The 110,854-nt window shown below is 63.2% G+C and carries 116 protein-coding genes and 1 tRNA gene (1 of these 117 only partly in view); 67 read left to right on the forward strand and 50 right to left on the reverse strand.

Translation table 11 applies throughout. The annotated features are described in order from the left end of the window. Positions 1-75: 75 nt before the first annotated feature. Both AB6B38_RS10060 and AB6B38_RS10065 read left to right on the forward strand, forming a co-directional pair. Positions 76-1,494 carry a M20/M25/M40 family metallo-hydrolase gene (locus tag AB6B38_RS10060; protein WP_371392719.1) on the forward strand — a complete coding sequence of 473 codons (1,419 nt, stop codon included), beginning with the start codon at positions 76-78 and terminating at the stop codon, positions 1,492-1,494. A gap of 39 nt (positions 1,495-1,533) precedes the next feature. Continuing rightward, complete coding sequence (locus AB6B38_RS10065) at positions 1,534-1,938, forward strand: DUF3775 domain-containing protein (protein WP_371392720.1); 405 nt, start codon at positions 1,534-1,536, stop codon at positions 1,936-1,938. Between the two features lie 65 nt (positions 1,939-2,003). On the opposite strand, the gene AB6B38_RS10070 is transcribed toward AB6B38_RS10065, so the two are convergent. Beyond that, positions 2,004-2,249, reverse strand: a complete 246-nt coding sequence (locus AB6B38_RS10070; RefSeq protein WP_371392721.1) for a hypothetical protein — start codon at positions 2,247-2,249, stop codon at positions 2,004-2,006. A 282-nt stretch (positions 2,250-2,531) separates the two neighbouring features. On the opposite strand from AB6B38_RS10070, the gene ffh reads away from it, so the two are divergent. The 10 genes from ffh (at position 2,532) to AB6B38_RS10120 (ending at position 10,886) form a co-directional block, all read left to right on the forward strand. Beyond that, positions 2,532-4,058: a signal recognition particle protein gene (gene ffh / locus AB6B38_RS10075; protein WP_371392722.1), complete on the forward strand. Its 1,527-nt coding sequence runs from the start codon at positions 2,532-2,534 to the stop codon at positions 4,056-4,058. Between the two features lie 29 nt (positions 4,059-4,087). After that, entirely contained in the window at positions 4,088-4,615 is a 528-nt protein-coding gene (rpsP, locus tag AB6B38_RS10080) for a 30S ribosomal protein S16 (protein WP_371392723.1), read from the forward strand. Between the two features lie 138 nt (positions 4,616-4,753). After that, positions 4,754-5,278, forward strand: coding sequence for a ribosome maturation factor RimM (gene rimM, locus AB6B38_RS10085; protein WP_371392724.1), 525 nt, complete (start codon positions 4,754-4,756; stop codon positions 5,276-5,278). Between the two features lie 79 nt (positions 5,279-5,357). Further along, on the forward strand, positions 5,358-5,999 hold the full coding sequence (locus AB6B38_RS10090; protein ID WP_371392725.1) for a hypothetical protein: 642 nt from the start codon (positions 5,358-5,360) through the stop codon (positions 5,997-5,999). 9 nt (positions 6,000-6,008) lie between these two features. Next, the gene (locus tag AB6B38_RS10095; RefSeq protein ID WP_371392726.1) at positions 6,009-6,650 is read left to right on the forward strand and encodes a hypothetical protein; all 642 of its coding nucleotides are present in this window, start codon (positions 6,009-6,011) and stop codon (positions 6,648-6,650) included. A 9-nt stretch (positions 6,651-6,659) separates the two neighbouring features. Then, entirely contained in the window at positions 6,660-7,301 is a 642-nt protein-coding gene (locus AB6B38_RS10100) for a hypothetical protein (RefSeq protein WP_371392727.1), read from the forward strand. Between the two features lie 47 nt (positions 7,302-7,348). Next, complete coding sequence (gene trmD, locus AB6B38_RS10105) at positions 7,349-8,053, forward strand: tRNA (guanosine(37)-N1)-methyltransferase TrmD (RefSeq protein WP_371392728.1); 705 nt, start codon at positions 7,349-7,351, stop codon at positions 8,051-8,053. Next, on the forward strand, positions 8,050-8,433 hold the full coding sequence (gene rplS / locus AB6B38_RS10110) for a 50S ribosomal protein L19 (protein ID WP_371392729.1): 384 nt from the start codon (positions 8,050-8,052) through the stop codon (positions 8,431-8,433). Before trmD ends, rplS begins: the two co-directional genes overlap by 4 nt. 157 nt (positions 8,434-8,590) lie before the next feature. After that, entirely contained in the window at positions 8,591-9,673 is a 1,083-nt protein-coding gene (locus AB6B38_RS10115) for a glycerophosphodiester phosphodiesterase family protein (protein ID WP_371392730.1), read from the forward strand. Positions 9,674-9,731: 58 nt separating this feature from the next. Further along, positions 9,732-10,886: an FAD-dependent oxidoreductase gene (locus tag AB6B38_RS10120; protein ID WP_371392731.1), complete on the forward strand. Its 1,155-nt coding sequence runs from the start codon at positions 9,732-9,734 to the stop codon at positions 10,884-10,886. Here the strand turns inward: AB6B38_RS10120 and AB6B38_RS10125 are convergent. After that, on the reverse strand, positions 10,883-12,175 hold the full coding sequence (locus AB6B38_RS10125; protein ID WP_371392732.1) for an adenylosuccinate synthase: 1,293 nt from the start codon (positions 12,173-12,175) through the stop codon (positions 10,883-10,885). The genes AB6B38_RS10120 and AB6B38_RS10125 overlap by 4 nt on opposite strands. Before the next feature lie 124 nt (positions 12,176-12,299). Between AB6B38_RS10125 and AB6B38_RS10130 the strand changes: the two genes are divergently transcribed. Beyond that, positions 12,300-12,875 (forward strand): hypothetical protein, encoded by a 576-nt coding sequence (locus AB6B38_RS10130; protein ID WP_371392733.1) that lies wholly within the window; start codon positions 12,300-12,302, stop codon positions 12,873-12,875. Here the strand turns inward: AB6B38_RS10130 and AB6B38_RS10135 are convergent. The 6 genes from AB6B38_RS10135 to AB6B38_RS10160 form a co-directional block, all read right to left on the reverse strand. Further along, the gene (locus AB6B38_RS10135) at positions 12,872-13,435 is read right to left on the reverse strand and encodes an acyloxyacyl hydrolase (RefSeq protein WP_371392735.1); all 564 of its coding nucleotides are present in this window, start codon (positions 13,433-13,435) and stop codon (positions 12,872-12,874) included. The two genes, AB6B38_RS10130 and AB6B38_RS10135, sit on opposite strands and share 4 nt — an antisense overlap. Before the next feature lie 292 nt (positions 13,436-13,727). Continuing rightward, positions 13,728-14,252 carry a DUF3299 domain-containing protein gene (locus AB6B38_RS10140; protein WP_371392736.1) on the reverse strand — a complete coding sequence of 175 codons (525 nt, stop codon included), beginning with the start codon at positions 14,250-14,252 and terminating at the stop codon, positions 13,728-13,730. A gap of 66 nt (positions 14,253-14,318) precedes the next feature. Continuing rightward, positions 14,319-15,086 (reverse strand): DUF2796 domain-containing protein, encoded by a 768-nt coding sequence (locus AB6B38_RS10145; protein ID WP_371392737.1) that lies wholly within the window; start codon positions 15,084-15,086, stop codon positions 14,319-14,321. Next, complete coding sequence (locus AB6B38_RS10150; protein WP_371392738.1) at positions 15,083-15,961, reverse strand: hypothetical protein; 879 nt, start codon at positions 15,959-15,961, stop codon at positions 15,083-15,085. Before AB6B38_RS10150 ends, AB6B38_RS10145 begins: the two co-directional genes overlap by 4 nt. A gap of 403 nt (positions 15,962-16,364) precedes the next feature. Next, the gene (gene bfr, locus AB6B38_RS10155; RefSeq protein ID WP_371392739.1) at positions 16,365-16,841 is read right to left on the reverse strand and encodes a bacterioferritin; all 477 of its coding nucleotides are present in this window, start codon (positions 16,839-16,841) and stop codon (positions 16,365-16,367) included. Between the two features lie 121 nt (positions 16,842-16,962). Then, positions 16,963-17,163 (reverse strand): bacterioferritin-associated ferredoxin, encoded by a 201-nt coding sequence (locus tag AB6B38_RS10160; protein WP_188450640.1) that lies wholly within the window; start codon positions 17,161-17,163, stop codon positions 16,963-16,965. 232 nt (positions 17,164-17,395) lie between these two features. Between AB6B38_RS10160 and AB6B38_RS10165 the strand changes: the two genes are divergently transcribed. Genes AB6B38_RS10165 through AB6B38_RS10175 form a run of 3 tightly spaced genes read left to right on the forward strand, consistent with a single transcriptional unit; the run spans position 17,396 to position 23,680 of the window. After that, positions 17,396-18,832, forward strand: coding sequence for an NAD(P)-dependent oxidoreductase (locus AB6B38_RS10165; RefSeq protein WP_371392740.1), 1,437 nt, complete (start codon positions 17,396-17,398; stop codon positions 18,830-18,832). After that, positions 18,829-23,343, forward strand: coding sequence for a glutamate synthase large subunit (gene gltB, locus AB6B38_RS10170; RefSeq protein WP_371392741.1), 4,515 nt, complete (start codon positions 18,829-18,831; stop codon positions 23,341-23,343). The genes AB6B38_RS10165 and gltB overlap by 4 nt, the downstream gene beginning before the upstream one ends. Before the next feature lie 31 nt (positions 23,344-23,374). Beyond that, positions 23,375-23,680, forward strand: coding sequence for a HigA family addiction module antitoxin (locus tag AB6B38_RS10175; RefSeq protein WP_371392742.1), 306 nt, complete (start codon positions 23,375-23,377; stop codon positions 23,678-23,680). A 10-nt stretch (positions 23,681-23,690) separates the two neighbouring features. Here AB6B38_RS10175 and AB6B38_RS10180 read toward each other — a convergent pair whose 3' ends face one another. The 3 genes from AB6B38_RS10180 to AB6B38_RS10190 form a co-directional block, all read right to left on the reverse strand. Beyond that, the gene (locus AB6B38_RS10180) at positions 23,691-23,837 is read right to left on the reverse strand and encodes a hypothetical protein (protein WP_188450635.1); all 147 of its coding nucleotides are present in this window, start codon (positions 23,835-23,837) and stop codon (positions 23,691-23,693) included. A 148-nt stretch (positions 23,838-23,985) separates the two neighbouring features. After that, positions 23,986-25,767, reverse strand: coding sequence for an amidohydrolase family protein (locus AB6B38_RS10185; protein WP_371392743.1), 1,782 nt, complete (start codon positions 25,765-25,767; stop codon positions 23,986-23,988). After that, a complete protein-coding gene (locus AB6B38_RS10190) occupies positions 25,764-26,702 on the reverse strand; it encodes a bile acid:sodium symporter family protein (protein WP_371392744.1) in 939 nt (312 codons plus the stop codon). The genes AB6B38_RS10185 and AB6B38_RS10190 overlap by 4 nt, the downstream gene beginning before the upstream one ends. 146 nt (positions 26,703-26,848) lie before the next feature. Here AB6B38_RS10190 and AB6B38_RS10195 point away from each other — a divergent pair, with 146 nt between their 5' ends. From AB6B38_RS10195 to AB6B38_RS10205, 3 genes are all read left to right on the forward strand, one after another. Continuing rightward, on the forward strand, positions 26,849-28,579 hold the full coding sequence (locus tag AB6B38_RS10195) for a M28 family metallopeptidase (RefSeq protein ID WP_371392745.1): 1,731 nt from the start codon (positions 26,849-26,851) through the stop codon (positions 28,577-28,579). A 124-nt stretch (positions 28,580-28,703) separates the two neighbouring features. Further along, positions 28,704-29,657: an EamA family transporter RarD gene (rarD, locus tag AB6B38_RS10200; RefSeq protein WP_371392746.1), complete on the forward strand. Its 954-nt coding sequence runs from the start codon at positions 28,704-28,706 to the stop codon at positions 29,655-29,657. Between the two features lie 3 nt (positions 29,658-29,660). Continuing rightward, on the forward strand, positions 29,661-30,644 hold the full coding sequence (locus AB6B38_RS10205) for an alpha/beta fold hydrolase (RefSeq protein WP_371392747.1): 984 nt from the start codon (positions 29,661-29,663) through the stop codon (positions 30,642-30,644). A 249-nt stretch (positions 30,645-30,893) separates the two neighbouring features. On the opposite strand, the gene AB6B38_RS10210 is transcribed toward AB6B38_RS10205, so the two are convergent. The 3 genes from AB6B38_RS10210 to AB6B38_RS10220 all read right to left on the reverse strand — a co-directional run bounded on the left by AB6B38_RS10210 (position 30,894) and on the right by AB6B38_RS10220 (position 32,675). Then, the gene (locus AB6B38_RS10210; protein WP_371392748.1) at positions 30,894-31,217 is read right to left on the reverse strand and encodes a type II toxin-antitoxin system PemK/MazF family toxin; all 324 of its coding nucleotides are present in this window, start codon (positions 31,215-31,217) and stop codon (positions 30,894-30,896) included. A 273-nt stretch (positions 31,218-31,490) separates the two neighbouring features. Next, positions 31,491-31,700, reverse strand: coding sequence for an antitoxin MazE family protein (locus AB6B38_RS10215; RefSeq protein WP_371392749.1), 210 nt, complete (start codon positions 31,698-31,700; stop codon positions 31,491-31,493). A 60-nt stretch (positions 31,701-31,760) separates the two neighbouring features. Then, positions 31,761-32,675, reverse strand: a complete 915-nt coding sequence (locus tag AB6B38_RS10220) for a LytTR family DNA-binding domain-containing protein (RefSeq protein WP_371392750.1) — start codon at positions 32,673-32,675, stop codon at positions 31,761-31,763. A gap of 123 nt (positions 32,676-32,798) precedes the next feature. On the opposite strand from AB6B38_RS10220, the gene AB6B38_RS10225 reads away from it, so the two are divergent. Then, complete coding sequence (locus AB6B38_RS10225) at positions 32,799-33,947, forward strand: acyltransferase (RefSeq protein WP_371392751.1); 1,149 nt, start codon at positions 32,799-32,801, stop codon at positions 33,945-33,947. Here AB6B38_RS10225 and AB6B38_RS10230 read toward each other — a convergent pair. Beyond that, entirely contained in the window at positions 33,944-34,774 is an 831-nt protein-coding gene (locus AB6B38_RS10230) for an enoyl-ACP reductase (RefSeq protein WP_371392752.1), read from the reverse strand. The genes AB6B38_RS10225 and AB6B38_RS10230 overlap by 4 nt on opposite strands. A gap of 249 nt (positions 34,775-35,023) precedes the next feature. On the opposite strand from AB6B38_RS10230, the gene AB6B38_RS10235 reads away from it, so the two are divergent. Further along, positions 35,024-35,959, forward strand: coding sequence for an acyl-CoA desaturase (locus AB6B38_RS10235; protein WP_371392753.1), 936 nt, complete (start codon positions 35,024-35,026; stop codon positions 35,957-35,959). A 113-nt stretch (positions 35,960-36,072) separates the two neighbouring features. Then, the gene (locus tag AB6B38_RS10240) at positions 36,073-36,570 is read left to right on the forward strand and encodes a DinB family protein (RefSeq protein WP_371392754.1); all 498 of its coding nucleotides are present in this window, start codon (positions 36,073-36,075) and stop codon (positions 36,568-36,570) included. Here AB6B38_RS10240 and AB6B38_RS10245 read toward each other — a convergent pair. Continuing rightward, positions 36,546-36,959 (reverse strand): DUF1499 domain-containing protein, encoded by a 414-nt coding sequence (locus AB6B38_RS10245; protein ID WP_371392755.1) that lies wholly within the window; start codon positions 36,957-36,959, stop codon positions 36,546-36,548. The two genes, AB6B38_RS10240 and AB6B38_RS10245, sit on opposite strands and share 25 nt — an antisense overlap. 136 nt (positions 36,960-37,095) lie before the next feature. Here AB6B38_RS10245 and AB6B38_RS10250 point away from each other — a divergent pair, with 136 nt between their 5' ends. From AB6B38_RS10250 to AB6B38_RS10260, 3 genes are read left to right on the forward strand one after another with little or no spacing between them, the layout of a single operon-like run. After that, positions 37,096-38,043, forward strand: coding sequence for an ABC transporter ATP-binding protein (locus tag AB6B38_RS10250; protein ID WP_371392756.1), 948 nt, complete (start codon positions 37,096-37,098; stop codon positions 38,041-38,043). Positions 38,044-38,046: 3 nt separating this feature from the next. Continuing rightward, complete coding sequence (locus AB6B38_RS10255; RefSeq protein ID WP_371392757.1) at positions 38,047-39,519, forward strand: ABC transporter permease; 1,473 nt, start codon at positions 38,047-38,049, stop codon at positions 39,517-39,519. Positions 39,520-39,525: 6 nt separating this feature from the next. Next, positions 39,526-40,713: an LL-diaminopimelate aminotransferase gene (locus AB6B38_RS10260; RefSeq protein ID WP_371392758.1), complete on the forward strand. Its 1,188-nt coding sequence runs from the start codon at positions 39,526-39,528 to the stop codon at positions 40,711-40,713. 78 nt (positions 40,714-40,791) lie between these two features. Here the strand turns inward: AB6B38_RS10260 and AB6B38_RS10265 are convergent, their stop codons facing one another. Together AB6B38_RS10265 and AB6B38_RS10270 are read right to left on the reverse strand one after the other, a co-directional pair. Continuing rightward, complete coding sequence (locus tag AB6B38_RS10265) at positions 40,792-42,843, reverse strand: M3 family metallopeptidase (RefSeq protein ID WP_371395094.1); 2,052 nt, start codon at positions 42,841-42,843, stop codon at positions 40,792-40,794. Between the two features lie 386 nt (positions 42,844-43,229). Further along, a complete protein-coding gene (locus tag AB6B38_RS10270; RefSeq protein WP_127568954.1) occupies positions 43,230-43,442 on the reverse strand; it encodes a cold-shock protein in 213 nt (70 codons plus the stop codon). A 265-nt stretch (positions 43,443-43,707) separates the two neighbouring features. Here AB6B38_RS10270 and AB6B38_RS10275 point away from each other — a divergent pair, with 265 nt between their 5' ends. Further along, entirely contained in the window at positions 43,708-44,007 is a 300-nt protein-coding gene (locus tag AB6B38_RS10275) for a hypothetical protein (protein ID WP_371392759.1), read from the forward strand. Between the two features lie 9 nt (positions 44,008-44,016). Here AB6B38_RS10275 and AB6B38_RS10280 read toward each other — a convergent pair whose 3' ends face one another. Beyond that, complete coding sequence (locus AB6B38_RS10280) at positions 44,017-44,340, reverse strand: ArsR/SmtB family transcription factor (protein WP_371392760.1); 324 nt, start codon at positions 44,338-44,340, stop codon at positions 44,017-44,019. Between the two features lie 69 nt (positions 44,341-44,409). On the opposite strand from AB6B38_RS10280, the gene AB6B38_RS10285 reads away from it, so the two are divergent. Further along, positions 44,410-44,859: an SRPBCC family protein gene (locus AB6B38_RS10285; protein WP_371395095.1), complete on the forward strand. Its 450-nt coding sequence runs from the start codon at positions 44,410-44,412 to the stop codon at positions 44,857-44,859. Between the two features lie 9 nt (positions 44,860-44,868). On the opposite strand, the gene AB6B38_RS10290 is transcribed toward AB6B38_RS10285, so the two are convergent. Further along, on the reverse strand, positions 44,869-45,636 hold the full coding sequence (locus AB6B38_RS10290) for a LytTR family DNA-binding domain-containing protein (protein ID WP_371392761.1): 768 nt from the start codon (positions 45,634-45,636) through the stop codon (positions 44,869-44,871). A 194-nt stretch (positions 45,637-45,830) separates the two neighbouring features. Here AB6B38_RS10290 and AB6B38_RS10295 point away from each other — a divergent pair, with 194 nt between their 5' ends. From AB6B38_RS10295 to sucD, 11 genes are all read left to right on the forward strand, one after another. Next, a complete protein-coding gene (locus AB6B38_RS10295; RefSeq protein WP_371392762.1) occupies positions 45,831-46,328 on the forward strand; it encodes a DUF2141 domain-containing protein in 498 nt (165 codons plus the stop codon). After that, positions 46,325-46,714 (forward strand): DUF2306 domain-containing protein, encoded by a 390-nt coding sequence (locus AB6B38_RS10300; RefSeq protein ID WP_371392763.1) that lies wholly within the window; start codon positions 46,325-46,327, stop codon positions 46,712-46,714. The genes AB6B38_RS10295 and AB6B38_RS10300 overlap by 4 nt, the downstream gene beginning before the upstream one ends. 108 nt (positions 46,715-46,822) lie before the next feature. Continuing rightward, complete coding sequence (locus AB6B38_RS10305) at positions 46,823-47,377, forward strand: hypothetical protein (protein WP_371392764.1); 555 nt, start codon at positions 46,823-46,825, stop codon at positions 47,375-47,377. A gap of 87 nt (positions 47,378-47,464) precedes the next feature. After that, positions 47,465-48,085: a CPBP family intramembrane glutamic endopeptidase gene (locus AB6B38_RS10310; RefSeq protein WP_371392765.1), complete on the forward strand. Its 621-nt coding sequence runs from the start codon at positions 47,465-47,467 to the stop codon at positions 48,083-48,085. Positions 48,086-48,193: 108 nt separating this feature from the next. Beyond that, positions 48,194-49,453, forward strand: a complete 1,260-nt coding sequence (locus AB6B38_RS10315) for an MFS transporter (protein ID WP_371392766.1) — start codon at positions 48,194-48,196, stop codon at positions 49,451-49,453. After that, a complete protein-coding gene (locus tag AB6B38_RS10320) occupies positions 49,453-49,731 on the forward strand; it encodes a hypothetical protein (RefSeq protein ID WP_371392767.1) in 279 nt (92 codons plus the stop codon). Before AB6B38_RS10315 ends, AB6B38_RS10320 begins: the two co-directional genes overlap by 1 nt. Before the next feature lie 122 nt (positions 49,732-49,853). Then, entirely contained in the window at positions 49,854-51,047 is a 1,194-nt protein-coding gene (gene sucC / locus AB6B38_RS10325; protein ID WP_371392768.1) for an ADP-forming succinate--CoA ligase subunit beta, read from the forward strand. Between the two features lie 70 nt (positions 51,048-51,117). Further along, complete coding sequence (locus AB6B38_RS10330; RefSeq protein WP_371392769.1) at positions 51,118-52,035, forward strand: hypothetical protein; 918 nt, start codon at positions 51,118-51,120, stop codon at positions 52,033-52,035. Between the two features lie 164 nt (positions 52,036-52,199). Next, a complete protein-coding gene (locus tag AB6B38_RS10335) occupies positions 52,200-52,475 on the forward strand; it encodes a DUF6364 family protein (protein WP_371392770.1) in 276 nt (91 codons plus the stop codon). Next, positions 52,456-52,869 carry a PIN domain-containing protein gene (locus tag AB6B38_RS10340; protein ID WP_371392771.1) on the forward strand — a complete coding sequence of 138 codons (414 nt, stop codon included), beginning with the start codon at positions 52,456-52,458 and terminating at the stop codon, positions 52,867-52,869. The genes AB6B38_RS10335 and AB6B38_RS10340 overlap by 20 nt, the downstream gene beginning before the upstream one ends. 17 nt (positions 52,870-52,886) lie before the next feature. Further along, a complete protein-coding gene (gene sucD, locus AB6B38_RS10345) occupies positions 52,887-53,795 on the forward strand; it encodes a succinate--CoA ligase subunit alpha (RefSeq protein ID WP_371392772.1) in 909 nt (302 codons plus the stop codon). Here the strand turns inward: sucD and AB6B38_RS10350 are convergent. Both AB6B38_RS10350 and AB6B38_RS10355 read right to left on the reverse strand, forming a co-directional pair. Continuing rightward, positions 53,785-54,294, reverse strand: coding sequence for a BLUF domain-containing protein (locus tag AB6B38_RS10350; protein ID WP_371392773.1), 510 nt, complete (start codon positions 54,292-54,294; stop codon positions 53,785-53,787). The two genes, sucD and AB6B38_RS10350, sit on opposite strands and share 11 nt — an antisense overlap. After that, on the reverse strand, positions 54,291-55,538 hold the full coding sequence (locus AB6B38_RS10355; protein ID WP_371392775.1) for a hypothetical protein: 1,248 nt from the start codon (positions 55,536-55,538) through the stop codon (positions 54,291-54,293). Before AB6B38_RS10355 ends, AB6B38_RS10350 begins: the two co-directional genes overlap by 4 nt. Positions 55,539-55,882: 344 nt before the next feature. Between AB6B38_RS10355 and AB6B38_RS10360 the strand changes: the two genes are divergently transcribed. Both AB6B38_RS10360 and odhB read left to right on the forward strand, forming a co-directional pair. Next, the gene (locus AB6B38_RS10360) at positions 55,883-58,867 is read left to right on the forward strand and encodes a 2-oxoglutarate dehydrogenase E1 component (RefSeq protein WP_371392776.1); all 2,985 of its coding nucleotides are present in this window, start codon (positions 55,883-55,885) and stop codon (positions 58,865-58,867) included. Positions 58,868-58,900: 33 nt separating this feature from the next. Further along, entirely contained in the window at positions 58,901-60,451 is a 1,551-nt protein-coding gene (gene odhB, locus AB6B38_RS10365; protein ID WP_371392777.1) for a 2-oxoglutarate dehydrogenase complex dihydrolipoyllysine-residue succinyltransferase, read from the forward strand. Here the strand turns inward: odhB and AB6B38_RS10370 are convergent. Further along, the gene (locus AB6B38_RS10370; protein WP_371392778.1) at positions 60,448-60,948 is read right to left on the reverse strand and encodes a hypothetical protein; all 501 of its coding nucleotides are present in this window, start codon (positions 60,946-60,948) and stop codon (positions 60,448-60,450) included. The genes odhB and AB6B38_RS10370 overlap by 4 nt on opposite strands. A gap of 219 nt (positions 60,949-61,167) precedes the next feature. Here AB6B38_RS10370 and lpdA point away from each other — a divergent pair, with 219 nt between their 5' ends. The 5 genes from lpdA to AB6B38_RS10395 all read left to right on the forward strand — a co-directional run bounded on the left by lpdA (position 61,168) and on the right by AB6B38_RS10395 (position 64,856). After that, on the forward strand, positions 61,168-62,571 hold the full coding sequence (gene lpdA, locus AB6B38_RS10375) for a dihydrolipoyl dehydrogenase (protein ID WP_371392779.1): 1,404 nt from the start codon (positions 61,168-61,170) through the stop codon (positions 62,569-62,571). A 72-nt stretch (positions 62,572-62,643) separates the two neighbouring features. Next, entirely contained in the window at positions 62,644-63,180 is a 537-nt protein-coding gene (locus tag AB6B38_RS10380; protein WP_371392780.1) for a GNAT family N-acetyltransferase, read from the forward strand. Continuing rightward, entirely contained in the window at positions 63,177-63,890 is a 714-nt protein-coding gene (locus tag AB6B38_RS10385; RefSeq protein WP_371392781.1) for an NAD-dependent deacylase, read from the forward strand. Before AB6B38_RS10380 ends, AB6B38_RS10385 begins: the two co-directional genes overlap by 4 nt. A gap of 32 nt (positions 63,891-63,922) precedes the next feature. Then, entirely contained in the window at positions 63,923-64,471 is a 549-nt protein-coding gene (locus AB6B38_RS10390) for a hypothetical protein (RefSeq protein ID WP_371392782.1), read from the forward strand. Then, on the forward strand, positions 64,464-64,856 hold the full coding sequence (locus tag AB6B38_RS10395) for a hypothetical protein (protein WP_371392783.1): 393 nt from the start codon (positions 64,464-64,466) through the stop codon (positions 64,854-64,856). Before AB6B38_RS10390 ends, AB6B38_RS10395 begins: the two co-directional genes overlap by 8 nt. Before the next feature lie 2 nt (positions 64,857-64,858). Here AB6B38_RS10395 and AB6B38_RS10400 read toward each other — a convergent pair whose 3' ends face one another. Then, positions 64,859-65,266: a metallopeptidase family protein gene (locus AB6B38_RS10400; RefSeq protein WP_371392784.1), complete on the reverse strand. Its 408-nt coding sequence runs from the start codon at positions 65,264-65,266 to the stop codon at positions 64,859-64,861. 155 nt (positions 65,267-65,421) lie between these two features. Between AB6B38_RS10400 and mmcB the strand changes: the two genes are divergently transcribed. Further along, positions 65,422-65,817, forward strand: a complete 396-nt coding sequence (mmcB, locus tag AB6B38_RS10405; protein ID WP_233352588.1) for a DNA repair putative endonuclease MmcB — start codon at positions 65,422-65,424, stop codon at positions 65,815-65,817. Between the two features lie 79 nt (positions 65,818-65,896). After that, a complete protein-coding gene (locus AB6B38_RS10410) occupies positions 65,897-67,999 on the forward strand; it encodes a DUF3857 domain-containing protein (RefSeq protein ID WP_371392786.1) in 2,103 nt (700 codons plus the stop codon). Here AB6B38_RS10410 and AB6B38_RS10415 read toward each other — a convergent pair. Then, the gene (locus AB6B38_RS10415; protein ID WP_371392787.1) at positions 67,996-68,544 is read right to left on the reverse strand and encodes an ActR/PrrA/RegA family redox response regulator transcription factor; all 549 of its coding nucleotides are present in this window, start codon (positions 68,542-68,544) and stop codon (positions 67,996-67,998) included. The genes AB6B38_RS10410 and AB6B38_RS10415 overlap by 4 nt on opposite strands. A gap of 104 nt (positions 68,545-68,648) precedes the next feature. Then, positions 68,649-69,962, reverse strand: a complete 1,314-nt coding sequence (locus tag AB6B38_RS10420; protein WP_371392788.1) for an ActS/PrrB/RegB family redox-sensitive histidine kinase — start codon at positions 69,960-69,962, stop codon at positions 68,649-68,651. Positions 69,963-70,065: 103 nt separating this feature from the next. On the opposite strand from AB6B38_RS10420, the gene AB6B38_RS10425 reads away from it, so the two are divergent. Beyond that, complete coding sequence (locus AB6B38_RS10425; RefSeq protein ID WP_371392789.1) at positions 70,066-70,713, forward strand: SCO family protein; 648 nt, start codon at positions 70,066-70,068, stop codon at positions 70,711-70,713. A 56-nt stretch (positions 70,714-70,769) separates the two neighbouring features. After that, positions 70,770-72,050 carry a polyhydroxyalkanoate depolymerase gene (locus tag AB6B38_RS10430; protein ID WP_371392790.1) on the forward strand — a complete coding sequence of 427 codons (1,281 nt, stop codon included), beginning with the start codon at positions 70,770-70,772 and terminating at the stop codon, positions 72,048-72,050. Here AB6B38_RS10430 and AB6B38_RS10435 read toward each other — a convergent pair. Continuing rightward, positions 72,047-72,550, reverse strand: a complete 504-nt coding sequence (locus tag AB6B38_RS10435; protein WP_371392791.1) for an invasion associated locus B family protein — start codon at positions 72,548-72,550, stop codon at positions 72,047-72,049. The genes AB6B38_RS10430 and AB6B38_RS10435 overlap by 4 nt on opposite strands. Positions 72,551-72,696: 146 nt before the next feature. On the opposite strand from AB6B38_RS10435, the gene AB6B38_RS10440 reads away from it, so the two are divergent. From AB6B38_RS10440 to AB6B38_RS10450, 3 genes are all read left to right on the forward strand, one after another. Then, positions 72,697-73,278 carry a sigma-70 family RNA polymerase sigma factor gene (locus AB6B38_RS10440; RefSeq protein ID WP_371392792.1) on the forward strand — a complete coding sequence of 194 codons (582 nt, stop codon included), beginning with the start codon at positions 72,697-72,699 and terminating at the stop codon, positions 73,276-73,278. A 98-nt stretch (positions 73,279-73,376) separates the two neighbouring features. Then, positions 73,377-74,081, forward strand: coding sequence for a ChrR family anti-sigma-E factor (locus AB6B38_RS10445; RefSeq protein ID WP_371392793.1), 705 nt, complete (start codon positions 73,377-73,379; stop codon positions 74,079-74,081). Positions 74,082-74,318: 237 nt separating this feature from the next. Further along, the gene (locus AB6B38_RS10450) at positions 74,319-75,587 is read left to right on the forward strand and encodes an FAD-dependent monooxygenase (protein ID WP_371392794.1); all 1,269 of its coding nucleotides are present in this window, start codon (positions 74,319-74,321) and stop codon (positions 75,585-75,587) included. A 107-nt stretch (positions 75,588-75,694) separates the two neighbouring features. Here the strand turns inward: AB6B38_RS10450 and AB6B38_RS10455 are convergent, their stop codons facing one another. From AB6B38_RS10455 to AB6B38_RS10480, 6 genes are all read right to left on the reverse strand, one after another. Continuing rightward, on the reverse strand, positions 75,695-75,952 hold the full coding sequence (locus AB6B38_RS10455) for a DUF1150 family protein (protein WP_371392795.1): 258 nt from the start codon (positions 75,950-75,952) through the stop codon (positions 75,695-75,697). 148 nt (positions 75,953-76,100) lie between these two features. Further along, complete coding sequence (locus AB6B38_RS10460) at positions 76,101-77,936, reverse strand: LVIVD repeat-containing protein (RefSeq protein ID WP_371392796.1); 1,836 nt, start codon at positions 77,934-77,936, stop codon at positions 76,101-76,103. A 38-nt stretch (positions 77,937-77,974) separates the two neighbouring features. Then, positions 77,975-78,697 (reverse strand): DUF305 domain-containing protein, encoded by a 723-nt coding sequence (locus tag AB6B38_RS10465; protein WP_371392797.1) that lies wholly within the window; start codon positions 78,695-78,697, stop codon positions 77,975-77,977. 101 nt (positions 78,698-78,798) lie between these two features. Beyond that, entirely contained in the window at positions 78,799-79,806 is a 1,008-nt protein-coding gene (locus tag AB6B38_RS10470; protein ID WP_371392798.1) for an SDR family oxidoreductase, read from the reverse strand. A gap of 126 nt (positions 79,807-79,932) precedes the next feature. Then, a tRNA-Ala gene (locus AB6B38_RS10475) sits at positions 79,933-80,008 on the reverse strand. A gap of 118 nt (positions 80,009-80,126) precedes the next feature. Further along, on the reverse strand, positions 80,127-80,633 hold the full coding sequence (locus AB6B38_RS10480; RefSeq protein ID WP_371392799.1) for a TIGR02300 family protein: 507 nt from the start codon (positions 80,631-80,633) through the stop codon (positions 80,127-80,129). Positions 80,634-80,748: 115 nt separating this feature from the next. Here AB6B38_RS10480 and aroA point away from each other — a divergent pair, with 115 nt between their 5' ends. Both aroA and trpB read left to right on the forward strand, forming a co-directional pair. Continuing rightward, positions 80,749-82,101 carry a 3-phosphoshikimate 1-carboxyvinyltransferase gene (gene aroA / locus AB6B38_RS10485; RefSeq protein WP_371392800.1) on the forward strand — a complete coding sequence of 451 codons (1,353 nt, stop codon included), beginning with the start codon at positions 80,749-80,751 and terminating at the stop codon, positions 82,099-82,101. Positions 82,102-82,186: 85 nt separating this feature from the next. After that, positions 82,187-83,398, forward strand: coding sequence for a tryptophan synthase subunit beta (trpB, locus tag AB6B38_RS10490; protein WP_371392801.1), 1,212 nt, complete (start codon positions 82,187-82,189; stop codon positions 83,396-83,398). Here the strand turns inward: trpB and AB6B38_RS10495 are convergent. Next, positions 83,395-83,622: a hypothetical protein gene (locus AB6B38_RS10495; RefSeq protein WP_371392802.1), complete on the reverse strand. Its 228-nt coding sequence runs from the start codon at positions 83,620-83,622 to the stop codon at positions 83,395-83,397. The genes trpB and AB6B38_RS10495 overlap by 4 nt on opposite strands. Positions 83,623-84,298: 676 nt before the next feature. On the opposite strand from AB6B38_RS10495, the gene AB6B38_RS10500 reads away from it, so the two are divergent. From AB6B38_RS10500 to AB6B38_RS10525, 6 genes are all read left to right on the forward strand, one after another. After that, positions 84,299-84,607, forward strand: a complete 309-nt coding sequence (locus tag AB6B38_RS10500; RefSeq protein ID WP_371392803.1) for a BrnA antitoxin family protein — start codon at positions 84,299-84,301, stop codon at positions 84,605-84,607. 35 nt (positions 84,608-84,642) lie between these two features. Next, on the forward strand, positions 84,643-85,101 hold the full coding sequence (locus AB6B38_RS10505; protein ID WP_371392804.1) for a hypothetical protein: 459 nt from the start codon (positions 84,643-84,645) through the stop codon (positions 85,099-85,101). Between the two features lie 99 nt (positions 85,102-85,200). Next, positions 85,201-85,992 carry a tryptophan synthase subunit alpha gene (trpA, locus tag AB6B38_RS10510; protein ID WP_371392805.1) on the forward strand — a complete coding sequence of 264 codons (792 nt, stop codon included), beginning with the start codon at positions 85,201-85,203 and terminating at the stop codon, positions 85,990-85,992. 30 nt (positions 85,993-86,022) lie between these two features. Then, positions 86,023-86,901 (forward strand): acetyl-CoA carboxylase, carboxyltransferase subunit beta, encoded by an 879-nt coding sequence (accD, locus tag AB6B38_RS10515; RefSeq protein ID WP_371392806.1) that lies wholly within the window; start codon positions 86,023-86,025, stop codon positions 86,899-86,901. Between the two features lie 4 nt (positions 86,902-86,905). Continuing rightward, complete coding sequence (locus AB6B38_RS10520) at positions 86,906-88,213, forward strand: folylpolyglutamate synthase/dihydrofolate synthase family protein (protein WP_371392807.1); 1,308 nt, start codon at positions 86,906-86,908, stop codon at positions 88,211-88,213. Positions 88,214-88,304: 91 nt separating this feature from the next. Next, positions 88,305-88,607: a DUF2061 domain-containing protein gene (locus AB6B38_RS10525; RefSeq protein ID WP_371392808.1), complete on the forward strand. Its 303-nt coding sequence runs from the start codon at positions 88,305-88,307 to the stop codon at positions 88,605-88,607. On the opposite strand, the gene AB6B38_RS10530 is transcribed toward AB6B38_RS10525, so the two are convergent. Together AB6B38_RS10530 and AB6B38_RS10535 are read right to left on the reverse strand one after the other, a co-directional pair. Continuing rightward, a complete protein-coding gene (locus tag AB6B38_RS10530; protein ID WP_371392809.1) occupies positions 88,580-89,038 on the reverse strand; it encodes a thermonuclease family protein in 459 nt (152 codons plus the stop codon). The genes AB6B38_RS10525 and AB6B38_RS10530 overlap by 28 nt on opposite strands. A 632-nt stretch (positions 89,039-89,670) precedes the next feature. After that, entirely contained in the window at positions 89,671-89,868 is a 198-nt protein-coding gene (locus AB6B38_RS10535) for a DUF1674 domain-containing protein (RefSeq protein WP_371392810.1), read from the reverse strand. A gap of 65 nt (positions 89,869-89,933) precedes the next feature. Here AB6B38_RS10535 and htpX point away from each other — a divergent pair, with 65 nt between their 5' ends. Then, complete coding sequence (gene htpX / locus AB6B38_RS10540) at positions 89,934-90,890, forward strand: zinc metalloprotease HtpX (RefSeq protein WP_371392811.1); 957 nt, start codon at positions 89,934-89,936, stop codon at positions 90,888-90,890. A 175-nt stretch (positions 90,891-91,065) separates the two neighbouring features. On the opposite strand, the gene AB6B38_RS10545 is transcribed toward htpX, so the two are convergent. The 6 genes from AB6B38_RS10545 to AB6B38_RS10570 form a co-directional block, all read right to left on the reverse strand. Next, a complete protein-coding gene (locus AB6B38_RS10545) occupies positions 91,066-91,647 on the reverse strand; it encodes a hypothetical protein (RefSeq protein WP_371392812.1) in 582 nt (193 codons plus the stop codon). A 200-nt stretch (positions 91,648-91,847) separates the two neighbouring features. Continuing rightward, positions 91,848-92,333 carry a hypothetical protein gene (locus AB6B38_RS10550; protein WP_371392813.1) on the reverse strand — a complete coding sequence of 162 codons (486 nt, stop codon included), beginning with the start codon at positions 92,331-92,333 and terminating at the stop codon, positions 91,848-91,850. An 88-nt stretch (positions 92,334-92,421) separates the two neighbouring features. Next, positions 92,422-93,609, reverse strand: a complete 1,188-nt coding sequence (locus AB6B38_RS10555) for an SO2930 family diheme c-type cytochrome (protein ID WP_371392814.1) — start codon at positions 93,607-93,609, stop codon at positions 92,422-92,424. 9 nt (positions 93,610-93,618) lie between these two features. Next, positions 93,619-94,860 (reverse strand): parallel beta-helix domain-containing protein, encoded by a 1,242-nt coding sequence (locus tag AB6B38_RS10560; protein WP_371392815.1) that lies wholly within the window; start codon positions 94,858-94,860, stop codon positions 93,619-93,621. A gap of 116 nt (positions 94,861-94,976) precedes the next feature. Then, positions 94,977-95,213, reverse strand: coding sequence for a hypothetical protein (locus AB6B38_RS10565; RefSeq protein WP_371392816.1), 237 nt, complete (start codon positions 95,211-95,213; stop codon positions 94,977-94,979). Between the two features lie 35 nt (positions 95,214-95,248). Further along, positions 95,249-95,467 carry a hypothetical protein gene (locus AB6B38_RS10570; protein ID WP_371392817.1) on the reverse strand — a complete coding sequence of 73 codons (219 nt, stop codon included), beginning with the start codon at positions 95,465-95,467 and terminating at the stop codon, positions 95,249-95,251. 147 nt (positions 95,468-95,614) lie between these two features. On the opposite strand from AB6B38_RS10570, the gene AB6B38_RS10575 reads away from it, so the two are divergent. From AB6B38_RS10575 to AB6B38_RS10590, 4 genes are all read left to right on the forward strand, one after another. After that, positions 95,615-97,618 (forward strand): transglycosylase domain-containing protein, encoded by a 2,004-nt coding sequence (locus tag AB6B38_RS10575; protein ID WP_371392818.1) that lies wholly within the window; start codon positions 95,615-95,617, stop codon positions 97,616-97,618. A 71-nt stretch (positions 97,619-97,689) separates the two neighbouring features. Beyond that, positions 97,690-99,234 (forward strand): hypothetical protein, encoded by a 1,545-nt coding sequence (locus AB6B38_RS10580; protein WP_371392819.1) that lies wholly within the window; start codon positions 97,690-97,692, stop codon positions 99,232-99,234. A gap of 9 nt (positions 99,235-99,243) precedes the next feature. Continuing rightward, positions 99,244-100,062 (forward strand): PfkB family carbohydrate kinase, encoded by an 819-nt coding sequence (locus tag AB6B38_RS10585; protein WP_371392820.1) that lies wholly within the window; start codon positions 99,244-99,246, stop codon positions 100,060-100,062. A gap of 15 nt (positions 100,063-100,077) precedes the next feature. Beyond that, positions 100,078-101,202 carry a serine hydrolase domain-containing protein gene (locus AB6B38_RS10590; protein WP_371392821.1) on the forward strand — a complete coding sequence of 375 codons (1,125 nt, stop codon included), beginning with the start codon at positions 100,078-100,080 and terminating at the stop codon, positions 101,200-101,202. Positions 101,203-101,338: 136 nt separating this feature from the next. Here AB6B38_RS10590 and AB6B38_RS10595 read toward each other — a convergent pair whose 3' ends face one another. Continuing rightward, positions 101,339-101,878 carry an NUDIX domain-containing protein gene (locus AB6B38_RS10595; protein ID WP_371392822.1) on the reverse strand — a complete coding sequence of 180 codons (540 nt, stop codon included), beginning with the start codon at positions 101,876-101,878 and terminating at the stop codon, positions 101,339-101,341. 130 nt (positions 101,879-102,008) lie between these two features. On the opposite strand from AB6B38_RS10595, the gene AB6B38_RS10600 reads away from it, so the two are divergent. Next, positions 102,009-102,533 carry a MarR family winged helix-turn-helix transcriptional regulator gene (locus tag AB6B38_RS10600; RefSeq protein ID WP_371392823.1) on the forward strand — a complete coding sequence of 175 codons (525 nt, stop codon included), beginning with the start codon at positions 102,009-102,011 and terminating at the stop codon, positions 102,531-102,533. A 3-nt stretch (positions 102,534-102,536) separates the two neighbouring features. Here AB6B38_RS10600 and AB6B38_RS10605 read toward each other — a convergent pair whose 3' ends face one another. The 6 genes from AB6B38_RS10605 to ccmA all read right to left on the reverse strand — a co-directional run bounded on the left by AB6B38_RS10605 (position 102,537) and on the right by ccmA (position 105,966). Beyond that, positions 102,537-103,079 carry a DsbE family thiol:disulfide interchange protein gene (locus AB6B38_RS10605; RefSeq protein ID WP_371392824.1) on the reverse strand — a complete coding sequence of 181 codons (543 nt, stop codon included), beginning with the start codon at positions 103,077-103,079 and terminating at the stop codon, positions 102,537-102,539. Beyond that, entirely contained in the window at positions 103,076-103,231 is a 156-nt protein-coding gene (gene ccmD / locus AB6B38_RS10610; protein WP_371392825.1) for a heme exporter protein CcmD, read from the reverse strand. The genes AB6B38_RS10605 and ccmD overlap by 4 nt, the downstream gene beginning before the upstream one ends. Continuing rightward, positions 103,231-103,962, reverse strand: coding sequence for a heme ABC transporter permease (locus tag AB6B38_RS10615; RefSeq protein ID WP_371392826.1), 732 nt, complete (start codon positions 103,960-103,962; stop codon positions 103,231-103,233). Before AB6B38_RS10615 ends, ccmD begins: the two co-directional genes overlap by 1 nt. A 67-nt stretch (positions 103,963-104,029) precedes the next feature. Continuing rightward, positions 104,030-104,629, reverse strand: a complete 600-nt coding sequence (locus AB6B38_RS10620; RefSeq protein WP_371392827.1) for a hypothetical protein — start codon at positions 104,627-104,629, stop codon at positions 104,030-104,032. Between the two features lie 78 nt (positions 104,630-104,707). Continuing rightward, entirely contained in the window at positions 104,708-105,376 is a 669-nt protein-coding gene (locus tag AB6B38_RS10625) for a heme exporter protein CcmB (RefSeq protein WP_371392828.1), read from the reverse strand. Next, positions 105,373-105,966 carry a heme ABC exporter ATP-binding protein CcmA gene (gene ccmA, locus AB6B38_RS10630; protein ID WP_371392829.1) on the reverse strand — a complete coding sequence of 198 codons (594 nt, stop codon included), beginning with the start codon at positions 105,964-105,966 and terminating at the stop codon, positions 105,373-105,375. The genes AB6B38_RS10625 and ccmA overlap by 4 nt, the downstream gene beginning before the upstream one ends. A 259-nt stretch (positions 105,967-106,225) precedes the next feature. Between ccmA and acnA the strand changes: the two genes are divergently transcribed. Further along, positions 106,226-108,904, forward strand: coding sequence for an aconitate hydratase AcnA (gene acnA, locus AB6B38_RS10635; protein ID WP_371392830.1), 2,679 nt, complete (start codon positions 106,226-106,228; stop codon positions 108,902-108,904). Between the two features lie 224 nt (positions 108,905-109,128). On the opposite strand, the gene pnp is transcribed toward acnA, so the two are convergent. Then, positions 109,129-110,854 carry the 3' portion of a polyribonucleotide nucleotidyltransferase gene (pnp, locus tag AB6B38_RS10640; protein WP_371392831.1) on the reverse strand. The gene runs 404 nt beyond the window's last position, so only the last 1,726 of its 2,130 coding nucleotides appear in the window; the start codon falls outside the window, past its right edge; the stop codon is at positions 109,129-109,131.

Consider the following 110,854-nt stretch of genomic DNA (forward strand, 5'->3'; position numbering starts at 1 on the left):
CTCTCTCCCGGCGCGTAGATAAGGCCCTCGCGCCTTACCCCTCGCCCCACGCTCGCTAAAGCCGGAGACACCGCCATGGACGGACACCCCAAATCATCCAGCACGCTGGACGCGGTTCTGGCCCGTCAGGAGGCGGGGTTTGAGGCCGCGCTGGCGCGCTATGACCAGCTCTTGCGCATCAAGTCCATCTCCACCGATCCTGCCTACAAGGCGGAATGCCTTAAAGCCGCGCAGAGCCTTGCCGATGAGTTGAGCGCGCTGGGCTTTGACGCCCGCGTCGCGCCGGCGATTGGCCATCCCTTTGTCGTGGCCCACCATGAGGGTGCGACCGCCGATGCGCCCCACGTATTGTTCTACGGCCATTACGATGTGCAACCCGTTGATCCGCTGGAGCTGTGGGAAGCCGACCCGTTCGAGCCGGAGATCAAGACCAGAGCCGATGGATCGAAATACATCCGCGCGCGCGGCGCAGCCGATGACAAGGGCCAGCTGCGCACCTTCATCGAGGCCTGCCGCGCCTGGAAGGAAGAGACCGGCACCCTGCCCTGCAAGGTGACGATCTTCTTTGAGGGCGAGGAGGAAAGCGGCTCCCCGAGCCTTGAGGCCTGGCTGACCGAGCACGGACAGGAGATCAAGGCGGACTTTGCCCTCGTCTGCGATACAAACATGTGGGACCGCAAGACCCCCGCCATCACGGCGAGCCTTCGCGGCATGACCGCCGGCGAAGTGACCCTTCACGCCGCCAGCCGTGATCTCCATTCCGGGCTTTATGGCGGCGCGGCGCGCAACCCGATCACGCTGCTGACGCAGATACTGGGCAGCATCCATGACGAGACCGGCCGGGTGACGCTTTCCGGCTTCTATGACGGCGTGGAAGACGTGCCGGAGCCGGTGCTGGAACAATGGAAGGCGCTGAACTTCTCTGAGGAGCGCTTCCTCGGCGATATTGACCTCTCCGTGCCTGCAGGCGAACAGGGCCGCATGGTGCTGGAGCAGATCTGGACGCGGCCCACCGCCGAGATCAACGGCATTATTGGCGGCTATACGGGCGAAGGCTTCAAGACCGTGATCCCGGCGCAGGCGAGCGCGAAAATCTCCTTCCGCCTGGTGCCGGGACAGGACCCGGAGAAGGTGTGGAAGGCGTTTGAGGCGCATGTCACGAGCCGCCTGCCCGCCGACTGCCAGGCCGTTTTCCTGCGCCGCGATACCGGCGCGCCCGCGCTTGCCGTGGACGTGACGAACCCTGCCCTTCAGGCTTGCGTCGAGGCGCTGCGCGATGAGTGGGAGACCGAGCCCGCCCTGATGGGCTGTGGCGGCTCCATCCCCATTGTCGGCGATTTCAAGCGCCATCTGGGGATGGATACCATCCTGGCGGGCTTCGGCCTTGAGGACGACAATATCCACAGCCCGAACGAGAAATATGAGCTGGAAAGCTTCCGCAAGGGCATACGCTCCTGGGCGCGGATACTGGACCGTCTGGCGGGGAAGAGATGAGCTTGAGTGACCCCTACATATTCAAGGCGCACTTCGATTATGGTTGGCGAAGAGCAATTGGAGCAAAAAATGCCGCTTTCTCACCTATCGGACCCGAAAGTCCATAATATCATAGATTTAGCCCAGAAAATGAATGCTGCATTCCCGCCATCGAAGGACGGAATCGATCCTTTCTCACCGGAGGCCAAGCAAAAGTTGGGCGCCTACATATCAAGCCCAGAGCACCAGGCGTTAGTTAACTACATCGCCAATCTATCAAAAGATGAGTTGGTGGAGCTAACGGCTTTGATTTGGCTAGGTCGAGGCGACGGCGATGATTTTGATGGCCTTATTGAACATGCGGGACGTAGTCGCGGCCCCGGAGACGTCGATTACATCGTCGAAAAGTCACCATCCCTCCCAACCTACCTCAGTGCTGGACTGAGGCTCATAAAAGGCCAATAGCTCCAACGCGGGCGATCTAGCCGATGGCCTGCATCCTCGACCGGCTGGTGGCAGAGTAACCGTCCCTACTCTTTCTCGCCTGATTTTCCGAATGAGTAAGCCATTGCGGCCGCCACAATTGTGGCAACCTCGCCCGTGAGAGCGTCGTTTAGTGCTAGAAGTCCCACCAGTGGCAACGACATCGCGATGACGTTGAATCTGATAAACTGCCAGCCGATACCCTTCTTCAGGCAAATGCGTTGCACAAAGCCAGCAACGGGCATCAGAACAATAGCGCCTGCTAATCCAATCGAGACGATTTCTTGAACCACTGAGGTCCTCCTTGTTTTCGGTGAAGCCTACCGACCTCCGTCCGATTGTGCGAGATGAAGAAAACCCCTCTTTCCTTGACTCCTTGCACCTACCCGCGTATTGCCACGCCCTCATAAGCAAGCGCACTAACCGCTTGCCTTGCCAGCACACGGAGCCGCATCCCGCATCGACGGGGCGGAACAACTCCCGGAGGCTGGGAAGGTGCCCTGCCCGGCGAAGGCTCGCCCGGCGGGGTGGTTTTGCGTTTGCGCGGTATGCAGACCAAGGGTTTGGACAGCAACATGTTCGACGCGCTGAGCGAAAGACTGTCAGGCGTATTCGACCGGATCACCGGCCGGGGCGCGCTGTCTGAAAAGGACGTGGACGCGGCGCTGCGCGAAATCCGCGTGGCGCTGCTCGAGGCCGATGTCGCCCTGCCTGCGGTGAAGGATTTCGTCTCCAAGGTCCGTGAAAAGGCGATTGGCGAGCAGGTCATCCGCTCGGTCGCGCCCGGCCAGCAGGTCATCAAGATCGTCCATGACGGGCTGGTGGAGCTGCTGGGCGGGACAAGCGAACCTGAGCGCCTGATGCTTGAAGGTGAGCCGCCGGTTGCCATCCTGATGGCGGGCCTGCAGGGTTCCGGTAAAACCACCACCACCGCCAAGATCGCCAAGCGCATTGCCGAGCGCGAGAAGAAGAAGGTGCTCGTCGCCTCGCTCGACACGCGCCGCCCGGCCGCCATGGAGCAGCTCGCCCAGATGGCCGAGCGCGCGGGCGTCCCCAGCCTGCCCATCGTCGCGGGCCAGACAGCCGTCGAGATCGCGCGCCGGGCGATGAGCGCAGCGCGCCTGCAGGGCTTTGACGTCGTCATCCTCGATACGGCGGGCCGCACCACGCTCGACGAGGAAATGATGGGCGAGGCGGCGAAGATCGCCTCGGAAACCCGTCCGCGCGAGATATTGCTGGTCGCCGATGCACTGACCGGTCAGGACGCGGTGGAAACTGCCAAGCACTTCAATGAGCGTCTGAAACTGACCGGGCTTGTCCTCACCCGCATGGATGGTGACGGGCGCGGCGGCGCGGCCCTCTCCATGCGCTGGGTCACGGGCCTGCCGATCAAATTCCTCGGCACGTCAGAAAAGATCGATGGCCTCGATGCGTTTGACGCCAAGCGCCTTGCGGGCCGTATCCTCGGGCGCGGCGACATCGTCTCGCTGGTGGAAAAAGCCGCCGCCGAGATCGACCATGAGAAGGCTGAAGCCCTCGCCAAGAAGATGGCCAAGGGCAAGTTCGACCTCAATGATCTGCGCGATCAATTGGTCCAGCTGCAGAAAATGGGCGGGCTTCGCGGCATCATGGGCCTCCTGCCGGGCATGAACAAGCAGATGAAGGCGCAGGCCGCCGCCAGCGGGTTTGATGACAAGGCGCTCAAGCGCCAGGAAGCCATCATCCTCTCCATGACGCCGCAGGAACGGGCCAAGCCGGACCTGCTCAAAGCCAGCCGGAAAAAGCGCATCGCGGCCGGCGCGGGCGTCGGCGTGCCGGAGGTGAACCGGCTTCTCAAAATGCACATCCAGATGGCCGACATGATGAAGCGCGCCGGCAAGGGCAAGGGCCTTCCCGGTATGCCGGGCGGGCGCATGCCCCCCGGAATGGGCGCTGGCATGGGCGGCGGTCTGGGCGGCATGGGTGGCGGCCTCGGAGGCGCTGCCGATGACCTCCTGAAAGGAAAATCCCCAGCGGGATTAAGTGGTTTGCCGGGCCTGCCGGGCACTGGCGCACCTTTGGGGCCTGATGGCCTGCCGCCCGGCTTCCCGAAGAAAAAATAATCGTTTCAACTCCAAAAGGACTAGTCACAATGGCCGTTAGAATCCGTCTTGCCCGCGCGGGCGCCAAGAAACGCCCCTACTATCGCATCGTCGTGGCTGACAGCCGCGATCCGCGCGATGGCCGCTTCATCGAGCGTATCGGTTCCTACAACCCGATGCTGCCGAAAGACCATGCCGAGCGCGTGACCTTCGACGCCGAGAAAGCCGCCGCCTGGATCAAGAAAGGCGCCAAGCCGACCGACCGCGTCGCGCGCTTCCTCGCCGCTGAAGGGCTCTATGAGTGGAAAGCGGGCAATAACCCGAAAAAGGCCGAGCCGGGCCAGGCCGCCAAGGAGCGTGCTGCCGAGCGCGCCGAGAAGGAAGAAGCCAAAAAGACCGCTGAAGCCGAAGCCAAGGCCGCGCCTGCTGAAGAAGTAGCTGAGGAAGTGGTCGAAGAAGCCGCTGCTGAAGAAGCACCTGCCGCTGAAGAAGCGCCGGCTGCCGAGGAAGCTGCTGCTGAAGCACCGGCCGAAGAGGTAGCTGCCGAGGAAGCCCCGGCTGAAGAAGAAAAGGCTTAATCAGCCTGAACTTCGTCATTCCCGCGCAGGCGGGAATCCAGCCGCTGCTGACATCTGTCGGCGTGAACTGATGAACTGGATTCCGGACAGCCCTTCATCCGAAGGGCTTCCGGAATGACGAGATGTGATGATGCTTCCATGACCAACCCCCTCATCGTCATTGCCGCCATTGTGGGCGCCCATGGGGTGAGGGGCGAGGCGAAGCTGCGCGCCTTTGGCGACGCGGCCAATACCGCCTCTTACGGCCCGTTCCTCGATAAGGACGGCAAGGCGATCCTCACGCCGAAAACCGCCCGCTCATCGGGCGGTGAGGCCGTGATCGTCTCCTTTAATGAGCCCGTCACCCGCGAGCAGATCATGGCGATGAAGGGCACGCTCCTGCATGTCCCCCGCTCTGCCCTGCCCGAACCGGGCGAGGACGAGTTCTACTATTCAGACCTGATCGGCCTCTCGGCCGAGCATCTGGACGGCGCGCCCGCTGGCCGGGTGAAGGCCGTGCATGATTTCGGCGCGGGCGACATACTGGAGCTTACCACCCCCGAAGGCGCGCTCTTCATCCCCTTCACCCGCGAGGCGGTGCCGGTGGTGGAGATCGCCAAGTCCCGCCTCGTCATCAACCCGCCCGAGACAATCGATGCGGGCGATGAAGGCGTGGAGAATTAGCGCCAGTTTTGTTTTCGCGCTTGCGCCTGCGTCCTCCACCCACCTAGTCTTCCTCCGCAAGTTGCAAGGGGGCTGCGCAATGATCCTGATACTGGCAAGTGCCTTGGCGCTGATATCCGAATCGGTGGTGTGCGATCTCACCCCGCAAGGCCATGACATCCCGCAACACGGACCCACCGGCTTCACTGTGGCCTGCCCGGCAGATCACGAAGATGCGGCCGCCATCCAGTCTGCCGCCGAAGCCGCGATTGCCGCGATGGATCTGCCATTGCCACGCCTGCGCCGTCAGGGCGGAAATCCACCGCCCATGCTCCGGGCAGCCCGCCAGATGCGAATGCAGATGGAGGCCGGCTCGTGGCAGCCTGCCCCCGCGCAGGCACTGGTGCAGGCAGCGCCTGTACTGTCCGGGCGGACCACCGCGCGAGGATCGGTCAGCATGCTCTGCGCGATCGGATTTACGCCCGGTGCCAACGGGGCGGATCCGCAGCCGAATACAGCGTGTATCAGCAACCCCGCAATAGATACGGTCGTACGCCAGCAAACCGCAGCAATGATGCAACTGGCGCCTCTCTGGCGCTTTGCGCCTGTTAACGCCTCTTACTGCGACGACAGGCGCTTCGAGATTGCCGCCACCCAGCTGGACCGGGCCACCGGCGAGCAGGAGGAAGCGCCTCCCGCTCCCGATCCGGACTTGCTGCCAAACCTCTGCGAAGCGGGATAGGCGGCCACGATGATCCTGATACTGGCAAGTGCCTTGGCGCTGATATCCGAATCGGTGGTGTGCGACCTCACCCCGCAAGGCCATGACATCCCGCAACACGGACCCACCGGCTTCACTGTGGCCTGCCCGGCAGATCACGAAGATGCGGCCGCCATCCAGTCTGCCGCCGAAGCCGCGATTGCCGCGATAATTCTTCCCTTGCCGCGCCCTGGTCGCCAAGACGGAAATCCGCCGCCCAGGCTCTGGGCTGCAAGCGAGTTGACCATGCAACTGGGAAACGGGTCGTGGCGTCCTGCGCTGGCCCAGCCAATGGTCCGGGCGATACCTTGGGTACCCCGCCAGGCCATCCAGCAAGGCGCGGCCCACATGCTGTGTGCGCTAGCTTTTACGCCAGATGCAAGCGGGGTGGATCAGCAGCCGGGAGTGGCCTGCATCAGCGATGTTTCGACAGACCTTGTTGAGCGCCATCAGAGGGCATCCATGACACAGGCCGCATCCTTATGGCGTTTTGCACCTGTCCCTGTGCCATACTGCTTCAATCACCAGCTTTTGACGAGCGCCACGCCCACCTACCCCGCTACCCGGCGTCGGCAACCACCCCCTGCCATTCCCGATCCGGACTTGCTGCCAAACCTCTGCGAAGCGGGATAGGCGGCCACGATGATCCTGATACTGGCAATCGCTCTGACCGCTTCCCAGCCTGTTACTTGCGCTCTGACGGCGCTGGGGGACGATATCCGCGATCAGGGGCCAACTGGTTTCACCGTTGAGTGCCCGGCAGATCACGCGGATGCCGGCGCCATCCAGTCTGCCGCCGAAGCCGCGATTGCCAGGGTGGATTTGCCATTGCCGCATCAGCGCGTCACCAACCGGGGCAATCGGACCTATCACGAAACAGCCGATACACTACTGATGGAGCGCGGGCAGGGCGGTGCATGGAGACCGTCGCTCGGTCAGGTTCTTGTCAGAGGCGTCCCGGCCTTCCCTCCCCGCGCCGTTGAAAATGGCGCCCGTCACATGCTGTGCGCGCTCGCTCTGCGTCCTGCGGCAAACGGCGTTGACCCCGCGCCTGACGTGCAGTGCATCAGTAATCACAACAGCACCTTCGTCATCCGTCTGCTCACCGGCGCCATGCGCGAAACTGCCGGACGCTATCGGTTCGCGCCTGTCGATGTCCGGTACTGTCTGGATGAACAGGTGTCAGCCCACGCCACGGTCATAGTAATGCCGGGAAGGCGGCTCGAGCAGCCCGCGCCGCCACCCGATCCATCCGCCCTTCCCAATTTGTGCGACGGCGGGTAGCGGCGCCCCTTGCCCCTTTGCGCCTGCTGGCGCATACACCCCCTCCCATGACCTTCACCGCCACCGTTCTCACTCTCTATCCGGACGCCTTTCCCGGCGCGCTTGGCGTGTCGCTGATCGGCACTGCGCTCAAAGAGGGCAAATGGGCGCTAGAGACGGTGGACATCCGCGCATTTTCCCGTCATAAGCACGCCTCCGTTGATGACACCCCCGCTGGCGGCGGCCCTGGAATGGTGCTGCGCCCGGATGTGATTGCGGAGGCGGTAGACAGTGTGGAACGCAATGCGCGCCCGCTGATCTGCCTCACACCGCGCGGCAAACCGCTCACCCAGACCATGGTCCGGGAGTGGGCGGAAGGGCCGGGCGTGATTTTGGTATGCGGGCGCTTTGAAGGCTTCGACCAGAGGGTCATCGAGGCGCGCGGCATGGAAGAGGTAAGCGTCGGCGATGCCGTCCTTGCCGGTGGAGAGATACCCGCGCAATACCTCATCGAGGCGTGCGTGCGGCTGATCCCCGGCGTACTGGGCAAGATGGCTTCGACCGAAGACGAGAGTTTCGAGGGTGATCTCCTCGAATATCCCCAATACACCCGCCCGCGGGTGTGGGAGGGGCAGGAGATCCCCGAAGTGCTGCTGGGCGGCGACCATGGAAAGGTCGCTCACTGGCGGCGCGAGCAGGCAGAACAGGCAACGAAGGACCGCCGGCCGGATCTCTGGGAGAGATATCAGCGGCGGGATGGAGAGACGAGATGAACCTCATTCAGAAGCTCGAGCAGGAAGAAGCCGCGCGCGTTCTTGGCGAGAAAGTGCTCCCGGAATTTTCCGCCGGTGACACGCTGGTCGTGGGCGTGCGCATCCGCGAAGGCGAGCGCGAGCGCGTCCAGCGCTTTGAAGGCGTGTGCATCGCGCGCTCAGGCGGCGGGCTCAATGAGAGCTTCACCGTGCGCAAGATTTCCTTTGGCGAAGGTGTCGAGCGGGTCTTCCCGGTCTATTCCCCGCTGGTGGAAAGCATTGAAGTGAAGCGCAAGGGCCATGTGCGCCGCGCCAAGCTCTACTATCTGCGCGACCGCCGCGGTAAATCCGCACGTATCGCCGAGCGCACCTCGGGCCACGGCATCGAGAGCCGCGACTAATCTTTTCGGCATCGCCGGAATGCAGGAACGCCCATCGTTGCCGATGGGCGTTTTTCGTGGCGGCAGCCCGCACCGCCCGTCATGGATTTGTCACTGCCACTGGCACGCCATACCGGCTAGTCTTCCGGCCGAAGCGGATTCAGCCTTGGGGGGCCTCATGTCATTCCTGCGCACCAGTCTTCTCCTGCCTGCCCTGCTCGTAGCGCTCGCCGCCTGCAATCCGGCAGACGAGCCGCCCGCCGGGGACATGCCCCCGCCCCAGGGCGCGCCTGACGCGATTTCAGGGCAACTGGCCGAGGATGCTGGCGAGATCGGCACCTTCCCCACACTGACCGGCGAGCTGCCCGCCATCATCGCCCACCGGGGTGCCAGCGGATATTTCCCCGAACATACGCTGCCCGCCTTCCAGCTCGCCAACGAGCAGGGCGCGGACATTCTCGAACCTGACCTGATGGTCTCGCGCGATGGCGTGCTGATCGTGCGCCATGACCCCTGGCTCTCCACCTCTACCGATGTGGAAACCCGCGAGGAATTTGCCGACCGCCGCCGCGAGCTGATGGGCCGCAATGACTGGTGGGTGATGGACTTCACCGCCGAGGAGCTGCAATCGCTCAACGCCCGGCAGGTCTTCCCCGACCGCCCGCAGGAGCATAATGACCGCTTCCCGGTCATGACCTTTGGCGACTTCCTCGACATGGTGGAAGGCATGGAGGCGCGCTGCGGCTGTGAAATCCCGGTTGAGCCGGAAATCAAGCTGCCAGCCGAACATACCGCCATGGGGCTTGATCCGGCCCCCATCCTCATCGCAGAGCTGGAGGCGCGCGGCCTCAATACCGAAGACTCGCTGGTTATCATCCAGTCCTTCGATGCGCCGTTTCTCGAACGCCTGCGCCCGATGACGCCGCTGCCGCTGGCCATGCTGCACTATGGTGATGAGGAAGGCGGCGATATGAATGGCTACAGCCTGGAGCAGGTGGCCGAATTCGCCGATGCCATCGGCCCCTATAAGGGCCTGCTGCTGAACCCGGACGGCTCCAGCACCGGCTATCTCGAACGCGCGCATGCGCTGGGTCTGGTGGTCCACACCTGGACGCACCGCGATGACCGGCCTTCCTTGCTCGCCGACGGCGATACAGATGACGAGCTGCGCGCGCTTCTCGCGCTTGGCGTGGACGGCGTTTTCACCGACTTTCCCGATACAGCCGTGCGCATCCGCGAGGAAATGCTGAACGCTCAATAGATTTTTTGCTGGGCACAGGGCAGGTTTGGCGTCTTCGACATCCTCGTGAGGCCAGCCCATGGACCGCCGCTCCGCCCTGAAACTTCTGTCCGGCGCAGGGCTTGGCCTTGCCGCCGCGCCTCTGGTCTCTGCTGGCCAGGCAGGCGCACGCACGCCTTCGCTCAATCAGCCGCCAAACTTCATCCCCGCGGACATCTCCGCGCGCCGCATCATCCGTCAGGTGGTGGGGCTGAGACCTTTCCGTGAGACGGGCTATGTGGTGCGCGCCGAGCGCTTTGACCGGCGCAAGACGCTGGTCCATCACTATGGCCATGGCGGCGCGGGCGTGACGATGAGCTGGGGCACCGCCGCCGAGGCCGAGCGCGCGCTTCTGGCCGCCACCAATGAGCGCTCTGTCGCCGTGCTGGGCTGCGGCGTGATCGGGCTGACAACCGCGCTTCTGCTGCGCCGCCGGGGCATGGACGTGACAATCTATGCAGACGCGCTGCCACCCCACACCACCTCCAACATCGCAGGCGCGGTCTGGGGTCCGTCCAGCCTCTATCGCCGCCCCGCCGTGGACGAGGGCTTTGTGGCGCGCTTTGTGGATGCCGCACGCGTCAGCCAGCGCGCCTTCCAGCACTATGCCAACGATCCGCGCTACGGGGTGTATTGGTTGCGCCAGTATGATTTTTCGCTGCGCACGCCAGACGCGCCGCGCGAGCCGCAGCCGCTCGACCATCTCTATCCTGGCCTTGTCCGCCATACTGACCCGGAGCGCTGGTTCGGCTATCCGAGCGTAGTCGAGAACCACGTTCTGATGATCGATCCGGACATTTACCTGCGCGCCCTGATGGACGATTTCGAGAATGCAGGCGGGCGCATCGTGACGGCCCGTTTCGAAACGCCATCAGATGTCTCGCGCCTCTCCGAGCGCGTGATCGTCAACTGCACGGGGCTGGGTGCGCGCGATCTCTTCGGCGACGACCAGTTGCGGCCCATGGCAGGCCAGCTGACCATGCTGCTGCCGCAGCCGGAGCTCGACTATGCCTATAGCGCGTGGGAGGGCGGGATACTCTACATGTTCCCGCGCCGCAGCTCGGTCGTGCTCGGCGGCACCACGGACCTTGATCTGGCCGACACCAACCCCTCTGCCGCCGAGGCCGCCCGCCAGCTGGAAGGCCACGCCCGTATTGCAAGGCGGCTTGCCGGGATTGAGAGGGTGGGAGGTTAGGCCGCTCTGAACGGATCCTGCATCAGGATCACGTCCTCGCGCTCCGGGCTGGTGGAGACCATGGCAACGGGTGCTTCGATCAGCTCCTCGATACGGCGCACATATTTCACCGCCTCTGCGGGCAGATCAGCCCAGGAGCGCGCACCTTTGGTGGAGCCGCTCCACCCTTCCATCTCCTCATAGACGGGCTTTACGCGCGCCTGATCGGCAGTGGAGGCGGGCAGACGGTTAATGATCTTCCCGTCGAGCTCATACCCGGTGCAGACTTTAAGCGTTTCAAATCCGTCGAGCACATCCAGCTTGGTCAGCACGATGCCATTGAGCCCGTTGATCTTGGCAGACTGGCGCACCAGTACCGCGTCAAACCAGCCGCAGCGGCGCTGGCGGGAGGTGACGGTGCCAAACTCATGGCCCTTCTCCCCGATCAGGCGGCCGGTCTCGTCGGTCAGCTCGGTCGGGAACGGGCCTTCGCCCACGCGCGTGGTGTAAGCCTTCACTATGCCCAGCACATAGCCGGTCTTGCCGGGGCCAACGCCTGTACCGGCTGCGGCCTGGCCTGAAACCGTGTTGGAGCTGGTGACGAAAGGATAGGTGCCATGATCCACGTCCAGAAACGCACCTTGCGCGCCCTCAAAGAGGACTTTCTTGTCCTCGGCGATGGCTTCATCCAGCAGCCGCCAGACCGGCGCGGCATAGGGCAGGATTTTCGGCGCGATCTCCAGCAATGAGGCCACCAGCTCGTCAGCAGAGTATTCCGCCTCGCCATAGCCACGGCGCAGCGCGTTATGGTGATGGAGCAGGTCGGCCACGCGGGCGCGCAGGCCCTGCTCGTCGGCCAGATCAATCACGCGCACGGCCCGGCGGCCCACCTTGTCCTCATAGGCAGGGCCAATGCCCCGGCGCGTCGTGCCGATCTTCATGCCGTCATCGCGATTCTCGCGGAAGCCATCAAGCTCGCGGTGAACGGGCAGGATCAGCGCCGCCGTCTCGGCGATCTTGACCAGATCAGGCGTGATGGCGACACCTTGCGCGCGGACCTTCTCCACCTCGGCGAGGAAAGCCCACGGATCGATGACAACGCCATTGCCCAGAAGCGAGAGCTTGCCGCGCACGACGCCGGAGGGCATCAGCGACAGCTTGTAGACTACCCCGTCCACGACCAGCGTGTGACCGGCATTATGACCGCCCTGAAAGCGCGCCACCACGTCGGCCCGCAAGGACAGCCAGTCGACAATCTTGCCCTTGCCCTCGTCACCCCACTGGGCGCCGACGACGACTACATTGGCCATGAGAGAAACTCCGCTTGATATGCGGAATGACGGCTTAAACGCCCCTTGGCACCGGGGCAAGCCCGGTTGGCCGCTAGCCCTGAATCAGGCTTGGCTTTCCGCAAGCGATAAATGGGAGAAAGGCATGAAATTCCATATCCAGACTATCGGACCGGCATTGGCGGGCACTGCGTTGCTTGCCTCGGCGGCCAGCGCACAATGCGACACCAGCCAGCTGGAAGAGCTTGCTTTCGTGAACGGCAGCTGGAACGCCTATGCATGGGATGGAAGCTTCGCCGGCCAGCGCTATTTCGTGCTCGACGGGGATGGCTGCGGCGCGGTGGAGCTGGCGGTTCAGGGCGAAATGTTCAGCCCGCACCGCAATCTCGGCCTCAACAGCCAGGACGGTCTGTGGATCGAGCGCGCGACCATGGATGATGCCAGCGTGGAGATGTCCGGCCCGCTCGGCGCGGACGGCGTGCTGGCCATGGAGGGCCTGCTAACCGAAGCCGATGGCAGCGAGATGCCGGTACGGTCCCGCTGGGCGGCGCGCGATGACGGCACGATGATCCACAAGCAGGAAATCCGCTATGGCAGCGGCCAGCCATGGAGCATTTTGCGGGCCTATACCTATGTCCGCCCCGAGAACGACCCCAACGGAGCCGAGCCCGGCATGAACGATATGGGGCCGGAGCTTGGCGAAGACGCGTTCGACGGCTAGCGCCCGAAGCGCCAGCTGATCCGCGCGCCAACCTCATCAAGGCCCTGATTGCGGCCCTGGCCGAGGATCTGGCCGTTGGAGAAGTGCTCGTAATAGACGCCTACAGCAACGCTCGGCGTCACGGCATAGTCGAGGCCAAGCTGGGTATGAAACAGCAGGCGCGAGCCCAGAAGGGCACGTGAGCCTGCGAGGCGGATACGATCGGGATCATTGGGCGGCAATTGCGATACGTCACGCACACCGTCGTGATAGGCGACACCAAAACCGCCATCCACCGACCAGTTCTCTGAAAAATGCCCGGTCCACAGGAAGCCCGCCGCGCCCAGATTGGTGTTCCCGGCCGAATTGAACGAGCCATAGAGATAGGGGCGCGGCGACCAGACCGGGGACAGGAAGTCCGGGCTGTCAAACACGACCTGCCCGGTTATCTGCACCCCGTCCTCGATGCTGCGGGCCAGATCATGGGCGACGACGCCCAGCCGGATTTCGCTGATCTGGGCTTGCGCCATACCAGCGGAGAAGGACAAGGCCAGAAGGCCAGCAATTAACGACGTGCGCATGGGAATCCCCCGGTTGAACGGGTTCACCATATGGCGGAATGCAAGGAAGGAAAAGCGGCCTGTTGGACGCAAGGTGGGACCCGCCACGGCGCCGCGCCGGCGCTCCATCGCCCCCCTCAGTGCGATTTGTGTGCCGCGCTGGGACATCCGGGCGGATCCCGGCACACGCTTCGCAAGATTGGTGCTCACGAGGGTGCGCCTCGCCGGAGTCGGCATCTCCGGCCACCCATGCCTAGCGGTCAAGAATGGCGGTTAATGTGCGTTAATGGGGCAATTGCGCGGCGGAGTACGATCACGGCCGGTAGGGAATTATCGCATCGAGCTCCAGCGTATAGGCCACAGCGGCCAGATCCGTGTCCTGGCGCTGCACGCGGATCACCCCTTCGGCGTAGATCGGATCCCACAGGCCGGCGACCTCCACCGGCTCGGATGTTTCCACATAGACCAGCTGGTTGGGCGGCGGCGGCGGCACGTGAATGCACGCACCCACATAAGGCACCAGCAGGAAGCGGGTCACCCGTCCGCCGGAAAAATAGTCAAACGGCAGGATATAGCCGCCAAGCCGCACGCGCTGGCCATCCAGCTCCTCGACGGCAGCAAAGCTCATGATCTGCGGAAACTGCTCGGTGCCGAAATGGTCAAACCCCATTTCCATCGCCTGCATCTGCTGCAGACGGGCAAGCCGCTCGCCCTCGCCTTCGGGCAGCAGATCGGCCCAGACAATGGACCGCGCAGCATCGCCATCACCCGCACGGGCAGTACCCGCCGGCAGGCTGGCGGCGAAAAAGAGACCGATCACAAGCGCACGTATAACCATGCGCGGAATGTGTGCACACGCGCCCCGCGCGGCAAGTGCCGCTTACACGTTATAATATAACGTCAATTAACGAATGGAGAGCCTGGCCGAGGACGCGGTGAGCGTGTCCGACGCACTGCGCGTGCCGTCGAAAAACTGAATGTTTACGCGCTCAAGACGGTCAAATCCGTCAAACAGCGCACCGGTGTCCACACGGGTAAGCCGGGTGGGCGCAGAGCACGCATAGGTCCAGGTCACAAAGCCGTCAGAATAGCGGCGCTCGCCGTCACCATGGCTGTGGCTGTGGCTGTGGCTGTGGCCATGCCCATGGTCATGGGCGTGGTCGTCGGGAGGTGTTTCGGCTTCGCTGTGATCGCCGTAATGGTCGTGTGCGTGATCGTATGCGTGATCGTGATCCGCCTCATCATGGTCATGCCCGTGATGATCGTGGTCATGGTCATGCGGCTCCTCGCCATCATGGTCCATATGCTCATGGTCGTGATCGTGATCACCGGAATCGGCTTCGGCAGGCGGGAAACCCTCAAGCAGTGTTTCGGTGAGGCTGCATCCGGCCTCGGCATTGAAGGCCGGGCGGGCATCACCCTCAAGCGCCGCGATGGCAGCCGCCACCAGCGCATACTCGTCCGCGTTACGCGGCGCGCGTTCAAAGCCGATCAGATTATAAAGCGGGCTTTCCAGCTCCGCGACCAGCGTGCCGTCCGGATTGATCGCAACAGCCAGCTCGGCAAGCCCGTGAACATGCGTCCCGGCATGGCGGTGCTCGTGGTCCTGCGCCAGGGAAGGGGCGGTCAGGGCGGTGCCGGCAAGAAGCGTGGCGAGGACGAGGCGTTTCATGGCTGCTCTCCTGATTGGCTCACACGATGAACGTTTGTGTGCCCATCGCCGTTCCGGACCGAGGCTGGACCGCCTACGGGGCCAAAATGCGGCGCGGCGGAAATGACCAGCGCGTCTTCATGGGCATGATCATGGTCGTGGGCGTGATGATGATGGTGATCGTGTCCGGCCCTGTGCGCCGCCGTCAGGCCCGTGGCCGCGACAATGCCCAGCACCACCATCGGCACGGCGCGGCGAAGCCCCCCTGTACGCGCGTGGACCAGAAGATGGGCGGCGGCCACATGGATCAGTACCCCGGCAGCAAGGCCCAGCAATCCGGCCACCAGCGCAGGCGACAGCGCGCCTGCAAACGGCGCAGTAGCCCCGGCAAAAACAAGCGTGGATACACCCGCCGCCAGGAAGGACCAGAGCGCGGCGCGGCCATCGCTTAGCCCGGCGCGCTGCAGAAGGATGAAGCACACCGCCGCATCAGCCGGCTTGTGCAGCAGCAGGCCCGCACCAGCCGCCAGGCCGGAAAAGGAGTCCGAGGCGAAGGCAATCGTGTAGGTCAGCCCGTCAAAGGCGGCGTGCAGCGCAATCGCCAGCACGGGCGCGAGCGCGGCAGCGGCCTCCCGGTCCGGCGCAAACAGGCCCGCAGCCCGGCGCAAGACCAGGCCCATCACCAGACCGGCCCCGATCATCCACACCGCTATCGGGGAACCGGCGAGCGATTCCGGGATCAGGTGAAGGACGGCAATGGTGAGCAGCAGGCCGGCGGAAAACGCGGCCAGCAGCGGCGAGTGCGCGCGCGTAAACCCTGCAGCCACACGCATGCCGGCAAGCGTGATCAGGACCACGCCTGCGGCCAGCAGGGCAAATACGAAGGTGAGCGTCACCGAGTCCAAAACGGCTCCAGACCGGCAGTATCAGCGCCATCGGGCGCGCTGCCGTAATGTTATTCTGTAACGAGGTCTGGATTTAGCGGTTCAGCGCCGCGCTGGCAAGGCGGGGCGGGTGAAAAAGCTGTGGGGAGAGCGGGAGACCCGCAGACTGTCATGGCCCGGCTGGCCTGCGCCCGCGCAGGCGGGTGTCCGGGCCACCCATGGTGTCTCCCCCCGTTTACGGGGGGAGTGCCCCTGAAAGGGGCGAGGGGGGGGGGGGGATTGCACGAAACAAACTCCCCCCTCCGTCAGCTGCGCTGACACCTCCCCCGTAAACGGGGGAGGACATCACGTTGCAGGCATGGATCACCCGCATGAAGCGGGTGATGACAAGGGGTGGTCAGAGAATGGCGCGAACCTACTCCTGATCGCCCATCATGGACTGCATATAGCGGTCCTCGCCGATGCGGCCGATGAGTTCGAGTTGGGTTTCGAGGAAGTCGATATGCTCTTCTTCCGATTTCAGGATCACTTCCAGCAGATCGCGTGAGCCATAGTCACGCACTTCCTCGCAATAGGCGATGGCGTCCTTGTAGACCGGGTGGGCTTTCAGCTCGGCCTTGAGATCGAGCTCCAGACATTCTTTGAGCGTCTCGCCGATCATCACCTTGCCCAGATCCTGCACATTGGGCAGGCCCTCGAGGAAGAGGATACGGTCGATGAGCATATCGGCATGCTTCATCTCGTCGATGGATTCCTCGTACTCGATTTTCGCGATTTTGTTGAAGCCCCAGTTCTTGAACATGCGGGCATGCAGGAAATACTGGTTGACCGTGGTCAGCTCCAGTTTGAGCGCCTTGTTGAGATGCTCGATAACGCCGCTATCGCCTTTCATGGCCCTCGCCTCCTGCCTGTTTGCCTGATTTGCCCACAGACTACAGGATAGAGAGCGGAGGCGAAAGCCCAAGCCCCTGATTTTGTTTGCTTTTGTTTCTAAGAGGCGTTTGCAGCGGAGCCTATTCGGCGGCGATGGCGTGCGGCATCGGCTCCATCGGCGCGAGCGATTGCTCGATCAGGCTCGCCGCTTCTTCAAAGCAGCGCCCGCAGCGCGGCTTGGCCCCGCACGCCTTGAACGCGCTCGTCACGTCCTGCGCGCCGCCTTGCGCGGCCTCGCGGAACTGCGAGCATTTCAGGGCGTTACAGATGCACACATACATGGGCGGGCGAACCTTTGATGCCGGGAAAGCGCCTTATCGCGACGCATTCGCATTTGCATGTCCCACACCTGCGAATGATTGTCAATTACGTCGTTCAGGCACGTCATTCTGACCGCTTGCGGAAGTGTCATCTTCATGTTGCAATGCAGCACTTGTACGGACAAAGCGCGACGATGTTTGACGCGCGCCGGACAACCGCCTTCATTTGTTTCTCGCCGCGAAGGAGAGCGCCATGCTCCGTTTCACAGAGCTGGACCAGAGCTACCCTGCCAAGCGCCCCGCCGCCAAGCGCCGCGGCGATTTCGACGAGATTTACGCGCCCTTCAACCCGAAGGCCGGGGCCGATCAGGCGGCGCGCTGCTCACAGTGCGGCGTACCCTTCTGCCAGTCGGGCTGCCCCTTGCATAACGATATTCCAGACTGGCTGATGCTGGCGGCGGAAGGGCGCATGGAAGAGGCGTGGGAGCGCTCCAGCGCCACCTCCACCATGCCGGAAATCTGTGGCCGCATCTGCCCGCAGGACCGCCTGTGCGAAGGCGCGTGCGTGATCGAGCAGTCCGGCCATGGCGCGGTCACCATTGGCGCGGTCGAAACCCACATCACCGAGACGGCCTGGAAAGAGGGCTGGATACAACCCATCCGGGTGAAGCGCGAAACCGGCTTCTCTGTAGGAGTGGTGGGTGCTGGCCCGGCGGGCCTTGCCGCAGCAGAGCGTCTGCGTGAGCAGGGCCATTCCGTCACCATCTATGACCGCCATGACCGCGCGGGCGGGCTGCTGGTCTATGGCATTCCCAATTTCAAGCTGGACAAATCGGTCGTGGAACGGCGCACGCAGCGCCTCGAACAGAGCGGCGTGGCGTTTCAGCTCAATACCGAGCTTGGCAAAGATGTGAGCCTTGATGAGCTGCGCGAGCGCCATGACGCGGTGTTCCTCGCCATCGGCACCTACAAGGCGCGCGCGCTCACCTGCCCCGGCTCTGGCAGTGAGGGCCTGATCCCGGCGCTGGACTATCTCATCGCCTCCAACCGGCGCGGATTTGGCGAGACGATTGCCGATGAAGCCCGCCTGCAGGCCAAAGGCCGCAAGGTGGTCGTCATTGGCGGCGGCGATACGGCGATGGACTGTGTGCGCACGGCCATCCGTCAGGGCGCGGCGAGTGTCACCTGCCTCTACCGGCGCGACCGGGAGAACATGCCCGGCTCCTTGCGCGAAGTGACCCATGCCGAGGAAGAGGGCGTGGTCTTTGAATGGCTTTCCGCGCCGCTGGCGCTCAAAGGCGATGCCACCAAGCTGTCCGGCGTGCGTGTGCAGCGCATGGGGCTCGGCGCACCTGACGCGGATGGCCGCCGCCAGCCGGTCGCGCTGGAAGGCACCGAAACCGAAATGGACGGCGATCTGGTCATCGCGGCGCTGGGTTATGAGGCCGAAGACATGGATACGGCCTGCGGCGGGGGTGGCCCTGTGCTGACCCCGCGCGGCACCGTGCGCGTGACGGAGCGCTGCCGCACCAGCATACCCGGCGTCTATGCCGGCGGCGACATTGTGCGCGGCGCGTCTCTGGTGGTCTGGGCCATAAAGGATGGCCAGGACGCCGCCACCACCATCCACACCGATCTGATGGCGCGCGTTGCCGAAGGGCAGACGCGCGAGCTGGAGCCTGCCGAATGAACGAGATCACGCAATACCTGCAAGGCCGCCAGCGCCTGATCGAGGCGGGCAGCTACGACCCGGCCTCCGAGCGCGATGCGTGCGGCGTGGGCCTTATCGCCGCCATTGACGGCCAGCCGCGCCGCGAAGTGGTGGAGCTGGCGATCAAATCGCTCAAAGCCGTCTGGCACCGCGGCGCGGTTGATGCCGATGGCAAGACGGGCGACGGGGCGGGCGTGCGTGTCGGCGTGCCGCAGGACTTCTTCAAGGAGCAGGTGGCGCGCACCGGCCATGTACCCGGCGAAGGCCCGGTCGCCGTGGGCATGATCTTCCTGCCGCGCACCGACTTTGCCGCGCAGGAGCGCGGGCGCACCATTGTCGAAACTGAAATCCTGCGCGCAGGCTTCCGCCTCTATGGCTGGCGCCAGACCCCGGTTGATCCGTCCTGCCTGGGTGAAAAAGCCAATGCCACCCGGCCCGCCATCGAACAGATCCTGTTTGACGATCCGCGCGGCAAGAAAGCCCATATCCTCGACCGTCAGCTCTATATCGTGCGCCGGCGCATCGAAAAGCGCGCGCGCGAGGAGAATTTGCCGGGCTTCTATATCGCCTCGCTCTCCACGCGCGACATCATCTACAAGGGCATGTTCCTGGCCGAAGCCATTGACCGCTTCTACCCGGACCTGAAAGACGAGCGCTTCGTCTCGTCCTTTGCGATCTTCCACCAGCGCTATTCGACCAACACCTTCCCCGAATGGCGGCTCGCCCAGCCTTTCCGCATGCTCGCCCATAATGGGGAGATCAACACGCTCAAGGGCAATGTGAACTGGATGAAGAGCCATGAGATTCTCATGGCGTCCAAAGCCTTTGCCGACGCCGAAGATGTGGTCAAACCCGTCATCCAGGCGGGCTCATCGGACTCAGCCGCCCTCGACCAGGTGTTCGAAGTATTGGTCCGCGCGGGCCGCACCGCGCCCATGGCCAAGGCCCTCCTCATCCCTGAAGCCTGGTCGAAAAAGGCTGACATCATGCCGGCGCGCTGGCGCGGGCTTTATGAACACTGCAACTCTGTGATGGAGCCGTGGGACGGTCCCGCGGCGCTGGCCGCCTGTGACGGGCGCTGGGCGGTGGCGGGGCTCGATCGTAATGGCCTGCGGCCCTTGCGCTGGCTGCGCACCCATGACGATCTGCTGGTGGTCGGGTCTGAAACCGGCATGACGCCTTTGCCCCAGTCACGCGTGGCACGGCGCGGCTCCATAGAGCCGGGACGCATGGTGGCGGTAGATCTCGATGCCGGGCGCTTCTATGACGCCAATGAGATACTCGACCATCTGGCCGCCAAGCACCCCTACGACGAATGGCTATCCAATATCCGCGACATTGAAGCGGAAGTTGGCCCCGGCCCGGAGCCGGTCTTGTGGGACGAGGCGATGCGCGCGCGCCGTCAGGCCGCAGCCGGGCTCACCCTGGAAGATATCGAGATCATCCTTGCGCCGATGGCCGAGGACGGCAAGGAAGCCATCGGCAGCATGGGCGATGACAGCCCGCTTGCCGTGCTCTCCACGCGCTACCGGCCCGTCTATCACTATTTCCGGCAGAACTTCTCGCAGGTGACCAACCCGCCCATCGACCCGCTGCGCGAAGGCCGGGTGATGAGCCTGAAAACGAGGTTCAAGAACCTCGGAAACATCCTCGCCAGCGACGAGACACAGACCGACGTGTTCGTGCTGGACAGCCCGATCCTCACCAATGGCATGTATCAGCGCCTGCGCGGCGTGCTGGGCGAGGGCGTGGCCGAAATCGATTGTACCTTCGCGCTTGAAGACGCATCCGGCGACGGCACAGGGCTGCGCGATGCGCTGGACCGTATCCGCGCCGATGCAGCCGCCGCAGTACGCGACGGCAAGGCACAGCACCTCATCCTCACCGATGAGGCTCTGGGGCCGGAGCGCTGCGCGGTGCCGATGGCGCTCGCGGTCGGGGCTGCCCACACGCATCTGACGCGCGAGGGGCTTCGCACCCATGTCTCGCTGAATGTACGCGCCGCCGATGCGATGGACGCCCATGCCTGCGCGGTGCTGATCGGCCTCGGCGCCACCACAGTGAACCCCTATGTCGCCTTTGAAACCGTGGTGACGCGCACCCTGCGCGGGCTGGGCCAGCTGACACCGGAAAAGCGCGCCTTCCAGATGAAGAAGGCGCTCGATGCCGGGCTGATGAAAATCCTCTCCAAGATGGGGATTGCGGTCATCTCATCCTATCGGGGCGGGTGCAATTTCGAGGTGCTCGGCCTCTCGCGCGCGGTGGCCTCGGAATATCTCGGCGGGGTGACGAGCCGCATTTCGGGCGTCGGCCTTTCCGGCCTTGAACAGAAGCTTGCCGAGCTGCACCGCTGGGCGTGGGGACAAGAAGGCGCGGTGCGCCTGCCCGTCGGCGGCTTCTACCGCCAGCGTAGCTCCGGCGAAGTGCATGCAGTGGAGGCCGAAAGCGTCACCGCCCTGCAGAAAGCCGTGCGCAATGAGGACTATGCCGCCTTCCGCCAGTTCGTGGAGCTGCAGGCGGCCAAGCCGCCCATCCAGCTGCGTGACCTGCTGGATATGCGTGCCTTGGGTCCGGCCATCGACATCTCGGCCTGCGAGAGCGTCAACGAGATACGCCAGCGCTTTGTCACGCCCGGCATGAGCCTTGGCGCCTTGTCGCCCGAAGCCCATGGCGCGCTGAACGTCGCCATGAACCGGATTGGTGCCAAATCCGTCTCCGGCGAGGGCGGGGAGGATCCCGCCCGTTACAAGCCTCTGCCCAATGGCGACAATATGAATTCCGCCGTGAAGCAGATCGCTTCGGGGCGGTTTGGCGTGACGGCCCAATACCTCAATGAATGCCGCGAGATAGAGATCAAGGTCGCGCAAGGGGCCAAACCCGGCGAGGGCGGCCAGCTGCCCGGCTTCAAGGTGACCGAGTTTATCGCGAAAATGCGCCATGCCGTACCCGGCACGACGCTGATCTCGCCCCCGCCGCATCACGATATCTATTCCATCGAGGATCTGGCCCAGCTCATCTATGACTTGAAGCAGATTAACCCCGATGCCCGCGTGGCGGTGAAGCTCGTCAGCGCGGCCGGTGTTGGCGCGGTGGCGGCTGGCGTCGCCAAGGCGCATGCCGACGTGATCCTGATTTCCGGCAATGTCGGCGGCACGGGCGCAAGCCCCCAGACCTCGATCAAGTTTGCCGGCGCGCCGCTGGAGCTCGGCCTGTCTGAAGCCCATCAGGTGCTCTCCCTCAACGGCCTGCGCGAGCGCGTCACCCTGCGCGCCGATGGCGGCATCCGCACGGGCCGCGATGTGGTGATCGCCGCCATGCTGGGCGCGGAAGAGTTCGGCATCGGCACGACCAGCCTGGTGGCGCTCGGCTGCCTGATGGTGCGCCAGTGCCACTCCAACACCTGCCCTGTCGGCGTGTGCACCCAGGACGATGAGCTGAGGAAGCGCTTTACCGGCCTCGCCGACCATGTCGTCAATCTGATGACGTTCATTGCCCGCGATGCGCGCGAGATTCTCGCAAGGCTCGGCGCAAACTCCATTGAAGACGTGATCGGGCGCGCGGACCTGCTCGATCAGGTCAGCCGGGGTGCGGAACATCTCGACGATCTTGACCTTAATCCGCTGCTGGTGCGGGTCGATCCCCATGCCCGCCCGCCGCGCTCCACGCGCACCCAGCGCAATGCGGTCGCGCCGAGCCTCGATGAGCAGATCCTCAAGGACGCCAGCGCCGTCTTCTCACGCGGTGAGAAGATGCAGCTAGTCTATGACGTGCGGAACACTGACCGCGCGGTCGGCACGCGCGTCTCTTCGGCCATCGTGCGCAAGTTCGGCCCCGATGGGCTGAGCGATGGTCAGCTCACGCTTCATCTGAACGGCTCTGCCGGTCAGTCGCTCGGCGCCTTTGCCGCCAAGGGTCTGCGTATCGAGCTGGAAGGCGATGCCAATGACTATGTCGGCAAGGGCCTGTCCGGTGCCGTTATCGCCATCCGGCCCTTTGGTGGCTGTACGCGCGAGGCACCGGGCGACGCGATCATCGGCAATACCGTGCTCTACGGGGCAAGCTCCGGCGCGCTTTATGCCGCGGGCGGGGCCGGCCAGCGCTTTGCGGTGAGAAATTCCGGGGCCACGGTCGTGGTCGAGGGCTGCGGGGCCAATGGCTGCGAATACATGACCGGCGGCACGGCTGTGATCCTCGGCAAGGTGGGCGATAATTTCGCCGCCGGCATGACCGGCGGGGAAGCCTTCGTGCTGGATGAGGATGACCGGCTGGAGCCGCGCCTGAATGCGGAAACCGTCTTCGTCAGCGATCTCGACGGCGAGGCGGAGGCGCGCTGCCGGGCGCTGATCGAGGCCCATGTCGCCGCCACCGGCTCACGCCACGGCGCGGCGATACTGGCCGACTGGGAACGGCGCAAGCGCGCCATCCGCCATGTCCGCCCCTTCGAGGCAGGCTATGTGGAGAGCGGCGGGGTGGCGAAAGCGAAGGCTTGACGCATTACGTAATGCGTAACACGGTCATTGTATGACCAGTTTGGCCAACGGCGTTCTGCCGTTTCTCGACATTCACCCCGGTGAAGTCCTGAAAGAGGACTTCATGGTGCCGCTGGGCCTGTCTGCGAGCGCGCTAGCCGTGCGGTTGCACACCACGCCCGCCAATGTTTCGCGGATCGTGAATGGCAAGCAGGCCGTATCAGCGGAAATGGCCTGCCGTCTGGCGCGTGCGCTCGGCACGACGCCAGCGTTCTGGCTTAACTTGCAGGCCCAGTACGACATTGCCGTACTGGGCGACCGCCTGTCGCAGATTGAGCGCGAGGTTGAGCCTCTCTAGCGGACCGTCCCTAGCTCGGCTTGCGGGCCTTGGAGCGATCCTGCGATTCCTTCATCCGGTCGATAGCCGTACGCGGCGGCGCGGCGGCCGTCACTTTCGGCTTTTCCTTCTTGGGCTTCTTGGCTTCTTTATTGCCCCGCATCTGGCCTTTGGCCATGGGCGTCACTCCGCCGGCTGACCCGCTGGAAACCGGCCCATGCCGGTGCGGGCAGGGCGCACCGGTCTGCCATCCGTCCCTTTGGCGGATGGCGCGCTGATCCCTGAAGCATCAGTCTTGCGCCTGAACAGGCCGCTTGTCGATGGGGCTACTCCGCAGCCATCGCCATTTGTTGCCCTGCGCGGATCAGGCGGCCGGGGCGGGCATCCGTCACACTGCCATCGCGCACCACTACCTCGCCAGCGACTATGGTGGCGCGATAGCCTGTTGCGCCCTGCAGGAGGCGCTGACCACCCGCAGGCAGGTCCGCGACCATGTGCGGAGCTTCCAGCTTGAGATTATCAAGGTCGATGACGTTGAGATCGGCCTTCAGGCCCACCCTGATCCGGCCCCGGTCATTGAGGCCCAGGAAGTCTGCAAGATCGCTCGTGAGCATCTGCACGGCGCGGGGCAGGGCGATGCGCTCGCCGCGGGTGCGCTCCTGCGTCCAGTATTTCAATAGATAGCTCGGGAAGCTCGCATCGCAGACCGTGCCCACATGCGCCCCGCCATCAGACAAGCCAATCAGAGCCTGCGGGTGGCGCATCATGGTCAGCACATTCTCATAGCTCATCTCGGTATAGTTATAGATCGGCAGGTAGATCAGCTCCTTGCCATCACGGGCGATGACCGTGTCGTAAAGCTCCTCCCAGACCGAAACCCCGCGCGCCCGCGCCCGGCCCGCAATCGATTGCTCGCCGGACTGCTCGTAATCGGGATCATCGCTCAGCATGAAGAGCTTCTCGGCGACAAACTCCATCGCTTCGAGCATCACATCGGCGATCGGCGGCACGGAGGAGCCCTCCACTGCCACCTTGTCGGGCTTTTCAGAGAGTATCTGGGCCTTGAAGGCCGGATCCTTCATGCGCGCGACCCGTTCCTCCAGCGGCAGATGGGCGATGGCCTTGTAGGCGGGATGGCCCATGAAGGGGTGGAAGGTGCATTGCAGGCCCAGGAACACGCCAATGGCGCGCGGGGCGACCTGCACACGCATATCGACGCCATCCGCGTTCAGCTTCTCAACGCCCTTGAGAATGTCGCGCCACTGATTGGGGGCAAGGTCGCGCTGCATGAGGGAGATGGAGGCCGGGCGTCCGCCGCCAGCCTTCACGTATTTCTCCACCACCTCCCACTCTTTCGGGAAAGCTTCCTCCGAGCGCTGCAGGTCAAAGTCAGACACCGCCTGCAGCACGCCATGGGTGAGGCCGTGGAAGGCTTCGGCAATGCCGGTCAGCTCGTTTGCGGTGGCTTCAGAGGCCGGCGTCCACTCACCATCTGCCGTGCGGTGCAAATCAGAACGGCCGGTTGAAAAGCCGATAGCGCCTGCCTCCAGCGCTTCGCGCACCAGCTTTCGCATTCTGGCAATGTCCTCGTCAGAGGCTTGCGCGTCGAAACTCGCGCGCTCGTCCATCACATACACGCGTAGCGGATCGTGGGTAATCATGGCAGCGATATCGATGGTGCGCGGCATGGCGTCCAGCGCATTGAGATAATCAGGAAAGCTTTCCCAGTTCCATTTCAGGCCCTCATGGAGCGCGGTGCCGGGAATATCCTCCACCCCCTCCATCAGGCGCACCAGCCGGTCATGGTCGGACGGGCGCACGGGCGCGAAGCCTACCCCGCAATTGCCGACAATGGCCGTCGTGATGCCATGGTTGATGGACGGCTCCATACGGTCGTCCCAGGTCGCCTGCCCGTCATAATGGGTGTGAATGTCGATAAAGCCCGGCGTCACGATGCACCCGGCCGCATCTATCGTCTCGCGGGCCTCGCCAAGGCCCGTTCCCACCGCGCTGATACGGCCCTGATCAATGACGAGATCGGCGCGGATCGGCTCACCGCCCGATCCGTCATAGACAAGGCCGTTCACGATTTTCAGCTGATGGGTCATGGGGTTCCTCCGGCGAGCTTTTTCTGCCGCAAATGGTCGGTCAGACGGAAGCCATAGGCAAGCCCCACGCCCGAAATCAGATGCCACACACCCCAGACGGCAATGATCGCCGCGGCGCCGCCCAGCCCGCCAAGCGCACCCAGCAGAATGACAAGGCCAAGCCCCGAATTCTGGATACCGACCTCTATCGTCATGGCGCGCCGCCCGCGCGCATCAAAGCGCAGCGCCCATCCGGCCGCATAGCCCAGCAACAGCGCCATGGCGTTGTGCACGATGACGGTCGGCAAGATGGCGATAGCCCCCATCAGCAACAGATCGGCATTGCCCGCAAGGCTTCCCAATATGATCAGGACCAGGATCACCATGGCCAGCATCGACATGAAAGGCCGCAGCCGCCGGGCCAGCTCCCCATGCCGGGACGCCAGATACATGCCCGCAGCCAGCGGCACGGCAAGGATCACCATGGTCTGCAGGACAAACGGCACGGCATCGACATCCAGCGCGTCCATCAACTCGCGCGTGGGGCCGTATAGCCCGCTCCAGAACAGGATCGAGACCGGCGTGGCGAGCGCCGCCAGAAGGCTCGACGTGGCCGTCAGCGACACTGAAAGCGCGGTGTCGCCCCGCCCCAGATGGGTAAAGAAGTTCGACATGTTCCCGCCCGGGCAGCACGCCACCACGATCATGCCGAGCGCTATCGAGGGCTGGGGCTGCAGCACCATGACCAGAGCCAGCGTCGCCATCGGCAGCAGCAGGATCTGCGTCAGGGCAGCCCCGCCAAAACGCACCGGCGCGCGTATCACCTGAACGAAATCATCCACCCGCAGCGACAGCGCCACCGTAAACATGATGACGGCAAGACTGACGGGAAGAACGCTCTGGAAGACAGGGCCGAGGCTGAGCTGGACCGCATCAAGGCTGGCAGGGTCGGTCATCGGGGGCTCGCGGCGGCGAAGGACGAAGCCGCCACCTTGGACGGACACGAGCCCCGCTGTCGAGTGGTGCGCATACGGGCTTTGACCTTTGCGCCGGACAGGGCATGCTGGCCAAAAATCGGCTAAACCCTTGGGAGGGCGTTATAATGTTACGTTTTTGGACCCTGACAGCCGCCGCTGCGCTGCTGGCTGCCTGCGGCGAACCGGCTGCCAATGAACCCGCTGCCCCGGCAGAGGCACCCGTCGAAGAGGCCGCACCGGAAACATCGACCACTGACGCGGGAGACTGGCCGCCGGTTGGCGAGACGAGCGCGGAAATTACTGCTGACGATCTGCACTTTCGTATCTCGGTTCTCGCCGATGACCGCTTTGAAGGCCGCGCTCCGGGCACTGAAAGCGGAGAGCGGTCCGCCCAGTGGATTGCCGACGAGCTGGCGCGGGTTGGTGTCCAGCCTGCCGGAACCGAGGGCTGGTACCAGCCTGTGCCGCTGATCGAAGCGACGCTCGATGAAGAGCGCTCCACTCTCGACATATCCATAAACGGGGAGCCGATGGGCCTCGGCATGCGCCGGGATGCCGTCTACTGGACGGAGAACCCGGAAGAACATGTCTCCATAGCCGATACGGAGCTGGTCTTTGTCGGCTATGGCGTTGTCGCGCCCGAATATGGCTGGAACGACTATGACGGCATTGATGTCGAGGGCAAGACGGTGGTCATCCTCGTTAATGATCCCGGCTATGCCGATCCCGATGCCGGCCGCTTCAATGGCGAGGCGATGACCTATTACGGCCGCTGGACCTACAAGTATGAGGAGGCTGGCCGTCAGGGCGCAGCCGGGGCGATCATCGTCCACCAGACCGAGCCGGCGAGCTATGGCTGGGATGTCGTCGCGTCTTCCTGGTCGGGTCCGCAGTTCACGCTCGACATGCCGCCCTCTGATCTGGTGCCGGTGCAGGGCTGGGTGCAGCTGGACGTCGCGCGGCGCCTGTTTGAAGCGACCGGCCAGGATTTTGACGCGCTGGCAGAGGCGGCCGCCGAGCCTGGCTTCACCCCGGTCGCGCTGGAGGGCGCCACGATGAGCGCCGAGCTGCACACCGATCTGCGCCGCCTGACATCGAACAATGTCGTCGGCGTGATCGAGGGATCGGAAGCGCCGGATGAATATGTGCTTCTGATGGCGCACTGGGACCATCTCGGCGTGCGGCTGAACTTTGCCGCTGACAACGATATCTATAATGGCGCGGTGGATAACGCGACCGGCACCGCCGCCATCATGGAAATGGCCGAAGCCTTCGCGCGCGGCGAGCAACCCCGCCGCTCGGTGCTGTTTGTCGCTGTAACGGCGGAAGAGCAGGGCCTCTTGGGTTCAGCCTGGTTCGGGGCCAACCCGACCGTGCCGCTCAATTCCATCGTGGCGGGCCTCAATATTGATGGCGAGTTGCCCGTTGGCCGCACCGAGGATGTAGTGGTGGTCGGTTATGGCGCGTCGCAGATCGAGGACATTCTGCGCGAGGAGGCCGAGGCACGCGGGCGCTATCTGACGCCCGATCCCAACCCGGAGGCGGGCTATTTCTACCGCTCTGACCATGTGAGCCTGGCGCGCGTCGGCGTACCCATGCTCTATGCCGGCGGTGGTTCTGTGCATGTGGAGCATGGCCGCGACTATGTTGAACGCGCCGCTCTTGCCTATCGTGTGAACCGCTATCACCAGCCTGCGGACGAGTATAACCCTGACTGGGATCTCTCCGGCCTCGAGGAGGATTCGCGCCTGCTCTACACGGTGGCGCGCCGGATGGCCGATAGCGATGAATGGCCCAACTGGTATGAAGGCAACGAATTCCGCGGCCTTCGCGATGCCATGATGGAAAACCGCTAGGCTCACCACAGCGCGTGTCGTGCAACCGGCCCCGCCCCTCCGGGCGGGGCCTATGCATGCCGGGCTGCATTTAATGCAAGAAACAGAATGACTTTGGGGCACTGGCGGGAGTAAGAGCCGGGCCATGGCCACACCTGCCGACCCGTCCGCCGCCCCTGTAGCTCCGCCAGCGCCCACGAGCGGGCGGCTGGATGCAGGCCGGGCAGGCGTCGCGGCCCTCTCCGCCTATGGTATCTGGGGCCTGTCAGCGGCCTTCTACAAATTCCTCGACTTTGCCAGCGCGACCGAGATCGTGCTGCACCGGGCCATCTGGTCGGTGCCGCTGCTGGCGCTTCTGGTGTGGATGGCAGGGCGCACGCCCTCGGCCTGGCGGCTGATACTCGACCGGCGCGCCATGGCGACCCTGCTCCTCAGCGCCATCCTCATCGCTTCGAACTGGTGGGTGTTTGTCTGGGCGATCAATGCCGACCGGGTGCTCGATATTTCGCTGGGCTATTTCATCAACCCGCTGATGAATGTGGCGGTCGGTGTTTTCATCGCGGGCGAGCGCTTCGGCCGTCTGCGGATGATCGCAGTGGGCCTTGCCGTGATCGGCGTGGTCAACCAGATCGTGGCTGTGGGCGAAGTCCCGTGGATCGGGCTGTTCCTGGCGGCCTCCTTCACCGCCTATGGCTATATAAGGAAGACCATCGCAACCGATGGCCGGGTGGGCCTGTTCTGGGAAACGCTGATTATCTCCCTGCCCTCTCTGGTGGCGCTGTTCTTCCTTGAAGCCTCCGGCAATGGCGGCAGCTTCCTTGAAAGCCCGTGGCAAGCCATCCTGCTGATCCTGACCGGACCGATGACGGTCGCGCCCCTGCTGCTCTTCATCATCGGGGCAAGGGGGCTGCACTTTGCCACGATCGGCCTTTTGCAATTTGTCGCCCCGACCCTGCAATTCGCGGTGGGGATCATCTGGGGCGAAGTATTCACCTTCGCCCACGCCATCACCTTCGCCTTTATCTGGGCGGGGCTGGCCGTCTTCACCTTCGATCTTCTAAGCTCGCGAAAACGCGCCCTCAAACAAACCGCGAGCTGATCCATGTCCCATCCGCCCATGCCGCCCGCCCGCCGTGTCAATGTGGGCGAGGTCACGCTCTCCGTTCACGAAGCAGGCCCCAAGGACGGCCTGCCCGTCCTGCTCCTGCATGGCTGGCCGGAGCTGGCGCTCTCCTGGGCGGCGCAGATCGAGGCACTGGCGGGCGCAGGCTACCGCGTCATCGCACCGGACAATCGCGGGTTTGGCGCGTCCGATGCGCCCCACGAGGTGAGCGCCTATCATGTCGACCGGCTGACCGGTGATATTGCGGGCCTGCTCGATGCACTGGGCATCGAGAAAGCGGTCATCGTAGGCCATGACTGGGGCGGCATCCTCATGTGGCATGCGGCCTGCCTGATCCCGGAGCGCTTTCTCGGCGCGGTGGGCGTGAACACGCCCCACCTGCCGCGCGGCTCGAAACCGCCCACAGACGTTTTCCGCGAGATGGGCGGCGAAGAGCACTATATCGTGCGCTTCCAGGAGGATGCGGCTGACGGGATTTTCAAAGGCCGGGAAAGCGATTTCTTCGACTTCGTGTTCGGTGCCTCTTTTCCCTCCGCTGACATCGGGAAACTGCCGCCCTCTGTCACCCATCTGCCCAAGCGGTTCGAGCGCTTCATCGAACGCGGCGGGCTGAAATCGGAGGACGATGTGGTGGTGCCAAAGGAGGCGCGCGCCGAATATGCGCGTATCTACGCGGAGACAGGCTTCAGGGGCGGGGTCAACTGGTATCGCAATTTCGATGCGAACTGGGAGCGCATGGGCGGGGTCGATCACCGGCTCTCCATGCCCTGCCTGATGATCTCTGCCGAATGCGACTACATGCTGCCGCCCAAGCTCACGGCCTGGATGCCGGCCCTCTGCAAGGATCTGGAGATGCATGTCATCGAGAACATTGGCCACTGGACCCAGTACGAGGCCCCGGACGCGCTTAACGCCTATCTGCTGGATTGGCTGGGGCGGCGGTTTAAGGGTCTGCCCTCATAAAAGGTTTGAGGCGCGGTATGTGGCCAGATTGTCCGGTTCAAGGAGCGAAACCGCCGGAAGGGCCGTCCCCTTTCAAGGTTTCGCGACGATGAAACGGGCGGTCTGGGCCATATCCTTCGGACGCGGCGGATTTTGCACCTGACGGTGTCGAGCCGCCCTTGTGGAGGAGTGCTCCACGGCGGTCGTCTCTCCTTCTCAGGCATAAAATCCGCTTCGCGCCGCGCCCGAAACCTTTTATGAGGGCAGACCCTAAGCAAAGCCCAGAAACACGGCGAGAGACCGGTTCACGCTTAAAAGCGTGTCGGAATCGGCTTTGCCGATGATTTTGCCGACGCGCTCGCGGCGCACACTCATCACCTTGTCCACCATGATCTGCGAGCGGGCGCGCAGCCCGTTCTCCTCTGACGGTTCCAGCGTGATCCGCAATAGAGGCGCCTCCACCAGCGTCGAAGAGATAAGCGCGATGGTCACCGTGGAGGTTTGTGCGAAATAATCCGCCTGCAATACCAGCGCAGGGCGCGGTTTGGCGAAATCGCCGGGCATGGCGACGGTGACGATATCGCCGCGCTTCACGGCTTTAGGGCCTGTACTTATAAAGGTTTCGGGCGTGACGCGTAGTGGATTTGGTATCTGACAAGGAGAGACGACCGCCGTGGAGCATCTCTCCACAAGGGCGGCTCGACACCGTCAGGGATGAAATCCGCCGCGCTCCGAAGGAGTATGGCGAAAATGGTTCACTATGGCGTCCCAGTCCCTCGAAAGCGGGAAACCCTTCCATCGGGCCTGCTCCTGATAGTGAACCATTTTCGCGCATATCACGCTCCAAACCCTTTATGAGTACAGGCCCTAGCGCTCGTCCAGGTCGGCGAGCGCCGCGTCTGTAAAGGCGTTCAGCTCTGCATCTGCACGGTCGGCCTCTGCGGTACGCGCCGCCTGCTCACGGCACGCCTCTTCAAAGCCTGGCTGGCGGGTATCGGGCACCCAGATCTGCAAGGGACGCAGGCCCGCTGCCCGCAGGGCTTCACGATGCTTGCTGACCCGTTCATTGATGCCCATGATGCCCTCCATGCGTTACATGTAACACGGATTGCCTCTGACAGCAAAGTGCGCCGCCGGTCAGCCCCCGCTTAAGCCCGACCGGTAGCGGCGGCTGACGGGTATACGCGCACCACTGGAAAGCACGGCCACCGCGTCTCCGCTGTCGCCCGGAATGATCTCGCGCACGGCGGGGCGGGCAACGAGGCAGGAGCGGTGGACCCGCACCGGGTCGGCGCCGGCTTCCTTCAGCAGCGTCTCCAGCCCGCCCAGCGTGATGCGCGCGAGGTGGGAGCCGGTAGGGGTGGACACCTCCACATAATTGCCTGCTGCCTCTGCCGAGATGATCTCAGCGGCAGGCAGGCGCAGCTCGCGCCCGCCGCATTTGAGCACGATGAGCGCCTCGCCCTTGGCCCGCGCATGGCCCTCTGCCAGTTCCAGCCGGTAGTCCTCGATGCGGCGAGCTAGGCGGATCACCAGTACCAGCGTGGCATAGGTGAGGAAATCCTTGCGCGCCTCATAGATGAAGTCGCGCACCAGAAGATCGAAATAGGTGTAGCTGCCGCCGATCACGGCGGGCCATAACAGCTCGCGCAGCAGCATCATTCCCCACACATGGGCGGTGGTGAAGGCGAGCGCCGCGATGAGGTGCAAAGGCAGGGCGACCCGCCAGCCGAGCGCCAGCGGAATGCGCCGGTCGAGCGCGATCACCGCAGGCACCAGCGCCAGCAGGACAACAAGGCTTGTCAGCTCCAGGAGCCAGGCTTGCGCCGGGTTAAAGACGGCTGCGCCGCGCGCCAGCTCGCTATTGATCGAGAGCGCATTCACCACCACCGAGGCGCTGGCAAAGGCAGCAAAGATCAGCCCGGCCTGAAGACCAGCCCGGCGTTCAGCGCGGCGCTGCGGATCGAGGGGAGTGTTGTGTGCCGTCATGGCGCGGAGCATGGCGGTGGATGGCGATTCCGGCAATGCCGCCCGTCCCTGATCAGAAGCCACTCGGCCCGGCACTGCATCGTCTGATCCCGTGAAGGGCAGGTTTCATCCCATGCCCCGCGACAAGGATTCCAGTCAGGCGCAAACGGGAAAGCAGAACCCGCTCAGCCCGCAGGACGCCTCCCCATGATCGATACACCGCCCTCAGCCCGCCGCCCGGATCTTGACGCCTTGCGCGTCTTCGCCTTCGCCATGCTGATCCTCTATCACACCGGCATGGGCTATGTGACGTGGGACTGGCACGTCAAAAGCGCCTATGAGGGCACCACGCTCGAACTGCCCATGATGTTGATGAGCCCTTGGCGCCTGCCTCTGCTCTTCTTCATTTCCGGCGTCGCAATGGCGATGCTGGCAGGAAAGCTCGGCACCGGGCGCTTCATGCTGGAGCGTGTCTGGCGGCTCTTCGTGCCGCTGGTCTTCGGCATGGCCGTGATCGTGATGCCGCAAGCCTATTTCGAGCTGCGTACAAACAGCGAGATCGAACCGGGCATACTCGCCTTCTGGCCGCACTATCTCGATTTTGGCAGCGGATTTTCGATCACCACGCCCACGTGGAACCATCTCTGGTATGTCGCCTATATCTTCGTCTACGCGCTGATCCTGGCGCCCTTCCTGCCTCATACGGGCAAGCTGGCCAGATTGCGGCTGGAGCGGGTGTGGAGCGGGCGCTTGGGGCTTGCTGCCTTCCTCATCCTGCCCGTCCTGCCGCTCTTGCTGATCCGCTTCACGCTGGCTGACAGCTTCCCGACCACGCACAACCTGGTGTGGGACTGGGCGACTCACGCCTACTCCCTGACCTTTGTGATCTTCGGCGCACTCGCCGCGCGCTCGGAAGTCTTCTGGCAGGTGGTGGACCGGGTGGGCAGGCTGGCACTTGCCCTGACAGTCGCCGGCGGCGCGTTGCTGGCCTTTGCCTATCTCGATTTCGATGCGCGCTTTGCCGATTCCATAGAAGCCACGCTCTGGCGCACCCTGCGCCTTGCCTATGCGTGGTGGATGATCGTCACGCTGATCTGGCTGGCCAGGCGGCTGATCCGCTCAGGCTCGGCTGTGCTCACCCGGCTCAACGTGCTGATCTTCCCGGTCTTCATCGTCCACCAGACGATCACGGTCAGCGCGATCTATCTCATCACCGCCTGGAATATCCGCCTTGGCGGGCCGGGTGAGTTTCTGCTCGTGGCCGCCATCACTCTTGCTGGCAGCTGGGCCGTGGCAGGGGCCGCATCACGCATCGCGATCCTGCGGCCCCTGATGGGTATGAAATACCGGATCTAGCCCTCTTCACCCAGGTCCGGCACCGCCACGGCGTGGAAGCCGGCATCGACGTGGAGCACTTCGCCGGTGCACGAATGGCCAAGGTCAGACAGCAGGTAGAGCGCAGCCCCGGCCACGCCTTCCATGCGGGTGTCTTCTTTGAGCATCGACCAGTCCTTGCCGGTCTTCATCAGCGTCTTGCCGCCGGAAATTCCGGCCATGGCAAGGGTGCGCATCGGACCGGCGGAGATGGCGTTCACGCGGATACCCTGCGGACCAAGATCCCTTGCGATATAGCGGGTGGAAGCTTCCAGCGCCGCCTTGGCCACGCCCATCACGTTGTAATTGGGTACCACGCGCTCTGACCCCAGATAGGTCATGGAGATCATCGCGCCGCCCCCTTCTTCGCGGCTCGGCATCAGCGCGCTGGCGCGTTTGGCCGCGTCCACAAACGAGAAGGCCGAGACGTCCATCGCCCGCTTGAAGCCTTCACGCGTCGTGTTGTGGGTGAAGGAGCCTTTCAGCTCGTCCTTGCCGGCAAAGGCAATGGCGTGGACGAGGAAGTCCATCTTGCCCCACTTTTTCTCCAGCGCGGCAAAGCACGCGTCCATGGAGGCATCATCGGTGACATCAGCCGTGACCATGAAGGGTTCACAGGGCAGGCTTTCCACCAGCGGGCGCACGCGCTTTTCCAGCTCCTCGCCCTGATAGGAGAAGGCAAGCTCTGCGCCTTGCGCCGCGAGCTGCTGGGCAATGCCCCAGGCAATCGAGTTCTTGTTGGCCACACCCATGACAAGCCCGCGCTTGCCCTTCATCAGATTGCCGGCCGGATACACGCTGTCGCTCATGGGATAGTCCCTCCCGGATTGGTTATCTGCGCCGGGCGGCGATTCCAGCCCAGCGCGCATGTGTTTCCCGTCGCATAGCCGATAGGGGCTGCGGCGTCGAGCGGTACGCGTATGAACATGGCGGTCATAATGACGTCAATTTGATGGGGCTATTATAGGCGAACTGACTGGTCAGGCTGGCCAGATCATGCCAGCTTTCGGGTCACGCGCTCATCCGGGTGCGCTCCGTTCCCTGCTGAAGCCTGAGGTTTGAGTTTGACGAAAATCATTGCCCGCCCCCGCTCGGAAGCCATCGAGAAAAGCTGGGGCAATCTGGACTGGACCAGCGTGTTTGCCGCACTGATCTATCCGGCCATTGGTGTCATCGGCATGATCGGCGCCATCACGCTCGGCCTCGCGCTTGAGAGCCTCACTTTCCACTGGTGGTATGTGCCGCTGACCATGGCTGTCGGCGCGGTCACGCTGGTGATCTGCAATTTCGGCATCGGCGTCCTGCACCGCATCTGGCAGCACCGCTCCGGCGAGCTGAAATGGCCTGCCCAGATTCTGACCGCGCTCAATTGCGTGATCGCCATGCAGGGCCGGTTCAAGGACTGGATCAACTACCACTCCCAGCACCACCGCCTGTCAGACAAGCCCGGCGACCCGCATAACCCGCACGAAAGCAAGGTGTGGGCGTGGTTTGGCTGGATCATCTTCCGCGACCCCAACGATCTGGAGCGTCCGCTCGCCATGTGGCTGCGCGACATGCCGGGCGTGAAATGGGTCGATCACCACTATAACTGGCTGTCGCTGGTGGTGCATCTGGTCATCCCGGCCCTGATCTATCTGGCGGTCTTCCTGTCGGGCGGTTCGCTCCTTCTGGCCTTCCTGCTCCACGCCGCCGCCGTGACGGCGCGCGGGGTGCAGTTCCACGCAACCACGCTGGGCGTGAACGTGTTCGGTCATCTCAAGACCCCGGCCTGGCTGGACTGGACGCTCGCCCTGCTGACCGGCGGCGAGGCCATTCACGATCATCACCACGAGCATCCCCAAAGCGCCCTGCACCTGCCGCGCAAAGGGCTCATCAACCGCGTTGTGGACTATAACGGGACCTTGCTGTTGCTGTTCGAAAAGCTGAAATGGGCCAGTGATCTGAAGATCGCGCCGCAATTTGCCGTCCAGCCAGCCATTGCACGCCGCTAGCGCTGGGGGCCGCCATTGCGGCGGGGCATATGCGGGCCGGGATTTGCCCTGGCCGCCGCGTGCTCTACACCTGATATCAGCCAGACCCGCCACCAGCGAGGGATAACAGAGCCGTGCACGACCATTTCCGCCGCTTTGCAGCCTATAATGCCTGGGCCAATGCCCGGCTCTATGATGCGGCGACTGCGCTCAAGGACACCGAGCGCAAGAAGGACGTGAAAGCCTATTTCCGCAGCCTTCACGGCACGCTCAATCATCTGCTGGTGGCCGACCGGATATGGCTCTACCGGCTGACCGGCGAAGGCGAGGCGCCCGCCCGCCTCGACACCATTCTCTATGAAAATTTCGGTGAGCTGCGCGCCGCACGCGAAGCCGAGGATCAGCGCCTGATAGCCTATGTCGCGGGCCTTGACCCGGCCAGTTTCAATACCGTCATCCAGTACGGCAATACGCGCGGTGAGGCCAAGGAATTGCCGCTGGGCGTGATCCTCGCCCATTTGTTCAATCACCAGACCCATCATCGCGGTCAGGCCAGCCACATACTGCGCCAGCTGGGCGTCACCGAGCCGCCCTCGCTGGACCTGCTCTATTTCGCGCTACCCGCAGCGTAAAAGGCGTCCAGCCAGCGCGTGACGCGTTTGCGGTTCACGCCAAAATCATAAAAGCCCAGCAGCGCGCGCGAATAGATGGCAAGGGCGCTAAAGCCCGGCCCCGCTTCGATGGCTTCGACCGTAATTTTGTCCGTAAATCGCCAGACCGCGCTTTTCTGCTCCAGCCCGATTTGCAAACCGCCCTCATGGACGAGGCGCGTGCGCGGTGCTTGAAGGGCAATTGCCTTGAAGCGCGCCAGCGCGTCTACAGGTGCCATCGCTACGGACAAGCTGCGCAAGTGTGGCTGCGCAAGGCTTTCATACCCTTCAGGCAGAACGAGGAACCAGCGCGGCTTGCTCGGCGGGCGCAGCGTTGCAAAATCCAGCGGGACGGGGCGATTTCGCGGCATGGATGGCAGCTCCTGAGATTAAATCCTGGTCAGGTGACGCTATTTCAACCGGGTGCGGGATGACAGGTCCTGACACGCGCCCTAAACACGGGTCCGACATAGTACGAATTCCTGCCAGACCAACGGATTTTTGACCATGACAACGCCTGCCCTGGATGTCAGCGGCCTGACCAAGACCTTTTCCGGCTTTCCTGCCGTCAGGGATGTCAGCTTCTCCGTGCCGGCCGGCTCCATTACCGGCTTTCTCGGTCCCAACGGGGCGGGCAAGACGACGACGCTGCGCATGGCGCTGGGCATTATCCGTCCGGACGCAGGTGAGGCCCTGCTCTTCGGTGCGCCGCCGACGCTTAAGACGCTCGACCGGGTCGGCTTCCTGCCGGAGGAGCGCGGCGTATACCGCAAGATGACGGCCGAGCAGGTGATCGCGCTGTTTGCGCGCCTGAAGGGCGTCCCCGCCGCCGAAGCACGCCGCAGGGCAGCCGCTGCGCTGGAGCGTTTCGGTCTGGCCGCCAGCGCGGGCAAGAAGATAAAGGAACTCTCCAAGGGCATGGCCCAGAAGGTCCAGATCATCGCGGCCATCATTCACGAGCCCGATTTCATCATCCTCGATGAGCCCTTCTCCGGGCTTGATCCGGTCAATCAGGCCATGCTGGAGGATGTGATCCTCGAACAGGCGGCCGCCGGGCGCACCATATTGTTCTCCACCCATGTCATGGCGCAGGCCGAGCGCATCTGCGACCGTATCGTGCTGATGGCGCGCGGGGAGAAGATATTCGATGGCAAGGTCGATGAGGCACTGGCCGTCGTGCCGCGCCTTGTCACGATTGGTGTTGATTCTGACGATGATATCAGCGCCCTCCTCTCAAAGTTTGGCGAGGTTGAGCGGCTGGAAAACGATGCCGACGGGGCCGCGCTCTGGCAGATCGCCCTGAAACCGGGCATCGACCCGCAGCACGTGCTTCGCGCCTGCGTGGAAGCGGGCGTGCGCCTTACACGCTTCGAGCCTGTACGGCCTCATCTTCACGACGCCTTTGTCCGGCTGGTATCGGCCAGCGATCCTCTCCAGCCCGTGGAAGGCCAGTAAGCCATGCGCGCCATCTACCTCATCGCCCGCCGCGAATATCTCTCCTATGTCGCGACATGGGGCTTCTGGCTGTCGCTGGCTTCGGTCCCGCTCTTCATGCTGGTGGGCGCGTCCATTCCCGCGCTGATCCAGTCAGCCGAGCCTGTGCGCCATTACGTCCTTATCGACGAGACCAATAGCGGGCTGGATGGCGTGATCCAGGCGTCCATCGAGCGCGAACGCCGGGAGCAGACCCGCGCTGCGCTGGAGGCTGCCGCGGCCGTCTCGGTGGATACCCGCACGCGTGAACGCGCACTGGCCGCCTTCGACGCCGACCCGGTGGGACTGGACGGGCTGGATGGCGCGCTGGAAATCCTCGGCATGGAGGGCAGTGCCGACATGATCGCTGCCAGAACCGGACGGCTGATCCGGCTGGAGGCTCCGGCACGCACGATTGACGCGCTGCGCCCCTATCTGACCGGGGATCAGCGCGTGGACACCCCTGAGGGACCGCGCAGTCTTTTTGCAGCGGTGTTCATCAGCCGGGAAGCCGGCTCGGACCTCCCGCTGATCAACTACTACTCCACCAATGTGACCGAGCAGAGCCTGGCCGGAGCGGCCCGGCGCGCCCTTCGCGATCATGTACGCGAGCAGGCGCTTGCCGCGCGTGGCCTCGATCCGGCCGAGATACGCCAGCTCTCCTCGCTCGAACCGGAAATGCGCAGCCTCAACCCTGCCACGGTGGATGATAGCGAGGTGGGCGCCGCCGACTGGGCGCCGTTTGTGGTCGCCGTGATCCTGGCCATCATGCTGTGGACGGCAATTTTCTCGGTCGCCAACATGCTGCTGACCAGCCTGATCGAGGAAAAAGGCGGCAAGATCATCGAGCTGCTGCTATCCACCGTGCGGGTGCGTGACCTGCTGATCGGCAAGCTTCTGGGCGTCGCCGCCGTCTCCTTCACCCTGTTTGCCGTCTGGGGCCTTATCGGCACCAGCGTCATGCTGATCGCCGGCACCTTCCTGCAGGGCATGGATCCGGAGATTGCCGGCTTCATCGGCGAGGCGATACAGCCCGGCCTCTTCCTGGCGGCACTGGGCTATTTCCTCGTTGGCTATCTCATGTATGGCGCGATCTTCCTGGCGCTGGGTTCGCTGTGCGAGACCCTGCACGATGCCCAGACCCTGATGAGCCCGCTCATCCTCGTGCTCATGCTGCCCCTGATGATCCTCGTCTTCGCCATGCGCTCCATCGACTCGGTGGCGGTGCAGATCGTGTCATGGGTGCCGATATGGACGCCCTTCATCATGATTGCGCGCCTGCCATCAAACCCGCCTCTGTGGGAGATTGCCGGCACCAGCGCGGTGATGCTCCTCACGCTGGTATTGGTGCTCTGGGGCGCGGCATCGGTATTCCAGCAGGGCGCGCTGGGCCACGCCAACGCCGATTCCGTCAAACGCATCTTTTCGCGCAAGAAGCCTGTCAAGGACGAGGAATAGACAGCCATGAGCCAGCCCGGCACCGACCCGTTTTACCGCGAGCGCCGCCTGCCGCCTTACGTCTTCGCCGAGGTCAACCGGATGAAGGCAGCCTGGCGCAAGGATGGCCGCGATATCATCGATTTCGGCATGGGCAATCCTGATCTCGCCCCGGCGCCGCACATCATCGAGAAGCTCAAAGAGGTCGCCGCCGACCCGCGCGCCCACCGCTATTCGGCGAGCCAGGGCGTGCCGGCCCTGCGCCGCGCCTTCACCCGCTACTATGATCGCCGCTTTGATGTGGGGCTCAACCCGGAAACCGAAGTGTGCGTCACGCTCGGCTCCAAGGAAGGGCTGGCCAATCTTGCACAGGCCATTACCGCGCCGGGTGATGTCATCATCGTGCCGGACCCCTCCTACCCCATCCACATGTTCGGCTTCATCATTGCGGGCGCGGCGGTGAGAGCCGTCAGCTTCGCCAGCCCTGAACAATTCCTGGCTGACGCGGTAACGGCCTGCAAACGCTCGGTGCCAGCGCCCAGCGCCATGGTGCTGAACTTCCCCTCCAATCCGACAGCGCAAGTGGTCGATCTCGATTTCTACCGCGAGGCGGTGAAGGTCGCCAAAGCCAACGATATCGTCCTCATCTCCGACCTTGCCTATTCGGAGATCTATTTCGACGGCAATCCGCCGCCTTCCATCCTGCAGGTCGAGGGCGCGCGCGACGTGGCGGTGGAGTTCACCTCCATGTCGAAAACCTATTCCATGCCGGGCTGGCGTATCGGCTTCGCCGCCGGGTCAGCGCGCCTTATCGCGGCGCTCAAACGGGTCAAATCCTATCTCGACTATGGTGCCTTCACGCCCGTCCAGATCGCAGCTGTCGCCGCGCTCGACGGCCCGCAGGATCATGTCGCCATCGCGCGCGAAACCTATAAGAAGCGCCGCGATGTGCTGGTGGAGAGTTTTGGCCGGGCGGGCTTCGACATTCCCTCCCCTCCTGCCACCATGTTTGCCTGGGCGCCCATCCCGGAGCGCTTTGCCCATATGGGATCGGTGGAGTTTGCCAAGGACCTGATGGAGAAGACCGGCGTGGCGGTCGCCCCCGGCCTTGGCTTTGGCGAGCGCGGCGATACCCATATCCGCCTGGCACTGGTCGAGAACGAGCAGCGCATCCGCCAGGCGGCGCGCAACCTGAAGGGTTATTTCGGCAACTGACCGCCGGGATGGCCGCCGGAAAAAAGGCGCGCTCCCGGCTGGAAGCGCGCCTTTTTCATGCTTGGCTGCCCGGAAAGACTAGCCTTCGACCTCGGTCAGCAGGCCCCGGTTGCGCAGGAGCGGCTCCACCGAAGGCTCACGCCCGCGGAAGCCGGTATACATGTCCATGGCAGGACGCGTATTCCCGCCGGAGAACACCTCATAGAGGCGCTGCGCGGTTTCCGGATCGAAGATGTCGCCTGCTTCTTCAAAGGCGGCAAAGCCGTCATTGTCGAGCACGCCCGCCCACAGATAGCTGTAATAGCCCGCCGCATAGCCCTCACCGGAGAAGCTGTGCAGGAAGTGGGTGGAACGGTGACGCATCGGGATCTGGCGCAGATTCTCGCGGCTTTCGAGAACTTCGGCCTCGAACGCTTCCACATCGATCTCCGACGGGTTTTCTTCCAGGTGGAAGGCCATGTCCACAAAGCCGGAATTGAGGAATTCGACATTCTCGAACCCGGCATTGAAGGTCTGGGCTTCCAGAACCCGCTCCAGCAATTCCACAGGCATCGGCTCACCCGTCTCATAATGGGTGGCGTAGGTCTCGAGAATCTCCGGCTGGGCCAGCCAGTGCTCGAGGAGTTGCGCATGAAACTCCACAAAGTCGCGGTCCACCGATGTGCCCGCCAGCGACGGATACTCGGTATTGGACAGGATGCCATGCAGGCCGTGGCCGAGCTCATGGAAGAGCGTCGTCGCATCGGTGAAGGAGATGAGCGCAGGCTCACCGTCTTCCGGCTTGTTGTAGTTGCAATTGTTCAGGATCAGCGGAATTTCCCCGGTAATCCCGTTCTGGGCCCGGAACGAACTCATCCAGGCGCCCGAGCGCTTGCCCTGGCGGGCGAAATAGTCGCCGTAGAACAGGGCGATGACCTCACCACCGGCATTGTGGACTTCCCACACGCGCACATCCGGGTGATAGACCGGAATGTCGTTGCGCTCGTGGAAGCTGATATTGAACAGGCGCCCGGCCGTGTAGAACATCGCGTCGATCATGCGGTCGAGCTCAAGGTACTGGGCCACTTCAGACGGATCGATATCGTAGCGCTCTTCGCGCACGCGCTGGGTGTAGTAGCGCCAGTCCCAGCCTTCGGCCTCGTAGTCGCCGCCTTCGGCATCGATCATGGCCTGGATATCGGCCAGTTCTTCGAGCGCGCGCTGGCGGGCAGGCCACCAGACCTGTTCCATCAGGTCGATGGCCGCTTCGGGCGTTTCGGCCATCGTGCCGGCAGTGCGGTAATGCGCCCAGCTATCAAAGCCCAGCATCTGAGCCTGTTCCTGGCGCAGCACCAGAATGTCACGGATCAGCTGGTTATTGTTGAACTCATTGTCGTTATTGCCGCGATTATAGAAACCGCGCCAGGCACGCTCGCGAAGCTCGCGATCAGGCGAGGTTTCAAGGAAGGGCTCCACGCTGGAGCGGTCCAGCGTGATGATGGCCCCGTCCATGTCACGCGCACGGGCCGCGGCCCGCGCCGCGCTCACCATGGAGGCAGGCAGATCCTCCAGCGCGCTCTCCGGCAATTCCATGTACCAGCTCTCGCGGTCGCCCAGCTCGTTCTGGGAGAACTGGGTGTAGAGCGAGGAGAGCTCGGTTCGGATTTCCGCATAGCGCTCGCGCTGCTCTTCGGAGAGCTGGGCGCCAGCGCGTACGAAATTGTCGTGCGTGACGTCCAGCAGGCGTGCCTGCTGATCGGTCAAGCCCAGCTCCGCGCGGTTCTGCTGCAGGGTGTCGATGCGTGCAAACAGGTCGGCATTCAGCGTGATGGACGCGCTGTGACGCGCCAGCATGGGGCTAACCTCGCGCTGAATGGCGCGCAGCTCGTCATTGGAGGCAGAGCTGGTCAGATTCCCGAACACCGCGGCTACGCGGCTGAGATCGCGCCCGGCCAGCTCCATGGCCAGCATGGTGTTTTCAAAGGTGGGCGCTTCTGGATTGGTCGCGATGGCGTCGATCTCGGCCGCGTGGTCTGCCATGGCCGCCTCGAAGGCCGGCATGAAATGCTCTTCGCGGATCTGGTCCAGCGGTGGGGCGCCGAAATTCGCGGTCCATTCAGCCGCAAACGGATTGCCTTCCAGCGCGGCCATCGCGCCGCCCTGCGCCACGGGCTCATCCACGGCATCCGAAGCAGCCGGTTCAGACGCTGCGTCCAGAGTTTCCACAGCCCCGTTTTCCTCCGGGGTCGGCGCAGTGGCCTGCTGCTCGCAGGCAGCCAGCAGAAGCGCAGCTGCAGCTGCGCCATACATCAGACGGTCTATCATATCCTCACCTTTGGTGCGTGTTTCTATTGGGCAGGAAGTTCTGATGGCATCCTAACGCCGCATACCGACAATTAAAGGTGCTGGTGCGGTTTCCCCACGAAACTGTGATTATATAACGCTTCCCGGACATGAAAAAACGCGGAAGGGAGGCCCTTCCGCGTTTCTTGTCTGGCGTCTCAGACCCTGCCCCTGATCAGGGAGCAGGCCGAAATCTAGTCGGCCAGTTGCAGATCAACGGCCTTGGGGCCTTTGCCGCGAGTGTCCGGCTCGGTCTCGAAAGACACGCGCTGGCCATCATTGAGGCCCGTCAGGCCGGCAGCCTGGACGGCCGTGATGTGCACGAACACATCCTTGCCGCCATCGTCCGGGGTGATGAAGCCGAAGCCTTTGGTGGTGTTGAAGAATTTGACAGTACCGGTTGTCATTTTCGGGGTAACCTTTCCCGTAGTATTGCGCCGCGTCCGGCGCAAGAGTTCAGTCGCGTCCGGCGTCCCGGTCGCGGCGAACGGACTTGCAATGCGGGGAAGGCTGAAGGGGTAGGCGTTGTATCACGCGGGGTCTTCCAGTATTCCGCCGGGCCGAAACGGCCGCCCGTGCATCTCATGTTATGCCGTAAAATCGCCCGCGCGGCAAGGTAAGACGCAAGTGTTCCGGCGTTGAACCCGGCCACAAGGATGCTAGCGTGCCGCCATGACGCGCCGCCCCTTCCTTTCACGTACCCATCGCGCCCGCGCCGCGCGCGCGCGGCAGAACGCTTCGGGTGATCCTGGCGGCACGATGCGCCTGGCCGTTCTGGTCGCCCTGGTGCTGGTGGCACTGGCCGTCGCTGCGGGCTTTCGCGGGGAGGAGACCGCGCGCGGCGTCGGTGGTCTGGTGGCGCGGCTGGGTCCGCTGGCAGAGCCGCGCCTGCTTGGCGCGTCCATTCTGGAGCTTCTCGCCATTGCCGCCGTGATTGGCGCCTGCGCCCTGATCCTCTGGCGCAAGCGCTGACGCCTGCCCCTATCCTTCAAGATCTGATTTCAGCCGGTCCAGCATGGTAACTGCCCGCTCCGCATGCGGTCCGATCCAGCGGTCATGGATATGGCGGATCGGCAGCGGGTTGAGATGGTTCCAGCGCTCGCGGCCCTTGCGCTGGACAATCACCAGATCAGCCTTCTCCAGCACTTTGAGATGCTGCATCACCGTGCAGCGGTCCAGCGTATCAAAGCGCTCACACAGCGCGCCTGTGGTCTGCGGATCATCCTTCAGGCAATCGAGCAATTCCCGCCGGACAGGCGAGGCCAGAGCCTTGAAAATCAGGTCCATTTTATCTTCGCTTGACATGTTATAAATTTATAACATGATTTGCAGCCATCAAGGCAAGCCCGTAATCAGGACAGGTGAAAAATGGATATGGAGCTGAAATTCTCGGTCGGCGGGCGCATCGCCCGGCCAGTGCCGGAGGTGTTCGAGGCGGTCGTGAACCCCGAAACGCTCTCGCGCTATTTCACGACCGGCGGAGCCGAAGGACGCATGAAGACCGGCGTCACCGTCTACTGGTCATTCCACGATTTTCCGGGCCGTTTCCCGGTGGATATCATCGAGGTGGTGGACAATGAGCGCATCGTGTTCGAGTGGGATTCCGATGATCCCGACACGCCCTACAAAGTCCGGACCACCATGGAATTTGAGGCGCTTGAAGACGGGCGCACGCTGGTCACCATCCGCGAGGAAGGCTGGCGTCAGACCCCTGCCGGCCTGAAAGCCTCATACGGCAATTGCAGCGGCTGGATGCAGATGCTGTGCGCCCTCAAGGCGTGGACAGAGCACGGCATCAATCTGCGCGAGGGCATGTTCCAGTAACGCGGCCTGTTAAAACCAGCCTGCATCGCGAAGGGCCGGATAGAAGCTGCGGCTGACCGGCACTTCGCGCCCATCCTCCAGAATGAGGGTGCCGCGCCCATCGCCCTTGCGCGCATCGCTAACGGCATCACGCGCCACCCACCAGGAGCGGTGAACCTGCGCGCCGTCAAGCGCTCCGCACGCCGCAACCGCGTCCGACAGGCGCATCAGGATCAGCGCTTCGCCGGAATCGGTGCGCACCCGTAGATAATGATCTTCCGCGCTCATCGAGAGGATGCGGGCCTTGCGCAAGGGATGGGGCAGCTTGCCCAGAAGGGCGTCAGAGGGGCGGGCCGGCGCGGCACCGGAGGCGGCAATGCGGGCTGCCTGACGCAGATCCTCGATATGGCGTGCAATCCACGCAATGGCGACCACGAAGCCGGAAACAACCAGCACGAAAAACCACGTCACGGGCAAGGCACGCCAGTGCACCGCCCCGGCCATCAACACATTGATGGCAAACACCGCCGCCGTCACCGGCACAGAGATGCAAAACGCGGCGATAACGTAATGGCACCAGCCGGGAAGGGCGGGAAACAGGCGCTGGGCCAGCGGCCCGGCTGTCCAGCCCACCACCGCGCCCATCACAATCAGCCCGACCCAGTAGACCCAGACCTGCGGCCAGCCCACCCGGCCCGTTCCATAAGGCCCCAGAATGGCCAGAAAGGTTCCCAGCGCGACCAGCCAGACAGCCCTGACCGCCCATTTGCGCAAGGTCTGCGAGGCAGCCTTGGTCACGTCATACGTCCTTCCCTGTCATTCACGAAGCGGGAGTGGAAGGCTTACCGTCATTCACGAACAGGTCCAGTCCTGACGCGAATTTCCGCTTCTTGCACACAGCGCCTCACGCCATCTCTGGTCGCGCAAGGTCAGACGGGAACCCATCCGGCGCACCCTGCAGCCAACGACCCGTGAGACGGAGAACAAGCCTTATGTGGACCATTCTTGCCAAGGCCGCTGTCCAATTGGCCGCTGCCATCGCGGCAGGCGGCCTCTTCACCATTCCGCTGGCAGCCAGTCTTGGTGGATTTGATTGCGCCAGCGCGCGGGAAACCGCCACCCTCACCGTCAGGCTGACCGGGTTTTCCAGCATTGAGGGCGAGCTGGATGTGGCCGTCTATGCCGACGCGGACAGCTGGCTGGGACGCGATCCTGCCGCCCGCACCCGCATCCCGGCCGGTACCCAGCCTGCAGAGCTGGTGTTTGAGGGGCTTGCCCCGTCCATCTACGCCGTCTTCGCATGGCATGACGAGAACTCGGACGGACGGCTCAATTCCGGGCCCATGCGCATTCCCACAGAGCGGTTCGGATACAGCGCCGGTGCGCGCGGCCGCTTCGGCCCGGCCTCTTTTGACGCCGCGGCCATCACTCTGGAAAGCGGCATGCATCATATCGAATATATCCGTCTGGCAGGGGCGTCGGGACGATGAATATCGACGCGTTCACCAGCGCGCCCTGGCATATCCAGCTTCACACGCTCGCCGCCCTGGCGGCTCTGGGTCTGGGCGCCTTCCAGCTGATCGCGCCCAAGGGCACTTTGCCCCACCGCCAGCTCGGCTATGCCTGGGTGGGTCTCATGCTGGTCGTGGCCATCACCGCCATCTTCATTCAGGAAACCGGCGGGCTGAGCTGGATACATGTATTCGTACCGGTAACGCTGTTCGGCGTTGCAGGGCTGATCTACTACGCCCGCAGGAAGCACGTCAGAGGGCATTCCATAACCGCAATCGCGCTATATGCGGGCGCCCTCCTCACCCCCGGCGCATTCACCCTTCTGCCCGGACGCCTCATGCACACCGTGGTCACGGGCGGATAGCGCCGCGTTGCGTCAAAGCCATACCTCTCCGGCACGCTTCGCCGCCCCAATGGGTTCTCATTGCACTGGCCGCGTGCGGGCTTATCATGGCGGCTCATGGGGGGATGGATGCGCGAAGAACGCACCAGCAGATTTGTCCGGCTTTATGCCGGAGGAGAGGGGGAGGCTGCCGGTCCCGGTGCTCATCCCATGGATTCATGGTGTCCGCCCTGCCCGCCCCCGCGCCGCCATGGCAGCACACCTATCGATGCGATTGTCGGCATGGCCGTGCGGCTGGGCCTGGCTGCTGCCTTGTGGAGCTGGGCGAGAGCCAACGCCCTGCCGGTACACGACTGGAGTGACTGGCAGAACTGGTTCCGGCCCGATCCGGGGCTGGCCGCCGCAGCATCGGTCTGGTTTACAGGCATGGCCGATGCGCAAGCGATCGCCTTCCAGCTTGTCTTGTGGGGTACGCTTCTGCCGGTCATTCTGCTGGCTGGTTTTCTCACAAGGTTTGCCGGACTTGGCATACTCCTGTGCGCGGTGTTCTTCGTGATCGCCATCGAGCCGCAAGGATGGAGCTTTGCCCTGATCGCCGGTGCGCTGGGGCTTTATCTGGCCTTGCGCGGAGCCGGGCCTCTCTCCATTGACTGGGGCGCCATCCGGCTGACCCGGCTGGGGTAGACCAGGACCCGGCATTCCTGTCCTATATTTAACTTCCCAAATCTCCAGAAGCGTTCCACGGTCTGTGCAAGGACAGGGGAAGCTCGAATGATTCAGGAATTAATGAATGCTGGCATCCAGATTGCACTTGCGCTGCTGGTGGTCTTTCTGGTCTGGCTGATTTTTGCACGCAAACGCTCCGGATTTCTGAAATTTGCCGGTCTTCACGGCGCGCCCCTCAAGGCGATGGGCATAGCCCTGATTGCCGCGTTGATATTTGCCCCGCTTACCATTGCCATGTTCATGCTGCCGGGCCTGGCAGACGCTGCCACCGGCCCTGATACGGTTGCCGGGCGGGTTCAGGCGCTGGGCATAACACCCGAAACCATCGCCATCGTCCTAATCATCGCCTTCCTGAAGACATCAGGTTCCGAGGAGATCCTGTTCCGGGGCCTCATCGCCAAACGGCTGATTGCCTGGCTGGGCTTTGGTGTGGGCAACACGATCCACGCCCTGATCTTTGCCTCCATCCACCTTCTGATCTTCGTGGCACCGGGCGGCCCTGCCTTCGACCCGGTTCTGGCCGCGGCCCTGATGGGCGTCGGCTTCACCGGTGGCTGGGTGATGGCCTGGATCAATGAAAAGCGGGCTGACGGTTCCATCGCACCCAGCTGGCTGATGCATGGCCTGACAAACACGATTGCCTATCCCGTATTGGCGTTTCTTTAGCTTGCAAGGCGCCGCCCCTGCGCGCCCAGTCTTGAACCGGCCGGGCGGGCGTGATGAGTTGGCATCAAGTCAATTGTCACCCTTCGCAAGCCCCGGACTGCCTCGCCCATGCTGATCTACAGAAATGTCGGTGCTGTCCTTGGCGGCGCCTTGCTGCTCCAGATTTCCGTGGGCGTGCTGGGTGTGTCGCTGCCGCTGGCCATGGCGGCAGCCGGATGGTCAGGCTCGACCATCGGGCTTGTCGCTGCCGCTTACGGGGCGGGCTTCATGGCCGGAGCCTGGATCGCGCCGGGATCAATCCGGCGCATCGGGCATATCCGCGCCTATGCCGCCTTTGCCGGGCTTTCAGCGGCACTGATACTGATGCTGGCGCTGGAATCCCATGTCGTCTGGTGGCTCGCCGCCCGCTTCGGGTTTGGTGTGTGCACCGCTGGCCTCTTCGCCGTTGCGGAAAGCTGGATCGCCGATGCCACCCCGTCCCAGCGGCGCGGCGCGGTGATCTCCGCCTATCAGATCATTGGCAGGGCCGGTCTGATCCTCGGGCCCTTTATCATCGCCCTGTCCGGGCTTGAACTGACCCAGAGTTTCATCGTCGCCGGGATATTCCTCGCGCTGGCCCTGGTGCCGATGACCGTCACAAGGCGCGCCCAGCCTTCCATTCCCGATGGCGAGCGCGCGCCGCCCTGGCGGGTGTTTGCCATTGCCCCTACCGCAGCCGTGGCGGCTTTTGCAGCAGGTCTGGTCAATTCCGGCCTGCTGGCGTTTGTACCGATCTGGGCCGACAGTCTGGACGCCGCCCGCGCCACAGGCGCAGCCGCCCTCATCATGGCCGTGATCTACGGCACCTCCATGGTCGTGCAATGGCCCGTGGGGCGCATCTCCGACAAGCTTGACCGGAGGCTGGTAATTGCCGTCAGCGCGGGCCTTGCCGCCATCATGGCAGGCGTGCTGGCGCTGTTCAGCGCGCCCGGCCTTCTCTGGGGCGCGGTGATGGCAGGCGCCTGGGGCGCGGCAAGCCTTTGCTATTACGGCGTGGCGGTGGCCCATGCGGCCGACCGGGCCAAGGTGGAGGAACTGCCAGCCATCGCCTCTGGCGTGCTGCTGCTCTGGGCCGCCGGATCCATGGTGGGGCCGCTCATTGCCGGTTTCGCCTATGAAAGCCCGCTGGCCAGCCGCGGTCTTTTCCTTGTCGGCCTGACGGGCAATCTGGCCTTGTGCGTGTTCGCCCTCCTGCGCTCGCGTGCCCGCGTCGCGGTACCCCAGGAAGAACGCGAACCCTTCGTCAATCTTATGGCCACCTCCGCTGAGCTGGCCGAGATCGACCCGCCCGAAACAGAAGGCGCGCCAAGGCGCGAGGAGGATATCTAGTGCTGATAGCGATCCTTATAGGGGTGATAATCGGCGTGGCGGCAGCCTTCAGCCTGCGCGGACGGCTGAACGCGCTGCCATTCCTGACATGGATTGGCTGGCTGCTCGTCGGTGCCGGCATTCCGGTGCTGACAGGCCAGCTTGGATTTCTGGCACTGGCGGAGAGCTCCGGAGAGGCTGCGGCGCTGGCCATCCCGCTGCTGGTTACAGGGCTGGGCGCCGGTATTGGCTGGGCGGCCTGTGTAGCCGGTCTGCGCCTGACCTACAGGCAGCCATGACAGGCTACACGCCTCGCGTTGCACTGCGGCAAGGCGATGGTATAAGCCGACGCGAAACATCTCCTGTGACGGGCCGCATCCGCCGGTCCGCCCCTCCCCGGTAACAAGGTGAGTGCTGCCCCATGAATATCCACGAGCATCAGGCCAAGGCCGTCCTGAAGGCGTTTGGCGCGCCTGTCGCTGACGGTGTTGCGATCTTTTCCGCCGATGAAGCCGGCGCGGCAGCCGACAAGCTGCCCGGACCGCTCTGGGTCGTGAAGTCGCAGATCCATGCCGGTGGCCGGGGCAAGGGCAAGTTCAAGGAGCTGCCCGCCGACGCCAAGGGCGGCGTACGCCTCGCCTTCAGCCGCGATGAAGTGATCGCCCACGCCAAGGACATGCTGGGCAATACGCTGGTCACCCATCAGACCGGCCCGGCCGGCAAGCAGGTGAACCGGCTCTATATCGAGGACGGGGCCGATATCGAGACCGAGCTTTACCTGTCCCTTCTGGTCAATCGCGAGACAGGCCGCGTGGCCTTTGTCGTCTCCACCGAAGGCGGGATGGATATCGAGGCGGTCGCCGAAGAGACGCCGGAGAAAATCCTCACCATCAATATCGACCCGGAAACGGGCGTCACCTCAGGCGATGCGGCAAAAATCGCCGATGCGCTGAAGCTTTACGGCACCGCGCGCGAGGACATGCTGTCGCTGGCTCCCATCCTCTACCGGGCCTTCACCGAGAAGGATATGAGCCTTCTGGAAGTAAACCCGCTCATCGTGATGAAGGATGGGCACTTACGCGTGCTCGACGCGAAAGTGTCCTTTGATGGCAACGCGCTCTTCCGCCATGAGGACATCCAGGCCCTGCGCGACCTCACCGAAGAGGACGAGAAGGAAATCGAGGCGTCAAAATACGACCTCGCCTATGTGGCGCTGGACGGCAATATCGGCTGCATGGTCAATGGCGCCGGTCTTGCCATGGCGACGATGGACATCATCAAGCTCTATGGCGCGGAGCCAGCCAACTTCCTCGATGTGGGCGGGGGCGCATCCAAGGAGAAGGTGACGGCCGCCTTCAAGATCATCACCGCCGACAAGAACGTCAAAGGCATCCTCGTGAACATCTTTGGCGGCATCATGCGCTGCGATGTGATCGCCGAAGGCGTGGTCGCCGCGGTGAAGGAGGTGGGCCTGAAAGTGCCGCTGGTCGTGCGCCTTGAAGGCACCAATGTCGATCAGGGCAAGAAAATCCTCAACGAGAGCGGGCTGGACATCACCTCCGCCGACGATCTCGACGATGCCGCCCAGAAAATCGTCAAGGCGGTGCAGGGGTAGGAGGTCAGTCACGTTCAGTATTTATGTGACAGTGATTTAGTTTTGAGACACACTCCAGCTCAAGTGTCGCATGCATGACGAGCTACACATCGTCGTATCAAAGGAGGTGATTGTGCCGCCCGAAGGCGATATTGTTCTCAATATTAAATTTGACCCCGCAGATTCGCCAGCACGAGTCTTCTCGATTGCTGGCGACCTCATTCAGGGGCTGGAAGATTTCGACGGCGCGATAATCGATTCCATAGACTCAAAAATAAAGACCTCCTTCATTTTGGAGGATGTCGAAAAATCCAGCTTACGCGTTGTTCTGCATAACGTTCTCAAGAATATTGATGACGATGCCTTAAAGTCGCTCGATATTAAAAAGCAAATTGGCACATATCTTTTAAAGGGCAAATATATAGCCCTCCAGTGGCTCGACAGTGCGCCAGATCAGTCTGCGCCTCCCCGTTTGGAAGACCTCACAGAGAATCTTCGACGGTTAGCGGAAGAATCCGACGCTCGGCATTTGCCAGACTATCCACCGCCGAACCCTACGCGCATAGCTCAATCGCTAGAAAACATACAGCGTGTCAAAGCGCGCTTTAAACCTGGCGAGGAACTAACGATTACGCTGGGTCCCGACGACTATCGTGTCAACACCGGTCGGGTATGGTCACCGCTTGAAGCTGTTTCAGATTCTCCGGAACAAGAGCTTTCTAATGAAGTTGACCTCGTTTTGACGATTCATACAGTCCCTTTCATTGGAAAGTCAAAGTGGCGCTTTAAGCACGGCAAGAGATCATTTACTGCCGCAATAATCGATGAAACTTGGCTGAGCGAATTTCATGCTGGAAAACACGCCCTAAAGCCAAACGATGCTCTGCGTGTGCGGGCTAAATTTGAATATACGTATGATGAAAGGGGTGCGCTGACGGACGAAGAGGTATCTGTCATTAAGGTCTACGGCGTTATACACTCTCCACCTCCTCAACAACCGATGTTGTGACTGGAGCTAGCAGAAGTCCACTAGGGTGCCGTCGTCGCCACAGCAACCGGTTAGGCCCGTGAGTTCGGTCATTATAGCCTAGCTCAAAGCAGCATACTAAACGCCTTGAGCTTAGACACATTCCCACGTATTATGTGTAACACAGGATATGTGGAGCGTAGGCCGTGACCAAGAATCTCACACTGGCCATCGAGGATGAGCTTCTCGACCGGGCGCGGATTATCGCCGCCATACGGCGCACCAGCGTCAATGCGATGGTGCGCGAGTATCTGGAGCGCGAGGTGCGCCGGGAAGGCGATGACGCCAGACGTGCCGACGCGTGGGCTGCCTTCTTTCGCGAAACTGGCACTCCCCGCAGCGGCCCTGAAGCCGGGGAAGGCGTGAAATTCGACCGCGAAGAACTCTACAACGAGGTTCTGCGTGAACGCGGCCTTCTTTGACACCAACATCATCTTCTACGCGGCCAGCGGCGGCGATAGGGCGAAACGCGAGACGGCGCGTGGCCTGCTGCAGTCGCGCCGGGTTGTCGTGTCGACCCAGGTCCTGATGGAAACCTACGCCTCCCTTTTGAAAAAACTGAAGCTCACGCCTGACGAGGCGCGCCTGTGGGTCGATATGGTAGCGCAGGAAACTGTTCTTGCCGTGGAGCCCGCTGATGTTATCGCGGCGCTCGACACGGCCCGCCGCTTCGAGATTTCTCATTGGGACGGTCTGATCCTGCAGGCCGCCGGGAAGGCCGGACTGTCTCTGGTGTACTCCGAAGACCTCAATCACGGGCAGATGTATGGCCCGGTCAGGGTCTGCAACCCCTTCATCGAAGATTTCCTCGCTTAGACAAAAGGTTCTCCCCCATGTCCGTACTCGTCAACAAAGACACCAAGGTTCTCGTTCAGGGCCTGACCGGCAAGACCGGCACCTTCCACACCGAGCAGGCGCTGGCCTATTACGGCACCCGCATGGTCGGCGGCATCCACCCCAAAAAGGGCGGCGAGAGCTGGACAAGCGGCATGGACGGTGCGGCCTCGCTGCCGATCTTTTCAACCGTGGCCGAAGGCAAGGAGCGCACTGGCGCAACCGCCTCTGTCGTCTATGTCCCGCCTGCGGGCGCTGGCGCGGCCATTATCGAGGCGATTGATGCGGGCATCGAGCTGATCGTGTGTATCACCGAGGGCATCCCGGTCATGGACATGGTGAAGGTGAAAGCCCGCCTGGAGAAATCCAGCTCGCGCCTTCTGGGCCCGAACTGCCCCGGCGTGCTGACGCCTGAAGAGTGCAAGATCGGCATCATGCCGGGCAATATCTTCAAGAAGGGCTCGGTCGGCGTGGTGTCGCGTTCCGGCACGCTGACCTATGAGGCCGTGTTCCAGACCACGGCTGAGGGTCTCGGCCAGACGACGGCCGTCGGCATTGGCGGCGATCCGGTAAAGGGAACGGAGTTCATCGACGTGCTGGAGATGTTCCTGGCCGATGACGAGACCAAGTCGATCATCATGATCGGCGAGATCGGCGGTTCAGCCGAAGAGGAAGCGGCTCAATTCCTGCGCGATGAAGCGAAGAAAGGCCGTAAAAAGCCCATGGCCGGCTTCATTGCCGGACGCACCGCGCCTGAAGGCCGCACGATGGGCCATGCCGGCGCGATCGTGGCTGGCGGCAAGGGCGATGCGCAAAGCAAGATCGAGGCGATGAAATCCGCCGGGATTGCCGTATCCGACAGCCCGGCGCGCCTCGGCAAGACGCTGGTCGAGGTCCTCAAGGGCTAGCGCGTGTGACTGACCGGAGATTCATGACCGCGTGATGGTCGTGGATCTCCCGCAGCCGTGCGAGCAGTGCCTCACGCTCCAGCTCGCGCCAGCCGCTGCTCGCTCTCACCGGCAAGGGTGCGTCGCCGGCATTGGCAAAAGCCATGGCCCAGTCGTCAAACCGGCGTTCGCTGGCGGGCTCGTTCAACAGCAGCGTGACCTCTGTATGGCGTGTATCGTTGCAGATGCGCGCGTAAACCTCATCGATGGCGGCCTTTGGCCCTTCCAGCATCTGGATGAACCGCCCCCGGTCATAGACCAGCACGCCGGTAATACCGGCTCGCGGGTTGTAACGCTCACAGGCCGCCATGATGTCCGCGAGCTCTGACCGGAAATGGCCCTGCCCGCGCGCAATGGCCACTGCGGAAATATAGACCAGCCGGGTAAGCGCTGCGGCCTCGCCCGGGCAGGGCGTGCCTTTAAGACGTAACCGGCGCCTATAGCTTGTTGATGAACTCATTGCGCGTCCCCCACAACTTCCAGCTTTTCGCCCGGTGTGAACCGGAACGGGATGACAGGCTGCTGGCGCTCTTCTGCAACCGCCTTGCCCGCAAGATAATCCGGACCAATGGCTAACCAGCCCGCCACCGTGGCAGGGTCGTGGCACGCCTGGACCGCCAGCATGATCCGCCGGCGCACCAGCTTTGCAGCAAACGTGGCAAGACTTGCACTATGGCGCGCGAAGGCTTCCGGAGCGGGCGCCTCCATCGAGAAAATGTCGATCCGGGAATCGTTGAACCGGTCGAGCCGGATGGTGCACGGATCAACCTCCACCATGATGCGCCGGGTGAGGGTGCGGGCTAGCCGGCACACCTCGGTCAGACTGCCCATCGGTGCGTCCATTTCCGCACCGAGGATATGCAGCATCAGGGCGGAGCGTACCGTCTCGTCCAGCGCGTTGATCGCTGCCATATAGGGCAGGCGGTATTTGACCGTCACCAGCGTCTCGAAATGCACCGGGACGGCAAGGGCGCCGGGCGCGCTCTCGCCGGCCGCTTCCTGCCAAGCCCTGCCAGCGGCCATCAGTACCGCGCGGTCGAGCTCCATGCGCATCGCACCGCCCCCTTCGCTGGGCGAGAGGGCATGCCCGCGCACTAGCGGCCCATCTCCGCGCATACGCCCGACCGGGTGCACAAGACTAAGGGCCGCGAACCCCGTCGCCGAGGCCCAGACCGGCTCAAAGCATAGCTCGAACGGGGGCAGCCGCACCGGTTCGCGCGGCCGGGGAGGCGGTATGGGCTGAAGGGCCGCATCTGGATCGAGCGCCTCTTCCACATCAGCGGCTTCATAGGCTTGTGCAGCCGCGTCCAGCGGGTCGGACTGAATGCCGCCAAACAGATCAGACAGAGCGATATCGACGGTTTCGGCGTGCAGCTCCAGACCGGCAAGATAATCGGTGCCAAGGAAAAAGGCTTTCAGCTCGGTCTCGATACGCCGGGTGAAGGCTTCAGCCTCTTCCGCCCGCGACGGGCCGGGCAGCACGATAAACCCGTTGGCAGCGCGCAGGATAAGGTCGTCAGAGCCGATACGCTTGGAGATGAACTGCTCGCACGTATCGAAAATGCGCTCTTTCACGCGCGGCCACTTCTCTTTGTACTGCGCTTCGAGCACATCCAGATTGATGAGCTGGAGCTGGGTAGTCTCCAGCTGGGCGGCTTCCTTCAGCTTGGGGCGGAAGCTGGCCAGTGTTGAAAGTACTGACATCACATCACTTGCGCGGAGCCGCGGGCTGTTCGCGCTCCTGACGTGAATTAGAATATTCACGGCGTGCAACTTCAAGCTTTATGCAAACAGATAGTTAACCGGGCGCTATGCTTTATACATTGTTCATAGGTGTGATGGCCCGGCATAGTTGTACCTGCGCGGCGCACGGCGCCTCATTGCCATGCAGGAGAGCGCAATGCGAACGCACGTTCGTGCCTATTGCCGTTCGCAAGGGTGTTTTGCGCCCATTTGGGCTTCTCTTTTGCACCGGAGAGGCATAAGTGTCGATTATCTAGGCAAGCGCCGTGGTGGCGCTCACGATAAACCTGCCCTGAAGGGCCAAGATGACCGACGCTCGCTCCTCGACCAACCAGACCTTCCTCGACACCTCCTTCCTGTTCGGCGCCAACGCCATCTATCTGGAAGACATGGCCGCGCGCTATGCGGCTGATCCGGCCTCGGTTCCGGCCAGCTGGCGCAAATTCTTCGATGCTGTCGGCGATGAGGCGGCAAACGCCACACAGGCCGCCAAGGGGCCGGCCTGGAAGCGCAAGGGCTGGCCGCGAAAAGCCAATGGCGAAATGGTCCAGGCGCTGGGCGATATCGAGAGCGTGGTGCCAAGCCTGCCGGAAAAGGTCGCGGCGCGCATGGGCGAGGCGGCCTCGCCAGCCGATGTGCATTCAGCCGTCAAGGACAGTATTTCGGCGATCATGCTGATCCGCGCTTTCCGCATGCGCGGGCATCTGGCGGCTGATCTCGATCCGCTGAAGCTGGGCGGGCGTGAACCCCAGCCCGAACTGGATCCGGAAAGCTACGGGTTTGGCGAGGCTGATCTCGACCGCGAGATCTTCATCAATGGCTATCTCGGCCTTGAGACCGCCACCATCCGCCAGATCCTCGACATCCTCAAACGCACCTATTGCGGCACGTTCGGCGTGGAGTTCATGCATATCTCCAACCCGGAGGAGAAAGCCTGGCTGCAGGAGCGTATCGAGGGACCGGACAAGGAAATCGCGTTCTCCAAGAACGGCAAGCAGGCGATTTTGCGCAAGCTGGTCGAGACCGAGGCGTTCGAGCGCTTCCTGCACAAGCGCTATCCCGGCACCAAGCGCTTCGGCATTGATGGCGGCGAGTCCATGGTCCCGGCGCTGGAACAGATCATCAAGCGCGGCGGCGCCATGGGGGTGAGCGACATCATTGTCGGCATGCCCCACCGCGGGCGCCTTAACGTGCTGGCCGCCGTGATGGGCAAGCCCTACCACGTGATCTTCCACGAGTTTCAGGGCGGCTCGACCATTGGCGAAGACGAGTTCTCCTCTGGCGATGTGAAATACCATCTGGGTTCGTCATCGACGCGTGAGTTCGATGGCAACACGGTCAATCTCTCGCTGACCGCCAACCCCTCCCACCTAGAAGCGGTGGATCCGGTCGTCCTGGGCAAGGCCCGCGCCAAGATGAGCAAATACCAGGTGCAGACGGGCGAACCGTCGAGCCACAAGGTCCTGCCGCTTCTGCTGCACGGCGATGCCGCCTTTGCCGGACAGGGCATCGTGGCCGAATGCTTTGGCCTGTCCGGCCTGCGCGGACACCGCACAGGCGGGGCGGTCCATTTCATCGTCAACAACCAGATCGGCTTCACCACCGATCCGCGCGACAGCCGCTCCTCGCCCTACCCGTCTGACGTGGCGCTGATGGTGCAGGCACCGATTTTCCACGTGAATGGCGACGACCCCGAAGCGGTGGTGTTCGCGGCGAAAGTGGCAGCCGAGTACCGGCAGACCTTTGGCAAGGATGTCGTCATCGACATGTTCTGCTATCGCCGCTTTGGCCACAATGAGGGCGATGACCCGTCCTTCACCCAGCCGCAAATGTACAAGGCGATCGCCGGTCATCCCACCACCCGCGAGCTCTACACAAGCCGCCTGACCGAAGAGGGCGTGGTGACCGCGGAGGAGGTCGATGGCTGGGTAGCCGAGCTGGAAGCCTTCCTCGATGACGAGTTCGAGCTGGGCAAATCCTACAAGGCCAACAAGGCCGACTGGCTGGACGGCGTCTGGTCCGGCCTTGGCCTGCCCGACGAGGACGACCGGCGCGGCCAGACGGCTGTCGATATCGACACGCTAAAAGCGGTCGGGACAGCGATGACGCGCATCCCGGACGGCTACAACATCCACAAGACCCTCAACCGCGTCATCAATGGCCGGCGCGAGGCAATTGAAAAAGGCGAAGGCATTGACTGGGCCACGGCCGAACATCTCGCCTTCGGTACGCTTCTCATTGAGGGCTTCCCGGTGCGCCTTTCGGGGCAGGATTGCGGACGCGGCACCTTCTCCCAGCGCCACTCCCATCTGATCGATCAGGAAACGCAGGAGCGCCATACCTTCCTCAACCATCTGAGCGAGGATCAGGCGCGCTATGAAGTGATCGATTCCATGCTGTCGGAAGAAGCCGTGCTCGGCTTCGAATACGGCTATTCGCTGTCCGCGCCGAACACACTCGTCATGTGGGAAGCCCAGTTTGGTGATTTCACCAATGGCGCGCAGGTCATCATCGACCAGTTCATTTCATCATCCGAGCGCAAATGGCTGCGCATGTCCGGCCTCGTCATGCTTCTGCCGCACGGCTATGAGGGTCAGGGACCCGAACACTCCTCGGCCCGGCTGGAGCGCTTCCTGCAGCAATGCGCCGAAGACAATATGCAGGTCGCCAACTGCTCCACGCCTGCCAACTATTTCCATATCCTGCGCCGCCAGATCCACCGCGGCTTCCGCAAGCCGCTGGTGATAATGACGCCCAAATCCCTGCTGCGTCACAAGCGCTGCGTGTCCGATCTCACCGAGTTCGGTCCCGGCTCCTCCTTCCACCGCGTCCTGTGGGATGATGGCGATCAGAGCGTGCGCAAGGACCGCGGCGAGTTCGCCGCCCCGCGCGCCAAACCGCTGGCCGCCGACAAGGATATCCGCCGCGTCGTGCTGTGCTCAGGCAAGGTCTATTACGATCTGCTCGAAGCGCGCGAGAACAAGGGGCTGAACGATGTCTATCTGCTCCGTGTCGAGCAGTTCTACCCCTTCCCGGCGAAATCCATCATCGACGAGCTCAAACGCTTCCCCGATGCCGACATTGTCTGGTGCCAGGAGGAGCCGAAAAACATGGGCGGCTGGACCTTCGTGGAACCCTATCTGGAGTTCTGCCTTGAAAAGGTGGGCGGCAAATCGAAACGCCCGCGCTATGTGGGCCGTTCCCCTTCCGCCTCCACCGCCACCGGGCTGCTCTCGCGCCACCAGGCCCAGCAGCAGGCCCTGGTGGACGAAGCCCTTGCCAAAGACTGACCCCCTCTCACACCCGATCTGGATGACCCCGTTATGAGCGCAATTACCGTCCCCACCCTTGGCGAATCCGTATCCGAAGCAACGGTTGGAAGCTGGCTGGTCAAGGAAGGTCAGTCCGTGAAGAAGGACGACATCCTTGTCGAGCTGGAAACCGACAAGGTGTCGGTCGAGGTCCGGGCCGAGGAAGATGGCGTCATCACCGCCATAAGCGCCAAGGAAGGCGATACGGTCGAGATTGGCGCCGCGCTGGCCGAGTTCGAGGCCGGCAGCTCTGGCGGAAAATCTGCCGAACCGAAAAAGGCCGATAAAAAGGACGAGGCGCCAAAGTCCGAGGCCAAGGCTGACAGCAAGGACAGCAAGTCGTCAGGCAAGGGTGAGAGCAGCAAGGGCGGCGATCTGACCGAGGCCAAGGTGCCGGTCATGGGCGAGAGCGTTGCCGAAGGCACGGTCGGCAACTGGCTGGTGAAAGTCGGCGATAGCGTCAGCGTCGATCAGCCGCTGATGGAAATCGAGACCGACAAGGTGGCGGTCGAAGTCCCCTCGCCTGTCGCGGGCGTGCTGGAAGAAGCCCTCGTCAAGGAAGGCGATAGCGTGGAGCCGGGCCAGGTCGTGGCAAAAATCCGCGAAGGCGCGTCTGGCGGCGCGGCAAAACCGGACAGCAAGGCCGAAGCCCCCAAGGCTGAGAGCAAGTCGTCAGGCGATGTGAAGGCGATGCCGTCTGCCCAGCGCGTGGCCGCCGAGAACAAGGTCGATCTGTCGGCGATTGAAGGCACGGGCCGCGATGGCCGCGTGACCAAGGGCGATGCGCTAAAAGCCGTCGAGCAGGGCGCGCGCGCGCCCGAACCCGCTGCCGTGGCCCAGCAATCGGCCCCGCGCCAAACCGGAGAGCGCGAAGAGCGCGTGAAAATGACCCGGCTGCGCCAGACCATCGCGCGCCGCCTGAAGGAAGCGCAGAACTCTGCCGCCATGCTGACCACGTATAACGAGGCAGACATGAGCGCGATAATGGCGCTGCGCAAGGAAATCCAGGACGATTTCACCGCAAAACACGGCGTCAAGCTCGGCTTTATGAGCTTCTTCGTGAAGGCGTGTGTGGCCGCGCTGCAGGACATCCCGGCGGTGAATGCCGAGATCGACGGCACCGACATCATCTACAAGAATTACTACGATATCGGCGTGGCCGTCGGCACCGATCGCGGCCTTGTCGTGCCGGTGGTGCGCGATTGCGACGAGAAATCCCTGGCCGGTATCGAGAAGGGCATTATGGACCTTGGCAAGCGCGCCCGCGATGGCCAGCTCGGCCTTGAGGACATGCAAGGCGCGACCTTCACCATCTCCAATGGCGGGGTCTATGGCTCGCTGATGAGCTCGCCCATCCTCAACGCGCCCCAGTCCGGCATTCTGGGCATGCACAAGATCCAGGAACGCCCCGTGGCCATCAATGGCCAGGTCGTGATCCGCCCGATGATGTATCTGGCGCTCTCCTATGACCACCGCATCGTGGACGGCAAGGAAGCCGTCACCTTCCTGGTGCGCGTGAAGGAGAGCCTGGAAAAACCCGAACGCCTGCTGCTGGATATCTAACGCAGCGGAGGCACCAGCCCCAGCGCCCGCCAGAAAAACGCTATCGACAGCCCTGTTACCATCAGGGCTGTCACCATGGCATCATCGCCAAGGCGTATGATGAGGGCGGCAAGGCCGAGCCCGGCAATGACCGCGATCAGCCCCCGGATAATATCGCCTTGCGAACGTGTAGCTTTGGCGATGAACAAAGCCGTTATGACAGCAAGGCCGATCAGTGCGCCCGGCGGCAGATCTGCGCCATTGGCGCCCAGCGTCACCATCAGGCTGAGGCCGTAAAATCCGGCCAGACCGGCGCTTAGCGCCACCAGCGTCCAGCGGACCCCGGCCATGGCCCACAATGCGGCACGGTGGCGCGGGCGGTTATGGTCGGAGACAAAGAGCCGCCCCGAAAGCCGGGCATTGGCCGTGCCGCGCTTGCGGTCTTCAGGGTGATGAAGCACCTCGAACAAGGCCGCAGCCGCGAGGCCGGACACCAGCGATACCAGAAACGTTTCCAAGCTGTCCTGTCCCTTTAGCCCGCTAAGAGCCCCCCGCTCAGGGATCAAAAGCCAGACCGGCGCGCGGATCAAGCCCTGATGCTGGGCGTGAAGGCATGCGAGGCGGCATGACAGGCATGCAGGCAGATGCGATTGACGCGCCGCGCTGCTTGGCTAGGTTGCGAAATGACAGGCCCGGACCCCCTCCCCCTTCCTGTTTGCCGGGCCGGAGGACATCGCATGGCTGACACGTATGACGTTGTAATCATTGGCGGCGGACCCGGTGGCTATAATTGCGCGATCCGCGCGGGGCAGCTGGGCCTGAAGACCGCCATTATCGAGATGCGCAAGACGCTCGGCGGCACCTGCCTGAATGTCGGCTGCATCCCCTCCAAGGCGCTGCTGCATGCCTCCGAGCTTTACGAGATGGCCAATAGCGAGTTTGCCGGCATGGGCATCGGCACCGGCAAGATCACGCTCAATCTGGAAAAGATGATGGAGCAGAAGGCCGACGCCGTGACGGGCCTGACCAAGGGCGTCGCCGGCCTGATGAAGAAGAACAAGGTCGATCATTTCCACGGCAAGGGCCGCATTGCCGGCAAGGGCAAGGTTGTTGTCGCGCTGGAAGACGGCTCGGAAAAGACGCTGGAGACAAAGAACATTGTCATCGCGACGGGTTCAGAAGTAACCCCGCTGCCGGGCGTGGAGATCGATGAAAAGCAGATCGTCTCCTCCACCGGCGCGCTGGAGCTGGAGAGCGTTCCGGAGAAGCTGATCCTCATCGGCGCGGGCGTGATCGGGCTGGAGCTCGGCTCTGTCTGGCGCCGTCTGGGATCGCAAGTGACAGTGGTGGAGTATCTCGACCGCGTCCTGCCGACCATGGATGGCGAGATTTCCAAGCAGGCCAAGCGCCTGTTTGAAAAGCAGGGCATGATCTTCAAGCTGTCGCGCAAGGTGACCGGCGTGGAGAAAGACGGCAAGGCGCTCAAAGTAACGACCGAGGCCGCCAGCGGCGGCGAGGAAGAGGTGCTGGACGCCGATGTGGTGCTGGTCTGCATCGGGCGTCGTCCTTATACGGATGGTCTGGGCCTGGAGACGGTTGGCATCGAGCCCGACAAGCGCGGCTTCATCCCCAACGAGCACTTCAAGACCTCGGCAGATGGCGTCTGGGTGATCGGCGACACCACGCACGGGCCGATGCTGGCCCACAAGGCCGAGGATGACGGCACGGCCTGCGCCGAGCTGATTGCGGGCAAGGCGGGTCATGTGAACTATCTGGCCACGCCCAGTGTCGTCTATACGCGCCCCGAGATCGCCAGTGTCGGCTATACCGAGGAGCAATTGAAGGAGATGGGCCGGGAGTACAAAACCGGTAAATTCCCCTTCATGGCCAATAGCCGCGCACGCACCAATCACGATACGGACGGTTTTGTGAAAATCCTCGCCGATGCAAAGACCGATGAAATCCTCGGCGGCCACATCATGGGCCCGCATGCAGGCGAGATGATCGGCGAGATCGCGCTGGCCATGGAGTTCCGCGCGGCATCCGAAGATATTGCCCGCACCAGCCACGCCCACCCCACCCTGTCCGAGGCCATCCGCCAGGCAGCAATGGGGGTGGAGGGCTGGACCATGCAAATGTAGACTGGCTCACGGCATCCCATATTCCCGGCAGGCGGCACCATGATAGCGGACGAAACTGTTTCAGCAGGACCGATGTGGGCCACACCCCGCCTGCGCCTGGTTGCGCTGGACGCCGATCTGGCACGCCTGCAGGTCGAGGATCGCAAGGGGTTTTTCGGTGCGCTGAACGTTTCGCCAGAAGCCAGCTGGCCGCCGGAGCTGAACAATACCGAAAGCATGGCTCATACGCGCGCCAGCCTGGATGCCCGGCCGGACGAAACAGGCTGGCATAGCTGGGTTTTCATCATGCGCTGGGCCGATGACGCGCCGGGCCGTCTGGTCGGAAATGGCGGGTTTTACGGCCCGCCCGACAAGGGGGGTGTTGTCGAAATCGGTTATTCCATGCTGCCAAGCTTCCGCGAGCAGGGCCTGGCCACTGAAGCGGTCCAGGGCCTTGCAGGCTGGGCGTTCAGCCAGCCCGGCGTGACAGAAATCCGCGCGCGTACAATGGAGTCGGGCACCGCCTCCCGCCGGGTGCTGGAAAAAAGCGGGTTTGTGGAGACCGGCGCGGAGAATGACCCCGATACCGGCCCGTTGGCCATCTACACGCTGGCCCCGAAAGCCGGATGAGCGCGCGTGAAGTCCGCAATATCGTCATCCTGACCGGGGCCGGCATCAGCGCCGAATCCGGTCTTGGCACGTTTCGCGACAAGGGCGGCATCTGGGAAAAGTTCGACTGGCAGAAACTGGCCACACCCGAAGCCTTCGCCGCCGATCCCCATAGCGTTCACGCCTTCTACAATGCGCGGCGGGAAAATCTGATCGCCGCCCAGCCCAACGCCGCTCACCGCGCGCTGGCCGCGCTGGAGCTCCTCTGGCAGGCAGAAGAGCGCGGGCGATTCCTGCTCGTCACCCAGAATATTGATGATCTGCATGCGCGCGGCGGCTCGAACGAAGTGCTGCACATGCATGGCGAGCTGCTGAAAAGCCGCTGCAACCATTGCGGCCATCTGTTCGAACATGAGCACGCCATCACGCCCGATACGCCCTGCCCGTCCTGTGGACAGTCCGGCGGGCTGCGCCCCCATGTGGTCTGGTTCGGCGAGATGCCGCTGGGGCTCGATACGATCTATGAGGCGCTTGGGGCGTGCGATCTCTTCGCCGCTATCGGCACGTCCGGCACGGTCTATCCGGCAGCCGGCTTTGTGACCGAAGCCAAAGCCGCCGGCGCGTGGACGGTGGAGCTGTCGCTGGAGCCGGGGGAAATCAGCACGCTGTTTGACGAGCGCCATTACGGCCCGGCGACGAAGCTTGTGCCGGAGTGGACCACCAACCTATAGTGATACTAGGCAAGAGTGCACTGGGGCGGAAATTGTCTATCGATATCAGCAGGGTTTCTAAGCAAGTTTACACAACGTTTGCCGGTATCGGCTTAGCGTTTCATCGTTTGGCTGTAATTGTGGCGGTTGTAGGTGGCTTTGGAATTGTGCTCTGGCCGTCAAATGTTTCGAACTGGGAGCGCGCTTTCATCGTTATTCTGGTTATTGCCATTATACTTGTTGACGCTTGCTGGAACATCGCTGGAAAAGCTGTTGAATATCAACTGAGAAATCCAAGAATTTTAAAAATAAATAGAAGCTCAAATTCAGATTTAACAATAGTTTCTGAATCCAGTGATTTTTACACACCTGGGTGTATAGCTACTTTAATTTATAAATCGGATGATTTGGAGCAACCTATTGCGCTATGTACGCTGGAGCACATCAATTCAGCTCGTCTTTTTCAGTTTAAGGTTCTTTTTGTCGGAAAGGACCACCAAGACGTGCTTACAAGAATATTGTCCGACCCCGCTAATATGATGAGCGCGCTGTCGTTACAACCGATGACATCTCATATCCTTTTGGAGGAACATTATGCCTAGCTCAAAAGATTTAGGGGCTGTTGACATCAAATATGATGCTAAGGTCGCACATGTTCTAGATGGTGATTTAGATGTGGTTTTAAACGTCGGAAAAGAAGACGGCGTTAGTATTGGAAATATATTTGTAATATTTTCTCTCGGAGGAGAAATATTAGACCCCGACAGCAAGGAGTCATTGGGTCGACTAGAAATCATCAAGGGTCGTGGACGAATAACGCATGCCCAAGGAAAAATATCAACGTTGCGTTCGTCATCAGTAGCTAGACAAAAAAGGACCGTGGGGAGTGGTTTGTTGTCCGGTCTCTTGACGGACAATGTAGAAGAAAGCATTGAGATTCCATTTGAATCGCCCGAAATTGGTGATTTTGCAAAGAAAATAGGTTGAATTTAATCCACACTCTCTTCAACCGCGTGCATGTCGTCGTCCGACAGGCCGAAATGATGGCCGATCTCGTGGACCAGCACATGAGCGATGAGATCGCCAAGCGTGACATCCCCGCGCTCGCACCACTCGAGAAGAATGGGCAGGCGATAGAGAAAGACATGGTCGGGCATGCCTGGATCCATCACGGATTTTTCTGTCAGGTCCACGCCGTGATAGAGGCCGGTCAGCTCGTACGGGTTTTCCATCCCCAGCGCCTTGAGCGTTTCCTCATCGGCAAAGTCGGCGATCTGGATCACCACATTGCCGCACAGCTGACGGAAGGCTTTGGGCAGGCCCGCAAAGGCCGCCTCGGCGATGTCGAGGAAATCGGCTTCGGACGGGGCGGGCTGGTTTGTGAAAATCGATGTCATGCCTCTTCCTAGCCCGGGCGGAGGCGCACGCCTAGATGGCGCATGAGCCAGACTTGCAAACGGAACAAAGTTTGAACATTATTCAGCCCATGAAGCCAGACCCCGTCTCCATTGCCTCGCTGACCAATCCGGCCATTGACGATGCGCAAGGGCTGATGCGCGGCGCGGCGCGCGTGCTGGCGAGCTTTGGCCTGGCCGCGATACCGGAATTTTCCCTGCCCTGCGGACGCCGGGCCGACCTGATGGCGCTGGGACCGAAGGGCGAGCTGGTCATTGTCGAGGTGAAATCCGGCGCGGCAGACTTTCGCGCCGACGGCAAATGGCCGGAATATTTCGACTGGTGCGACCGCTATTTCTTCGCCGTATCAGAGCGCTTCCCGCGCGCCCTGCTGCCTGAACATACCGGGCTTATCATCGCGGACGGGTTTGGCGGCGCGATCGTGCGTGAAAGCCCGGTCAACCCGCTGGCCCCCGCCCGGCGCAAATCCATCACCTTGCGCTTTGCCCGCACGGCGGCCGAGCGCGCCTTGCGGCTGGACCGACTGCCCTGACCACAGATTCAGGTTGTAGCACCTTTCCACGGGGTTAATACTATCGGGAGGGGAAGCGGCTTGCTTGAGGGGGTAAGCGATGACTGTGAGGCGGGTGCTCGCATTTTGCGGGGTGGGTTTTGGCGCGATAATGGCTCTGGTTTACGGGGCCGTGCACTATCCGGATTATGGCCCGGCCGAGCAGGCAGGAACGCCCCCTGAAACATGGGCATCGTCCGCGCAGGCTTTGCAATTGCTCCCTGCCACCTCCTCCGCGCGCACGCTAGGGTACGGGCCAGCGCCCGGCTTTGTAGAGCCGGTTGCCATGCCCGATCCCTCCACTGTCGGCACCGAAGCCATGGGCGGGGCCCGCCTGCTGGTCGTTGATTTCCAGCATGACGCGCGAGATCCCGAAGCGGGGCTTTATACCCGCTATGTGATCGAGGCTGTGACGGGCGCGGGACTGGCAGCCATTTCCCGGCTCCAGATCAATCTCGATCCTCGCTACCAGTCCATCGTCATCCATGAGGCTGCTATCATCCGCGACGGCGAGCGCGAAAGCCGGGAGGGACGCATTGCCGCAGAGTTTCTGCGTCAGGAACCGGCGCTGAACTATGGCATCATCACCGGAATGGAAGTGGCCGTCCTGCGCATCGAGGATGTCCGCCAGGGTGATATCCTGGACCTGTCCTTCTCTGTGACGGGTACCAACCCCCTGCTTGCCCCGCACCAGACAGAGAGCTTTCCGCTCGCCACCCTGACCGATATCGAACAGCTCTCCATCCGCACCAGCTGGCCGCGCGGCGCATCGCACAGCATTGTCGGTGCCAGCGAGGACAGCCTGAGGATCGAAAACCGCTTCGGGCGGACGATCTACAGTTTTGGCCCCCGGCGCATCGAAGCCGTGGAGATGGAAGAGGGCGCACCGGTGGATTATCCCCAGATCCCGACCCTGACCATCTCATCCTGGCCGGACTGGGCCAGCGTGGCCGCATGGGGCCGGCCCTTCTACCGTCTGCCCGCCGAACCGGATGCCGAGATCGCAGCGCTGGCGGCACGCTTTCGCGAGGCCCATGGCGACCCGGCGCGGCAGCTCACGGCGGCGCTGGAATTTGTACAGGACGAGATCCGCTATCAGGCCGTACTGCTCGGTGATGGCACCTATGTCCCCGCCTCCACCAGCGATACGCTGCGCACGCGCACGGGCGACTGCAAGGCCAAAACCCTGCTTTTGCTGGCCTTGCTCGATGCACTGGACATCGAAGCCTATCCGGTGCTGGCCCACACCTCGTCGGGACGCAGTGTGGACCGCTACCCGCCCAGCCCCCAGCTTTTTGACCATGTGTTTGTCCAGGCCCGCCTCGGCGGCAACACGTTCTGGCTTGAACCGGCGATGACAAGGCAGCGCGGCACCCTGTTTAACCGCGTCCAGCCCGATTATGGGCTGGTCCTGGTCCTGGACGGCGTCGCCACAGGGCTGACCGATACCACGCCCGAGCAACCGCCGCTTGCCTCGACCGTGTATCTTGAGCGGTTCGAACTTCTGCAACAGGAGCTTACCGACCCGCTGATCTGGTCGCTGGAAATCACCCATCGCGGACTGGCCGCCGATGAGTGGCGCTCCCTCATCCAGCAGACGGGGCTGAGCCAGATCGAACAGGCATATACCAACTTCTATGCGAGTTACCGCCGATCGGCAGAGCTGGTCATGCCCCTGCACGTAGACGATGACGAGGAGGCCAACAGGCTGACACTCAGCGCCAGCTGGCGTGTGGCACCGCTGATCGGCCCGGCGGACGCCACCGGACGGCGGGAAATCCGGCTGCGCCCGCACAGTCTCGGCGATATGCTGGCAAGCACCAATCTGGAACGGCGCACACCGGTGGTAACCGCCTATCCCTATCATCGGCGCCATGTCATCGAAGGCGGGATTGATGATCCCGACGGCACTTTCTGGAACCTGCAAGATTCCAGCACACAACTGACCAACGATGCCTTCGAGTTCAGCCATGGCATGACATACGAAAACGGCCTGATGACCGTGAGCTACGATCAGATGGCGCTCGTCCCGTCAGTCATGCTCGATCAATCCATGGTGGACGACCATCGCAGCATGCGGCGGTACCTGGGAGACTATGTACTCGTGCTGAACTTGCCGGCTCTCGACGCGCTGGAGGCCGAAGCGGCCGGCGCCAAACCCTAGCGCGGCGCGCGCTTGGCGAGGATGCGCTGCAAGGTGCGCCGGTGCATGTTCAGCCGCCGGGCGGTTTCCGACACGTTGTGATCGCACAGCTCGAACACGCGCTGGATATGCTCCCAGCGCACCCGGTCCGCGCTCATCGGGTTTTCCGGCGGTTCGGGCTTGGTGCCCGGTGCCGCCAGCAGGGCTTTCACCACATCATCGGCGTCGGCAGGCTTGGAAAGATAGTCGATGGCACCTGATTTCACCGCCGCCACAGCCGTGGCGATATTGCCATAGCCGGTCAGCATGACGGCACGGCAATCGGGGCGGTGGCGGTGCAGGGCGCGCACCACGTCCAGCCCGTCGCCATCCTCCAGGCGCAGATCCACCACCGCAAAGGCTGGCGGCGCGCTGCGGGCCACGTCCAGCGCCTCGGCGACACTGCCCACTGCCGTCACCTCGAAGCCGCGCTGCGTCATCGCCCGGTCGAGCCGGTTTCGGAATGGCGCATCATCATCCAGGATGAGGAGCGTACGGTCGGCGGGCAGGTCGAGCAGTTCGGTCATGGTCTGGCCCGGTTCCTTTCAGGGTCAGGCGTGGCATCAATAATCTGTCCCCTGATCTAGGACAGGCGGGCGGGAAGGGAAAGACCTGCGCCGCTTTGGCCAGCTCATGCAGGCAGTTCCAGCCCCTTGCGCGGCAGGGTCATTATCACCTGTGCGCCGGTGCGCCCGGCCCGGTTTTCAAACCGGACAACCCCGCCCAGCCGCTCGATCAGCGTGGTGGCGATAAAGACGCCGAGGCCCAGCCCGCCCGGCCCCGGCTCATGCCGGCGCGTGGTGATATAGGGCTCTCCAAGCTTGGCGAGGATGTCGGCGGGAAAGCCCGGCCCGTCATCACTCACCGTGATGATAAACCGGTCCGCGCTCCAGCTTGCATTCAGGCGCACCTCGGCGCGGGCGAAATCAACGGCGTTCTCGACAAAATTGCCCAGCGCATAGATCAGCTCCGGCCGGCGGCGCAGCGTCGGCTCATCGCCTGCATCCTGCAGGGATGTCACGATGGCGGCGCCAAGTCCTTTGAGCGGCGCGGCGGCCTCCTCCAGCACATCGCCCAGCGCCATGCGGTCATGCATCTGGTCGGTATCACTGGGAGCCTGAGACAGGCGTTTGAGGATATCGCGGCAGCGCTCGGCCTGGGAGACGAGCAGCGCCGCGTCCTCGTGCAATTCAGGGTCTGTGATGGCGCGGGCCATCTCTTTGGCCGTCAGCTGGATGGTGGCCAGCGGCGTGCCCAGCTCATGGGCGGCAGCCGCCGACAGGGCGCCAAGCGCGGACAGGCGCTGCTCGCGCGCCAGAATGCTCTGCGTGGCCGCCAGTGCGGCCCCCATGCGTCGTGCCTCACTGCCCACACGCCACGCATAGACAGCCGTGAAGGCGATGGTGATGACCAGCGCCAGCCACAGCCCTGCCTGGTAGAGGGGCGGCAGATCCAGCGGTCCGGCCCATTCATTCCACGGCAGGGGCCGGTGCCAGACGCTCATGGCCAGCGATCCGGCAATCGTCAGCGCGGCCAGCGTCATCCACCAGCGCACGGGCAGGGCCGCCACGCCGATCAGCACCGGCGCTGCCACCACAAAGGCAAACGGGTTGGAGGTGCCGCCTGTCAGGGCCACCAGCACGATCACCTGCATCACATCAAAGGCGAGCTGGGCAAAGCTTTCGCGCTCTGTGGCAAAGCGCTGGACCGGCTGGGTCCAGGCGATCACAAGGTTGAGAGCCGCGCTGGCCCCGATAACGGCCAGACACAATGCCAGAGCCAGTTCGAACCCCAGTATGAAATGGACACCGAACACGGTGATGGTCTGGCCGGTAACCGCCAGCCATCTCAACACGATAAGGGTGCGCAGCCTTACCCGCCCGAAGAGCGGGGTAAGGGACGGATCGGCGCGGCTTTCATCGGCATCGGTGTGGAAAAAGGCCAAGACGGGTCTCCATGCTCGTGCTGCAATGCAGCGTAGCGCCTCGACAGGACGGTGATTTGCGCCCTATCTATTGGTTGAGAAGCATACCGGGGAGTTCGCGCACGTGAACTGGTCAAACCGTCCTGCCTGGCTTTTACCTGTCATTGCCAGCGCCGTCTGCGTCATCATTGCCATCGCGGCGCTTGTATATGCCACCGGTCAGCGCCCTGCTGCTGCCCCGCCCGGCGTGCGCGAAAGCGGCCAGGCCCTGATTGGCGGCGATTTCGAGCTGGTGGCCCATACCGGCGAGACGATGACCAGTGCCGATTTCGAGGGCCGGCCCATGCTGATCTATTTCGGCTTCACCTATTGCCCCGATGTGTGCCCGATGTCGCTGCAGCTGATGGCGCAGGCACTTGCAGAGCTGGATGAGGCTGAGCGCGCGGAGTTCCAGCCTCTCCTCATCAGCCTTGACCCTGAGCGCGACACGCCTGAAGCGCTGGCCAGCTATGTGGAAACGCCGGTCTTCCCCGAGAACCTTATCGGTCTGACCGGCTCGGCAGAACAGATCGAGACAGCCGCGCGCGCCTACCGCGTCTACTATGCCCGCTCCGATGCCGACTCATCCATGGCCGAATATCTGATCGACCATTCTTCACTGATTTACCTGATGGATAGGCAGGGCCGTTTTGTGGAGGTTTTCCCGCACGCCACCGCGCCTGAACGCATTGTGCAATCCCTGCAACGATTTTTACAGGAAGAGGGCGCATGATCGCCGTCCTGACGGGTATGTCTGAACGCCCGCAAGGCCGGAGGCCCTAGGTCCAGATGCTTTACACCTTCATGGAAATGACACGCGCAGCCATGCTGCCCTGGCGCACAGCGGCCAATGTGGCGCGCACCTCGCTGCGCTCGCCGCTAAACCCGATGGGTGACACGCTGGCCGGGCGCACGGCAGCCGCGGCGGCAGACGTGTTTGAAAGCCTGACGCGCTATTACGGCAAACCCGAATGGGGCTTTGATACCGTAGCGGTCAATGGCCTGCCCGTCGGCGTCGAGGTGGAGACGGTCTGGAGAAAGCCGTTCTGCAATCTGGTCCGCTTTTCCCGTGACCGGGCAGCCCTCGCCGCAGCGCGCAAGGTGAAGGAAACCGCGCTTGCTGATGATCCAAAGCTGCTGCTGGTCGCGCCCATGTCCGGCCATTACGCGACCTTGCTGCGCGGCACGGTAGAAGCCTTCCTGCCCACCCATGAGGTCTACATTACCGACTGGGCCGATGCGCGCATGGTGCCGGTGATGGAAGGCCGGTTCGGGCTTGGCGACTACGCTGAATATGTGCGCGAGATGATTACAATCATCGGCCCCGGCGCCCACGTGGCGGCCGTTTGCCAGCCTGGCCCGCCCGTGCTGGCGGCCCTGTCCCTGATGGCGCAGGACAATGATCCGGCGCGGCCCGCCACCATGACCTTCATGGGATCACCCATAGATGCGCGCAAAAGCCCGACCGTGCCCAATAAGCTGGCCGAGGAGCGCCCGTTTGAATGGTTCCGGGACAACCTGATCCACACCGTGCCGAGCGTGTATCCAGGCGCGCTGCGCCGGGTCTATCCGGGCTTCTTGCAGCTCACCGGTTTCATCAACATGAACTATGAGCGTCATGTCGATGCCCATTACGACTATTTCGCCAATCTGGTGAAGGGCGATGGCGACAGCACCGACAAGCACCGCCAGTTCTATGATGAATATCTCTCGGTCATGGATCTGACCGAGGAATTCTACCTGGAAACCATCGCCGACGTGTTCCAGGCCCACGCCTTGCCGCAAGGCAATTTCGAGGTGAAGGGCCGCCGCGTCGATCCGTCAGCCATTACCGATATCGCGCTCCTCACCGTCGAGGGTGAAAACGACGACATTTCCGGTATCGGTCAGACGCAGGCCGCCCACACGCTATGCTCTGGCCTGCCCAAAGCCCTGCGTGAGGACTACATCCAGCCCGATGTCGGCCATTACGGCGTGTTCAACGGCCGGCGCTTCCGCGAGGAGATCGTCCCGCGCATGAACGCCTTCATGGAGCGCCATGCCCACCCGGCAAAGGGCCGGGCTGCCTAACGGCAGAGCTCGCCGGTCTGGCGCAGCGCAGCCGTCACACCTGACAGCGAGAAGGTGTAGGCGGTGTTGGTGCCGCGCGCGGAGACCGCTTCGATGCGCATGGTCGCGCCCCGGCGCATGGCATCAACCAGCCGGGCTTCCTCGCGCGGTTCCTCGACAAAGCCTTCACGCTCATCGACATACATGCTCACCCGGTCAGACCCGACAGAGGCACGTGGCGGGTTGTCGGCGCGCAACTCATAGCCGGCCAGAAAGCTCGGCTGCTCGCGCGCGGCCCCGTTCGCCCAGCTGGACACGAAGAAATACACATCGCCATGATCGACCGTGCCGGGCCGGGAATCGGTCGGGCGCGTCACCGCGTAGCAGATGCGCTCCTCCCCGCTGCCGCGGGTGAAGACGCGCCAGTCATTGTGCTGACCGTGAAAATCGGGCGCCTGGGCAAAGGATGGCGCGCCAAGGGCTAAGGCGCAGAAAACGATAGCGGGAAGGGCAAGGCGCATGGGGCGGTTTCCTGAACTGGCGGCTGGCTGCAGGCGGTATATGTTTCTGCTCTCGTAACGGCGATTTCAAGGCGCACAGCAGTTTAAACCGCGTTAAGGTGCATCCCTGTTTGGTGCAATCCGGGGCGCGAGAGCGATAATCCTCCTTGGCGGACTTCAAGACCAGGACTGATGCCCGCGAAGGGCGCGAGACGCTCGACGCTCTTGTGGAACAGACCGCCCGGCAGGATCGGGCCGCCTTTGCCACCCTGTTCAACTTCTTTGCGCCGCGCGTGAAGTCCTATCTTTTGCGCCTGAACGCCGATGATGCGCTGGCCGAGGAAATTGCCCAGGAGGTCATGCTGACCGTCTGGCGCAAGGCCCAACAGTTCGACCGCACGCAAGCCTCCGCCTCCACCTGGATATTCCGCATTGCGCGCAACAGGCGCATCGATGTGGCGCGCCGTGCGTCAAAGCCAGCACTGGACCCGGACGAGCCGTCATTATTGCCCGCGCCGGAAATAGCGCCCGATGACGCCGCCCATGCCAGCGCGCGCGATCTGCGCGTGCAGGCTGCGCTGAAAGGCTTGCCGCCCGAACAGCTTTCCCTGCTGCAGCTGGCTTTCTTTGACGGCCTGTCACACAGCGAGATCGCTGACCGGCTGGCCCTGCCGCTGGGCACGGTGAAATCCCGGCTTCGCCTCGCCTTCGACAAGCTGCGCAAACATCTCGACGCCGATGATCTCTAACCCCGCCGGCTGCCAAAACCATCGGCCCGCCCTTGAAGTCTTATAGACCCGCTCAATATCCACCGCCGTGCGTTCCCAGACGAGACCAGACCACTGCCATGACCCATCCAAGCCTCGGTGACGAAATTTTCTCCGCTTACGCGTCCGGCGCCCTGTCCGGCCCGATGCGCCTGCTTGTCGAGACGCAAGGCGCTCTGGACCCGCAGATCGCGCAGCTGTGTGAGGACGCGGACCGTATCGGCGGCCTGCTTCTGGCAGACCTGCCCCCTGCGCCCTTGCGCGCCGGCGCCATGGACGACCTCTTCGCCATTCTCGACACAGAGGCCGCCGCCGTTGGTGAGGCGGGGCCGGTGCATGCCCTGAACAGCGATTCCGCCCACAAGGCGGCGAAACTCGCCAGCCAGTCGCTTGATGAGCTGATCGCCCTGCCCAACCCGGTGCGTGATCTCGCGCTGGAAGCGGGTGGCAGCTGGCAGTTTGCCGGCCCCGGCGTGCGGGTAATGGAACTGATGCGCGAAGACGGGGCCAAGGCCGAGCTGATCCGGCTGGAGCCGGGTCACGGCGTGCCGCGCCACACCCATGACTGCAAGGAATTTACCCTGGTCCTGTGCGGCGCCTTCCATGACGGGCTCGCCCGCTATGGCAAGGGCGATCTGAGCGTGGCTGACCCGCAAATCGAGCACAAGCCGGTGGCAGTGGCAGGCGAGGTCTGCATTGCGCTCGCCGTCACCGATGGCCCGCTCGCCTTTACCGGCCCTCTGGGCTGGGTACAGCGCGCACTCGGCGGGATGACAGGATCTTAGTTCCGCAACGCATCCGCGTTGCGATCTTCCGCGAAAAGTCGCGGGCGCGCGTTCGCGCTCTTCGGACGGCGTTCCGCCGTCCGCAAGGCCGGCCTGCCGCCGGGCACTGCCTGTCCCCGGCTAGATCGGGGATTGCCCGCAGCGAAGCCCGGAGGGGCTGAGCATCAAAAAAGTAATACTGACCCTGCGGCATTTGCCCCGCTTCCCATGGCCGCCTGATCGGCTAGTCTCGCCGCCATGACAGGCAAACTCCTCTTTGACGGCGATGTGGTGGTGTCCGGCGGCGGGCTGGCCGGGCTGACCCTGGCGCTCGCCTTGCACCATGCAGGCGTAAAAGTGGCGGTTATCGACGCCCTTCCCCTGGATGCACAGGCCGATATCGCCTTTGACGGACGCGCTTCTGCGCTCGCCTACACCTCCTGGCGTATGCTCGAACAGATCGGCGTGTCCGCGCACCTGAAAGGCCAGGCCCAGCGCATTGAGGATATTCTGGTCGTGGACGGACGTCCGCTCGACGGGCTGAAACCCGGCGGCCCCGGCGTCGACAGCCTGCATTTCGACCGGCGCGAGATCCATCCGCGCGATGAGGGCGAACCGCTCGGATACATGGTGGAAAACCGCCATACCCGCATCGCGGCAGCAAAATGTGCTGGCGAGACCGGCCTGCCGGTCTTTGCGCCACGCCGGGCGCTCTCCATGCAGGCGCAGCCCGGCCACGCCGAGCTGACACTTGATGGCGGCGATATGCTCCGGGCGAGCCTGATCGTGGCCTGTGATGGCAAGATGTCACGCCTGCGCGAGGGGGCCGGTATCCGCTCTCTTGGACGCCGGTACGGCCAGTCGGCCATCGTGCTGACCGTGGAGCATGAACTGCCCCATCAGGGCGTGGCCTATGAGTATTTCATGCCAGGCGGACCGTTTGCCATCCTGCCCCTGACTGGTAACCGCTCCAGCCTTGTCTGGACCGAGAAGGACGCGCCCGCGCGTGCCATTGCCGCGCTTGATGCGGGAGGCTTTCAGGAAGCGCTCGAGGCACGCTTTGGGGATTTTCTGGGCCGGGTGAAGCCAGCCAGCCAGGTGCATATCTATCCGCTGGGCCTGATGCTGGCAGAGCGCTTTGCCGCAGAGCGTCTGGCGCTGGCGGGCGATGCCGCGCGCACCATCCACCCCATTGCCGGGCAGGGCTTCAATCTCGGCATTCGCGATGCGGCGGCGCTGTGCGAAGTGATCGTCGATGCCCTGCGCGCAGGGCTCGATCCGGGGTCTCAGGCTGTGCTGACCCGCTATGAGCGCTGGCGCAAGACGGACTCAGCCGCGCTCGCGCTCGGCACTGACGCCTTCAACCTGCTCTTCTCCAACGATAATACGGCGCTGCGTCATGCGCGCGGGCTGGGCCTGTCCCTGACCAATGCCATTCCCGTGGCGCGCCGCTTCTTCATGCGCACGGCGGGCGGGGAGACGGGCGATCTGCCGCGCCTGCTCAAGGGTGAAGCTTTATCGCTCTGACCACCCCCTGAAATGCAGAACGCCCCCCGGCGGGGGACCGGGAGGCGTTCCAGTGAAGCGTGCCGTCCGGGGGGAGGGACTGACTGACACGCTTTTCGTTGCGCGTGCTAGTGCACGCTAACCGGGGCCGCACCATGCCAGCGCGCGGCGGCAAAAGCCGCATCGCGGTCGGCAAACAGGCCGACACGGCGCCCGTCTTCATCATGGATAGCGTATAATTGCTGATCGGGTTCCAGCGTCACGCCATCAATTTCAATCGCGCCGCCCGGCATCACCTGCTCGAACACGTCTGCAGCGGCAATCTCGCGCACATAAACGGTCGCAGGCACACCGGTTTCGCTTTGTTCAAACTCTTCAGGAGCCATGTTGCGGACCTCCTCTTCAACGCCCTCGAGAACAGAAATGGGGGGCGGGAAGCGCCGGTTCAAGGGGATGGGTTGCAGTGCGCCTTGCCCATGAAAAAGCCCCGCCAGCTTTCGCCAGCGGGGCCAGTTCAGTCGATGAGCGGCAGAGCTAGCCCGCTACGCGGGTGAACAGGGCCGCCAGCTCGGCCAGGCGCGCGGCATCGCGTCCCTCGGCCTCGGCAGCGGCGTTGTTCAGGAGCCGGATCGAGCCGACAAGCCCGCGCGCATTGCGCTCAGGGTTGGCCTCCCAGCGCGTGATGGCATCGCCGACACGTGTGGCCAGCCCCGCATCAATGGCCTCATTGCGTTGCAGCTGGATGAGGTAGGACCGCGCCACATCCGGCGTGTCTTCCCACACGATACGCGTCTGGGTCTGCGGGTTCACTTCACGCTCGATCACCGCCTCGGCGGCGGCCAGCTCCGCCTCGGAGAGATGCTCGTTTGCCTCAAGGCGCAACACATCCAGTCCGCGCGCGATCTCGCTGGCGTAGATGCGGCCATTATACCAGTAGGACGACCAGTAACCGGCCACGATCAGATTGTCCGGGTCCACCGGACCGCGGTCGAAATAGGCGATCTCGAATGGGTTTTGCGGATCGGTGAAATCCATCACCGAGATGCCGCCCTGATACCAGGACTGCACCATGATATCCCGGCCCGGCACCGGCACCAGCGAGCCATTATGCGCGACGCAGTTCTCGCTGGCGCCTTGCGTGGAGGGCAGCTTGTAGAAACTCTGCCCGCGCAGCACATTGCCCTCGACCGTGGCAATCAGGTTGGCGCCCCAATTAGCCGGGTCTTCGGTGCGGCAGCGCGCCGCTGTGCCGCCGCCCCATTCATCCGTGAAGACAACGACATCGCCCGCATTGTTGAAGGTCGCCGAGTGCCAGTAGGCCATGTCCGGGTCGAAAAGCTCGGCTATGCGCGACGGATTGGCCGGGTCGGTGATGTCCAGCAATATGCCGTTACCGCTGCACGCGCCGCCGGCAATGCCCAGCTCGGGATAGACCGTGATGTCATGGCAGTGATTGGTCTGGGCTGTGCGCTGGCTGGCAATGCCCAGCTGGCCGCCCTGCCAGAGGCCGGCAATCTCGCCGGTTTCACGGTCGGCAAAAATGCGCGGGCTGTCGATCAGCTCGGCCGTTTCCGGCGCATCGAGCGGCACGCGGATAATGTCGATGGAATAGAGCGAGGTTTCCGGGTTCTCGCCCGGCTGCCCGTCAGAGCAGAACTCCAGCTCATCGCCGGAGCGCACAGGCTGGGTGCCTGAATTGTAGACATAAAGGATGTTCTCATCGTTCGGATCGGGCAGCAGGGTATGCGTGTGCGAGCCGCGGCAGGTCTGCACGGCAGCGATCTGGCGCGGCGCGGTGATGTCGGAAATGTCAAAAACGCGGATGCCGCGGAAACGGTCCGGATTGACCTCACCTTCAGCGGCCTCAGAGCCGCAATCGAGCCGCGCCCGGTTATGCTCCACCGACAGGAAGAGCAGATCGCCATAGACCGACACATCGCCCTGACCGCCCGGACACACGACCGCCGTCACCAGCTCAGGCGCATCCCCGGCCACGTTATAGATCAGGAAGCCGTGATAATTGCCCATGATGACGTGATCGCCCTGGAAGGCAAAGTCTGTATTGGCCAGAGCCAGCGGCGTGAAGGCAGGCGGAGTGGCTTCCTCACCGCGCTCCTCGGCTTCACGCGCTGCCTGCATCGCGGCCATGAACTGCGCGGGCGCAAACAGGGCGCGCTCGTCAAAGAAGGCGTCGATGGGCGGAACATTATGCTCCAGCACCATGTTCCAGCTGGCGCTTTCCGCATCGAAAAGCCCGCCTGCCAGATGGGAGCGTTCATCCTCGCCCACCGTGTTCACCTGGGCCTGCGCCGTACCGAGAGCGAGCGACAGGACACCAAGCGCGGCAGTGCATCTCAGCAAGTGTTTCATCGTGAAGTTTCCCCGATTTGCGCAAGCTTTCCTTGCGTCTAGTGATGGTGATGATGGTGGTGGCCGTGCGGCTCTGCCTCGTGCTCTTCAGCGGGCGGCAGATCACGCAGCAGGTTCTGCATGCGCAGGATTTCGGCCATCTGGTCGGCGACGATATGGCCGGTGAAGTCCGACATGATGATGTCCTCGGCGGCGCCTGGATGTTCCAGCAGCTCGTCGACCATGATGAGCGCGCCCTCATGGTGATGGATCATGCCCTCCAGGAAGAGCCGGTCAAAATCCGCCCCGTCTGCAGCAGCCAGCGCGCGCATCTGATTGACCGACAGCATGCCGGTCATCAGCGGGATATCATCAGGATCATAAGAGGCGTGGTGGGCGTGGTGGTGGTCATGCCCGCCAGCCCCGTGATGCTCGTGCAGATCATCGGCTTCCAGCGCCTCGCCGCGCCGCATCAGCCAGTCGCGCATCAGGGCAATCTCATCATCCTGCGAGCGCGCAATGCGCCCGCCTATGGCGATGATGGACGGGTTGGACGTGCGCCCCTCGATCAGCGCGACCATGTCCACCGCCTGCTGGTGATGGACGATCATGTGCTGCATGAAGCGCGTATCGGCGGCTGTGTGACGGGTCTGGCTGAGCGCGCGCGAACGTTCCACGCTGATCTCGCGCGTCGGCTCTCCGGGCGCGCCGGGCTGCAATATGGGCGGACCATCCGCCGCAACGGCCATCGCCAGTGCCAGTAAGGTGCTGACAGCTATCAATTAATTCCCCGGGTTCTTGTGACCATTGGCCTGAACCCTAGCCTCAGGCAGGCCGGGGGCAAGTCGCAAACGCGTGATCGGGTGCGATTGGCCAGTGCTGCTCAGCGTTCCAGCACATCTCGCACCCACGGCCCGTAGGGCGAACCGCCCAGCATGGCCAGCTGGGTCTCGCGGCTGACCTCGTTGATGCCCAGCTGGGGCCGGGCATCGGGGTGCAGGGCCACGCGCAGGGGCCGCGTTCCGCCAGGGCTGGCAATCAGCTGCGCAATGGCATCGGGTATATCCATCGGGTCGGTGCTGCCGCCCCCGCCGCCTGCGCCCATGCCCGCGATCAGTTCTGGATAGGCCGCCAGCCGCTCCTCCGGCGTGCGCTCCAGCAGCGCAGCTGTAAGGGTGCTGGCATTATTCCAGATCTGCGTCGGGTAACCGCCCGGCTGGATGATGGTCACATCGATGCCATGGGGCACCAGCTCATAGGCCATCGCCTCGCTCATGGCTTCCAGCGCGAACTTGACCGGCGAATAATGCCCCAGACCCGGCACGATCACCCGGCCGAGCTGTGAGGATATCTGCACGATCAGGCCGCTGCCCGCCGCGCGCATCGCCGGCAGCACGGCCCGTGCCATGCGGTGAGGGCCGAACGTATTGGTCTCGAAAATGAGGCGCGTCGCCTCCATGTCCTGCAGCTCTATCGGACCGGCAAGCGCGATCCCGGCATTATTGACCAGCACATCGAGCGTGCCGCCGGTCGCCTCGAGCACTTCGGCCACGCCGTTCGCCACACTCTCATCAGAGGTGACATCAATCTCCACCACCTCAATGGCAAGACCCTCGGCCTCTGCCAGAGCGATCAGCTCATCCGCTTCGGCGCGGGGCAGATTGCGCATCGAGGCAAACACCCGCGCGCCAAGGCGGGCATAATGCTCGGCGCCAAGCCGCCCGAAGCCCGACGATGATCCCGTAATGAGGATGGTCTTGCCCGCAAGGAACGGTTCGGAGCGCAGCGCCTTGCCGAGTGCCGGAGAAGCTGCTGCCACCGCACTGATCGCCCCTGCCGCCGCTGCCGTGCCGCCCAGCAAACCCCGGCGGCTGATACCGTGTCTGGCCATGTCCCACTCCCTTCATTGATCGCTCGGCAGCGAGGATAGGCAAAACCGGCGCGAAGACAAACGGATCGGGAAAAGCCGGAAAACAAAAACCCCGCCTGCATCGCGCAGACGGGGTTCTCAGTGTGATGGTGGAGCCAGGCGGAATCGAACCGCCGACCTCTTGAATGCCATTCAAGCGCTCTCCCAACTGAGCTATGGCCCCGGTATTCATCTGGCAGCGGGTTGGGGCCCGCCGGATTTGGAGCGCGGAAACTAGTCAGCTTGCGCGCGCCGATCAAGTGGCAAACGCAATCGCCACCCCGGTGTCCTGCAGCACCCGCTTACGGGGTATCATCATCCTCGTCTTCGACGCCGATATCGGCGTCGAAATCGTCTTCATCCTCATCCAGCAGAATGCCGTCATCCTCGTCTTCGTCGTCGAGATCAGCCTCTTCGTCGGAGAACCCGTCCAGATCGTCGTCGACCGGGGCCTTCTTGCCCTTTACCGGAGCAACATCGTCGTCCTCGTCCTCATCATCACCCAGATCGATGGGCTCTTCGTCGAGTTCGGGCGCGTCATCGTCCGCGTCGTCGTCCTCATCATCGCTCTCGGCGGCGTCGTCAGCCGTTCCCAGCTCCTCATCGTCCTCCAGCCCTTCTTCTTCCTTCTCCTCCTCGACCTTGGGCTTGGGCGCCTTGCGGGCCGGTTTCATCACGGCCTCTGCAAAGTAAGAGACCGGATATTCCTTGCCGGTGAACGGCGAGACAATCGGGTCTTTGCCAAGGTCATAGAATTTCTTGCCGGTTTCCGGGCAGATTCGCTTGACGCCAAGGTCTGGTTTGGGCACGGGACTTGATCCTTCAGCGCTGGATTGGTCTTTGAGGCGGCGCGCCTGTTGCCACGTCTACGCCGCGCTGTCAAAACCCGATTTTCAGCCCGTTACAAGCCCGAAAGTCAAACCCATGGTTTCCAACGGTAAAGCCGCCCTGCACTTGGCTGCATCCGGTCCGCGCACGGCGCGCCAGGGCAGCTCTATCGAGGGCCGGCGCGCCGCCTCGCCGGACAAGTCCATCTCGCACCGGGCCATCATGCTGGCGGGCATGGCGCAAGGCATGAGCCGTATCGAGGGCCTTCTGGAAAGCGCGGACGTGCTGGCAACCGCCGGGGCCGTGCGAGCGCTGGGGGCCGGTGTGGAACGCACCGGGGACGGGCACTGGCAGGTAACAGGCGCGCCGCAATGGCGCTCCCCTGACGGCGATCTCGACCTTGGCAATTCCGGCACCGGCGTGCGCCTGCTGATGGGCGCGGCGGCGCGCTTTGACCTGACGGCCCGCTTTACCGGCGATGAGAGCCTGTCTTCCCGGCCCATGGAGAGGGTATTGGCGCCCTTGCGCCTGATGGGCGTCACCACCAGCGCAGCCAGCGGCGGTCGCCTGCCGGTCACGCTTACCGGCTCTGCCCGGCTCAACGCGATCACCTACACCCCGCCCGTCGCGTCTGCGCAGGTAAAAAGCGCCATATTGCTGGCGGGACTTGGGGCGATGGGCGAGACGGTGGTGATCGAGCCGGAAGCCACACGCGCTCATACCGAGACACTGGCGCCGCTGTTCGGTGCGGATATGTCCATGGAACGAGACGGGCCGGGCCTGGTCGCGCGCGTACGCGGCGGCAAGGCGCTGCACAGCGCCAATGTGCATGTGCCGGGCGATCCCTCCTCTGCCGCCTTCCCGCTGGCAGCCGGGCTGGTGGCTGGCACCGGCCCGGTCAGTGTGACGGGCGTGATGACCAATCCCGCACGCTTCGGGCTCTACGAGGTGCTAAAGATGATGGGCGCGGACATGACCATTACGCCTGCTGGCACCCGCGCGGGCGAGGCACTGGCGGACATCGTCGTGCGGCCGGGCAGGCTGAAAGGCGTCGAGGTGCCGCCCGAAATCGCGCCCTCCATGATTGATGAATACCCGATCCTGTCGGTCATCGCGGCCTTTGCCGAGGGCGTGACACATATGACGGGCCTTGCCGAGCTGCGCGCCAAGGAAAGCGACCGGCTGGCGGCCTCTGCCGCGCTGCTGGCCGCCAATGGGGTGAAGGTGGAGCTGGGAGAGGACAGCCTGACGGTTCATGGGCTTGGCCCCGGCGGCGTGCCGGGCGGTGGCCTCGTCAAGACGCTGCACGATCACCGCCTCGCCATGGCGGGGCTGGTGCTGGGCCTTGGCGCGAAAGAGCCGGTGACAGTCGATGATGTCGCCATGATCGCCACCTCCTATCCCGGCTTTTTTGATGACATGGCCGCGCTGGGCGCGGACATCGCCTGAACAGGGCCACGCACCTGCGTGCTTCCCTCATCTGCCCGCACGCTCTAGATCAGACCTCCTACCTTCCCAGCCCGCGAATATTCCCATGACCCAGCCCAATGCCTTTTCCCACTATCCCGATGCCAACGGCCTGTTCGGCGAGTATGGCGGGCGCTTTGTCGCCGAGACGCTGATGCCCAACGTACTGGCGCTGGAAAAGGCGTACGCGAAATGGAAGGACGACCCGGCCTTCGTAAAGGAGCTGGAGGATTTCGCGCGCGATTTCGTGGGCCGTCCCAGCCCGCTCTATTTCGCCGAACGCCTGACCGAAGAGTTTGGCGGGGCGCAAGTGTGGTTCAAGCGCGATGAGCTCAATCATACCGGCGCGCACAAGATCAATAATTGCCTCGGCCAGGTGCTGCTCGCCCGCCTGATGGGCAAGACCCGCATCATCGCCGAGACCGGCGCAGGCCAGCATGGCGTCGCCACCGCCACCGTGGCCGCCCGCTTCGGAATCCCTTGCGAGGTCTATATGGGCGCCACGGATGTGGAGCGCCAAAAGCCCAACGTCTTCCGCATGAAGCTGCTCGGCGCGAAGGTCCACGCCGTCACATCAGGGCGCGGCACGCTCAAAGACGCGATGAACGAGGCGCTGCGCGACTGGGTGACCAATCCGGACGACACCTTCTACGTGATCGGCACGGTCGCTGGCCCCCACCCCTACCCCGCCATGGTGCGCGATTTTCAAAGCGTGATCGGCCGCGAGGCGCGCGCGCAGATGCTCGAGCGCATTGGCCGCCTGCCCGACGCGGCGGTTGCCTGTATTGGCGGCGGCTCGAACGCGATGGGGCTCTTCTATCCCTTCCTGGAAGACGAGAACGTCCGCCTGATCGGCGTGGAAGCCGCCGGCAAGGGCGTCGATACGCCAGACCACGCCGCCAGCCTCAACGGCGGCAAGCCGGGCATTCTCCACGGCAACCGCACCTATCTGCTACAGGACGAGGACGGCCAGATCGTGGAGGGCCACTCCATCTCGGCCGGTCTCGACTATCCCGGTATCGGGCCGGAGCACGCCTTCCTGCACGATGTGGGGCGCGCCGAATACCGACACGCCACCGACGCCGAGGCGCTGGACATGTTCCAGCTCTGCTCCAAGCTGGAAGGCATCATCCCGGCGCTGGAACCCGCCCATGCGCTCGCCCGCGTGCGCGACCTCGCCAAGGAACTGGGGCCCGATGGCGTGATCCTGATGAATATGTGCGGGCGCGGCGACAAGGACGTGTTCTCGGTGGCAGGCGCATTGGGGGTGGAGCTTTAGGGGTTAATTGGCTGCCATTCTGATCGAGCGCGATTGAACGCATGCCCCTCATCACGCGCCCGTTCGTAGAGCAGTTGAGCGTCTGGATCGGCATTGCGACCCGTGCCGTCTTCAACCCTTAAACCCGAACTTAAGCACCACAGTTCAATTTCCCAGTTGCCAGTGCTTCCATCTGGGAAGAGCTCTCTCACGATCCCAAACTCAAAGCCAGTTGAATTATTCATGACCAGATCCTTTATAACAGCTTAGGTTGCAATTTATATTTAAAATAATTAAAATACTTTATATTTAAGCGACTATATGCCGCAGTTTGAATATATAATTTCGTTGTTTTCTATGGTTCTAATCGAACTTTGGTAGCGCTCCCACGCGCTTCCACTGCCGGATTCCTCCCGCTCTATATATACATCCCCCCGCGGCGAGACATAAAACCATTTATAACCAGTATAAGCCCCCATTCTATTAACAGCGTTAACCTCACCGCAAACACGATAACCTTCTCCTACATTCAAATTTCTAAATCTAGCCGATTCGCCATCGATCAATTGGTCTGACACTAGCCGCCTAGCCCTATTCTCCATTACTGTACTACTGCTTTCTTCCTCGGCCGCGCGTTCGTTAACCTCGGAGACGGGTGTCGTGCGATCAAATATATGCTCCCAATATAGAGCCACATATATGCCAGAAGCGCCCAAAATTATGCCGAATATGAATATTGTTATGGTTGACATGCGATATTTCATTTCCGCACCCCCAATGAGTATAGCAAATCTGCGTCATGTTGACTTGCATAAAAGCCAATCTCATATCAGAAAGAATGGTCAACGAACACCTACGAGGCCGGGGCATGCGGACAGCCAAGTGGCAATGCGCTAGCAAAACGCGCCGAAAGGAGAATCTATGATGGGACGTACCGTCCGCATCAGACTTGAAGACCTGCCACCGCTGACGCAAGCGGATCGCGAGCGGCTACGTCGTCTTGCCGAACTCCCCGACGACGAGATCGATACCTCTGACATTCCCGAATGGACCGAGGAGGAGTTCGCCAACGCAGTCTGGCATACCGGCCATGGCAAGCAGCAGGTGACGGTGCGGCTGGACAAGGATGTGCTCGCCTTCTTCAAAAAGGGCGGGCGCGGCTATCAGACACGCATCAATGCCGTCCTGCGCGCCTTCATGGAAGCCCAGCGCAAGACCCCGGCGGAATAGCTTTCCGGCATTCGTGCAATTTTGGAGAAACCGGTTTGTTGATTAGCTTGCTGGCCGCGCTCGGCCTCATCACAGCCCAGCCCATCGTCATGCCCGACAGCCTCGCCCTGCCAGCACCTCAAGGACTGAGCACTCCGGAGACCTGCGATCCCCCTGTGCTTGAGCGGATGGCGGCAGGCACCGAGTTCGACCCTTTGGGGGGATATTGTTTCGACGTGGATATGGCGCAGTATCACATCGTGCTCGAAGAACTTGATGCCGCGTTGGACGAGGCCGGTTTTGAGCTTTCAAACCGTCATATGCTCGTGGTGAGCTCATACACCCGGCGCGATCCGCCGCCCGGTTGCGAGCAGAGCCTTCTGGTATTGCTTGCGCCTCCCGGAGACGGGCCGCTACGGGCTCCGTCACAGCCTGACCTGCGACCGTTTGATGGTGAGGGCGTACTGCTTTTCGCGCCGATCTTCTCCGAAGGTTGCGAGTTATCACGCCGCTAGCAGGCTGACGCCCCTTGCCGATCAGGCATAAAGCGTTATTCAGACCCCGGTGCGCGCGATGGCGCGTCCGGGGTTTCATCTGGGAAACTTAAAGCAGCCATGACACGCCTTTCCGACACGTTTGCGCGCCTGAAATCTGACGGGCAGGCCGGGTTCGTCGCCTATGTGATGGCCGGTGATCCTGATGCCGCCACGACGCTGAAAGTCATGCACGGGCTTGCTGAAGCCGGAGCCGATGTGATCGAGCTGGGCGCGCCGTTTACCGACCCCATGGCCGATGGCCCGCCCATCCAGCGCGCGGCGCTGCGGGCGCTCGACAGCGGCATGACGCTTCGCGGCGTGCTGCAGCTCATCGCGGAGTTCAGGAAGACCAATGCGGCGACGCCAATCGTCATCATGGGCTATGCCAACCCCTTCCACGCCTTTGGCTATCAGGCGTTTGTCGATGCGGCAGCCGCGGCCGGCGGCGATGGCGTGATCTGCGTGGACCTGCCGCCTGAGGAAGACGTGCCGCTTCGCGAGCCGATGGAGCGCGCTGGCCTCTCCCTGATCCGCCTCGCCACCCCCACGACCGACGATGACCGCCTGCCGCAAGTGGTGAAGAACACATCCGGCTTTGTCTATTACGTCTCCACCACGGGCGTGACGGGCGCCGGTATCGGCCAGACGGCAGTAGTCTCCGGCGCGGTCGACCGGGTGCGCAAGGCATCCGGATTGCCGGTTGCGGTGGGCTTTGGCGTAAAAACGCCAGAGCGGGCCGCAGAGATCGCCAAGGTCGCTGATGCGGTCGTCGTCGGCTCGGCGATTGTGGACGCGCTGGCGGATGGTGGTGTGGCCGGAGCGGTCAAACTGGCCAAAGAACTGGCCTCCGCCACCCATAATGCGCGATAATCGCACCAACAGGCAGCCTGGGACAATTACATGAACTGGCTTTCCAAGCTTACCCCTCCGGGTGTTTCGCGCATGTTCGATAAGCGCGACACGCCGGAAAATCTCTGGATGAAATGCCCGGTCTCCGGCGAGATGGTGTTTCACAAGGACCTCGAAGCCGCCCTGCACGTCACGCCCGCGGGCCATCATGTGCGCATCGGGCCGGACGTGCGCCTGCGCTATACATTCGACGCCACGTGGGAAGAAATCGCCCTTCCCGAAGTGGCCAAGGACCCGCTGAAATTCCGCGATGACAAGCCCTATGCCTCGCGCCTTGCCGCTGCCCGCAAGAAGACGGGCCGCGAGGACGCGATGGCGATTGCGGTTGGCCGCATACAGGGCATCGAGACCACCGTGCTGGTGCAGGACTTTTCCTTCATGGGCGGCTCGCTCGGCATGGCGGCGGGCGAATCCTTCCTGAAAGCGGCTGAAACGGCGGTAGAGCGCCGCACGCCGCTTGTCGTGTTTACCGCTGCTGGCGGTGCGCGCATGCAGGAAGGGTGTCTCTCCCTCATGCAGATGCCGCGCACGACCATAGGCGTTGAAATGCTGCGTGAGGCAAAGCTGCCTTATGTCGTGGTGCTGACCGACCCCACGACCGGCGGGGTCACCGCCTCCTACGCCATGCTGGGCGATGTGCATCTGGCCGAGCCCGGCGCATTGATCGGCTTTGCCGGACAGCGCGTGATCGAGCAAACGATCCGAGAAAAACTGCCAGAAGGCTTCCAGCGCGCCGAATACCTGCTGGAAAAGGGCATGGTGGACCGCGTCGTCCACCGCCGCGATCTGCCGCGCGTGCTGGGCAATGTGCTGCGCACGCTGATGAAGCGCCCGCCCGCCAGCGCCAACGTGCCTGCGCCCGCCGCCTGATCCGATGAGCATTCCTGACGCGCTGGCCCGGCTTGCCAATCTGCATCCGGCCAGCATGGATCTGTCACTGGACCGGCTAACGCGCCTGCTGGAAACGCTTGGCAAGCCGCAAGACCGCCTGCCCTCCACCATCCATATCGCCGGGACCAATGGCAAAGGCTCCAGCGCGGCTTTCCTCAAAGCCATCTGCGAGGCCGCGGGCGAGCGCGTACATGTCTACACATCGCCCCATCTGGTGCGTTTCAATGAACGCATCGTGCTGGCAGGCGCAGAGGTCGAAGACGCGCCCCTGCTGGCGGCGCTGGAACGGGTCGAGGCGGCCAATGCCGGGCAGCCGCTCACCTTCTTTGAGGCGACGACGGCCGCCGCCTTCCTCCTGTTCAGCGAGACGCCAGCAGACCGTCTGATCCTGGAAGTGGGCCTCGGCGGGCGGCTGGACGCGACCAATGTCATCACCAGTCCGGCCATCACCCTCATCACCCCGGTCAGTCTCGATCATCAGGCGTATCTCGGTGACACGCTGGAAAAGATCGCGGCGGAGAAAGCCGGTATCCTGAAACGCGGCGTGCCGTGCGTGGTCGGGCCACAGGCTGATGAGGCATTGATGGCAATCGAGCGCGCCGCCCTGCGCCTCAGCGCGCCGCTAACCCTCCATGAGCGCGATTATCACGCCTATGTGGAGCATGACCGGCTGGTCTATGAGGAAGAAAACCTCGTCTGGGATTTGCCGCTGCCCGGCCTTTTCGGCTCGCACCAGATCAGTAATGCAGCCGGTGCCATCGCGGTGGCCCGCAGGCTGGACCTCAGTGAAGAGGCGGTGCGCGATGGCCTGCCAAAGGCGCGATGGCGCGCGCGCATGCAGCGCCTGACCAGCGGTCCGCTCGCCGATATAGCCAGAGCCGGCGAGGCCGAGTTGTGGCTGGATGGCGGGCATAACCCGGCCGCCGGCGAGGTGCTGGCCCAGGCCATGGGCGAGCTGGAATCGCGCGAAGAACGGCCGCTTGTGCTGATCTGTGGCTTCTCCGCCGGGCGCGACGCTGAGGCTTTCCTGAAGCCCTTTGCAGGGCTCGCAGGACTTGTCATCACCGTGTCGGGCTTTGCCGCGCGTGAAGGCGCGATGAGCGCCCAGGACGCCGCCGAAGCCGCGCGCAAGGCAGGCCATCTCGTCCAGACCAGTGCCGGGCTGATCGAAGCGCTCACCGATGCCTGCCATCTGGTGGAGCGCCCGCGCGTGGTCATTTGCGGCTCGCTTTATCTGGCTGGCCACGCCTTGAGTCTGGGCGGCGACGCGCCCCTCGTCACGCCGGGCTGAGCGGCCGTCAAATGACTCTGATAGAAACAATCCATTGTGCGCGGCGTTATTAAGGCCATATCCTGCCTCTTGTCGCGCAAGGAAACGGGCCATGGCGGAATTTTTCAGAATGCTCCTGCACCGGCATGACCGGATGGAGGATGGCCGTCCGTCCGCGCCCGGCTTCCTTGCCCTGTTCCGCCCGTCGCGCAACACCGCCAAGGCCGTCACCTACGCCATCATGCACCTTGTCGTGGCCATGTCGGTTGCCTTCGCGCTGACCTGGAACTGGCGCGCCGCGCTCGCCATCGGCCTGATTGAACCGGCCGTGCAGACGGTCGCCTATTACTTCCATGAGAAGGCGTGGGCGAAGGCAGAGAAGCGCCGTCAGGAACGGCTCGCCGAAGCCTCCTGAGCGACCTCAAGCGAGGATTCCAGAGACGATTCAAGTGACGGGCACCAGCCGCCGCGCGCATTATAGGGCGTGGCAAGACCCGCCTCCAGCAGCACAGCCCCCAGATCACGCCCGTCGGGCAGCTCCATCACGGCAATGACGCGTCCGGCAAAGCTGCCGAGCTGCACATTTCGGATAGCAACCCGCCCACCCGACTGACCTTCCGGCGCCAGCAGGGCTTCAACAAGCGCCTTCGCCCTGTGCCCGGCCTCACGCTCTTCCTCACAGGCCACACGGCGGATTTCCGGCGCGTCCACATCGGCCAGCCGCACCCGCGTCTCCACGCTATGGCCCGGCCAGACGAAGGCACGCACCTCCACCGTATCCCCGTCGATCACGCGCAGCACTTCGGCCTCCAGCGGGCCGGGAATAATACGCTGGGCCTGCGCCATCGGCGCGGTCAGAATGCTTAATAAAATGGTAATAGTCCGCATAAGTGCACAATATCGGAATATATTCCTGTGCCAAGCGTGAGGCGCCATTCGAGCTGCTTCAGTCCCTTCAATTCGTCATTCCCGCGCAGGCGGGAATCCAGCATTTCTGTCTGGGCCTTAGCCCCGCAGCTCTGGATGCCCGCCTGCGCGGGCATGACGAACACGAAGGCAGGTGGACAATAGGAGGCAACAACCCGGTTTACGCCAGGAAAACCCGAAAGAATTTCTCCATTTTATCCCACCCCTCCCGGAGTGCACGTATTATGGCTTTACCGGTTCGAGGGATGGCTGAGGTTCGCGACGCGGCCAAAAACGATCCGGGTGCAGGCTGAAACGGCCTGCCGCTCCAGGTGTCCGGCGCAAGGGACTGACGAGACCTTCGCAAAAGCCGGTTCACTGTGCCGCATGGCGCTTAATGGGGTTACGGCAATGGCACTCATGCCCTGCAGGCAGCGGATGGCCCTTAACGGGCATGAGACTTCCGCCTTGAGAGTGAAACCCTTCCGCCCGGCATCCGGGCTATCCGCTGCGCCATCCCGCCCCTTGCCGGAGCATCCGGTGAGGCGAAACCCGCATGCGTGCCCAACCCTTCAAAAATCGTGGGTGATGCCGTTCTTTTCCCAATCCCCATAGCGCGTGGGTTCAGGGCCTTTGCGTCCGCCCAGCTCTTCAGGCAGGGGGGCAGCGCTTTTCGCCGCCTTGCGGCGTGCCTCGGCCTCGGCAAGCGCGCGTTTTGCCGCCGCACTGAGCGGTTTTGCGGGTCTGTCTTGCGGGTCGGTCGGGTTCATACCAGATATCTAGGATCAAACAGGCCGCAAGGCCAATCCTCCCCGCATGTCACGAGGCAATTGCGATGACATTCAACACGCTGCGTACCTTCATGCTGCTGGCGGCTCTCACCGCGCTGTTCATCGGCGTCGGCTATCTCATTGGCGGTCCGGGCGGGGCAGCGATCGCCTTCTTCATTGCTGCCGCGATGAACGTGTTTGCCTGGTGGAATTCCGACAAGATGGTTCTGCGCATGCATGGCGCGCGCGAGATCACGCCCGATGAGCGCGATCCTGGGCTTCGCCGCTACGCTGAAGACACGATTGCGCTGGCTGACCGCGCAGGCATGCCGCGCCCGCGCGTCTATGTCATCGATACGCCCCAGCCCAACGCCTTTGCCACCGGACGCGATCCCAACAATGCCGCCGTTGCCGCCACGACGGGACTTCTCTCCCGCCTGACACGCGAGGAAGTGGCCGGGGTGATGGCCCATGAGCTGGCCCATGTGAAGAACCGCGACACGCTGACCATGACGGTTACCGCAACGCTGGCCGGGGCCATCGGCTTTCTGGCCAATTTTGCGCTTTTCTTCGGGGGCAATCGCGGACCCGGCGGGCTGATCGGCGCGATTGCGCTGGCGATCTTTGCGCCCATGGCCGCCGGGCTTGTGCAGATGGCGATATCACGCTCGCGCGAATATGAAGCCGACCGGGTGGGCGCCGAGATTGCCGGCAACCCGATGTCGCTGGCCGCTGCGCTGGAAAAGATCGAGCGCGGCGCACGCACCACACTGAACCCGGCTGCCGAACGCAATCCGGCAACCGCCCACATGTTCATCATCAACCCGCTGAACGGTCAGGGCGCGGACAATCTGTTTTCCACCCACCCTTCGACCGCCAACCGCATTGCGCGCCTGCGCCAGATGGGCGGTGCGGGGCGTTATCCCGGCGGGCCGTGGGGCGAGGAAGGGCCGTGGTCTCGCGGACCGGGCGGACAGGACACCTCCGGCCGATCAGCCGGTCATGGCGGGCCTTGGGGGTAATTTCTCATACTGACAAACGCAAAGAGCCGCTCATCTGAGCGGCTCTTCGTCCAGGGGGAAGCGGCGGGACGCACTTCCTCACCCTGAAGTGCCTGGCCCTCCGCCAGTCCGCCTCCGGGGATTGGGCGGGGAGGAGACGGGTGGCGGAGGGCAGGCCGGTGTCAGGAGCTAATCCCTATTTCCAGGGATCGCTCTCGTCACCGTCTTCATCGGCGTCGGACTCAAGATCTTCAGCCTGCTCCTCATTGAGCTCTTCGGTGATCTCGTCAGCGTCCGCATCGCCGTCATAGCCGGCATCATCGCGGTCAAAGGCGGCGTCCGGGACGCTGTAGGCGTCGTCCGCATGCTCATCGCGCTCTTCGTCGCCGTACTCGTCCTTGTCGTCATGCTCGTCGAGCGACTTGTCGAGCGACGGGCCGTACGGATCAGCCGGGACCTCTTCCAGATCGACCGGATCTTCATCGGCCATCGGATCGTCGGCAAGCGGATCGTCCGTCATCGGGTCCGCGAAGGGGTCGGGCTGGGCATCACCTTGCGTGGCGACGCGCCAGGCAGCGTATTCGTCTTCATCCAGACCGCCATCCAGATCCACATCATACAGCGTGAATTCGGCTTCAGTGGTGGCCGGGTCGATCGCCTGAATCTCCTCAAGGCTCACGCGGCCATCACCATCGGTATCGGCTTCCTCAAACGGAACCGCGAGAGCCATGCCGGCCAGCGCGAGAGCCGAAACGCCAGAAATCAGAAACGTCTTCATGTCTGTCATTCCTCTGTTGCGCCGGTCCGTCGAAGCGGGGGAAGCGGGGGCAGACCGGCCAGACATGGGATCAATGCGATCGCCATCTGAATCGTTCCCGCTCGTGATGCAGAGAAATTGCAGCAAAAAGCCCCGGCCTGACTTGGCCGGGGCTTTTTTTATTTTGATTACAATGCCCTAAAGGGCGTGCCTTTTCTGTCCTAGCCGACCGGAACCGGCGTCTGGAAGGTCGAGGTACAGGCATCGGTCAGGCGCCAGTGCCCGTCAATTAGGCGGAAATGGCAGCGGGCGTGATCGCGCGCCGGCATACCCAGATTGGCCGAGCTTGTGCCTTGAGGGTTGAGCATCTGGAAACGCCCGTCGGGGAAGACATAGGAAATCCGCTCGCTTGACGAGACTCTCTGCTCAAGCACGCACAAGGGCGGCTGCATCAGCACGGTGCGCACCGAATGATCGCCCATGCGCTGGCCGAATATCTGGTTGCGCAGCGCCGGATCCTCACTGCGCAGGCGCGCGGCCAGCGCAGCGCTCTCAGGCGGAAGACTGTCGGCCAGCCCGGCCGCATGCCCGGCAACGATCTGGCCAAACGCCGCGCGTTCAGCGGCGTCCGCCTCCCGGCAGGTCGTTGTGGCGCAGGCGCTGACGGCAAGACCGCAAAGGGCGGTTACAAGGGCGAGGCGTTTCATGGCGCAGATCAACTCCGTTCATGTGTTGCCGGTGACAATGCCTTACCCGGCAGCCTTCGCCAAGCGCGCCGTAGCATGGCCCTGCCAATCAGCACCCGCCCGCCATCGCATCGATCCAGCGCGCAACCAGTGCCAGCCCTTCAGTGTGGGCCACGCTGCGCCCCAGCTCCGGCATCATGGCATCGGGCCGCGTTGTTTCCATACGGAAGGTGAAAATGGAGGCATCGCTGTCACCCGGCACGATGGAATAGAGCCTGTTGCCCGTGCCGCGCCCGGCAGCAATCGGCGGCTTGCATACGCCAAAGGCCGGTCCCGTCATTTCTGACGGCTCCAGATAGAGCCCTGACGTGCGCGCATGGCCGGTGCGCGAATGACAATGCGCGCAATTGATGTCGATATAGGCCCGCGCGGCAGCGTCCAGCGCCATGCCTGAAAGCGTGGTCTCACCGTGCCAGACCGCGCTGCGCGGAGCCGCATCGTGTTCCGCCGGCCCGCCTGCGAGAAGCCCCGCCTCGCGCCAGAAGGCGAGCTGGTTCTGCTCTCCATGCGCGTAAGGATAGCCGCCATTGAGATGGCGCGCACGCGGACCAATGGGGCGCAGCTGCGCGTCCGCGGCATTGGTGATGTGGCACTGGGCGCACTGGTTCACGTCCGGAATCTGGTAGTTGAGGGCCTGGGAGCGCCCGCCGGCGGCAATCAGGGTCAGGTCCACAAACGCGCCGGTACGGGCCAGACGCGTGGAGCGCTGATCCTCGTTCCATGCGTAGGGAATGGCCGCCCACCCCGCTTCCCGCCGCACCAGGATGCGCGTTTCGATAACGCGTACCGCAGACAGATCGAGCGCGCGCCCGTCGAAATGGGCGTTGGGATCGAAATCGAGCGCCACTTCCTCAAAGCCCTCTCCACCGCGCGGATAGTAGAAGGTCTTGGTGATGACGGTGCCGACGGGAAACTCGAACACCTCCTCATCATGCCAGCTGGCGGGCTCTGCCCCTTCGGGCAGCCAGACCGTCCTGAGCTTCAGCGCATAGTCGGAAAACAGCGCGGTATTCATGCCATAGGGCACGACGCCGTCGGCGAGCACCAGCCGCTCCCCCTCAATGCGGAACTGGCCCCACTCCTCCAGCGTGACGGGATTGCCGCTGGCGTGGAAAGCCGTGGCGGCCTCCCACGTGGCGGTGCCGGCCGGAGAGGCGGGCCCGCCCCCCTCTCCGGCATCGTTTCCGCACGCGGCAAGCACGAAGCCTGCCGCCAGCAAGGTGAGGATGTGCTTCATCGGGCCAGCCTAGAAGGGCAGTTCTACCGCTGCACGCGGCTCATGGCTGCAATCGTGCTCCGCCGTGGCGATACGCGGATTGCCATACCCGCCAGGACCATCGGCATTGAGCACTTCGGCACCCGAAACGCAGATACGCAGATCATCCGGCAGCGCGCCATCGACCATCTTGGCCTCGTCCACATACCCGTCCCAGAGCACGTCCGGGATGCGGCCCGTCGGGCCGAACAGGGCAATGCGCAAAGCCTGCAGATCCATCCCGTCCGGATTGTTCCCGCCGCCCTCAAACGTGTTCCCATGGATATGGATGCGCTCCGGATAGGGATCGAAATCGCTCTCCACGCCCAGCTCGGAGAAACCGGCCGAATGCAGCGAGGAGATGATCACATTGGCCGTGCGGTTGCGCGACACGCGATTGTTGAAAATCTCCACATCATCATTGGAGTTGACGAGAATGCCCGTACCAGCCGGCACATTGGCGACCGGCGTGCCGGCATGGCCGAAATTGCGCGTATTGTTCTCATAGACATCATTGTCGAACACGCGCGTGCCATGGCCGGGGCGGGGGAGGTTCGGCATGTTGAAGACCAGAATGCCGCCCGTATTGTTGGTCGCCACATTGCCGTACACGTCCGCGTCCATCGAGTTTTCGATCTCGATCCCCGCCACATTGTATTCGGCGCGGTTACCCCGCACGACGATATTGTCCGACTGGCCGACATAAATGCCTGCGTCCGATGCGCCAATCGCCACCGAGTCCTCGATCAGTACATTGCGCGTCAGCACCGGATAGATGCCATAGGCGCCATTATCGGTGGAGACGCCTCTGGTCCATTCGGTGCGCACCCGGCGGATGACGATGTTCTCCCCGCCCGTGACTTTGAGCGCATCACCGATCGTGTCCTCGATCGCGAGGTCCTCAATGGTGAAATTGTTGGAGCCCGTCACCAGAAGCCCCTCAGAGCCCGCGCGCTGCTCGGCGAAGGAGAGGATTGTCTCGTCCATGCCCGCGCCGCGGATCGTGACGCCGTCGACATTGGCCAGCGAAAGCCCGCGCTCGATGACAAACACGCCGGCCGGTATCTCGATGACACTACCGGGCGCAGCATCCAGCAGCGCCTCCATCAGCACGTTCTGGTATTCACGGTCCGCGCTGGACACATCGCGCGTCTGGCCGGTCTGCTGGCCACAAGCCTGCAACACGGCCAGTGCAGAAAAAGCCGCCAGTCCGGCGCGCCAGATAGCTCTCATCGGATAGTCCTCCCCAGACAGGTCATCGATACGCGTGTTTCCGCGTTTCACTGAGCGATCAGTTTGCGAGTTTATTTCAGCAAAGGAAAGGGGGCCTCTGCCGCTTTGCGCGAAACCTAGTTCCACCAGCCAAAGACAAGCCCGCGAATGCTCTCAAAGCTCCACAGACCTGCCAGCATGCCGGCAAGCGCGATCAGGAATATCCAGAAGCGATAGCGCCGCGTCAGTCGCCAGAAACCGCGAACCGCAATGACGCTGGCGCGCCATCCGGCAATGCGCACTGGCAGGCCGATGACCAGGCTGGCCACCAGGGCAACAGCAAATATCTGTATTTCATAAGGAATTTCCGCCATAACCTTCTTTTCCTCAAAAAGGCAGGCGGCGTTTCCTAGTTTTGTCCGCCTGACGGGTTGATCCGGTCGTCACGCATGATGCCGCCCCCGCCTCCGGGGTCGGACGGTGCGCAATAGGGCCAGCTGCCGGTATTCTGCCCGCGCTCCGGGCAGACGGTTTCGCCCGGCACATTGGCGCAGGCCGCCAGCATGGCAAGGGTTGTCGCAAAGCCCGCAAGCAGGGCTGGGCGCCGTAGGCGTGGCGTCAAGGACATGATGAGCGGGCTCCCTCTGGCTGGCCAGATGATCGCCCCTGCCCGGCTGGCTGGCAAGGCGTTTTGCATCAGCTTTCAGGGTTCACGGCGCCTTAACGCTGTTGGCGTTAGCTGGTGTGTGTTCAATCAAGGCAATACGAAACACCCGTGACCCGCACCTCCATCCGCGTTCCTGTCGGTACACACAAGCGCCGCCCGAAGGGCTGGATGCTGCTGGCGCGTGCGCTGACGGCGCTGGCCACCGTCACAATCCTGCTGGGCACTATGTATCTGGTCAGCCTTGCGCGTGACCTGCCTGATACTTCCTCGCTCGCGGCAGCGCCCACCGGCACCGCCATGACATTTCTAGACCGGCATGGCCGGGTGATCGCCCGGCGAGGCGACAGTTCCGGGACAACGATAAGCGCCGATGCCCTGCCCCATCACCTCGTCGACGCGGTGCTGGCGGTGGAAGACCGGCGCTTCTATCACCATTTCGGCATTGACCTGATCGGTACCACCCGCGCCGCGCTGGCAAACCTGCGCGCCGGACGCGTCGTGCAGGGCGGCTCCACCATCACCCAGCAGCTGGCAAAAAACCTCTTTCTGACGCCAGACCGCACTTTCCGGCGCAAGGCGCAGGAAATGATGCTCGCCTTCTGGCTGGAAACCCGCTTCACCAAGGACGAGATACTCGCCCTTTACCTCAACCGGGTCTATTTCGGGGCCGGAGCCTGGGGCGCAGAAAACGCCTCGCGGCGCTATTTCGGGCGCGGTCCCCATGAGCTGGATATCGGCGAGGCGGCGCTGCTGGCGGGTCTGCTGAAAGCCCCGTCGCGCTACTCCCCGGCCAGTGACACGACGCGCGCGGCCGTGCGGGCCACCGTTGTTCTGGACCTGATGCTGGCCACCGGCCGGATCACCGAGGAGGAAAGGCTGGCCGCTGCCTCTGCGCCGATCCGTGTCTCGCGCGGTTCCTCCAGCCCCGGCGCGGGCTGGTTTGCCGATTTTGCCGCCAGCGAGGCGCGCACCCTGCTGGCCCTTCATGCCCCCTCATGGGAGGGCGATGTGGTGGTGCGCACCACGCTGGATATCGAGGTGCAGCGCGCCGCCGACAGCGCCCTGACGCGCGGCCTTGCCGATCCGGACATCGCACGCGGGGCTGCCAACGGGGCCATTATAGCGCTCGACGCGGCTGGCGCGGTCGCGGCCATGAGCGGCGGCACCGACTATGCCCGCTCGCCCTTCAACCGCGCCACGTCCGCCCGCCGCCAGCCGGGTTCGGCCTTCAAACCCTTCATCTACGCCTCCGCCTTTGAAGCCGGATGGTCTCCGGCTGATCTCATGATCGACGAGCCGGTCAGCTATGGCAGCTGGTCCCCGGCCAACTGGGAAAACCGCTATGAGGGCGAGATGACGCTGGAGCGCGCCTTTGCCCGCTCGTCCAACTCCATCGCGGTCCAGCTGGCCGAAGCCACCGGGCGCGCCTACACGCTGCGCCTCGCCCGGCGTCTCGGCATTGAGAGCCCGATGGAGAACACCCATTCCCTGTCTCTGGGTGCCTATGAGGTGACGCCGCTGGAGCTGGCACGCGCCTATGTGCCGTTTATGAATGGCGGGCGGGCCGTGGAAACCCACGCCGTAATCCGGCTCGAAACCCCTTCAGGCGAAGTTCTCTGGGCGCGCGAAACCGGCCCCGGCCCCATCGTTCTGGCCGACCGGGTCGTGCGCGAAATGGACCAGCTCTTTGCCGCTACAGTCCGCTATGGCACCGGCCGCTCGGCCGCTGTTCAGGGCCGCGAAGTGCGCGGCAAGACCGGCACCACCAATGGTTTCCGCGATGCGTGGTTTGCCGGCTGGGCCGATGGCCTTGTCACCGTGGTCTGGACCGGCAATGATTCCAACGCGTCCACCGATGCCGGGTCGGGCGGCACCGGACCGGCGCGCATTTTCGCCTCCATGCTCGCGGCCGCACCGGTGATCGCCATGCCCGATGACATGCCCGCCGCTCCGGCCACGGACCCGGACAGGCTGGCGCGTCTATTAAGCGCGCTTGAGGATGAAAACCTTGTCAGCACAGCCTATGAGGAAAGCCCGCCGCCTGCGCCGCCCGCCAGCGAGCCGGCCGAGGATCCGATTGCCGGACTGCTGACGCGCCTGCCACGGGACTGAGCGGCTAGCTCTGACGCTATTGAGGCACTAGGCTGGCGCCTTACCCCGCTGCCAGCCTGAAAGCCCTTGCCATGTCCGTATTGCGCGCCCTGCCCGTCCTGCTTGCGTCCGCCCTGCTGCTTGCCGCCTGCGGCGACAGGAATGAGGGACGCGAGCCGCCTGCAACCCGCGTCACCTCCGATGACGCCGCCGAGGCTGCGCGCGTGCTGGGACTGGAAGAGCCGGGCCGGGCGGACTGGGAGAACCGCGAGTTTGCCAATGGCGTCTTCCGCTTTGAGAACTTCACCCTGCTGCTGGCGCAAGTGGAGACAGAAGGCGGAGAAGACGCAGAAGACACGCTGGTAGAGAGCCGGCTGAACGCGGAGATCATGGAGATTGCCGCACCGCGCCTTGAGGAGGGTGTGGTCCGCTTTGACCGGTTGACGCTGGAAAACGCCGTGCTGACGGACCTTGAAGGCGGTGAAACCCGCTTTGAGCGCCTCGTCATCGACCGGCCCGGCCCGGCCCTCTCACGCTCCATCGCGGCCTCCTTCACAGGCGAGACAGACGATCTGCCTGATCTGGCCGCCAACCTCGCCGCCTACAGCTTCCGGGAAATGTCCCTGGCGGGCCTGTCGGTGTCCCTCCCGGAGGGAGACGGCACGCTGCAGGCAGCAAATGTCAGCCTGCGCGGTCTGGACGAGACCGGGCTGGAACTGGCGCGCGTGGAAAGCATCAGCTTTGACGGCCCCGCCACGCGCTTCGAGATTGAAAACGTTGAAATGGAGAGGGTAGGCGCGCGCTTTCTCGCCTCGCTGTTTGATGACGAGGCCGCGTCGCTGCTCCAGACCGCCATTTCCGGTAACCCGGCCGATTACTATCGCAGCCTCTCCATGACCGGCCTCTCCGGCGTGGCGAGCGGCGTGGTCTACGAGATGGACAGCTTCAGCGCTGACGTGACACCCGAAGGCGAGCGCCTGCGCACAACCGGCTCCATGCCGGCCTTGCGCCTTTCCGCTGAGCGCGGCAGCGATCCGGGCGAGCATGTCCACAACGTGCTGGGATTCCTCGGCTATGAGGAGGTGGTGCTGCGTTTCGAGACCGATACGATCTACGATCCGGCCACAGACACCCTCCAGACCCAGAACAATAACCGCTTTGTCTGGGAAGACGGGCTGACACTCTCGGCGCAACAGCAGATTTCCGGCGTGCAAGCCTATGGCGATGCTGTCGCGGCCGCGCGCGATAGCGCAGTCTCCGAGCCCGAAGCGCTGGCAGAGCTGGAACGCCTCCTGCGCCTGCACAGGCTGGAAATCCGCCTGGAAGACCACTCCCTTCTGGACCGCAGCTTTTCCGCCTATGCCCAGATGAGCGGTGTCACCCCGGCGCAGATGCGCGTACAGGCTTCCGCCCTGATCGCGCTTGGCCTGTCGGCCCTGCCAGCCGAAATCCCCCGGCCCTTCATCAATGCGATATCCCGGCCCTTGTCCGACTTTGTGCGCGATGGCGGCACGCTCATCATCACGCTCGATCCGCCAGAGCCAGTGCCGCTGCCTGCGCTGGTCAGCCCGTCGGGCGAGTTTGACATCGACCGGCTGGGCCTGGCGGTAAACGTGGAACGGCCCGGACAGGAATAAGTCAGCCCCTTGGACCGCAGCATCATCATTTTAAGCTCGCTGGTAGCGGGCAGCCGGGTTGGCGGCAGCGTCAGCGCCGCCGTGCTGACGCGCGCAGGCTTCACGCCTGAGCATGTGCCAAGCGTGATTTTCGGCCGCCATCCGGGCCTTGGCGCTCCGGGCGGTGGAGCCGTGCCCGATACGGTGTTCGCGGGCGCGCTAGACGGCCTGCTGGCCCATGGCGCTCACTCCCGCGCACGCGCCATCCTCACCGGCTATTTTGCCAGCGCGGAGCAGGTGCGCACAGCTGCCGCCTTCATAGAGACCGCCAAAGCCGCCAACCCGGACATATTCGTGCTGGTCGACCCGATCTGCGGCGATGGCGTCGCCGATGGCACGGCGGACGGGCTTTATGTGAAGCGCGAGACCGCAGAGGCCATTGCCGCCCGGCTGGTCCAGCTGGCCGATCTCATCACGCCCAACGCGTTCGAGCTGGCCTTCCTGACAGGACGGCCCGTGACGGATACAGCGTCTGCCAGAAGCGCCGCAAACACGCTTGCAAAACCCGTCCTCGTCACCTCTGTACCGGAGGGAACAGACCGGCTGGCGGTTCTGCTGGCAGACGGCCAGACAAGCTGCTCTGCCGCCGTAGACCGGCTGGAGGGCGTGCCGCACGGCACGGGCGATCTGCTGGCCGCGCTGGCGCTGGTGGCGCGTCTGGAAGGCGATACGGGGCAAGCGCTGTGCGATCACGTTACAGAAGCCTGCGAACGGGTGATCCGCGCCAGCCTGGAAGCCCGCAGCCACGACCTGCTGCTGGGCGCGCTTGAACACGCGAAGCCTTCATAAGAAAGACCTTGCCCCATGAGCATCACGATCCACGGACACATCGCGCCCGGCTTTGAAGCCGTCGCCGACGCCATGCGCGCCAATTTCGAGGCCGGTGACGAGATCGGCGCAGCCTTCGCCCTCTATGAGAAGGGCGAGAAGCGCGTCGATATCTGGGCGGGTCATGCCGACCGCGCGCGAACGAAGGACTGGCAAGAGGGCACCCTCATCCCGGTCTTCTCCACCGGCAAGGCGATCAGCGCGATTGTCGCGGCCTACGCTGTCGATCAGGGCTGGCTCACCTATGACACGAAGCTGGCCGATCTCTGGCCGGAGTTTGCCGCTGAAGGCAAGGAGGCGGTCAGTTTCGGCGATGCGCTCTCCCATCAGGCAGGCCTGCCGGGCTTCACTGAAGCGATGGAGCCTTCCGACTGGTTCAACCGCGAACTGATCGAGGCGCGCCTGGCTGCCATGGCGCCCATGTGGCCGCTGGGCGAAGGCAGCGGCTATCACCCCATTACCTTCGGCTTCCTGGCCGATGCCGCCATAAGACGCGCAGACCCCAGGGGCCGCACGATTGGCGGGCTATTGCGCGAAGTCATCGCCGGACCGCGCGATATCGATGTTCATATCGGCCTGCCTGAATCGTTGCATGCGCGTGCGGGCGAGCATGTCCTGCCGCCACGTCCGCCGCATCTGGGCAAGATGAATGCAGAGAAGCAGGCGGCCTTCCTCAAAGCCTGGTCCTCGCCCGGACGGCGCGGCGCAGCCGAATGGCGCTCGGCCGAGTTTCCCGCCGCCAACGCGCACGCCACCGCCAGGGGCCTCGCCGAGCTGATGGGCGTGTTCGCGACAGGCGGGCTTTTGCGCGGCGAACGCCTGTTGAGCGAAGCGGTCGTGAACGAGGCGATGGAAATCCGCGTAGCGGGTGAAGATCGCGTCCTGCCCTTCGATATCGCGTTCGGGGCGGGCGTGAACGTGAGCCGGGATTCAGGCTGGTTCGGCCCTGAGCCCCGCGCGGTCGGTCATTACGGCTTTGGCGGCTCATGCGCCTTTGCCGACCCGGTAACCGGCCTGTCCGGCGCCTATGTGATGAACCGCCAGATGGATGTGCTGGCCGGCGATCCGCGCGCAATAAGGCTTATTGAAGCGGCGTACTAGCTTTTCTCCCCCCGCCTGCGGGGGGAGTGGTCCGAAGGACCGAGGGGGGGATTTTGAAAAGAAAAGTTTCCCCCCCCCCTCCGTCTGGCAAGCCAGACACCTCCCCCGTAAACGGGGGAGGAAACCAAATTGCACCCTAATACGGCGTGATCCCCTTGGCCTGGGTCCGCAGTTCCGGCGCGACACCGCTCTTGCCCTGCCGGGCTAGATAATCGTCGACTGCCCATCGTACCGACGGGAAAGCGAGCTCGTCCCCGGGCAGATCATCGAGCGCGAAGAAGCGCACCTCCAGACTCTCCGGGCCGGGCCTGATATCCGGCTCGGCAAGCCGCGCGCGGAAGAAAATCTGCACCTGTGAAATCCGCGGGACGGAATAGACGCCGATCAGGTCTTCAATGGCGATGACGGCAAACGCCTCCTCCCAGGCTTCGCGTTTTGCCGCCTCCTCAACACTCTCGCCCTGCTCCATGAAGCCTGCGGGCAGCGTCCAGAAACCGGAGCGCGGTTCAATCGCCCGGCGGCACATCAATATCTCTCCATTCGCGTTGAACACGACAGAGCCAGCGACGATTTTCGGGTTCACATAATCAATGAATCCGCAGGTGGAGCACACGTTCCGGGTGCGATTATCGCCTTCAGGCACAGTGCGTTCGAACTTGGGCGGTTGGTCTGGCATGGCGCTACGCGGGCCTCCTGTTGGACTGCCTGACACCGCCCCTTTTCCGTATCAGGACGGAATTGACATTGAACCGTGACAATTGGCGTGTAGTCTACCCGAAGCTCAGTCATCGGATGAAGAGGGCATTATGGGTGACAAGGCAGAATTTGACCTGGCGGCCTCGCCGGGCCAGCTCCTCCACCGCGCACAGCAATTTGCCGCCGAGCGCTTCTCTGCGGCCACGGGCGGGGTGGAAATCACCCAGCGCCAGTTCGCGGTCTTGAGCGCGCTGAAAGAGGCAGACGGCCAGACCCAGACCCAGCTGGTCCAGCGCACCGGGATTGACCGTTCCACGCTGGCAGAGCTGGTCAGCCGCATGGCCACGCGCGGCCTTGTGGCACGCGAGAAAGCCCCCGGCGATGCCAGAGCCAATGCGGTGAAACTCACCGATGAGGGCCGCGCCCTGCATCAGACCGCCGTTGATGGCGCGAAAGCCGCTGACGAGGCGATCCTGTCCGTCCTTGCCAAGAACAAGCGGGCCAATTTTGTCGATGCGCTGGTGCGCATATCGCGCGCGCTGGACCCCGATACCGGTCCCAAGGGCAAGGAGAAGGCGGCCAAGAAGGACGCCAAGGACAAAGACAAGAAGAAAAAGAAGAAAAAGAAGAAGTAGCCCCTACCCGCGGAGCTCCGCCTCTCTCACCGCCGCATGCCAGACAGGCTCTAGCCTGCGCTGCCATATCTCCGGCGTGATCGCCCCGCGCCAGCGCGCGCGGATAATGCCCTCTCCATCAATGATGAAGGTTTCCGGCGCGCCTGTAACGCCCAGCTCTAGCGCGGCGCGGCGCTCATGGTCCGCCGCCAGCGTCGTGAACGGATTACCCAGCCGCGCAAGGAAGGCGAGGCTGTTTTCCGGCCGGTCGGCATAGGTGATGCCGTGAACGGGAATGCCGCTCGCCGCCAGCTCCTCCAGCAGCGGATGCTCTATCTCGCACGGCCCGCACCAGCTCGCCCAGAAGTTCAACAGATAAGGCCCCTCGATTGTTTCAGGATCGAAATGGGCAAAGCCTGCACCAAATTCCGTAACCGGAAGCTCCGGCAGGGCCCGGCCCGTCATCGGATCGCCCAGCGTACCTTCACGCCCGGTCAGCGCGATGGCAAACACCGCCAGCAGCAGGGCTATGGCACCGAGCGGCGCCCAGAAGACGATGCGGCTCATGGCTGGCCGTCTCCGGCCATTTTCTGCCATTGGCGCGCCCTGGCCCGCTGACGAAAGCTGAGCCAGATCAGCAGCACAATACCGCCGACGGTAAGGCCGTAACAGCTCCAGACCCATACCGCGTGGCCGCCCATGGAGAGAAATTCCGCCATCACGCGCTCTCCCCTTCGATCTTCCGCCTTGCGCGTGCCTCGGCGCGCCGGGCAAGGCTCATATTGCGCACATTCATCAAGACGAGCGCGGTCATCAGCGCGGTAAACGCCAGCGCCATCACCAATAGCGGCCAGAGCTGGCTCATATGGATGGTCGGGCCATCGAGCCGGATCACGCTTGCCGGCTGATGCAGCGTATTCCACCAGTCCACGGAGAATTTGATGACCGGCAGGTTGATCAGCCCCGCCATGGCAAGGATCGCGCCTGCGCGCGCGGCAAGGCGCTCATCCTCTATCGCGGCGCGCAGCGCCATGTATCCAAGATACAGCAAGAACAGGACCAGCATGGAGGTAAGGCGTGCATCCCACTCCCACCACGTCCCCCACATGGGCCGGCCCCAGAGCGATCCGGTCGCCAGCGTCAGGAAGGCAAACACGGCCCCGATGGGCGCCAGTGCCTGCGCGGCGAGATCAGCGATATTGTGGCGCCAGATGAAGTAGACAAAGCTTGCCCCGCCAAGGCCCGCATAGGCCGCCATGGAGAGCCAGGCTGACGGTACGTGCACATACATGATGCGCACCGTGTCGCCCTGCTGATAGTCCGGCGGCGAGAAGATCAGCGCCCAGGGCAAGCCGATGGCAAAGAGGATCGCTGCACCCCAGCCGAACCACGGCACAAGCCGCGCCGCAAGACGCTCAAAACGCTCCGGATTGGCAAAGGCGCTCCACATCTCGCTTCACCTAGACTTTGAGCCGTTATTCCGCAAGCGGACGCAGCGCCGCAGGGAGGCTTTTGGGTTACCCGTCGAGGTTTTCGCGTTTTGCCGAGATTTCGTACAACTTCAACCCATCATGATGGTCTGGCGCCCAACGCATTCCGATTACCTCGGGCCTCTCAGAAATAACCGACCACGCCGCAGCGGAAACAAAATAGGTTGCCCGATATCCTTCATTATATTGCACGCAAACACCCTTTTTCTCTAGGCGTCTAAACAAATATAGAAGTCTAGGTGAAGGAGCGCCAATTATGTGAGAGTCACGGCCACGCAACTTTCCGATCAAGAACAATTTCTCATCACGCGGCAATTTTCTTAGTGTATCCGAAATTATTCTTGGTCTGATATTCTGAACAAGTATCGCAGCACCCTTCTTGTATAACTGCTTTGTACATTCGGCGACAAACAAAATTACGCTAAACGCCGTAACACCAATTGGTGCGCCTAGCAGGAGCGCACTGACGAACATTGGTATGAGCCAGCCCCCGTCGGTTAGGCGAGAAACTTCCTCGTTTACCCAACTAAAATAAATCAAAGCCACGCAAGAAGCACCCGCACCTGCCATCGCTGCGAGCGGCCGCTTCGTGATATTAAAAAGCGAACTTAAGAATTGAAGGTCCATTTGATCCTCGATGCGCCCCACGCGTGGCAACACTAGGTGTTACTATCTCGAGTCTCGCTGTGATGACACCTTCAGCCACTACTCCAGCCGCCCTCTCAAGGCCGCCGCCATACCGAAAGGTGCCAGCGCCAGCGCGGCCAGCGAAAATGCGCCTGCCAGCATCAGGTTCGCGCCCGCAAGGCCCGTCCCCTCCAGCGCGGTGCGGCCTGCACCGGCTACAAAGACCAGCAAGGGCACCTGCAGCGGCGCGGCGATGAGCGCGATGAGAAGCCCGGAGCGCTTCACACCCGCAGCCAGCGCGCCGGCAAAGCCGGACACCAGCGCGAGGCCCGGCAGGGCCAGCACAAGACCGATACTGAGCGCCGCCGCGCTTGGCCCGTCCATGCCATAGGCCATGGCCGCGACGAACCCGATCAGGGGCGCAGGCCAGAGCACGGCGCTGACATAGGCGGCCGCCTTGATTGCCGAGAGGGCGGTCAGCGAGACCGGAGAGAGCGCGTAAAGCTCCAGCGTGCCATCGGAGAGATCATCACCAAACAGGCGCTCTGCGCCTTGCAGGCTCGCGAGCAAGGCCGCAAAGGCGATGACGCCCGGCGCCGCCGCGCGCAAAATCTCCGCATCCGGACCTATGGCCAGCGGGACAAGCGCCAGCGCGGCCAGCATGAAGGCGGCAGGCCCGGCCGCTCCGCCCCCGCCCGCAGCGGCCAGACGCCATTCGCGCACGAAGACAGCCAGCAGCGCGCTCATGCCCTCATCTCCAGCATGCGCACATCGCTCCAGCCAAGATCAGCATGCGTGGCGGCGATGACCATGCCGCCCCTGGCCCGGAAATCGGCCACCAAAGCAGCGAGCAGCGCCTTGCCGTCACCATCCAGCGGTGCCGCCGGTTCATCCATCAGCCAGAGCCGGGCCTCGGTATTGAGCGTCAACCGCGCAATGGCAAGACGGCGCTTCTGCCCGGCGGAAAGCTGGCCGCAGGCGCGAAAGACCAGTTTTGATAGCCCCATCGCAGCAAGCGCGGCCCTGCCATCGCCAGCCCCGTGCAGGCGGGCGGCAAAGCTTATGGCCTCGCTCACCGTCTCGGCAGGTTTGAGCGCATCGCCATGACCAAGATACGCAAGAGGCAGGGCAGTGATCGTGCCGGCATCAGGCCGGACAAGGCCCGCAATCGCGCGCAATAGCGTTGTCTTGCCGGTGCCATTGGGTCCGGTCAGCACCAGCGCTTCGCCGGGTGCGAGCGTGAAGGAGAGATCACGCACCAGCGCGCGCCCGCCCCGCGAAAGGGTGAGGCTCTGGACGCCAAGACTGGCGGCGATGTCAGGGGCGGCGACGCTCATCGTTAAGCCCCTAGCGCAATATGTGCGCGCACGGAATGGGGCAATATCGACCACAGGAGGATCAAATAGCGCCTTGATGCATTGCAGCGCAGGGGAAGCAGGGCTAAAAGGCGCGCCAAGGACGGCTTTCGCGCCGGATTTGCTCATCGACATGCGCAACCCGCCGGAAACCGTCTCCTCTTAAGCCTGACGAGCCGGATCGCGGGATATCCCTCTCCCCGCACCATCGGCAGGGCAGACCCGCGATTAAGGATGTGACATGGCTTCTCTGGACAGCTTCAAATGCCGCCGCGAAATGATCGTAGACGGCAAATCCTACCAGTATTTCGACCTGAAAGAGGCGGAGAAGAACGGCCTTACCGGCGCGTCGAAACTGCCCTACACGCTCAAAGTCCTGCTGGAGAACCTGCTGCGCTTTGAAGACGGCTCAACGGTGACAAAAGCCGATATCGAGGCTGTCGCCGAATGGGTGAAGACGGGCAAGTCCTCCCACGAAATCCAGTACCGCCCGGCGCGCGTGCTGATGCAGGACTTTACCGGCGTTCCGGCGGTTGTGGACCTGGCTGCCATGCGCGACGCCACGAAAGCGCTGGGTGGTGATCCGAAAAGCGTCAACCCGCTGGTGCCGGTTGATCTGGTCATTGACCACTCGGTCATGGTCGATGTGTTCGGCACCGCCGACAGCTTCAAGCGCAATGTGGAGCGCGAGTACGAGCGCAATGGCGAGCGCTACAAATTCCTCAAATGGGGCGCGAGCGCGTTCGACAATTTCCGCGTCGTCCCGCCCGGCACCGGCATCTGCCACCAGGTGAACCTCGAATACCTCGCCCAGACCGTCTGGACGAAGGATGAGGACGGCGTCACCTACGCCTTCCCGGACACGCTGGTCGGTACCGACAGCCACACCACCATGGTCAACGGCATGGCGGTTCTCGGCTGGGGCGTCGGCGGTATCGAGGCAGAAGCGGCCATGCTCGGCCAGCCGGTCTCCATGCTGATCCCCGAAGTCATCGGCTTTAAACTGACCGGCAAGCTGCCTGAAGGCGCGACCGCCACCGATCTGGTGCTGACTGTCGTGCAGATGCTGCGCAAGAAGGGTGTGGTCGGCAAATTCGTGGAATTCTACGGCGCGGGCCTTGATAGCCTGTCTCTGGAAGACGCGGCCACCATCGCCAACATGGCCCCGGAATACGGCGCGACCTGCGGCTTCTTCCCCGTCGACAACGAGACCCTCGCCTACCTCGCCTCCACGGGCCGCGACGCCTCGCGCGTCAAGCTGGTCAAGGAATACTCGCGTGCTCAGGGCATGTTCCGCCCGGAACGCACTGACGAGCCGGTCTATACCGACACGCTCCACCTTGATCTGGCTTCCGTCGAGCCGTCGCTGGCCGGACCTAAGCGCCCGCAGGACCGTGTAGCCCTGAAAGACGCCGCCGACGAGTTCGCGCAAGTGCTCGACAGCGAATTCAAGAAGCTTGAAGACGGCGCCCGTCAGGTGCGCGTCGAGGGCGAGCAATACTCGGTCGGGCATGGCAGCGTGGTGATCGCTGCCATTACCTCGTGCACCAACACCTCCAACCCGTCCGTCATGCTGGGCGCGGGGCTCGTTGCCCGCAACGCGGTCAAGCGCGGGCTGAAAGTCCAGCCCTGGGTGAAAACCTCGCTGGCGCCGGGTTCACAGGTTGTCACCGACTATCTGTTGCGCGCCGGTCTGCAGGATGATCTCGATGCGCTCGGCTTCAATCTCGTGGGCTATGGCTGCACGACCTGTATTGGCAATTCCGGGCCGCTTCCTGAAAAGATCTCCAAGGCGATGGCCGAGGGTGATCTGGTGGCCTGCTCGGTCCTGTCGGGCAATCGCAACTTCGAAGGCCGGGTCAATCCGGATGTGCGCGCCAACTATCTGGCGAGCCCGCCTCTGGTCGTCGCCTACGCGCTCGCCGGGACGATGAATATCAACCTCACCGAAGACCCGATCGGCTATGACGACAATAACGAGCCGGTCTATCTGAAAGACATCTGGCCGACGTCCGCCGAGATCGCCGAAGTGGTCCGCTCGGCCGTCACGCCGGACATGTTCGCCACCCGCTATGCCGACGTCTTCAAGGGCGATGAGTACTGGCAGGGCATTGAGAGCGGTTCGGGCCTCACTTACGACTGGCCGGATTCCACCTATGTCGCCAACCCGCCCTTCTTTGAAGGCATGACGACGGATGTCACCCCGCCGTCAGACGTGAAGGATGCGCGCATCCTTGGCCTCTTTGGCGACAGCATCACCACCGACCACATCTCGCCGGCAGGCTCCATCAAGGCGGCAAGCCCGGCAGGCAAATGGCTGCAGACCAATGGCGTGGAGCCGCTGGAGTTCAACTCCTACGGCGCGCGCCGGGGCCACCATGACGTGATGATGCGCGGCACATTTGCCAATATCCGCATCAAGAACCAGATGGTGCCGGGCGTTGAAGGCGGCGTGACCATCCACCACCCGTCGGGCGAGCAGATGGCGATCTATGATGCGGCGATGAAATACGCCGAGGAAGGCCGTCCGCTGGTCGTCTTTGGCGGCAAGGAATACGGCACCGGCTCCTCACGGGACTGGGCAGCCAAAGGCACGCGGCTTCTGGGCGTGCGCGCCGTCATCACCGAGAGCTTTGAGCGCATCCACCGCTCCAACCTTATCGGCATGGGCGTGCTGCCGCTGGTCTTCAAGGACGGGCAGAGCTGGTCTTCGCTGGGCCTGAAAGGCGATGAGACGGTAACGCTCGACGGTGTGTCGGCCATCACCCCGCGCGCCGATGTGAAGGCCGTCATCACCGCGTCTGACGGCACCTCCAGGACGGTGACGCTGCGCGCCGCCATCGATACCGAGAACGAGCTCGACTACTTCAAAAACGGCGGCATTCTCCACTACGTCCTGCGCCAGCGCGCAGCGGCGTAGGGACCTTCCGCTCTCAGCATTGTCATGGTGTCTCCCCCCGTTCACGGGGGGAGTGGTCCGGAGGACCGAGGGGGGATATTCGAAACAAGCTCCCCCCCCTCCGTCAGCTACGCTGACACCTCCCCCGTAAACGGGGGAGGAAACCTGACAGCCGCACCAAACACCAAAAAAAACCCCGGACGTTTCCGTCCGGGGTTTTCTCATATCAGGCTAGGTGATGGCGCTTACGCGGCGTCGCCCTCAGCGGTGATTTCCTCACCGGTTTCCTGGTTCACGACCTTCATGGAAAGTTTCACCTTACCCCGGTCGTCAAAGCCCATCAGCTTCACCCATACAGAATCGCCTTCCTTGACGACATCGTTGGGGTGATTGACGCGCTCGGCCTTCAGCTGGGAGACGTGAACGAGGCCGTCACGCGCGCCGAAGAAGTTCACGAAGGCACCAAAGTCCATGACCTTGACCACCTTGCCCTGATAGATCGCGCCCTGCTCCGGCTCAGCCGTCAGCGAGTGGATCCAGTCGCGGGCCGCCTTGATGGAGCCTGCGTCCGACGAGGCGATCTTGATCGTGCCATCGTCTTCGACATTCACCTTGGCACCGGTCTTCTCCACAATCTCGCGGATCACCTTGCCGCCCGTGCCGATGACATCGCGGATCTTGTCGACCGGGATTTTCATCTGCTCGATGCGCGGCGCGGTATCGGCCAGCTCGCCGCGGGCGCCGGTAAGCGCCTTGTTCATCTCGGCGAGGATATGGGCGCGCCCGGCATGAGCCTGGCTCAGCGCGGTTTCCATGATCTCCTTCGTGATGCCGGCGATCTTGATGTCCATCTGCAGCGAGGTGATGCCAACTTCGGTACCGGCCACCTTGAAGTCCATGTCGCCCAGATGATCTTCGTCACCGAGAATGTCCGACAGCACGGCAATGCCGTCCGGGTCCTTGATAAGGCCCATGGCGATGCCCGAAACCGGACGCTTGATCGGCACACCGGCATCCATCAGCGCGAGGGATGAACCACACACCGTCGCCATCGAGGACGAGCCGTTGGACTCGGTGATCTCGGAGACCAGACGGATCGTGTAGGGGAAGTCTTCCGCGCTCGGCAGAACCGCGCGCATGGCCCGCCAGGCCAGCTTGCCATGGCCAATCTCGCGGCGGCCCGGAGCCAGGCGGAAGGAGGTTTCACCGACCGAATAGGGCGGGAAATTGTAGTGGAGCATGAAGCGCTCCTTATACATCCCCGTCAGATCGTCGATCATCTGCTCGTCTTCGCCGGTGCCGAGCGTGGCAACACACAGCGCTTGGGTTTCACCGCGCGTGAACAGGGCCGAACCGTGCGTGCGCGGCAGAATGCCCGCTTCCGACACGATAGCGCGCACATCGTCCAGCTTGCGCCCGTCAATGCGCTTGCCGGTCTTGATGATGCCGCCGCGCACGACAGACGCTTCCACGTCTTTGAGCACGCCTTTGAGCACCGCCGGATCAACACCGTCGGGATTGGCTTCCGACAGGGCGAGCTCCGCGATGGCCTTTTCCTTCGCGGCACCAAGCGCCGCATAGCGCTCGGTCTTGTCCTTGATGGTGTAGGCTTTGGCGATATCCTTGCCGACGAGCTTCTGGACCTTGGCTTCCAGCTCGGAATGGTCTTCCGGCACGAAGTCCCACGGCTCTTTCGCGGCTTTTTCCGCCAGGCGGATGATCATGTCGATCACGGGCTGGAAAGCCTCGTGGCCGGCCATCACCGCGCCGAGCATAACCTCTTCGGTCAGTTCTTTCGCTTCGGATTCCACCATCATCACGGCATCGCCCGTACCGGCGACAACCAGATCAAGCTCGGTGTCCTCCATCTCCACGATGGTCGGATTGATGATGTAGCCACCATCCTTGTAACCCACGCGCGCAGCGCCGATGGGGCCAAGGAAGGGCAGGCCGGACAGAACCAGCGCCGCC

The organism is Glycocaulis abyssi, assembly GCF_041429775.1.
In the GTDB taxonomy this organism is placed as follows: domain Bacteria; phylum Pseudomonadota; class Alphaproteobacteria; order Caulobacterales; family Maricaulaceae; genus Glycocaulis; species Glycocaulis abyssi.

Coding starts and splice junctions, on each gene's coding strand:
- AB6B38_RS10385 (WP_371392781.1), top strand. CDS start 63,177: ATGAGCGCGCGTGAAGTCCGCAATATCGTCATCCTGACCGGGGCCGGC.
- AB6B38_RS10130 (WP_371392733.1), top strand. CDS start 12,300: ATGAAATTCCATATCCAGACTATCGGACCGGCATTGGCGGGCACTGCG.
- AB6B38_RS10460 (WP_371392796.1), bottom strand. CDS start 77,936: ATGAAACACTTGCTGAGATGCACTGCCGCGCTTGGTGTCCTGTCGCTC.
- AB6B38_RS10285 (WP_371395095.1), top strand. CDS start 44,410: ATGGAGCTGAAATTCTCGGTCGGCGGGCGCATCGCCCGGCCAGTGCCG.
- accD (WP_371392806.1), top strand. CDS start 86,023: ATGAACTGGCTTTCCAAGCTTACCCCTCCGGGTGTTTCGCGCATGTTC.
- bfr (WP_371392739.1), bottom strand. CDS start 16,841: ATGAAAGGCGATAGCGGCGTTATCGAGCATCTCAACAAGGCGCTCAAA.
- AB6B38_RS10455 (WP_371392795.1), bottom strand. CDS start 75,952: ATGGCTCCTGAAGAGTTTGAACAAAGCGAAACCGGTGTGCCTGCGACC.
- AB6B38_RS10140 (WP_371392736.1), bottom strand. CDS start 14,252: ATGGTTATACGTGCGCTTGTGATCGGTCTCTTTTTCGCCGCCAGCCTG.
- rimM (WP_371392724.1), top strand. CDS start 4,754: ATGACCAACCCCCTCATCGTCATTGCCGCCATTGTGGGCGCCCATGGG.
- AB6B38_RS10380 (WP_371392780.1), top strand. CDS start 62,644: ATGTGGGCCACACCCCGCCTGCGCCTGGTTGCGCTGGACGCCGATCTG.
- ffh (WP_371392722.1), top strand. CDS start 2,532: ATGTTCGACGCGCTGAGCGAAAGACTGTCAGGCGTATTCGACCGGATC.
- AB6B38_RS10065 (WP_371392720.1), top strand. CDS start 1,534: ATGGTTGGCGAAGAGCAATTGGAGCAAAAAATGCCGCTTTCTCACCTA.
- AB6B38_RS10185 (WP_371392743.1), bottom strand. CDS start 25,767: ATGACCCATCAGCTGAAAATCGTGAACGGCCTTGTCTATGACGGATCG.
- AB6B38_RS10570 (WP_371392817.1), bottom strand. CDS start 95,467: ATGTCCTTGACGCCACGCCTACGGCGCCCAGCCCTGCTTGCGGGCTTT.
- AB6B38_RS10495 (WP_371392802.1), bottom strand. CDS start 83,622: ATGAATAATTCAACTGGCTTTGAGTTTGGGATCGTGAGAGAGCTCTTC.
- AB6B38_RS10430 (WP_371392790.1), top strand. CDS start 70,770: ATGCTTTACACCTTCATGGAAATGACACGCGCAGCCATGCTGCCCTGG.
- AB6B38_RS10550 (WP_371392813.1), bottom strand. CDS start 92,333: ATGAAACGCCTCGCCCTTGTAACCGCCCTTTGCGGTCTTGCCGTCAGC.
- AB6B38_RS10165 (WP_371392740.1), top strand. CDS start 17,396: ATGCTCCGTTTCACAGAGCTGGACCAGAGCTACCCTGCCAAGCGCCCC.
- AB6B38_RS10295 (WP_371392762.1), top strand. CDS start 45,831: ATGTGGACCATTCTTGCCAAGGCCGCTGTCCAATTGGCCGCTGCCATC.
- AB6B38_RS10555 (WP_371392814.1), bottom strand. CDS start 93,609: ATGAAGCACATCCTCACCTTGCTGGCGGCAGGCTTCGTGCTTGCCGCG.
- AB6B38_RS10250 (WP_371392756.1), top strand. CDS start 37,096: ATGACAACGCCTGCCCTGGATGTCAGCGGCCTGACCAAGACCTTTTCC.
- ccmD (WP_371392825.1), bottom strand. CDS start 103,231: ATGGCGGAATTTCTCTCCATGGGCGGCCACGCGGTATGGGTCTGGAGC.
- AB6B38_RS10450 (WP_371392794.1), top strand. CDS start 74,319: ATGACAGGCAAACTCCTCTTTGACGGCGATGTGGTGGTGTCCGGCGGC.
- AB6B38_RS10205 (WP_371392747.1), top strand. CDS start 29,661: ATGTCCCATCCGCCCATGCCGCCCGCCCGCCGTGTCAATGTGGGCGAG.
- AB6B38_RS10580 (WP_371392819.1), top strand. CDS start 97,690: ATGTCCGTATTGCGCGCCCTGCCCGTCCTGCTTGCGTCCGCCCTGCTG.
- AB6B38_RS10500 (WP_371392803.1), top strand. CDS start 84,299: ATGATGGGACGTACCGTCCGCATCAGACTTGAAGACCTGCCACCGCTG.
- AB6B38_RS10270 (WP_127568954.1), bottom strand. CDS start 43,442: ATGACAACCGGTACTGTCAAATTCTTCAACACCACCAAAGGCTTCGGC.
- rarD (WP_371392746.1), top strand. CDS start 28,704: ATGGCCACACCTGCCGACCCGTCCGCCGCCCCTGTAGCTCCGCCAGCG.
- AB6B38_RS10400 (WP_371392784.1), bottom strand. CDS start 65,266: ATGACATCGATTTTCACAAACCAGCCCGCCCCGTCCGAAGCCGATTTC.
- lpdA (WP_371392779.1), top strand. CDS start 61,168: ATGGCTGACACGTATGACGTTGTAATCATTGGCGGCGGACCCGGTGGC.
- AB6B38_RS10410 (WP_371392786.1), top strand. CDS start 65,897: ATGACTGTGAGGCGGGTGCTCGCATTTTGCGGGGTGGGTTTTGGCGCG.
- AB6B38_RS10300 (WP_371392763.1), top strand. CDS start 46,325: ATGAATATCGACGCGTTCACCAGCGCGCCCTGGCATATCCAGCTTCAC.
- AB6B38_RS10120 (WP_371392731.1), top strand. CDS start 9,732: ATGGACCGCCGCTCCGCCCTGAAACTTCTGTCCGGCGCAGGGCTTGGC.
- AB6B38_RS10095 (WP_371392726.1), top strand. CDS start 6,009: ATGATCCTGATACTGGCAAGTGCCTTGGCGCTGATATCCGAATCGGTG.
- AB6B38_RS10590 (WP_371392821.1), top strand. CDS start 100,078: ATGAGCATCACGATCCACGGACACATCGCGCCCGGCTTTGAAGCCGTC.
- AB6B38_RS10245 (WP_371392755.1), bottom strand. CDS start 36,959: ATGCCGCGAAATCGCCCCGTCCCGCTGGATTTTGCAACGCTGCGCCCG.
- AB6B38_RS10215 (WP_371392749.1), bottom strand. CDS start 31,700: ATGGGCATCAATGAACGGGTCAGCAAGCATCGTGAAGCCCTGCGGGCA.
- trmD (WP_371392728.1), top strand. CDS start 7,349: ATGACCTTCACCGCCACCGTTCTCACTCTCTATCCGGACGCCTTTCCC.
- AB6B38_RS10115 (WP_371392730.1), top strand. CDS start 8,591: ATGTCATTCCTGCGCACCAGTCTTCTCCTGCCTGCCCTGCTCGTAGCG.
- AB6B38_RS10350 (WP_371392773.1), bottom strand. CDS start 54,294: ATGAGTTCATCAACAAGCTATAGGCGCCGGTTACGTCTTAAAGGCACG.
- AB6B38_RS10310 (WP_371392765.1), top strand. CDS start 47,465: ATGATTCAGGAATTAATGAATGCTGGCATCCAGATTGCACTTGCGCTG.
- gltB (WP_371392741.1), top strand. CDS start 18,829: ATGAACGAGATCACGCAATACCTGCAAGGCCGCCAGCGCCTGATCGAG.
- AB6B38_RS10615 (WP_371392826.1), bottom strand. CDS start 103,962: ATGTGGAGCGCCTTTGCCAATCCGGAGCGTTTTGAGCGTCTTGCGGCG.
- AB6B38_RS10600 (WP_371392823.1), top strand. CDS start 102,009: ATGGGTGACAAGGCAGAATTTGACCTGGCGGCCTCGCCGGGCCAGCTC.
- trpA (WP_371392805.1), top strand. CDS start 85,201: ATGACACGCCTTTCCGACACGTTTGCGCGCCTGAAATCTGACGGGCAG.
- AB6B38_RS10330 (WP_371392769.1), top strand. CDS start 51,118: ATGCATGACGAGCTACACATCGTCGTATCAAAGGAGGTGATTGTGCCG.
- trpB (WP_371392801.1), top strand. CDS start 82,187: ATGACCCAGCCCAATGCCTTTTCCCACTATCCCGATGCCAACGGCCTG.
- aroA (WP_371392800.1), top strand. CDS start 80,749: ATGGTTTCCAACGGTAAAGCCGCCCTGCACTTGGCTGCATCCGGTCCG.
- rplS (WP_371392729.1), top strand. CDS start 8,050: ATGAACCTCATTCAGAAGCTCGAGCAGGAAGAAGCCGCGCGCGTTCTT.
- AB6B38_RS10145 (WP_371392737.1), bottom strand. CDS start 15,086: ATGAAACGCCTCGTCCTCGCCACGCTTCTTGCCGGCACCGCCCTGACC.
- AB6B38_RS10230 (WP_371392752.1), bottom strand. CDS start 34,774: ATGAGCGACAGCGTGTATCCGGCCGGCAATCTGATGAAGGGCAAGCGC.
- AB6B38_RS10315 (WP_371392766.1), top strand. CDS start 48,194: ATGCTGATCTACAGAAATGTCGGTGCTGTCCTTGGCGGCGCCTTGCTG.
- ccmA (WP_371392829.1), bottom strand. CDS start 105,966: ATGAGCGTCGCCGCCCCTGACATCGCCGCCAGTCTTGGCGTCCAGAGC.
- rpsP (WP_371392723.1), top strand. CDS start 4,088: ATGGCCGTTAGAATCCGTCTTGCCCGCGCGGGCGCCAAGAAACGCCCC.
- AB6B38_RS10395 (WP_371392783.1), top strand. CDS start 64,464: ATGCCTAGCTCAAAAGATTTAGGGGCTGTTGACATCAAATATGATGCT.
- AB6B38_RS10060 (WP_371392719.1), top strand. CDS start 76: ATGGACGGACACCCCAAATCATCCAGCACGCTGGACGCGGTTCTGGCC.
- acnA (WP_371392830.1), top strand. CDS start 106,226: ATGGCTTCTCTGGACAGCTTCAAATGCCGCCGCGAAATGATCGTAGAC.
- AB6B38_RS10090 (WP_371392725.1), top strand. CDS start 5,358: ATGATCCTGATACTGGCAAGTGCCTTGGCGCTGATATCCGAATCGGTG.
- AB6B38_RS10605 (WP_371392824.1), bottom strand. CDS start 103,079: ATGAGCCGCATCGTCTTCTGGGCGCCGCTCGGTGCCATAGCCCTGCTG.
- AB6B38_RS10470 (WP_371392798.1), bottom strand. CDS start 79,806: ATGGCCAGACACGGTATCAGCCGCCGGGGTTTGCTGGGCGGCACGGCA.
- AB6B38_RS10275 (WP_371392759.1), top strand. CDS start 43,708: ATGACGCGCCGCCCCTTCCTTTCACGTACCCATCGCGCCCGCGCCGCG.
- AB6B38_RS10135 (WP_371392735.1), bottom strand. CDS start 13,435: ATGCGCACGTCGTTAATTGCTGGCCTTCTGGCCTTGTCCTTCTCCGCT.
- AB6B38_RS10195 (WP_371392745.1), top strand. CDS start 26,849: ATGTTACGTTTTTGGACCCTGACAGCCGCCGCTGCGCTGCTGGCTGCC.
- mmcB (WP_233352588.1), top strand. CDS start 65,422: ATGCGCGGCGCGGCGCGCGTGCTGGCGAGCTTTGGCCTGGCCGCGATA.
- AB6B38_RS10625 (WP_371392828.1), bottom strand. CDS start 105,376: ATGAGCGCGCTGCTGGCTGTCTTCGTGCGCGAATGGCGTCTGGCCGCT.
- AB6B38_RS10535 (WP_371392810.1), bottom strand. CDS start 89,868: ATGAACCCGACCGACCCGCAAGACAGACCCGCAAAACCGCTCAGTGCG.
- AB6B38_RS10100 (WP_371392727.1), top strand. CDS start 6,660: ATGATCCTGATACTGGCAATCGCTCTGACCGCTTCCCAGCCTGTTACT.
- sucC (WP_371392768.1), top strand. CDS start 49,854: ATGAATATCCACGAGCATCAGGCCAAGGCCGTCCTGAAGGCGTTTGGC.
- AB6B38_RS10160 (WP_188450640.1), bottom strand. CDS start 17,163: ATGTATGTGTGCATCTGTAACGCCCTGAAATGCTCGCAGTTCCGCGAG.
- AB6B38_RS10225 (WP_371392751.1), top strand. CDS start 32,799: ATGATCGATACACCGCCCTCAGCCCGCCGCCCGGATCTTGACGCCTTG.
- AB6B38_RS10280 (WP_371392760.1), bottom strand. CDS start 44,340: ATGTCAAGCGAAGATAAAATGGACCTGATTTTCAAGGCTCTGGCCTCG.
- AB6B38_RS10125 (WP_371392732.1), bottom strand. CDS start 12,175: ATGGCCAATGTAGTCGTCGTCGGCGCCCAGTGGGGTGACGAGGGCAAG.
- AB6B38_RS10560 (WP_371392815.1), bottom strand. CDS start 94,860: ATGAGAGCTATCTGGCGCGCCGGACTGGCGGCTTTTTCTGCACTGGCC.
- AB6B38_RS10415 (WP_371392787.1), bottom strand. CDS start 68,544: ATGACCGAACTGCTCGACCTGCCCGCCGACCGTACGCTCCTCATCCTG.
- AB6B38_RS10595 (WP_371392822.1), bottom strand. CDS start 101,878: ATGCCAGACCAACCGCCCAAGTTCGAACGCACTGTGCCTGAAGGCGAT.
- AB6B38_RS10520 (WP_371392807.1), top strand. CDS start 86,906: ATGAGCATTCCTGACGCGCTGGCCCGGCTTGCCAATCTGCATCCGGCC.
- AB6B38_RS10175 (WP_371392742.1), top strand. CDS start 23,375: ATGACCAGTTTGGCCAACGGCGTTCTGCCGTTTCTCGACATTCACCCC.
- AB6B38_RS10445 (WP_371392793.1), top strand. CDS start 73,377: ATGACCCATCCAAGCCTCGGTGACGAAATTTTCTCCGCTTACGCGTCC.
- odhB (WP_371392777.1), top strand. CDS start 58,901: ATGAGCGCAATTACCGTCCCCACCCTTGGCGAATCCGTATCCGAAGCA.
- AB6B38_RS10620 (WP_371392827.1), bottom strand. CDS start 104,629: ATGGACCTTCAATTCTTAAGTTCGCTTTTTAATATCACGAAGCGGCCG.
- sucD (WP_371392772.1), top strand. CDS start 52,887: ATGTCCGTACTCGTCAACAAAGACACCAAGGTTCTCGTTCAGGGCCTG.
- AB6B38_RS10180 (WP_188450635.1), bottom strand. CDS start 23,837: ATGGCCAAAGGCCAGATGCGGGGCAATAAAGAAGCCAAGAAGCCCAAG.
- AB6B38_RS10360 (WP_371392776.1), top strand. CDS start 55,883: ATGACCGACGCTCGCTCCTCGACCAACCAGACCTTCCTCGACACCTCC.
- AB6B38_RS10545 (WP_371392812.1), bottom strand. CDS start 91,647: ATGAAGACGTTTCTGATTTCTGGCGTTTCGGCTCTCGCGCTGGCCGGC.
- AB6B38_RS10355 (WP_371392775.1), bottom strand. CDS start 55,538: ATGTCAGTACTTTCAACACTGGCCAGCTTCCGCCCCAAGCTGAAGGAA.
- AB6B38_RS10255 (WP_371392757.1), top strand. CDS start 38,047: ATGCGCGCCATCTACCTCATCGCCCGCCGCGAATATCTCTCCTATGTC.
- AB6B38_RS10525 (WP_371392808.1), top strand. CDS start 88,305: ATGGCGGAATTTTTCAGAATGCTCCTGCACCGGCATGACCGGATGGAG.
- htpX (WP_371392811.1), top strand. CDS start 89,934: ATGACATTCAACACGCTGCGTACCTTCATGCTGCTGGCGGCTCTCACC.
- AB6B38_RS10435 (WP_371392791.1), bottom strand. CDS start 72,550: ATGCGCCTTGCCCTTCCCGCTATCGTTTTCTGCGCCTTAGCCCTTGGC.
- AB6B38_RS10305 (WP_371392764.1), top strand. CDS start 46,823: ATGCGCGAAGAACGCACCAGCAGATTTGTCCGGCTTTATGCCGGAGGA.
- AB6B38_RS10260 (WP_371392758.1), top strand. CDS start 39,526: ATGAGCCAGCCCGGCACCGACCCGTTTTACCGCGAGCGCCGCCTGCCG.
- AB6B38_RS10265 (WP_371395094.1), bottom strand. CDS start 42,843: ATGGCCGCGCTGGAAGGCAATCCGTTTGCGGCTGAATGGACCGCGAAT.
- AB6B38_RS10190 (WP_371392744.1), bottom strand. CDS start 26,702: ATGACCGACCCTGCCAGCCTTGATGCGGTCCAGCTCAGCCTCGGCCCT.
- AB6B38_RS10565 (WP_371392816.1), bottom strand. CDS start 95,213: ATGGCGGAAATTCCTTATGAAATACAGATATTTGCTGTTGCCCTGGTG.
- AB6B38_RS10530 (WP_371392809.1), bottom strand. CDS start 89,038: ATGGCGCAGGCCCAGCGTATTATTCCCGGCCCGCTGGAGGCCGAAGTG.